The organism is Acinetobacter sp. 1125_18A (assembly GCF_052824985.1).
The window spans coordinates 173015-286637 of record NZ_VTDG01000006.1; the positions used below are offsets into that span (position 1 = coordinate 173015).

Consider the following 113623-nt stretch of genomic DNA (forward strand, 5'->3'; position numbering starts at 1 on the left):
TCATTTGGTGAAACGAATTGAATCGTTAACTGATCACTGGTCTGATTTACATTAGATAGGCCTTGCCATTCATTTTTAACGCCACTGACGTCCTCTTGATTACCTTTGCTGTGACTTAATAATCCATTAGACATAAATGGTGATGAGGCTGGGTATGTAATATTTGTATTTGTATTTGTTGCATCTCTTGCAGTTAAAATGATCCCACCTCGAGGTGTTTGATCATTTAAATCAGGACGAGTATTACCAAAATTAGCTAGACGAATATCTCTTACCATATAATCTAAACCAAATACACCACTATTTTGTAACTCTGAATTAGCCTCTTGCATTCTTGAAGTTAAAAACCCACCCATAAAAAGTTGCATCGCGGCTGCAGCGATGATCAATCCAATGGCTAGGGAAACAATCAACTCCAAAAGAGTAAACCCTTTATTTATAATAAAATAATTCATATTTTTCATTAATATGCCTCCATCATGAGGCATTTTGAACCAGCGACGTAAACGCCAGCATCAGACATACAATTACTTATATTTGCTGTAGTCGCTGTAGCCGTTAGAGTTGTATCATCCCAAGCAATAAACAAACATTGTCTTTTCACTGGTGCTACAGATACACCTGGACAATCATCCATCGTAATATGCATACCTATTTCAAATGCCGTTTTTTCAGCCAGATAAGCATCATAAGTTGCCATCTGGGCTGGCGTGCATCTTTGTGCTTCTGCTGCATTATAACAATTCACTGTTGGAGCAGAAGGTGATGTTTTTACTGAGGTATAACCTCGTACAGCTGTAGGATAACTACTTTGACCCGCTGGATTTGCACGAATATTGTCTGCAAGTCCACGCAGAATTAACATGCCTTGCGAACGATATAATGCTTCTGAAGACGCATCTATTGCCCTCAGTTGTAATGCTGAATATCCAAGTACCCCAATTGCCAAAAGCAAAAGAGCAACTAGAGCTTCCATTAAGCTGACACCTTTTTGATTCGTTATTATTATCATTTAACATGTTCCTTTCGTTTGCGTAACATTCCCTAACTGCAAAATCGTAATCGTTCGCAAATTATTGCCAGCACATAAACTTATACTCTTTGATGTCCCACTTGACCCCACCTCATTAAAGACAACATTTGTTGCACTACCCGATTTCAACTCTACTTTTGGATCAATTGAGACTAAAATCACTCGATTTACTAATATATCCTGTTTTTCTGTAGCATCCGTCACTGTTGCAAACCCTGTTATAGCGGTTGTTGCACAATCCAAGTTAGTGTAGCTATCTCCCGTAACTGTTTTATTTGGGCAAACTGCAACTGATCTTTTTAAAAGTGCGGCCTGAGATTTTGCTTGATTAAAAGCATTGATCAATCCTCGGGTATTGTTATTTAATTTTTGACTGATAATCAATTTATTGAATGAAGGCGCTGCAATCGACGCAACAATCGCCAAAACAGCAATCGTCACCATCAACTCAACTAAGGTGAATCCACGATTATTTTGCATTGTTACCCCCATTGCAACAAAACTTTACCCTATTAAAAATCATAGCTTAAATACTTACAAAACCAATACAAGTTGGATAAAAGGCATAAAAAAGCAGATAACTGAAATCTCAGCTATCTGCTTAAAAAATAAAGTTTAAATTTAAGCTTGCGTTACATGAATCCGTAGCTCTTTTGGTAAACTAAATGTGATGTTTTCCTCACGACCATTTAATTCTTGCGGTGCTGTTGCACCCCAGTCCTGTAACCGCTGAATCACTTGCTTAATTAAAATCTCAGGTGCAGATGCCCCAGCTGTAACACCGATCTTATGGTTCGCATTAAACCACTCCTGCTTTAACTCATCTGCGTTATCGATCAGATACGCATGTTTCCCCATCCGTTCAGCCAACTCACGTAAACGATTCGAATTCGACGAGTTTGGAGAGCCAACCACCAACACCACATCACATTGTGTGGCTAAATCTCGCACAGCATCTTGCCGGTTTTGCGTAGCATAGCAAATATCATCTTTACGAGGCCCTTGAATCTGAGGGAATTTATTTCGCAAAGCATCAATTACTTTGGCCGTATCATCTATAGATAAGGTTGTTTGGGTCACAAATGCTATTTTTTCAGGATGATGTACTGTTAATGAAGCGACATCTTCTTCATCTTCAACCAGATAAATTTCACCACCATTCTTTTTGTCATATTGCCCCATGGTCCCTTCAACTTCCGGGTGACCTTCATGACCAATCAAAATTGCTTCAGTTCCTTCACGCGCATATTTTGTGACCTCAATATGTACTTTGGTAACCAATGGGCAGGTTGCATCAAATACTTTTAAACCGCGACGTTCTGCTTCTTGTTGAACGGCCTTTGATACACCATGTGCACTAAAAATAACAATATTATCGTCAGGCACCTCATCCAATTCATCCACAAAAATTGCACCGCGCTGACGTAAATCGTCAACCACAAATTTGTTATGAACCACTTCATGACGGACATAAATAGGGGGATTAAAACATTCAAGCGCACGATTGACGATGGCAATTGCACGATCTACACCTGCACAAAATCCACGCGGATTAGCCAATACAATTTCCATAAAACCCTCAATGCTCACTTCAATGGTTGAATATATTTTATCGATTAAACACAAACAATGTGTAAAAACAGTTTTGTTTGTCTTCGCTCTACTCTAAAATAGAGAAGATATTTTATCATATCAGGAAAAATATCATGTCGGGTCTATTGTTTGTCGTTTCTGCGGCATCAGGAACAGGCAAAACATCTCTCGTTAAAGCGCTACTTGAGCGTGTGAGCAATTTACACGTTTCTGTTTCACATACGACTCGTGGTCAGCGACCTGGCGAACTCGACGGTGTTCATTATCACTTTACCTCTAAAGAAAGCTTTCTTGATCAAGTCAATCAAGGTGGTTTTATTGAGTATGCAGAAGTTTTTGGTAATTATTATGGTACTGCGCAAGCAACTGTAAAAGACCAATTGGCGAAAGGCCATGATGTGCTACTTGAGATCGATTGGCAAGGTGCTGAGCAAGTTCGTAAACTTTTTCCTGAATCTAAACAAATTTTCATTCTTCCTCCAACGCAGTTTGATCTACGTCAACGTCTTTCAAATCGTGGCACGGACTCTGTTGAAGTTATTGAACATCGTTTAAGTTGTGCAGTGGAAGACATGCAACAATATGTCAACTTTGAATACATTATTATCAATGATGATTTCAATAAAGCTTTACATGATTTGGAATCTGTTATTAATGCCAATCGCTTAAAAATAGATCAACAGGCAAATCGTCATCAGGCTTTAATTACCAAACTGATTACACCACAAGCATAGATCTGAATGCTTTCTAAATAAGCTTCGATTAAAACTTGAGTCTATGATGAAAGCATTTTATACTGCACAGTCTATTTAAAAAATTTGTATTCAAACGAGAATTCTTATGGCACGCGTAACCGTTGAAGATTGTTTAGACCATGTGGACAACCGCTTTGAGCTTGTACTAGTGGCAAGCAAACGCGCGCGTCAATTGGCACGTCAAGGCATTGAACCGACTGTTGAGTGGGACAATGACAAGCCGACTGTTGTTGCATTACGTGAAATTGCGATTGGTCATGTGACTAAAGATATCTTGAAGCAACGTGATCAAGATTACCAAACATCTAGTCTTGACCTTGCTTTATCAGCAAACAATCTTAATCTTGAAGGTTTTTCTTTCCAGTAAGCTAAGCCTTTGTAAAAAGCCTAGTTTTTCAACTAGGCTTTTTTATTTCAATTATTTTGCAAAAAGTTTTGCCAATCAATCGACAAAATTCAAAATATTTGTTAAAAAAAATAGATATATTTGATGTCTAGAAATTGACAAGCGGCTCAATATGCTTTTCATTAAAGCATTAGGAAAAATATTTCAAATTTGTAATTTAAGATAGGTGTTCTATGCCAGGCCAACAGGTCAGCCAATCCAAGCAACAGTTGAATGTAATTATCGACGCGTACTTAAAACCAAGTGATGTCGAGCGAGTACTTGTGGCTTGTGATTATGCTGATATTGCGCATGATGGTATTACACGTAAAAGTGGTGAACCCTATATTTTACACCCAATTGCGGTGAGTTGTATTTTGGCACATATGCGTATGGATGCCGAAACGCTCATGGCAGCCTTATTGCACGATGTGATTGAAGATACAGATTTTACCAAAGAGGATATCACTGAAAAATTTGGTAAAACCGTGGCTGAATTGGTTGATGGTGTCACCAAACTGAGTCATTCCAGCGATAAAGAATATAATAAAGCAGCATCTTTCCGTAAAATTCTTCAAGCCACCTTACAAGACCCGCGTGTCATTATTATCAAACTCGCTGATCGTTATCATAACATGACGACTCTAGGTGCTTTACGACCAGATAAACGTGCACGCATCGCGCAAGAAACTTTTGATATCTTTGTTCCTATGGCGCGTCTTGTCGGTATGAATGAGATGGCAGATAACTTAGAACATCTGTGCTATCAAAACCTAGATCTCGATATGTACAATGATGTACAAGAAAATTTACTCAAAACCAAACCAGAACGCTGTAAATATCAATCGGTTTGGGAACAAAACTTAGCTGAGTTACTGAATAACTATAATATTCAAGGGCGTATTAAAAAGAAAAACAACAATATCGAACTCTTACGCCACTTTGTAAAAAATGAAATCGACTTACAAGAACTCACCCATAGTCATGCTTTTGAAATTGTTTTACAAAGCATCGCGGATTGTGATCGCTTGGTCGATGCCTTACGTGAAAATTTCCAAGTCATTGATTATGAAGATCATATTCGTCGCCCATTACCAGGCGGAAATCAGTCTTTAATGATCAAACTTAAAGGTGAACGCACCACGTTGTCCTTAACCATTCAAACCGAGCTGATGCGTAAAGCTGCACGCTTTGGTGTGGTTCTCGGTGAAAATGCGCCACAAGCTTGCCGTTCTGCGATCCAAGCATCAATGAAGAATTTAGATCTTCTTGTTGGTGGTGAGTGCGCAAAAACCACATTTAGCGACCTACTTGATTATTTACATCAAGAAAAGATCTGGGTCTACACCCCACATGGACAGCTACATGAATTACCACAAGGTGCCACAGCCGTTGATTTTGCTTATTCAGCGAGTTTATTTTTAGGCAACCATGCTGTTGGTGCCAAAATTAATGGTGAAATTAAACCGCTTTCAACCCCTTTAGTCAGTGGTCAGGTGGTTGAAGTCATTACCGATGTATTGGCAACCCCAAACCCAGACTGGTTAAGCTTCATTAACACCCAAAAAGCGCGTCGTGCGATTCAAAACATCTTGCGAGATCAAGATCCAGATGAACAGCGCCTTGTGGGGCAGCAAGCACTCAACCGTGCTTTAAAACTGTTTAATCGCTCGACCAAAGACTTATCTGAAGCGGATTGGAAGGATTTATTAGAGTGGCGCCATGTGCCCGATAAAGACACTTTATTTGAGCAAATTGCAGTGGGAGACCTATTACCACAACTGGTTGCCAACCATTTATTTGCCCAATCGAAAGCCACTGAAGAACACGCTTCAAATCGCCTCATCCAAGGTACAGATGGTGTCGATGTAAAATATGCACACTGTTGCAACCCAGTATTGGGAGATCCTATTCAAGGGCATTTATCCCGTCGTGGCTTAATTGTGCATCGTGCACGCTGTCATAACTTATTGCACGAGCAGCATTTACACCCTGAAAATATCATGTCTTTACAGTGGACATCGGAAGAAGAAGACGATGTGAACTTCAATGCTTATTTGAGTATTGATCTTATTTTAACCGATGAACAAATTTCAGAATTGATTTACTTATGTCGTAAAGCAAAAACTGGGGTTGAATCAGTACGCTCTCATGAAGATAAAACTTATGTGAATATCGTAGTCAATAATCGCAAACAAATTGCGCAAATCATTCGTGAATTACGTATGCAATTTGGTTTTCCTCGAATTAGTCGAATGTCTATGCCAGTTTCAATTAATGAGACGCTAAAAGCAAAAGCGTGCTAAATTAAGACCTGTAATGTTTATCGATAATCTTCGATGCACTTTGCATGCCATTCATGCTTTATGATGAAATGATTTGAAATCAAGGAGAAATCAATGTCCCGCCAAGTGATCCATACTGAAAATGCCCCTGCTGCAATTGGTACTTATTCACAAGCCATTTTAGTAGACAACACATTATATCTTTCAGGGCAAATTGGCTTAGATCCATATAGCATGGAATTGGTTGAAGGCATTGAAGCGCAAATTCGACGTGTTTTTGATAATTTAAAAGCAGTCTGTGAAGCTGCAGGCGGTTCTTTAGCAGATATTGCAAAGCTCAATATTTTTCTTACCGATTTATCCAACTTTCAATTGGTCAACCAGATTATGGGCGAATACTTTGCTCAACCTTATCCTGCACGTGCAGCATTAGGTGTTGCTTCTTTACCTAAAAATGCATTGGTTGAAATGGATGGTATTGTCATTATTCCTCAATAATATCAGCCAAAACTAATTGTTTGATTTTAAATAATTTAAAAAATAAAACTAAATACTACCGATCAGGTGGTATTTTTTTATTCAAAAAGCCAATAAAGATAAATGAGATTTCAAATGAATTTCATTGACAAATGATAACAATTATCAATAATATTAGTTATCGCATTTAACCTTTGGGTTGAGTTTCATGTACGTTTGTTTATGTCGTGGTATTACAGATCAAGATATCAAAGATGCAATGGCAAATGGTGCAGAGAGCTACCGTGAAGTACGTGAATTATTAGACTTAGGTACGTGTTGTGGTCGCTGTGCCCCTGAAGCAAAAAGTATTATTAATGAAGAGCTATCGCTGATTGCAGCACGTATTTCTGTTGCCGCGTAGCTTTTGATTCAAACATAAAAATAAGTTTAGATTTATAACGACAATAAATAAGTTTTTTAATGATCCCCAGATCATTCTCCTCCCCCGCTTCGACTCAAAGCGGGTTCGTTTTTTTCAATCAATCTCTTTTAGCCAAAACGACATCCCTATTGTTTTTGATTGCGATTTTCATTTGCTGTTCCATAAACTACTCGTAAGCCTGCAAAAAGTTGATTAATATAGAGCCATATCAAATTACCTTAATCATTAAATTTCAATGACTCAGTTTAAATTCACGTTAAGGTAAAAAATTAGAATGGAGTTTTAACCATATGCAAGGCAATCGAGACGTAATTAATCAACTCAATCAAGTGCTTTATCATCACTTGACTGCGATTAACCAATACTTTTTACACTCGCGTATGTTTAATGATTGGGGAATTGAGAAACTTGGTTCGGCTGAATACAAAGAATCTATTCGCCAAATGAAGCATGCGGATAAGATCATTGAACGTATTCTTTTCTTGGAAGGTTTACCGAACCTTCAACATTTAGGCAAGCTATACATTGGCCAGCATACAGTTGAAGTTTTAAACTGCGATGTACGTAAAGTAAAAGAAAACATTGATGCATTGAAAACAGCTGTTGCACTCGCTGAAAGCAACTTAGATTATGTGACTCGTGATCTTGTTCAAGAAATTCTTGAGAAAGAAGAAGAGTTTTGGGATTGGACAACCACCCAACTTGATCTAAGTGAAAGTGTTGGTATCGAAAATTATATTCAAAGCCAACTATAATTAATTTTTAAATACCATTAAAAAAATCCTCCAATTGATTGGGGGATTTTTTATTTCATTTCAAAATATAGCGATGCAAAATTTACAGTCATCAAAATTCGCTTTTATGAAATGGTATAGTAAAACCACCTAATTACTCATAAAAGTGATTTCTATCAAGTCATTGATCGTCAATTAAGCTTATGTTTTTTATTAACTTTTATAAAATGTTCGTTATCAATTCATTTTTGTACTTTTGAATCATAGATGGTAATCCTACCGTGGGGCGACAGGGATGTCACCGTTGGGCGGGGGTACAGGACGTACCCCTCGCCCAACATGAGCAAAAACAAAGCACGGCTTTGTTTGCAGCGCAAGGTTTGGCATCGCCTACGAAAAGCAATTTAAACTTTGAATGTAAGGTGTGGCATTGCAAGTTTTTTAGAATCAAACAATTTATTTTACATACCATTGATTTAATTAAAAATATTGATTAAGAGAAATTGTATTCGTGTGCCTTAGTTTTTTGACAGGTGACTATATAATTTTTAAATATCGCAAAAAAATCCCCCAATTGATTGGGGGATTTTTTATTTTATTTCGAAATGTGGTGATACAAAATTTACAATCATCAAAATTCACTTATATGAAATGGTATTATTTCCCTACAGCAGATACAGGCAATAGCTCCTGATATGATTTCTCTTGCCCATGCAGTGTCTTCAGAATCCATAACTGATGTTCAGCTTTAACTTTTTTACCATTAAAAGCCAAAACCTGTGCATATTTTTGAATATCATATGCAGAAGCTAAGTTCGCTACCATACGCTCCATATATTGCAACTGCTGATCCGACATTTTGCTATATGGATTAAGGCCAATCCACCAGACACGTTCTTTAAATTGCGTCAGTAACAAAATATCTTGCTTCATCACTGCTTGCTGTGAAGCACTTAAAGGTGTTTTCTTATTTACGAATACGCTTTGTTGGTGATATAAAATATAGTCTCGATAAATCACCCCCACCAAGACCAAACCAATCACAATAATACTTACTGTAACCGAAGACTTTAAATTCACTGTAGGCAAACGAGGATATTGTGCTTGGATGATCCCCAATAAAAAACCTAAAGGGAGTAAAAAATATGCATAGTGAATTGGGTATTCCAATAAGGCATGAATCAAAATGGCACAGACCATCAATCCCGCTGCAATTGAAACTGTATCTTTAATGCCTTTATTTAGCCAATACAACCAACATGCCATATAAACAATAATCAATCCACCAATCGGGATACCATTCCAAATCAGTAAATCCAAAATCACATTATGCGCGGTTTTATACCATTCATGTGATGGATATAAATCAAAAGCGGCGATTTGCGCCATCCCTGTTTGGTTCCAGCCATAACCCACCCACGGCTTTTCTGAAATCGCGACTAGGGCTTGATTCCACATATCTAAACGCAGATAACCTGATGTTGCTCTCTCGACCACTGAATTTGCTTGTGCTACGTCTTGGGTTGATACAGATGCAATCCACTGATTCAGCATCGGCAAGCATGTAATCAATGCAATAAACACACCAGACCATGCGAGTAATTTTACAAACCCAAAGCGTTTAGTTTGACCAAATTGCTTGATTGTTAAATAAATCAATGTGAACAAACATACCACCCAAGCAGTACGAGATTGGGTTAGTGCAATGGTCAATAGAAAAATAAAAGTTGATGGCCCGAGTATGTAATTTGGCAGTATCTTCTTTTCATAAAAGTATAAACATGCAAACACCCCCATACACATAAACGTTGCCAGATTATTTGGCTGGGCAAAGTTTGCATAGGGACGATTGCCATTTAGCAAATTAACCAATGGTCTAAAATATTCGTTTACGCCTAACCACTGGGTCATTGCAATAAAACTTGAAAGTATCGCACCCGTAAAAACCACAAGGCTAAATACTTTAAAGACTTGTTCTCTTTGTCCCTTTTCACCTACTGCCAAGTTATAACCAACAATTAGCATCAACCAAAACATCGCAATATAGGCGGTACAAAGCAACGCATTGCTTAAATACAAAATCTCGCCAAAGCCCCATTGTATCAATGGAATTGCCAATACAGGCAGTATAAGCAGTTGCGGTTTTGGAATTTTTAAATCTTTATTTAGAAAAGCACTGAGTAGCACTAAAGCCGATAGAAAAGTAAGTGCTTCACTACCAAATGTTGTCCAAGGCATTTTATGAATAGGTAAAAGCCACGCAAGTAAAAGCAATACGACTGAAAGAAGATAAGGAATGGCTTTCATAAGATAAGTGCAAAGAAAAACTGAGCTTATTATAAGCTCAGTTTTTAAAAATCTAAGTATTTATTTCCAAGGTCTTAAATCCACGATCTTAATAACCTCGCCCTTTTCTTTATTGATCAGCACAACCATATCAACAGCTATTGTTTTTAGTGGAAGCCATGCATTTGCTGTCGGGTATTGATGTATAACTTTTTCTACATCATCTCTAGAATTATAATTCTGCAGAACATCCATTTTTTTGCTGCTTTGCTGTAAATCAAATTTGGCATTACTTAATTGTGTATAGCGTTCTGGATGCATTGTTGGTACTACACCATGACTAAAGTCATCAAATAATCTTTTATTTTGAGCGGCTACGGTCTTTTCTTTTTCCAGTGCAACAATTTGTGGTTTTAACCAGCTCGCTTTTTGATACGCTGGTTGAGCTTGCTCAATTTTTCCTGTTTCAATCTCATTATTTCTAACCAGATCAAAACGACCTGCATTGTCATATACAATCCACGCAGGTCGTCCTTGAGCAATATTAAAAAGCCCATAGCTTAATGCTGCAACTTGGATAACAATGATAATTGTTAAATCCATTTTTAAGGTTTTTTTACCCTCTTTATAGACCAACAATGTCAAAAATGGCCCAATAATTACATCAATTGCAATCAGCATTAGAAATATTTGAGTCACACCCACTGCTTTAGCAAGCGGTGCTGGATACCAAACAAAAAATACGAGCGCGATAAAAAATAGAGCAATCGCGATAGAGATGGTTAAATGACCTAAAAAGAACTTTATACGTTTTGACATTTTTATATGCGACCAAAATTATGCAACTGAATTTTAGTATCCTAAAAAGCTAAATACAATCTACAGGTTTAAATTTATTTGCAATTCCAACAGAGGTACTGCAACTCCATTTTCCACTCCTATCCCTATTTAGGAATATTGACTCACCTTTTATAACAGAAGCAACCTGAGTTAATTTACATTCTAGTGCAGGATTTGCTACACCAGCTACAGGCGCTGAAACAGCGTAAGTGCAAAATTTTGAAGATGTTGAAAAAAACATATTTGTTACAGTATAAGTAGAGCTATTTGAAGCAGATCCTTCATTGATAATTAACTCATATTGCGGTCTTGCACCATTTAATTCTGCAACTGCACTGGTAAGCTGAGATTTCACAACAAAGTTTTGATATTGCAATAAGCCAATTGCAGCTAAAATACTAATGATCGCAACAACGATCATCAGCTCTACTAATGTAAAACCTTTCATTACTCTCATAAAAACCCCCTTTACTTTTTATAATTCTAATTCTATTTCTATTTATCTTATGATATATATTTACTAATTGATCCAAAGTGTCAATAATTAACAAATTACATCATAATCCGACAACTATAGTTTATCGGCCATAAAATTTTCAAATTTAAACCCTAAATCTAGCCTTTCAGCATTACCCATCCAAACAACTATTTCCTTATTCTCGTTAATTAATGAAAAAGAACTAGCTGAAGGTAAAGTACCATATTTAAATTGAATAAAATTGTTATTACGTTCTATTACATTCATAGAGTAATTAAAGCACTCTCTTTCTTTTTCATAATTACAAGAAATATCTTCTTTATTAAATGATATAAATTTACTATATTTTTCATCCTCGATAATATTATTTAATAATAAAGCCAAACTTTTTGCATTACCTATCAATCCTGCTGAGGATGATAGAGCATAAAAATCAAATTTTTTAAAATAATCTTCAAACCTATATTCATTATATAAAAAATTATACTTAACTTCATTTTTAATATAAGGTCCATCTAAAAAGCTGATACTTCTATTTTTTAGATTAAACTCATGATTTATTACTTCTCTATACCTTTTCCCTTCAATTCTTTCAATTACCACTCCTAACAAACAACTATTTCTATTATCATATGCATTATAACTACCCGGATTAAAGTCGAGTTTTGTTTCTTTCAATTTATCAATATGATATGGACACCATGGCTTTCGGTCTTCTTCAAACATTGCATCTTTACTGAGCATTCGATCAAAACCCGAGCTATGCTGTAATAAATTTTTTATTGTAATTTTTAATATTCGAGGATCTTTTATTTTTTCATTATTTAATTCTGGGAATATTTCGCTCAAATTTGTATCTAAGTTTACTTTATGTTCTTTAACTAATTTTAAAATATAGGCTGCTGTAATTGGTTTTGTATTACTTCCATACCGAAATAGTGTTTTTATATTGACATGATTAATATCTTCAATTCCTGCTGGAGACTCACAATGATATATAACTTTTTGTTTAGTAATATAAATCAATTGATTAGCAAGTATTTTATTATCTTTAATATTTTTTTCTAGAAATTCATACATCCATAATGGCGCACCATCATTACAAATAACATTATTTTCTGCATAAATTTGCTCAAGCTTAAAATAGGTACGTTGCCATTTATATGGATAAAGAACACATATATATATATATATATAAGAAAGAATTATAAAGAAACACGCTACAGCTATTTCTTTATAACTCAATCTTTTTCTCAATAACTTTAAATTCACAAGTTTATTAATATACTTGTATATTAAAGGTTAAGATCATTTTGCTGCTTTTGCTGGGCAAGATGTTGAAGCAAATTTCTCTTCAACACTTGTTGAACAAGTCCAAGTACCAGCTACATCACGAGCCCAAGTTACAGTTTGTGTTTTAATTGCTGTAGCAGCAGTATTACCAAAAGTAGCTTTTATTTCACCTGTGCTTTTTGCATCAGCAGGCATTGTTACGTCAAGACCTTTATATAATTCAACACCAGCACCTAATAAATTAGAAACTGTAGCTCCTGCATAACATGTTGTTGCGTTTGCAGATGCCTCAGTATTTGTAATTGCTGTCTTACCTTCTAAGATACATGCTTCCACAGTAGTTTTAAGAGTACTTAACTCCCCCACAACTCGATTAACTTGCGATTTAGCAATATAGTTTTGATACTGTGGAATCGCAATCGCAGCAAGAATACCAATAATTGCAACAACGATCATTAATTCAATTAGGGTAAAACCTTTTTGAGCATTCATAACATTTCTCCAATGTTTTAAAAATTTTTATAGCTTTATAGAGCAATTTATGCGGCTGTTTTTTTTGTGGAAAAAATCAACAACCAATCGAGACTCTTTGATTTTAGAGAGAATGTAACGCTTTACAAGTTTTTTTTTGCCGCTTATATTTTTACGTAATTATACGTAAAAAAGTGACATTTATTGTCACCAGAAAGCCAAATTAATTCACAATGATTGGATTATTAGTTAACTCATTAACATTATCAGCCTGACGATATTGGTTGCCATAAAATAAATTCAAAATTTGACCAATTTCTAAGACACCATTGGTGACCGCAGTTCGATAATTTTTGTTTTTTAACTCTAAAATCATCACATCACAAATCTGCTGCCATATTTGTTGGGTTGTTGCTAGATAAATTCCACGATCTATCACAATTTCTACTGTCTTCTCACACAAGTTTAAATACAACAAAATGCCACTATTATACTCAGTATCCCACACACCCAATTCAGCAAATAATTGTTGTGCTCTGAGACGTGTATTTTGATGGTATGCCTGATGACTTGGAATATGTCCCTCAATCACCACTTGTATTTCACCGACATGGCCTTGTTCAGCTTGTGTCACAGTTTGTGCAATGGCGTGCTGATCTTGCTTTGAAAAATAGCGTTTCGACGCAGGCATATATAAAACATGTTTTAACCAACGTTTTAAGCTGGGTTGTACCTGCTCCTGTAACTTCGGTTCAGTCACAATTGCTGTTGTATCTGTTTTTGTTACCATGAGCCTGATGCTCCTCCACCGCCGAAACCACCACCGCCGCCACTATAGCCCCCACCACCGCCGAAACCGCCCCCTCCTCCACTGCTTCCACCACGCCCACCACCAGATAAAAACATTTGGAAAATAAGTTGTGCCAGTGAGGTAATCAACAAGAAGAATATACCAAAACCCAAAACCAGACTCATCACAATCCCTGAGCCATAAATAAGCCCTGCAGCGGCTGCGGTCACACCCGCAACTGCTGCACTTAAACGATTGCCTACAATAAATGATGCAAAGATACCAATCACCAAAATCACCATAGCTGTGGTTAAGGTTCGATCCTTGGCCTCTTGTTCTTGCAGTGCTTGGGTTTGACGCGCTTTTAGCTCATCTGCGGCTTGTTTGGCAATTTCAGGGTCAAGGTTTAAAATACGTTCAATCTCATTGACACCTGCCTGTAAGCCCTGAGCATATTGTCCTTGTTTAAAATCAGGTGTGATTTGATTGCGTATAATTCGACTGACCATAATGTCAGGAAGCACACCTTCTAAACCATAACCTGTTGCAATATGAATTTTTTGATCATTGACTGCGACTGCAATCAATAAACCATTGTCTTGTTTTGCTGAACCTAACTTCCATTGCTCAGCAACACGCATTGCGAAATCAAAAATACCTTCTTGCCCCGTGGTTGGGACAATGATAATGCCGATTTGCGCTTTGCCTTGACGATATATATCCCGAATTTGTTGTTCTAAATTTTGCTTTTCAGCTGCAGATAAAACTTTAGCTTGATCAACGACAGGCTGATTCAGTGTGGGAATATTTCGAGTAGTTTCACCCTCTGCCATATCATTGGCGACTGGGGGTACGTTTTGTACGGGACTTTGAGGGACTTGTTGTGTAGTTGGCGTTTGTTTTTGAGTATCTGGTGGTTTTGAACTAATCACATTGGGTAAATTAGTATTGGGCACCACTTTACCCATAACAATCGCATCTTGCGCCTCTTGCTCATCTGTGGCTGTCGCAGTTTCAGCCCAGACACTCGATTGAACAGAAAGCATCAGTCCAAGAAATACAAATAATATTGTACTCATGTTTTTCATTACTGATTTTTCTCGCCATTCAATCATAGTTCACCTTTTATTTAATAATGAATATTCTTAGCCTATCTTTTTCAGCATGCTTTAAAGACAGTGAAATGAAATCACATCATTAATTAAAATTAACTGTTGGCGCTTTAGATGCACCCGCTTCTGCACTAAAGTTTGGCTTGGCTTTCATACCAATCACTTTAGCAGTCATTGCTTGAGGGAATTGACGTACATAAGTATTGTAATCTTGAACAGATTCTACATAACGTGTACGCGCAGTACTGATACGGTTTTCCGTACCTTCCAATTGAACCTGTAAATCCCGAAATTGTTCATTGGCTTTTAAATCTGGATAATTTTCCGTCACCGCTAAAAGTCGCGATAACGCACTGGTCATTTGTGATTGTGCTTCTTGGTATTTTTTAAACAATTCAGGATCGTTCAATACTTCTTTGTCTACTTTTAAACCTGCAACATTGGCACGTGCCTCAGTCACTTCGGTTAAAACCTTTTCTTCATGGGTTGCATAACCTTTGACGACATTGACCAGGTTAGGTACCAAATCTGCGCGACGTTGATATTGATTTTCAACTTCTGACCATGCCGCATTCACAGATTCATCTTTGGCTTGTAAAGTGTTATAGCCACAACCTGAAAAAGCCAAAGTACTTGCCAATGTAAGTGCAACTAAACCTTTTTTCATTGAATTCATTGCCAATTCCTCAGAGATATTTATTTGTATTTGTTGATATCTCTGCATTCTATACAGTTTAAGGCAAAGTTTTGTTTAATTTCTGCTACCTAGCCAATGATCAAACAATTAAATTTTTGAATGTTTGATAGATATTGACAAAAAATGCCTTAAAGCGAAACCATTTTGAATGTTGAAAATAATCTAAACGTGACTCAATTAATTTCGGATTGTGAAAGCCGATATCTTGAGCGCGTAGATATAACAGATCTACTGTTTTATCAGCCAAGTTATAATTCAACATTTCAATATTGGCCATATTAAAAATAATTTGCGCACTGATTGGATCACGCTTTACAAACCTTAGGCGCTGATCCATTTGAGTTTGACTATGTAATAGGATTTTGTCTAAATCGTAATGTTGCTTTTGAAATTGTACAGTTTTAACCTTTGCCTTTGGTTCGACTGCTTGACCAAAATCCAATCCTAAAACATCGTGGTTTTGAATCCATGTAGAATCTTTTTGTTGTTGGATTTTCGCATCTAAAATTTTAACATGAATCCATTCACTGCCCTGATGAATGTTTGGATCAGGTTGAATCCCTTGCTCAATCCAGTACTTGGCTTTTTCAGACTGCCCAGCCAGTTCATATGCTGTCCCTAGATTCGCAGCAGTTTTTGCTAGATTTGGGTGTGATTTTTCAATCCGTTGAAATATTTGAATCGCCTGATCGTATTCATGCGCATAAATCAGCAAGACACCATAATCATTTAAATTCTCAACAGATTTGCTCTTAGGTAAATGCCCTTGTGCCAATTGCTTTTGAGCAGTTTTCTGGTCTAATCCGCCATAACCTAACTCAAAAGCATAAGTATTGATACAAGCATGGGCTGTAACAGATATTACGGACAACCCAATCACAGGGATATAAAATTTTAGCTTCATCTTATTATTCTCATCTTAATTATTTAGAATAAATTAATATAGAATTTAAACACAATTTAAAAATATAAAAAAGCCACCCTAAGGTGGCTTCTCAATTTAAATTACTTTTATTCTTCGTCTTTTTGCTCAGGTAAATCTTTCACTGCTTCTGCGATTAGACCAAACATATAGTTACCATAGGCATTGGTTTTATCATAATGAAAGCGCAAACGCGGAGTTACACGAGTTTTAATACGACGACCTAATTCGTGGCGTAAAAAACCAGATGCTTTATTTAAAACATCTAAAGTTTCTTTATTTGCCGCTTCACTTTGCTCATCGCCAAGTTCACGCCCCATCACGGTAACGTAAACTTCTGCATAACCTAGATCTGGACTGACTTTCACTGCAGAGATGGTCACTAGACCACCTAAGCGTGGATCTTTCAGCTCTTGGCGGATCAGTTCTGACAACTCACGTTGTACTGTATCTGCCATACGCTTAAGACGTTGACTACCCGCCATTAAAGACTCCGTTTAATCAACTGAACATCATACACTTCGATTTTATCAAGTGCTTTGATGTCTTTATAACCTTTCACTGCAAGACCACATTCCATACCGGCACGAACTTCTTCAACCACTTCTTTATAGCGACGAAGAGATTCAAGCTCACCTTGGAATACCACAACATCATCACGTAGTACACGGATTGGTTTATTACGATGTAATACACCTTCGAGTACCATACAACCCGCAGCAGCACCAAACTTACTTGAATGGAATACTTCACGAACTTCTGCAACACCCAGAATTGTTTCACGGTGTTCAGGTGCAAGTTTTCCGCTCATTGCTGCTTTCACATCATCAATAAGTTGATAGATGATTGAGTAGTAACGAATGTCGATACCATCTGCATCTGCTTTTTGACGTGCGGTATTATCTGCACGTACGTTAAAACCAAGAAGTACCGCTTCTGAAGATTCAGCAAGAGTCACATCAGACTCAGTGATTGCACCAACGCCTGAACCAATGACACGTACTTTAACTTCGTCAGTTGCAAGATCAGCAAGTGCAACATGTAACGCTTCCAAGGTACCACGTACATCAGTTTTAAGAACAACATTTACAATCGGCACATCTTTCTTGCCCATTGATGCCATGATGTTCTCAAGACGCATTGCGCTTTGACGTTCAAGACGTTTTTGACGCTCACGATCCATACGCGCATCGGCAACTTCACGTGCTTTTTTCTCGTCATTAACTACAAGAACTTCATCACCCGCCATTGGCGCTTCTGGAAGACCTAAAATTTCAACTGGAATTGAAGGACCTGCAGATTGAATACGTTGACCATTCTCATCGGTCATCGCACGAACACGGCCGTAAGATGCACCCGCAAGAACCAAGTCACCTACTTTCAATGTACCGTTTTGAACAAGAATAGACGTTACCGCACCACGGCTATTGTCTACACGTGCTTCAATTACAACACCTTGAGCAGCACCTTCTTCAGACGCTTTCAACTCTAACATTTCAGCTTGAATTGAAATCAAATCTAGAAGTTCGTCGATACCTTGACCAGAATGTGCTGAAACCATTGCAACCGGTACATCACCACCCCATTGTTCAGGCACGATTTCTTTGGTTGTCAATTCATTCAATACGCGATCTGGATCAGCTGATTCTTTATCCATTTTATTGATTGCAACAATAATTGGAGTACCCGCAGCACGCGCATGGTCAATTGCTTCCGCAGTTTGTGGCATTACACCATCATCCGCTGCAACAACAAGTACCACAATATCAGTCGCTTTGGCACCACGTGAACGCATTGCAGTAAATGCAGCATGTCCAGGCGTATCAAGGAATGTAATAATTCCTTTATCTGTTTTAACGTGATAAGCACCAATATGCTGTGTAATCCCGCCCGCTTCGCCTTGTGCAACTTTGGCACGACGAATACGATCAAGTAGCGATGTCTTACCATGGTCAACGTGACCCATGATCGTCACAACTGGCGCACGTGTTGTTTGCGCACCACGCGCTTCTTCAGCTGCTTCAAGTAGGTTATCTTCAGCTTGTGTATCAGATACACGTACTGGGTTGTGACCCATTTCTTCAACAATCAATGCTGCAATTTCTTGCTCAATGGCTTGGTTCTGAGTAACAAGCTCACCCATTTTCATGAGTGATTTAATAACTTCACGAACTTTAACCGCCATTTTTGCTGCAAGATCTGCAACAACAATGGTTTCACCAATTTCAACGTCATAAACTTGTTTTTTAACTGGTTTTTCAAACCCATGTTTATTGGCTTGGCTAGTTTTTAAACCACGTTTATGCGGGTTATGGCTGAAAGATTGCTCTTCTTGACCACGACGACCACCTTTTTTAGGAGAACGTGTATTTGCAGTATTGGTACCACGTTTGATTTCACGGTCTTCTTTTGCAAATGAATCTTCATATGCTTGACCAACCAAACCAGCAGCCAACGGCGAATCATCAACTACACGAATCGTTGTCGTTGTTTCATCAGAAGAATACTTAGACGCCATTTGACGCATTTGCTCAAGGGTACGTTGTTGAGCTTCTTCTGCTGACTTACGACGAGCTGCTTCTTCAGTCGCTTTCAGTTGTGCTGCTTGAGCTTCACGTGCACGTTTCTGCTCAGGAGTTTCAATGGTTTTTACAGTTGCTTTGGTAATCGGCTTATTGGTCGATTTACGTTTTACAACAACAGCTGCTTTTGGTGTTTCTTTCGCAGCTGTTTGCTGTTTTGCAGCAGCACGCATTTTTTCTAAATTCGCTTTCGCTGAACTTTCAGTTTTTTCAACTCCACTCACTACAGTATTTTGCTGTACTTTTTGAGTTGACGTCACTTGAGCATTTGCTTGAGCTTTCGCCAAAGCTTCCGCTTTGATTTGTTCAGGGTCTGGCTTAGTAAACGTATGTTTCTTACGAACTTCTACGTTAATTGTCTTCGCTTTACCTGAAGTACTCGCAACTTTAGCTGTACTTGTCGTTTTACGTTTCAACGTGATTTGTCCTGCTTGTCCCGTATCTTGACCATGCGCTTTTTTCAAATGGTTCACGAGAACATCTTGCTGTTCAGTAGAAATTTTATCTTCAGCCTGTTTTTGTGGCAATCCAGCTTCACGCACCTGATCAAGGAGCTTTGCAACAGGAAGTCCTACGCTGACCGCTAACTCTTGAATTGACTTATCCGTCATGTATTACCTCCTAGTTAAACCATGATTCACGTGCTTTCATAATCAATTGACCTGCTTTCTCAGCGCCTAAACCGTCGATATCAGAAATATCATCCGTTGCTTGGTCAGCTAAGTCATCGATTGTTACCACACCACGTGCCGCTAAAGCATGCGCAATTTCAGAAGTCATTCCTTCCATCGCAACAAGTTCTGGACTTGGGTCCTGAATATCTTCTTGTTGCTTTAACGCATCAGCTAAAGCTGCTTCTTTTGCACGACTTTGTAGCAATTCAACTGTATCTGCATCTAATTCGATTTCATCGAAAGTTTCCGCAGGTACATAAGCGATTTCCTCAAGTGAGGTAAAGCCCATTTCTACTAAAGCCATTGCAAGATCTTCTTCAATATCAAGACGTGTTACAAACATGTCTAAATACTGTTGAGCTTCATTTTGTTGACGAGCACGGTACTCATCTTCAAGCATCATATCTAATTTATAGCCCGTAAGCTCTGATGCTAAACGGACGTTTTGACCTTGTGAACCAATTGCTCGCGCAAGTTGATCGCTGGTTGCAAAAATAATGTCTGCTGTACGCGCATCTTCATCAATCACAATCCCAGATACATCCGCAGGCTCTAAAGCGCTGGCGATATATTGAGCAGGATCATCAGACCACACCACAACATCAATACGTTCACCATTTAACTCAGATTGTACCGCTTGGATACGTGTACCACGCATACCAATACATGCACCGACTGGATCAATACGATGATCGTTGGTTTTAACCGCAATTTTTGCACGTACACCTGGTTGACGCGCTGCTGCTTTAATTTCAATGATTTCTTCAGAAATTTCAGGAATTTCTTTTTTCATTAATGCAATCAGCATTTCAGGTTTAGCACGTGACAACAAGAGTTGTGCACCACGACCTTCACGGTTCACATTATAAAGAATTGCATTCATACGCTGTTTAGGACGCAGAATTTCTTTAGGAATCATTTCTTCACGCGCTAAATACGCTTCTGCATTATCACCCAAGTCAATGATGAAGCCATCTTTGGTTTGTTTTTTCACTTCACCATAGATCAATTCACCGACTTTAGCTTCATAAGCATCCGCCACTAAAGCACGTTCAGCTTCGCGAATTTTTTGCACAATGACTTGTTTGGCAATCTGCGCGGCAATACGACCAAAATCAATTGATGGTACTTCTAACTCACGGATATCACCAATTGACCATTGAGCAGGATCAACATCAGAAATCGCATCTTGACATGCTGGCATTTCATGATCTTCATCAGCAACAACTTCCCATTGACGGAAAGTGCTGTAATCACCTGTTTTACGGTCAATTTCTACGCGTAACTGAGCTTCTTCCGAATTCGTTCCTTCGTAGAATTTCTTTTTCGTCGCTGCAACTAAAGCCTGTTCAAGCGCTTCAAAAATTGCTTCACGACTTACACCTTTCTCATTACTAACCGTTTCAACGACGGTGAGAATTTCACGAGCCATAAGTCACCTATTTATTCAGATTTCTATTTCTGGATTAATCCTGAAAGATCAAATTCGCTTTGTCTATATTGTTGCTATCGATCTCAAGTACTTGCTGTTTTTCAACTTCGACTTGAATGAATTCATTTTCTAAATCTACAGCAATTAATTTTGCTTGGAATTTACGGCGATTTTCAACTGCAGCAATCAAACGCAATGCAACTTGTTGTCCGATGTATTTTTCTAACTGTGCCAACTGGAAGAATGGTCGATCCCAACCTGGTGATGACACTTCTAAAGCATATTCACCTGAAATTGGATCATGTACATCTAATATTGCACCGACTTGCTGAGTCACACGTACACAATCTTGTACGCCAATACCACGACCCAATTCTGCTTCACCATCTTCATTGATTGTTGGTTCAGCATTTTCCACAACGTCTTTGTCGATATAAATACGCAATAAAGAACGCTTACCTTGAGGAATAAATTCGATTCCCCAAAGTTCTACATCACAAGCTTGCACTGCAGGAGTGATTAAATCTTGAAGTGCTTGAGTTTTATTTGATAGCTTCATTTACTCTCGTCATATTTGTGCGATTCAATCGCTCATCGGACTAATTCAAACTTACTATAGTGAAGCATGTCTTTTTGACCAATTGATGTCCACACTACACGATAGCCAATAAAAAAGGGCGTAATCGCCCCTATTATCGCACAGTAAACCGAAGTTCACTATGCAAAAAAGACCCACCTATCTGTGAGCCCTTTTAGAAACTTGGTAGCGGGAGCTGGATTTGAACCAACGACCTTCGGGTTATGAGCCCGACGAGCTACCAGACTGCTCCATCCCGCATCAGCGTTGCAAAATTATACACAAGAAATTTATTTTTTTCAATCTATCATTAACCGATACATTGTATTTCTTGCTTGATTAAGTTGCACCTTAATCAAAATGGTAGCGGGAGCTGGATTTGAACCAACGACCTTCGGGTTATGAGCCCGACGAGCTACCAGACTGCTCCATCCCGCAACAACACTGCAAATTCACACATCATCTCAATTTTTCAACTTAGATGATCTTTAATTAAGTTGCATCTTAATTAAATTGGTAGCGGGAGCTGGATTTGAACCAACGACCTTCGGGTTATGAGCCCGACGAGCTACCAGACTGCTCCATCCCGCATCAATGTTTTTTTCAGCTGCTAACACCAACAATCTGGTTCATTGTTGGTGCGGAAGGGGGGACTTGAACCCCCACGCCCGAAAGCACTACCACCTCAAGGTAGCGTGTCTACCAATTCCACCACCACCGCAGCTGTGACGCATTCTAGTCGCATCATTCAGAAAAAGAAAGAACTAAATGGCATTATTCGCCAGTTTTTGGTGCAGTTGGTGAAGTTTCACCCGTATTGGCTGGTGCAGCTGGTGCCGTTTGAGAGCCGATCTGTACAGATTTTAATCCATACGCATCCGAAGTTTGTTTTTTAGCAAATACCGCCAAACTTAAACTGGTGATAAAAAACAAAGCCGTGAGAATCGCAGTTAAACGAGTTAAAAAGCTTGCAGAACCTGATGCACCAAATACTGTTGCAGCACCACCGCCACCAAATGATGCACCTGCATCTGCACCCTTACCATGTTGAACGAGGATAAGCCCGATCATCAAAACGGCCAAGATGATATGTACAACCAGCACAAATGTATGCATGCTGAACTCCTATTCTTCTGTTTTAGCAAATGCTTGAGCAATTTTATAAAATGACTCAGCATTAAGTGATGCACCACCAACCAGCGCACCGTTGATATCTGGACAAGCAGCTAACTCTACTGCATTTTCAGGTTTGACACTACCGCCATATAAAATCGCTGTATGTTGAGCTTGGGCTGTAATTTGAGTTAAACCTTCGCGAATTTTTGCATGCATTGTCTGAGCATCTTGTGGAGAGGCTGTTTTACCTGTTCCAATCGCCCAAATGGGTTCATAGGCAATCACAATATTGTGCCATTGTTCTACTTTTACAACCGCTGCGAGATCGCAAATTTGTTGTAAAACTACTTGCTCTGCCTGCCCTGCTTCACGTTGTTCTAGGCTTTCACCCACACAATAAATCACTTGAAGCCCAGCATTTAAAGCATTTGATAATTTTGCTTTAATTTTTGCAACATCATCGCCAAAAATTTCTCGACGCTCTGAGTGCCCAATCAACACATAATCAATCTGGCTGTCTTTGAGTAGTTCAGCACTGACTTCGCCTGTATAAGCACCAGTGCCAGGCATTTGAGAAAGATCTTGTGCGACAACTTTGACTGGTGAATCTGCATCTTTAAGTAATTTTTGCACAGACAGTAATGCAATAGAAATAGGCGCAACACCAATATGACATTGTTGTTCTGTAATCGGTGATTGTTGTAAATACTGATTTAAATCTTGAATGAGCTGTTGCGAATTCGCTTGCATTGGGTTCATTTTCCAATTGCCGACAACCCAAGGAGTAATAGTCGAACCCGACATACATCTAACCTTTTATCGAAAATGTGCACATTCTACACGGAATTTATATTTTTAAAGTATTTTTTCTTTATCAATTCAGTCATCTCATTTAAAGTTATACTTTAGGGGCTGTAGGCATTTCATAAATGGCTTGCGTTGTAGGTTAAAATTGAGCAGGCAAGGCATGAAACGAAGAGAATAGCGAGACTATTTTCGAGTTTCATAACGTAGGCTGAGATAATTTTAGCCACAACCCTTCGGGACTAGCGTGTTTTTTGACACTACGTGTTACCTTGCGAAACGATGTTTCTCATCATTTAGAATGACTAAATTTTGTATCTCGCGCCTAGTATCGCCTAAAAAACACACGTAGTCGCAAACGTAGACGAATTGTCAACAGCCCCTAATATAAAGCAAAGAAACATAAATCATTTCAAAGATAATGCTAAAAAGCCTGATTGGCTCAAGTTATTTTCAAATATGTTTCTATAAAAAATACGTTTAATTCTAGATATTTCTAAGGATCATCGTATAATTTTCGTATTCCAATTATAAAATGAAATTTAATGTGTTTTGGGGATGTCTATGCAAAATGGTTCACCTAAGTTTTCGGGGTATATCCGTCGCTTAGTCGACGAAGGTTTTTTATCTGCCCAGCAAATGAAAGATGCGCTCAGTAATGCTCAAAAAAATAAAGTGAGTATCGTGGCTTATCTTAGTGAAAAATTAAATATACCGCCACTGATCATTGCTGAAATGATCTCCCAAGAATTTGGAGAACCCATTTTTGATTTGGACAGCTTTAATCCTGAGATGCTGCCCAAGGAGCTTATTGACTCAAATTTAGTCACTAAACATAAAGTGATTCCTTTGGTACAACGTGGCAATATTTTATATGTCGCTACCAGTGATCCGACCAATATAGAAGCGCTGGATGCCATTCGTTTTAACTGCGGTTTGAATATTGAACCAATCATTGTTGAACATCATAAATTAGAAAAATATTTAGAAAAGCACTTTACGGTAGAGGAAAGCTTTAATTTTGATGGTGAAGACTTTGATGTTGATATCATCGCAACCGATGACCAACCGCCATCAGAAGAAGATGACGATGAGGCTTCAGAAGAAGAAGCGCCTATTGTTAAATATATCAATAAGCTTTTGATCGATGCGATTCGTATGGGTGCATCAGATTTACACTTTGAACCTTATGAAAAAAGTTATCGGGTACGTTATCGGGTAGATGGTGTACTGAGAACCATTACCAATCCCCCCTTGCAATTAGCTAGCCGTTTGGCATCACGCTTAAAAGTGATGTCTAGAATGGATATTTCTGAAAAGCGTGTTCCACAGGATGGTCGTATTAAGTTAAAAATATCAAAGACCAAAGCTATTGATTTTCGTGTGAATTCATTACCTACATTGTTTGGCGAAAAATTAGTACTGCGTATTCTTGATCCTTCCAGTGCCATGTTGGGAATTGATGCCTTGGGTTATGAAGAAAAGCAAAAAGCATTATTTATGGAGGCCTTAGAAAAACCTCAAGGCATGTTATTGATTACTGGACCCACAGGTTCAGGTAAAACTGTTTCCCTCTATACAGGTTTAAATATACTTAATACAGAAAGTTCAAATATTTCCACGGCTGAAGACCCAGTTGAAATTAACTTGGAAGGGATTAATCAGGTTAACGTTAATCTTAAAGCAGGTCTTAGTTTTTCGGTCGCGCTCAAATCATTCCTACGTCAAGATCCTGACATTATCATGGTCGGTGAGATTCGAGACCTCGAAACTGCTGAAATTGCGATCAAGGCTGCTCAAACTGGTCATATGGTGATGTCTACCCTACATACCAACAGCGCACCTGAAACATTGACCCGTCTACGTAATATGGGTGTACCTTCATTTAACATTGCCACCTCAGTCAATCTTGTGATTGCACAACGATTGGCAAGACGTTTATGTAATCATTGTAAAGCACCCGTTGAAATCCCTAGGCAGAGTCTGTTAGAAATGGGCTTTACCGAACAAGACTTAAGCAATCCTGACTTACAAATTTTTCAACCTGTGGGCTGTAGTGAATGCCGTGAAGGCTATAAAGGTCGTGTCGGGATCTACGAAGTGATGAAAGTAACACCTGAAATTTCAAAAATTATCATGGAAGATGGCAATGCACTTCAAATTGCAGCGGCATCTGAAAAATTGGGGTTTGATAATCTAAGGCGTTCAGGTTTAATTAAGGTCATCAATGGCTTAACTTCTTTACAAGAAATTAACCGTGTGACCAGCGAATAAATATAATCAATATTCAAGGAAATTATGATGGCAGCTAAAAAAGCTCAAATGATGCCTACATTTGCTTATGACGGGGTTGATCGTAAAGGGATCAAGGTTAAAGGGGAGTTACCTTCACGTAACATGGCACTTGCCAAAGTTACCTTGCGAAAACAAGGCATCACCATTAAAACTATTCGAGAAAAAAAGAAAAATATTCTTGAAGGTTTAATGAAAAAACGCATTTCCACTTTAGACATTACCATTTTCACTCGCCAACTCGCCACGATGATGAAAGCAGGTGTGCCTTTAGTACAAAGTTTTGAAATCGTTGCAGAAGGATTAGAAAATCCTTCTATGCGTGAAATTGTACTTGGGATTAAAAGTGAAGTCGAAGGGGGAAATACCTTTGCTGGTGCATTAAAAAAATACCCTCGCTATTTTGACAGCTTGTTTTGTTCATTGGTCGAATCTGGTGAACAATCTGGTGCTTTGGAAACCATGCTTGATCGTGTGGCGATCTATAAAGAAAAAAGTGAATTATTGAAACAAAAAATTAAAAAGGCCATGAAATATCCAATGACTGTAATTGCAGTCGCAATTATCGTTACTATTATTTTAATGGTGAAAGTGGTTCCTGTCTTTCAAGGCTTATTTGGCTCTTTTGGTGCAGACCTCCCCGCATTTACTCAAATGGTCGTCAATATGTCCAATTGGATGCAAAGTTATTGGTTTATTTTGATTATCTTTATTGCTGTTGTGATTACTGCTTTTTTAGAAGCAAAAAAACGCAGTAAAAAATTTCAGGATTTTCTAGACCGAACAGCACTGAGACTGCCTATTTTTGGCGATCTGGTTTATAAAGCCATTATTGCACGATATAGCCGTACACTGGCTACAACTTTTGCTGCAGGGGTACCTCTTATTGAGGCTTTAGAATCCACCGCAGGTGCAACCAATAATGTGGTTTATGAACAAGCTGTAATGAAAATTCGTGAGGATGTTTCAACTGGACAACAACTTAATTTTGCCATGCGTCTGACCAATAAGTTCCCCTCTATGGCCATTCAAATGGTGGCGATTGGAGAAGAATCGGGTGCGCTTGATGCGATGTTAGACAAAGTTGCAACTCATTTTGAAAATGAAGTCGACAATGCTGTTGATGGTTTAACCTCAATGATGGAACCATTAATCATGGCGATATTAGGTGTCCTTATTGGTGGTCTAGTGATTGCGATGTATCTGCCTATTTTCCAAATGGGTTCAGTGGTTGGTTGATAATGATGAATATGTTCCATGATTTGTTAAATTTTCTGATTCAATCACCAACAGCACTCTATCTGACTGTTGGTATTTTAGGCTTATGTGTGGGTAGTTTTTTAAATGTAGTCATTTACCGCACCCCCAAGATGATGGAAAAAGAATGGCGACAGGAATGGCATGCAGAATGCCAACTACTGGCAGGCTCACAACAGATTGTGATTGATGAAGAGAAACTCAGTCTAAGCCAACCAGCCTCTACATGTCCCAAATGCAAAACTCTAATTCGTTGGTATCAAAATATCCCCATCATCAGTTGGTTGGTTTTAAGAGGCAAATGCGCTTCGTGTCAAAACCCGATTAGTATTCGTTATCCATTGGTTGAGCTTTTAACTGCGGTGTGTTCATTAACAGTCGTTGCTGTTTATGGCCCCACTTTAGAAATGGTTTTTGGTGTGCTACTGACTTGGGTGCTGATCACGCTTACTTTTATTGATTTTGACACTCAATTACTCCCAGATCGTTTTACCTTAACCTTAGCTGCAATAGGTTTAGGTATTAACTCATTTCATCTCTATACAACACCAAGTGCTGCAATTTGGGGTTATATTATTGGCTTCCTGTGTCTTTGGATTGTCTACTATCTATTTAAAATAGTGACAGGCAAAGAAGGCATGGGCTATGGTGACTTTAAGCTGCTTGCTGCACTTGGCGCTTGGATGGGGCCATTGATGTTACCGTTAATTATTCTACTGTCATCTGTGGTAGGTGCGATCATTGGTATTATTTTACTTAAGATTCGTAAAGAAAATGTCCCTTTTGCCTTTGGTCCTTATATTGCAATTGCAGGATGGATTGCGTTTTTATGGGGTGAGCAAATTATGAAAGTATATTTGGGTCAATAATTTCAACACAGTATTAGGAAAGAACAATGACGTTTATCTTGGGTTTAACAGGTGGAATTGGTAGCGGTAAATCCGCAGCAAGTCAGTGGTTTGAAACCCAAGGGATTACAGTCGTTGATGCAGATATTGTAGCAAGAGAAGTTGTTGAAAAAGGACAACCCGCGCTTCAAAAAATTAAAGAGGTTTTTGGGGATTGGGTACTATTAAGCAATGGTGAACTTGATCGTCGTGCATTGAGAGAACATATTTTTAAAGACCCATTAGCACGGCAACAACTTGAATCGATTACCCATCCTGCGATTCGCGCTGAGATTATTCAACAATTACTAGCAGCAACCAGTCCTTATGTAATTTTGGTTTCTCCCCTGCTTTTTGAGACCAATCAACATGAACTCACCCAGCGCGCTCTACTGATTGATGCCAGTGAAGACATGCAAATCTTACGTGCTTCACAACGAGATGGTCAATCCATCGAACAAATTCAGAAAATTATTGCAGCCCAAATGCCACGTAACAAAAAGCAAAAATTAGCAGATGATATTGTGCTCAATGATGGGCATATTGATCATCTATATGCGAAATTAAAGTCTTTACATCAACAGTATCTAAAACAGGCACAGCAGTAAATTGTGTCTCTCATCATTTTAAAATAGATTTTTATCCATTTAACTTGATTGATCTATTTCTTCTTATCTAACTGCTTTTGCAAACTGTCTTTATGTGTAAACCAACGCCAAGGCTGTAAAGCACCAATGCCCATACCAATCAAACCGCACATCATTGCAAGGCTTATCGGTTCATTTAACAAGGGTACGGCGATTATTGCGGCAATAAAGGGCGCAAGTGTGACGATACTGCCTGTTTTAAAAGCACCTAACCGTTTAATTGCTTCGACATAGGCCAAAGTCGCAATGATCACCACAAAAATACCGTGAAACAACGTTTGCATAACCAAATGTGGTGTGGACACTTGATCTAAATGCTTAGGTAAAAACAACAAATAAATCGGGACATAAACGATCGCCGACCAAATCGCAACACCTGCCATGGCGTGCCATGCGGAAAGTTGCCATTGACGCAGTAATACAGTAAAAGTCCCCCACCAAATTGCACTGATAAAAAACAGTAAATCACCAATACCAAAAGCAACGCCTGTTTCGCTATACATCAAAAAACTCATCACAGAAATCGCAGAGAGCATGATGATTAAACTGATCCATATATGTTTATCAAATGGTTGGCGATAAAGTAACAGACCAGCTAAAGCTGTACACAATGGAATACAACCATTTAAAAAAATGGCAGCATGTGCCGCAGGGACAAAATGAAACGCGCTATATGACGTCAAACAATAGGCAACACCGCCAATCATCGCCAAAATAAAGGGTTGTTTGTTAAATAGAAAAGCCGTGTCTTTTTTATAGATTAAAATCGGCATCAGAATACAAAATGCCAAAGAAAAGCGTAATGCGGTGATATCCCATGGACTGATATGCCAAATTGCATTCAGTCTTGAGGTAATCGTAAAACCTCCCCAAATACACATTGTAATGGCGACATACATGTAGCCTTGAGTACGGGAGGTCATCATGTTGCTTCTCTAATCTTACCAATATAACTTAAATTAAATCATTCACTTTGTTGACGTTGACGGCATGCTTCATATAACGCCATACCAGTAGCCACACTTACATTTAAACTTTGTAAGTTTCCAGCCATTGGGATAAATACGGTTTGATCACATTGCGATTGGGTGATTGGACGCAATCCTGTATCCTCTGCGCCCATTACCACACATACTGGTGTTCCTGTAAAATCAAAGTTCTGAATAGGCAGCGCCTTTTCATCGAGCATAGTACCGACCACACGGACATTATAATTTTCTTTGATTTGTCCAAGCGTACGCGCCAAATTGGTGACTTGAATAAACTTCACCTTTTCAGCACCACCTGCCGCAACTTTACGTGCAGTCGGCGTTAATGTTGCCGCACGGTCACGCGGAACAATCACCGCTTCTACACCCATAGCTGCCGCTGTACGGATACATGCGCCCAGATTATGCGGATCCGTGATATGGTCTAAAGCCAACAATAAAGGTTGCTGGCTTGACTCTAGAAGCTGATCTAAATCTTTTTCATTTAATACAGGATGTGGGCGAACAGCTGCGACCACGCCTTGGTGAAAAGGTTGACCTGCCAACTTTTCCAAGCTGTCACGACTTGCTTTTTGGACACTGATTCCAAAAGGCTCTGCAAGCTGGAGAATGCGCTGTAAACGCTGATCATCACGACCTTTTAAGGTAAATAAGGTTAAAACACGTTCAGGTTCTAACTCCAATAATGACTCCACTGAATGAACGCCATAATAATATTCGGACTTCGCCATGAACAACCTCATTAACAACATGATGATAGAAATGAAAAATCCTGCAAAGCCAACTTTACAGGATTCTATTTGATGCTTTAGTTTAACCGATTTCGCTTAAAAATTCTTTGCCTAATTTAGTGTCTGTTTTAAGCAAAGCTTTTTTCATTAGCCTTCTAAATGGCAAACGTAGTCTAAAACGTCATCCGTTTCAATTTTAAAACGACTATTGCCAGGCACATAGAATGACTGACCTGCGCGGAACAACTCACTTTCTTCACTGTCTGCGATTTTAACGCGACATTCACCAGAAATAATTTCCATACGTTCAGGCACATGTGTTTCAAATGTTAAAGCTTCTTCTGTTGGAAGAATGACCCCTAAAGTCTTTTTGGTTCCGTCTTCAAACTGCACAGTGTGGCTAATACATAAACCGCCAAAATATACATTAGATTTTTTAACTACTGATACATGATCATACTGAGCTGACATGCGTATTCTCCAGATAATGCGCATTTATAAAAATTATGTTCGATGTAGTTTAATGTTGCTCCGCAAACTAATCAATCTATGTTTTTAAGCTTAAGCTATTTCTATTTTTGCTCTGCTTTATCAGTCCGCTTAGATCAAAGCTTAAGCTTCTCTAACAATAAAGACCCAAAACCACAATACACGTCACCAAGAATACCAATCCTGTGGATGCTCAATTTATTCCCTACTTAGACTGAAGAAATGTCTTGTTTCAATATTGGCTGATAAAAGATGCAGATCAATAGATTCAAATGTCTGTTGCATAAAATCAGTCATAAAAAATCTAGATACCTGCTTCATTTTTTATTTAATTCAATAAGATTTATCTATTTTGATGTTTTACTGGCAACTTAAGCAAAGGAAATTACATTTTCATATTAAAATTATTTAGAATGCTTAAAATTACTTCGTATTAGAATACGTTCTGACTTGTGACCACAACAAAACTTCACTATCTTAGAACTTCACCGTTCGCAGCTTGGATGCGTTTATGCTGACACACTTAAATCTGATCAATTTTGCTTTAGCCGATAACCTTGCTATTGATATCGAGCAAGGGTTCAACGTGCTTACAGGTGAAACAGGTGCGGGTAAATCATTATTATTAGATGCGTTGTCAGCCTGTTTAGGAGAGCGTACCGATACCAATTATGTGCGTTATGGCGCTGAAAAAGCAGATATTACCGCCGTTTTTAGCTATCAAGCACAGAGCCCGGAAGCCAATTGGCTCAACACTCATGAATTAGATGATGAATCTGGTGAAATCCATTTAAGACGGGTGATCTTTGCAACAGGACGCAGCAAAGCATGGATCAATGGTCGTCCCAGCAGCCTCGCTGAATTAAAAGAACTTGGCCGCCTTTTGGTGCAACTATACAGCCAACATAGCCAACAACAACTGCTTGAACCGCCCTACCCGAAGCATTGGTTAGATCGGTATAGTAATTTTTATCAGCCAGCCCAAGATGTGCGTGATGCGTACAGCACTTGGCAAAAAAATATTCGTACACATCAAGCAGCGATTGATGCACAAGCCAATCGCCTGCAACGTATTGACACTTTAAAATTACAACTTGAAGAACTCGAAGATGTCATTCGTATTGATTATAAAGAAATCGAACAAGAATTTGATCGTTTAAGTCACCATGAACACATCATGCAAGACTGTGGCTATAGCTTAAATGTTCTTGATGAATCTGAACAAAATATTACCCAAGAAATTTCTTCAATTATTCGACGTTTAGAATCGCATGCTGGACGAAGTGAACTGCTGTCTGAAATTTACAATTCATTGATCAACGCACAAAGTGAAATTGATGACGCAACGGCAAATTTACGTCAGTTTATAGACCGTCAAAGTTTTGATCCTGAACGTATGGATGAGCTAAATACACAACTCGAAGTCTTTCATCGCTTGGCACGTAAATACCGTATTCAGCCCGATGAACTCAAACAGCAATATGAAACATGGCAAAATGAATTAGAGCAACTACATCAACTTGAAGATCCTGAAACCCTCGCTGAGCAAGTTGAACAATCTCATCAAGTGTTTGTAGAGAAAGCACAACATTTAGATCAGATTCGTCGTGATGCTGCTGAACCTTTAGCCAAGCAACTGACTGAGCAAGTCAAACAACTGGCGCTACCAGAAGCACATTTTGAATTTAAATTTGAACCGCTGGAACAAGTTTCTGCTGAAGGTTTAAGCTTTATTCAATTGCTCTTTACTGCCAATAAAGGGATTCCACCTCAACCGCTGGCACGTGTCGCTTCTGGTGGTGAGCTGTCACGTATTGCATTGGTCATGCAAGTGATGAATGCCGAAAAAACTGAAGCAGAAGTTTTAGTGTTTGATGAGATTGATGTCGGAATCAGTGGTGGTACCGCTGAAATTGTCGGGCGCTTATTGGCAGGCTTGGGGCAACACGTTCAAATTTTATGTATTACTCACCAAGCTCAGGTTGCGGCCCAGTCCGATCAACACCTATTGGTGAAAAAGCTGCAAACAGATCCTGCAAGTAGTACCATCGTTGCACTAGAAGAAGAGCAACTTATTTTAGAATTGGCTCGTATGACAGGCGGTATTGAAATTGGTGAAACCACCTTGCAACATGCAAAACAATTAAGACAGCTGAAATTTCAGCCATCTTAATACCTCAATCCTAGTGTATAAAAAAGAATACCCATATAAAAAACCAGTCAGCACGCGACTGGTTTTTTATTCCTATTTTGCAATATAAGCGCTTTTATCTATTCACTCGCCCTATTGTCATCGCTTTTATTAGAGATGCACATTTTTATTTGGACACCATTTTGTTTATATTTTAAACATATTGATGAAAAACTTAGGCTGTTTTTGCAGGCTTTTAAAATATTCACAACCTATTGATATTAATTGTGCTATTTATATAGATATAGATTTTATTTAAACAATTAAAAATATTTAAGCGGATTGAAAAGGAGTTGCATATCGGTGCCAAAACAATATCTTTCTCATCGCTGCTTGATTGCACCACCTGATCTTGCTGATGATTTCTTTGCCAATACAGTAATCTATCTTGCCCGTCATGATGAAGATGGTGCGCAAGGTATTATTATCAATCGACCTTCAGGTATTCAAGTCAAAGAACTTTTGAATGACTTAGAAATTGAAGCAGATAATGTGCATCCACATGAAGTTTTGCAAGGTGGTCCATTGCGTCCTGAAGCGGGTTTTGTGATTCATACAGGACAACCGACCTGGCACTCTTCGATTGCCGTGGGTGAAAATCTGTGTATTACCACCAGCAAAGATATTTTAGATGCGATTGCACACAATGAAGGTGTAGGTCGTTATCAAATTGCATTGGGCTATGCCAGCTGGACTAAAAATCAACTTGAAGATGAAATTACCCGTGGCGATTGGTTGATTTGTGATTCAGATATGGATTTGGTGTTTAATTTGCCTTATACCGACCGTTGGGATGCGGCTTATCGTAAAATAGGGATTGATCGTACTTGGTTATCTTCTGAGATTGGACATGCCTGATTTAAATTCCCCACAACTGATTATTGCATTTGATTTTGGTACACAAAAAACGGGAATGGCTGTAGGCTCCTCCATCATTGAAAGTGCAACACCGCTTGCACTTTTTCCAATGAAAGATGGTATCCCCAATTGGGATGAATTGCTTAAGATCATCAAACAGCATCAACCGAATTTATTTCTGGTTGGCTTACCGTTAAATATGGATGATTCCGAGTCAGAATTATCCACACGCGCACGTAAATTTGCACGACGTTTACGTCATCAAACCAATATTGAAACCCTGATGGTCGATGAGCGCTTAACCACACGTGAAGCACGAGATGAACTCGATCATTACCACGCGCAAGGGCGAGCAAAGAAATTAGCAGCGGATAGTATTGCAGCGGCTTTATTTATTGAAAGTTGGTATCGAAACCCTGAAGGCATTACCCCTTAAACTGAGCATTAAAAATGTCTAAAACCTATGTCATCTATGGTGTAAGCAAAGGCTTGGGGCAAGCTATTTTACACGCAGTACCTCAAACACAAGATCTGGTTTTTGGTATTTCACGTTCTCAGCCACAGTGCGACCTTGCTCATTTCAAATGGATCTCTGCTGATTTATCAAAACCTGAACATGCTCGGGATTTAGTTAAAAATCAAATTCAAAATCATCCTATAGATTATCTGATTTACAATGTCGGAATCTGGGAAACAAAAGCCTTTCAAGCAGATTATGACTTTGAACAATGTACTGACATTGAAATATCAAATTTAATTTATACTAATATTCAATCCTGTATTTTGGCAATTCAATCCTTGATTGAGAATCTTAAATTGTCTCTAAATGCAAAAATTATCTTGATTGGTTCAACCTGGGGACTAGATAATCATAACGGCAAAGAAGTGGTCTTTTCAGCCAGCAAATTTGCCCTCAGAGGCATTGTCCACTCCCTCCGAGAAAGTTTACGCAAAGACCAGATTGGAGTAAGCATATTAAATCTAGGCTACTTGGCCACTGAGTTTGATCTAAATACATCTGTAGAAGATGTTTTACAACAGAGTGGCCATGAGTTAATTCCCTTACAGGATGTTATTCTTGCCATCAAGTTTATCTTATCCACCAGTCAAGCCAGCTGTGTTAAAGAAATTAATATGCCCGCTATGGCAGACTTAAATCTATAAAAAAAACCCATTTTTCAATGGGCTTTAAGATCAAAGTTTAATGATGGATGCTGGTTATTTTTTTACTTTTTCCAAAATATGTACCGTCACGGTACGCCCTGCGACAAAGGCCAATGAATCATGGGGCACTTCATCTAAAATAATTTTCACAGGTACCCGTTGAGCCAAACGTACCCAGCTGAATGTTGGATTTACATTGGCCAATAAGCCTGACGAAGTGGTCCGTTCACGATCTTCAATCCCAGACGCAATCCCTTGGACATGGCCTTTATATTTCAAAGAATCGCCCATGAGTTGTACTGTTGCAGGATCACCTAGATGTATTTTATTGAGTTTGGTTTCTTCAAAATATCCCACAACATAGAGCTGTTTACGATCAAGTAAAGCGGCAACAGCTTGCCCAACTTTGACATAATTCCCTGCACGCAAATCAAAATTTGATAATGTTCCATCTGCTGGTGCAATCACTTCTGAACGTTGCATATTCAATTGCGCCAAATGCACACTACTGGTTGCTGCTTCAATCAAAGCTTTTTGTTGTTTGATATTGGCTTCTGCTTGTTGTACCGCAGCTTGCAATTGTTGATGCTCTGCATGGGACTGATCTCGTGTAGCAAACATCTGATCTTGTTCTTGTTTAGAGATCGCACCATTCATCAGGTCTGCATATCGATGTGCATTTTTATCTGCAAGATTGATATTGGCTTTTGACTTGACAATATTGGCTTTTGCCTCAGCAAGCCCTGCTTCTGCTTCAGCCAGTCCTGACTGGGCTTTTGCAAGATCTGATTTTGCTTGTTCCACGTCTAAAGTTTGGCGTGCTAAATCAATTTTAAAAAGCACCTGCCCTTTTTTCACTGTTTGGTTATCTTGAACCATCACCTCTGTGACTAAGCCAGCAATATCAGAAGACACTTGAATAACATCGCCACGGACACGCCCATCACGTGTCCAAGGTTCTGCATTGTAGTAATTCCAGATATGCAGCGCACAAAATATCGCAATAATCACCGCGATACCCAATGATATCGGCCGGATTGCCTTACGTATGTCAAACGTATTCATTTCAATTTTCCAATCATTAAACTTAAAAGTAAATCAGCTCTATTGCAGCGGTTAAGTCGTCACCTGAATAAATACCCAATGAATCGACCACAATAAAATCAAATAGATACAGATGTTAAAAATCCCAGGCAATGCAATCCATTCTTTTTCAACCAAGCGATCTGTACCAATACACACCACTTTCCAGATGATGAATGCCAGAATTGCTTGAATTAAAAATATTGGGACATAAACACCATAAATGTTGAGCTCACCCATATTTATGCTCCCACTAGAACAGTTGAAGGTTGTGCATCAACCAGATGAATATGACAAATACTATTGCGAATATTATTCACAGAAATTTCTATACGCTGTCGGATATCCTGATCACCTACCGCTTGCGCATCTTGCAAGACTTGATCAAATTGCTGGATCAATGTTTGTCGTAAGTTATCATCAGGCTGAGTTACTGCTTTTTCGCTTAACCACTGGTTAAGTAGGCCTTGTAATTTAACAATTGCGCCAGTTGTTGTAGATTCAGGCGATAATTTTTGGACCAACTCCTGCAAGCGAGTTAGATCAATAGCAGCACTCGACTCAATTAAAGCATTGTTAATTTCGATTTTGAGCTGTTCTGACTGAATCAATTTGGTATTTAACACGCCAATACGATCAAACATACTGCGTAAATGAATTCTAAAGCCCGTTCCATAAGACATCGCAATACTTTCCCGCATAGCTTTATAGTGTAAAGCCAACATCCGTTTTACTGTCATTTCAGGGGACATTGAACGTACCATTTGCATAATACAAACCGTGATAATCGGCCCAATCACGGTTGCAATCGAAGCATCAAAAAAGGTGATCTGATCCATCAAATAACGGTTTTGCAGATTTAACCCCATAATCGTACTCATAATCAGTGGTAAACCCAGTGCATGCAAAGGCGGATGTAAATACAACATCACACAGAACATAATAAAGGGGGCTAATACAACGGCTAACTCCCAAAATGCGGTGATATGCGGAAAAATCCCATATGCATAAATAAAAACCAAAATAGCAGCATAAATACTGGAGCGGATAAATATTTTTAGCGCAGGTACAGGGTCATCTAAAAAGGTCAAAATACATGCTGTAATTGCGGCCATTTCTGCCACCATAAAGCCCATTTTCCAGCCACTTAAAATCCAAAATGCACAGGCAATGTTGGTGGTTAAAAATGCCGATATCCCGCCACGTACCGCAACGCCATAATCACGATGTAAACTGGGATAGGTTGTGGTTAAAGGTACAATGGATTCAGGTAAGCTATGATTACCTTGCTGCATGCATTGCCAAATAAACTTCACTGCACGAACATTTTGAATAAAATGGCGAATATCCATTTTTAGACTGCCCAAAATCACCTGTTGTTTAGCAGTTGCATGTTCAGTGATGGTTTGAAATTCTTGGTCAAAATGTTCAGGTAAGTGCTTAAGCTCATCTTCAAGAATGGCATTCTCACCTTCTAAAAAATCATCAATCTTTTGATGAAACTCAAGCAGATACGGACGATAAGTTAAATCAATTTGATCCAGTTGCTTGATCCGTTCTGACATTGCGACCAAGTTAGCCACTAACATCGTCACTTGATGTAACAACTCTTGGAGTGGTTTGGTCATGCCCTTAAATTTTGAAGTTTCATAACTTAAATGCACAGCCATACTATGAATATCTGTTGTATCACGCGTGATATTGGTCAATAGCTGAGTATAATTATCTGTATGTGCCGGATCAGACAAAATTGAGTCAAAAGCCTGTTTGGTGTCTTGCATGGTTTTAGTGACACGGAGTTCGACCACAGGCCCAATATGCATAGGAAATATAGTGGCAGAGACCACAGCACTACACACAACACCCAACGAGATTTCTAAGAATCGACCCACAGCCATGTCGAAAATCGAAACTGTCTCGATATAATAAATTGAGTTAAAACAAATAATCACCGCGGTATAACCCGCTAACATCACCACATAACTGCGTGGTGATCGGTCGATTAAAGACAGATATAGACAGATCCCCACCCAAGTTGCCAGTACAAAGGTAAATAACCAAGGGGTATTAACCAAATGAGGCATCACTGCAATAGCAAAAATTGCTCCGATCAAGGTTCCTAAAATTCGATAGATACTTTTTGATGCCATCATGCCCGAATAAGGATTGGCAATCACAAAGACTGTACCGATCGCCCAAATCGGGTAGCTCAGGTTGAGTTCAAATGCAATATAAAGTGCCAGCATTCCTGCAATGAAAGTTTTGCTCGCAAAAATCCAATCGAGTTTATTGGGTCTAAAAGCCAATAAGGGTTTGATCAGTAACATGCAAGCAACTCACTATAAATTCAATTTCATTGATTTTCTCTGTCATCTCTAGCTCTCTAAGATCTAGGAAGCTGATATTCACCACTTTTATGAGGCTTTGTTGTACACATCACATTTTCTTTTCTTAGCGACCAAAAAACCGCACTGCTTAGTCAAATAAACAGTGTGGTTTAAAAAAAAGATGTGAATAGAAGAACAAATTTAGGCATTTGCTCAAATACAACGATTGAGTAGAGAAGGACTCAATTTATGATAAAAATTTATACTTCTAGAAAAGTATAAATTCACCATTGGATATTCATATCAGCAATAATCTCAAAAAAAACACAAATAATCAATAAAAATATCTCATTTTGATAATACAACCAAATATATTTTACTTTGATGTGCAAATGTAGTGCTTTTTCTCAAAATAACTACTAAAGTTAAAAATGTAGAATCATTTGCATTTACAATGCAAATTCCACTGTTTTTTCTTGAACAATTTGTTATAAAGTAACATTCATTATTATTTTTTTTGATTCTCACTAATTGAGTAGGTCATCAATGGCACTTTCCAGTTTTGGCAAAATTCTCACCGTATTGGATTTATTTTCGGTGTCTCGCCCAGTAATTAATGTCGATGTGATTTGTGAAGAGCTTGGTTTATCTAAACCGACCAGCTATCGCTATTTAAAAGAATTAGTTTCGGCTGATATTTTGCAACGCTTAAATGGAACTTCAGGCGATTACACCCTTGGTCCTAAAATTGCTGTGATGGACTATATTTCTAGAACCACCGATCCATTGGTTCAAATCAGCAAACCATTTATGCAAGAAATTTCAGAACGTACAGAGCTTTGCTGTTTACTGACACATTTAAATGATGACTATTGTATTGATGTTCATCATGAGGTGTATCGTGATGAAACTTTACTTTCTTATGGTCGTGGTTGCCCTCGCCCCGTATTTATGGGCTCGTCACCTAAAGTGATCATGGCGCATTTATCTAAACAGAAAATTCATGAATATTACCTTCGCTTTGCAACACAATTAACTGAAGTTGGTTTTGCTGAAAATGAAGAAACCTTTGTTAATAAAATGAAAAAAATTAAAAAACAAGGTTATTATTTTTCACAAGGCGAACTTGATCCAAATGTTTCTGGCTTATCTATCCCAGTGAAGTTTTCAAGTAAAGAAGCGCCTTTAGCATTGACCGTACTTGCTTCAAAAAATCGTTTTGAATACGTCAACACCCCAAAACTAATTGAGACCTTGCAAGAGTCTGCTGCACAGATTGAAAAACGCTATCAAGCACTCTCTGCCAATGACCAATTATCTGAATTTCACCCATAAGCGCAATTATCTTGATAATTTAATATTTTGTAATGTTTTTATCTCTTGATAATGTTTTTATATTCTCATAATATGATTATGTTCTTCAGTAATCCATGATTTTTTGGACATTGTTTTTACGAAGACAATTCCTCCTCAGAGTAAGGAAGCCTATGTGTTTAAACATAGGCTTTTTTATGTACAAAATTTTTTATCCATTAAGTTCACTTTTAAGCCATTAAAAAAATAATTAGAGTAATTGGCGAATCATTTTCATTGAGGAATAATCTAAAGCAGCCAATAACAATGATGCATAATTTTAATTAAGGAATGTTATGAATATCCTCATCGTCCATGCACACCCCGAACCCCTTTCATTTACAACCGCAATGAAAGATCATGCTGTTGAGGTCTTGGAAAAATTAGGACATCAAGTTGAGGTTTCAGACTTGTATGCCATGAATTTTAATCCAATCGCATCACGAGAAGATTTCTTAGAACTAAGTCATCCTGAATATATGAATTATGCTTTGGAACAGCGCCATGCTTGTAAAAATAAGCAGATTGCCGCAGACATTCAGATTGAAATTGAAAAAGTACAAAAAGCAGATTTAGTGATTTTAAGTTTCCCCATGTATTGGACATCTGTACCTGCCATCTTAAAAGGCTGGATTGATCGCGTATTCGTTTCGGGTATTTTCTATGGTGGTAAACGTTTTTATAACTACGGCGGCATGGTGGGGAAAAAAGCCTTGTTAAGTTTTACCTTGGGTGGCCGTGAACATATGTTTGGTGATCATGCGATTCATGGTTCAATTGAAGATTTATTACTGCCGATTCAACGTGGAACTTTAGCTTATGCAGGCTTTGACGTGCTGCCACCATTTACCGCTTACCATGTCCCTTATATTTCTAATGAAGCACGCCAACAAATCCTGCTTGATTATCAACAATATTTACATAACTTAGAAAATTTACCTGCATTAGACTTTCCTAAACTTGAACAATTTGATGACAAGCTTTATCCACTTGGATAAAAGTAACGAAAGGTCAAATTTACACGAGGCGCTAAAATTCGTGTGGATTTGGCTAAGCTATGTTTCCAATAACGTTGGGTCTGCCCTTGCATCACAATCAATTGACCACTGTGTAAAAGTAAATCTACTTTCTTAGGTTTCCACTTGTGCTTAAAACTGAATTTTCGAGTAGCGCCTAGACTCAATGAAGCAATCACCACATTGTGGTTGGGCGCTTCCAATGATGGCTCATCATCACTATGCCAACCCACGCCTTGTGAGCCATTTTCATATAAATTTGCCAGACATGAATTATAAGTTTGCCCTGTGAGTTGCTCGATATGCTGTTTGAGTCGATATAAAGCAGGATTCCAGATATGGGCTTGTTTTGCCATACCTGAATAATGATATTGGTAATCATCATCGCCATACCACACCACTTTGCGCTCAGTTTTATAATATTGACCATGCAAATAAACTTCATCATGTTGCCAAGCCAAATGCTGTAGGAAATAATTTAAATATTTTTGACTTTGTTCATGATCCAAAATTAAGCCAAAGTCTTTTACTACCCCATCATAAGGCAGTAAATTATCTTGTGCTTCAGGTTCAAATAAATCTAAATTCATTGTCTAAAATGAGCTACGGGTTCATCCAACAATGAATCAATATTTAACATGAAACAAGTCATTTTTGATCAAAATTGAACAACTTTAATATGAAGAATAGCAGGTCATATCATGGGTAAATATTCAAATTAACTCAGCAAGTTGAAGAATTTAAATAGGATTTTGATCGTGAAGATTTGGACTAGTGTAAGACATTATTAAAATCTTTCACAATTCAAAACATAGCAATCACTTGTAGCAAAGTTTATTCAGCTTTAGACTAAAACCAAGCTGATAAAAAGCAAAAACCTATGAATTTATGGCAATTATTTCAAAAATTACGCCCCTTTGTACGTCCCTACCGCTGGCTTGTCATCGTTACCTTAGTGTTAACGTTGATTGGCTCACTCACCGCTCAGGTCAATGCTCTTACACTTAAATATGCTGTAGACAGCATTAACCAACTGATCCAAGCAGGACAAGGCCTAGCGGATGGATGGCACATTATCATTACCATTACAGTGGTTTTATTGGCCAAAGAAGTTATCAATGCAATTGTTCAATTTGGGCAAAAATCATTTGGTGAAAAACTCAGAATTTTAATTTCACAGGACCTATCTCAGGGCATTATCGAAAAATTTATTACCTATCGATTGGCCTTTTTCGATCAGAAAAATAATCAAGCAGGAAAATTACAAACCCGTATCGACCGGGGAGTTAGCTCACTCACCCGACTGGTACAAATCTTTTTTATTGATATTTTACCGTTATTTACCAGCGCAATTATTGCTTTAGCCCTAATGTATTATGCCAATTTTTGGGTGGGTGTGGTCGCAACAATCATTGTACCAATTTACTTTTGGCTGACCTTTAAACAATCACAAAAGCTTTCTGGCAAACGTCGAGCCTTGCGCGATAACATGGAAAAGAAGAATCAAGGTATTTTGAGTATTATTAACTCAATTACAGTGATTAAATCTTTTAATAAAGAGGCTGTTGAATCCACTAAGCAACTGAACTTACAAAAGTCACTGACTGAAAATCAGATGCAAACTCGACAAACCAGCTATATCTTTGATGGTTTAAAAACCTTTATCGAACAAGTTGGTGTAGTCCTGATCATTATTTTAACTGCTTACTTTGTTTTAGATGGACAAATGAGTATAGGGATGATCATGTACCATGTATTGTTGTTCAATAACGTGTCTGCACCAATCCGCTCTTTGCACCGTATTTATGATGAAATTAACTCGGCAATGATCTATTCAGAAAGCTTCTTTGGCATCTTAGAAGCAGATCATGAAATCGAAGCCAGTGGCTTAATGAAACCTCAAATTCATGGCAAATTTGAATTGGAAAATGTTGATTTTATCTATCCGAATGGTCATCAAGCCTTACATCGGATTAACATGACTATTCAACCCAATAAAATCACAGCTTTAGTCGGCTTATCAGGTGCGGGAAAATCAACCTTAATCAGCCTATTGGATAAATTTTACGCCCCGAATTCAGGCTGTATCAAACTCGATGGGATTGATTTAGAGCAACTCGATACACACTATTTAAGAGAACATATTGGCTTGGTATTGCAAAAAAACCATATTTTCCAAGGCTCAATTTTAGAAAATATTCGTTATGGTAAGCCCCATGCAAGCAATGAAGAAGTCATCGCAGCTGCAAAAAAAGCCTCGATTCATGAGCAGATTTTAAAATTACCGCATGCCTATGAAGCAGATGCCTTGCTATTGTCTGGCGGACAACAACAGCGTATCGCACTTGCTCGAATGTTCCTTAAAAACCCGCCTATTATCTTTTTAGATGAGCCCACAGCGAGTTTAGATGCCATCGCTTCAGAGCAAATCAAACAAAGCTTAGATGAGATTAAACAAGGTCGAACTGTGATTATGATCTCGCATAGCCTTTCACAAATTATTGATGCCGATTACACCTATGTGATGAAAGAAGGACAAATCGTTGAGCATGGTGAACATCATGATCTTTATCATCAAGATGGTGCTTATAAGGAAATTTTTGATGCGATGGCTAAAAGCTTAAATATCGAAAAAATTGCACGAACTTTTGAAGATGATGGCGAGGAGGAAACCCATAGCTAAAGTCTAGTTAGTGCTTTGTATAAACCTACAGAAGCTCATACTGATTAAATTGATTTCTGCACCATTGGATCATTCAAGATATGCCTATCTGCTAACGAGATAAATTATCTTTTATGAACTATTCCCACATACAAATAAAAAGCCACTCTATGTTCTAGAATGGCTTTTTTCTTTTTAGGCTAATGAATTTAGAGGCCTATCATTTCCATTTTACGGCTTGGACTTCAACCTTTTTAGGATTGTCCGTTTCAGCACTACTGCAACCACAACCGCCACCGCATCCACTCACCATCGCAGGCTGAATCCATTTGGCTAAACGATTCCAACCTTGCGACTGACAAAATTGAGCCAGTTTAGAAAACACCGAATACGCTGACTTTGGAAAGACTTTCTTAAATACAAAAATTGCACTCCAAATCACCAATACCGCAATAATCAATAATTCAATCATCTCTAGCTCCTTTGCTTCAAGATTCTGGCTTATAGACCAAAATAACCTGACGCAATTTGATAAGTGAGGAAAGCCATTAAATAAGCCAAACCAAATAGATAAACTGTCATACCAGCAACAGTTTTCCAAGAACCTGTTTCACGTTTTACCGTAGCCAATGTCGCTAAACAATGCGGTGCATAGATAAACCACACCAACAACGATAAACCTGTTGCAACTGACCAGCTTAAATCACCCTGACTGATCAGATGTGATAAACCTTGAGCAACTGCATCATCATCCGCTGCGGATAACGCATAAACCGTACCCAATGCTGCAACCACAACTTCACGTGCTGCCATCGCTGGAATTAAAGCAATACAGATTTGCCAATTAAATCCAAGCGGTTCAAAGATTGGGTGCATCACATGCCCCAGCATCCCGGCAAAAGAGTAGTCAATATCGGGTAAAGTTGCACCCTCTGGCGGTTGAGGGAATGTACATAAGAACCATAATAAAATCGATAAAGCGAAGATAATGCCACCGACACGCTTTAAGAAGATCTTGGCACGGTCTAACAAACCAATCCATACACTTTTTATATCTGGGATACGGTAGCTTGGTAATTCCATCAATAAAGCATGTTGTGATTTATCTTTCTGGAAAAATTTCAGCACGGTCGCAACAATGAGTGCGCTCACAATTCCCGCCATGTATAAACCGAAGAGCACTAAACCTTGTAGATTAAGGAAACCCCAAACCATTTTCGCTGGAATAAATGCAGCAATCAGTAAAGCATAAACTGGCAAACGCGCTGAACATGTCATCAATGGCGCAACCAATATTGTCACCAAACGATCTCGCGGATCACTGATACTTCGAGTCGCCATGATCCCAGGTACAGCACAGGCAAAACTGGATAACAGTGGGATAAACGCCCGACCACTTAAGCCTGCTTTAAACATCAATTTATCAAGTAGAAATGCCGCACGCGGTAGATAGCCTGACTCTTCTAAAACCAAAATAAAGAAGAACAGAATCAGAATCTGTGGCAAGAACACCACTACACTACCTGCACCTGCAATAATCCCATCGACCACCAAGCTGTGAAGTAGTGGCTGGGTAATAAACTGCCCAATCCAGCCACCAAACCAGCCAAAAAATTCTTCAATACCATCCATAAATGGCGCTGCCCAAGCGAATACAGCTTGGAAAACAATAAACATCATCAGCGCAAGGCTAAGAAGTCCTAAAACGGGGTGTAAAAAAATCTTATCGAGAAAATCAGTACGTTTATCTTCATGATCTAAAAAAACCACCACATCTTTTAAGATTTGGTCAATTTTTTCATGATTGGAACCTGAAAGCTTAACATCACTCAGTTCTGCACTTGGTGTGTGGAATTTTTCATTTTCCAAAGCACCCATCAAGTTTTCAATCCCTGCATTACGCACAGCAACCGTTTCCACCACAGGAATACCTAAACGCTGTGATAATTTTTGGGTATTGATCTGCATCCCACGACGACGCGCTTCATCCATCATGTTTAATACAAGCAGAATCGGTTTGCCTTGTTCAATGACTTCAAGGACAAGTCCCAAATGTAATTTTAAGTTGGTTGCATCCACCACACATAAAAATGCCTGTTGATCTTGTTCACCGGCAATTTTCCCTAAAACGACATCACGGGTAATGGCTTCATCAGGACTGGCTGCATCGAGGCTATATGTTCCAGGCAAATCTAGAACACGCACCGCACGACCAGAAGGTAAATTAAATGTACCCACTTTACGTTCAACAGTCACCCCAGCATAGTTGGCAACTTTTTGACGTGTACCGGTTAAATGGTTGAAAAGTGAAGTTTTACCGCAGTTAGGATTTCCCACTAAAGCAATACGTAAAGTTTCGCTCATGCGGAAGCTCCTTCTAATGCCTGATGTATTTCAATTTTCTCGGCTTCGATCTTGCGCAACGCAAATCGAGTAAAACCAATTTGAATGAGAATAGGATCACCACCAAAAACACCTTTTGTGATCACTTGTACACGTGTGCCAGGCACAAAACCTAGAGTTTCTAAACGACTCGCCACTAAATCTGGCTGATTGACATTATCTTGTGAGGTACGATTGACCTTTGCGATAATGGCAGTTTGCTTTACTTTCAAGTCTGACAAACGCACAGCAATTAACCCTAAAATTTACACGATAGACAGACTATTATACATACAAATGAGAATAATTACCAAGTAAGGTTTGATTACAATTCTCATTCAAATACGATATTCGACTTATGTTTTCTTTTAGTCTACATTCCATCAACAAATAAGTTTTAAACACCACCGAAGACCATGCTAAATAAGAAACCACGTATTCCTGCTGCTGTTGCCATTCCTGAAAATCTAGGCTTTTTACAGGGATTCCGTGACTATTTAATTGCGCAAACGGTCAGTCCGCATACAAGAAACGCCTATTTATCTGACTTAATTCAATGTAGTGAATGTGTAAATTCTTACCTTCCGAATTGGACACATGAAGACATTTCCGATGTACTTATTCAACTCACTAAACAAGGCAAAAGCCCTCGGTCAATTGCCCGTTCACTTTCTGCTTTACGTTCGTTTTTTAAGTTTTTACGTGAACAAAAGATTCGTTTAGATAATCCTGTCGCGACCCATAAAACCCCAAAACTCGGACGAGCATTGCCTAAAGATTTATCGGAGCAGGACGTTGAAGCACTGATCCAAGCACCAGAGGTCACAACAGCGTTAGGTTTGCGTGATCGCGCCATGTTTGAAGTGCTTTATGCTTGTGGTTTACGTGTTTCTGAGCTTCTCAATTTAAGATTAGATTTGATCAATTTAAAACAAGGCTATTTAAGAATCACAGGTAAAGGTAATAAAGAACGTTTGGTGCCTTTGGGGGGCATGGCATGTGAATGGGTGGAAAAATATTTAACTGAATCTCGCCCACAACTGTATAAATCCGCTACCGATTATCTATTTCTAACCCAACATGGCGGCATCATGAGTCGTCAAAACTTTTGGTATGCCATCAAACGTTATGCCTTACAAGCTGGGATTCAAGCAGAGCTATCACCACATACCTTACGCCATGCTTTTGCAACGCATCTTTTAAATCATGGTGCTGACTTACGCGTTGTGCAAATGCTTTTGGGGCATAGTGATTTATCGACCACACAAATTTACACCCATGTCGCACAAATCCGTATGCAACAGCTGCATGAAAAATATCATCCACGCGCTTGATGGCTGAGCATGACGTGTATATCGGCAATTTACATCCCTTAATCAAGTTTTAAAGTACACTATTAAAAATTTTGTTATGCTAATTCCCTCAAATCATGCTGAAGAAACATAAAGAGTTATTTATGCAATTGAATCGTTCAAAATTGATGTTGGCTTGTCTTATTGCAAGCACGATGGCAGTGAGTGCTTGTTCAAAAAATCCAGACTCAAAAAAAGATGACACTTTAACTGCGACAGCACCTGCAACAGGTGAGGCATCGAATTTAACTGAGCGTGATGCAAAACAACGTCTAATTCAAACATTACAAGCCAATTTCAAAAAGGCTGGCGTTCAAGCCAAAATTTTAGATGCTAAACCGACTGAAATGCCCAATCTTTATTGGATCAGCATGGAAGGCATGAGCTCAGTCTATGCAACATCTGATGGTAAATTCCTGATCCAAGGTGATGTAATCCGTTTAGGTGGCGATAAACTCAGTAGCATTGGTGACAAAATACAAGCTGCAGAAAACAAGAAATATCTTGCTGAGTTAAATATTAAGGATCTGTTGGTTTACCCTGCGCAAGGTAAGGTTAAACATGTAATCTATGTATTTACTGATGCAAGCTGCCCTTATTGCCATAAACTTCATGAACATATCAGTGAAATCACGGCTAAAGGTATTGAAATACGTTATATCGCATGGCCACGTGGTGAACAATTTATACCGACGATGGAAAGTATCTGGTGTAGTGCAGACCGTAGTGCTGCATTTAATCAAGCCATTGCTGGTACTGCGCTTCCACCTGCAAGTTGTAAAAATCCAGTTCGTGACCTGTATGCTTTAGGTCTAAAAATGGGTGTAAATGGTACCCCTGCGATCTACAATGCAGAGGGTGAATATCTGGGCGGTTATATGACTGCTGACGAAATTGAAAGCCGTTTAAATAAATAATTTTTATCAGTAAATTTACTATTATTTATAGCTCAATATAAAGATGCGTCAGGCTCTAGAGTCTGGCGCATTTTTTAGCTATGATCTAAGCTTAATATAATTTATATACATAATTGGAGTGTGACGTGAAACCAGTTCGTCTGGCAATACTCGGTCTTGGAACCGTAGGCGGTGGTGCCCTTAAACTACTACAAGAAAACGCTGCTGAAATTAGACGTCGCACCGGTCGAGAAATTGAAATTACCCACGTAGGCACGCGTCGTCCACGTCCAGATCTAAATTTACCAGCAAGCATTAAACAGAGCGCTGATCTGCTAGATATCGTCCGCCAGCCTGATGTTGATGTTGTCGTTGAAGTCATGGGCGGTATTCACCCTGCTTATGAAGTCATGATGGAAGCTATAAAACATGGCAAGCAAGTGGTAACGGCAAACAAAGCCTTACTGGCAGAACATGGCAATGAGCTATTTAAAGCAGCTGATGATCACCACGTACAAGTTGCCTTTGAAGCAGCGGTTGCCGGTGGTATTCCAATTATCAAGGTCATTCGTGAAGGCTTAGCAGCCAATAAAATTGAATGGCTGGCGGGTATCATCAATGGTACAGGTAATTTCATTCTGACTGAAATGAGTGAAAAAGGTCGTGCCTTTGCGGACGTACTTAAAGAAGCTCAAGAACTTGGTTATGCCGAAGCAGACCCAACATTTGATGTTGAAGGCATTGATGCTGCGCATAAGCTGACTATTCTTGCGTCATGTGCCTTTGGTATTCCTTTACAGTTCGATAAGGTTTATACCGAAGGTATCACCAAGATTACTGCACAAGATGTGAAATACGCTGAAGAGCTTGGCTATAAGATCAAACACTTAGGTATTGCACGTCGTTCTAGCAAAGGCATCGAACTTCGCGTACACCCAACCCTGATTCCTGAAGAAGAGCTTCTTGCCAATGTAAATGGCGTGAAGAATGCAGTTTTGGTTCAAGCCAATGCAGTTGGCCCTACATTGTATTATGGTGCAGGCGCAGGCGCAGGCCCTACTGCTTCTGCGGTTGTGGCAGATGTGGTTGATATTGTCCGTGATATCATTTACACAGAAGATGGTTCAGGTACTATTCCTCAGCTTGCCTTTGAAGCTCTTTCCGACTTGCATATCTTGTCGAGTGATGAGATGACCACAGGTTATTATTTGCGTTTAAATGCTGAAGACCAAACTGGCGTACTTGCAGATGTAACAACAATTTTAAGTCGCACTGGGATCAGTATTGATGCCATCATGCAGCAACCTCGCTTAAAAGATCTGATTCCTATCGTGATTTTGACTGATCCGATTGTCGAATCGAAAATGAATGAAGCGATTGCACAAATTCAAGCCTTACCTGCTATCCATGGCGAAATCGTACGAATTCGTTTAGAATTGCTCGATAACTAATCGGGTTTTAAACTCCTCTAAATTTGCAGCAACACCCTGCAAAGCGCCATTCAATGAATGGCTCAGCCTCTCCGAGTAGAGGCTTAGAGGTTAAAAGAATATCTTATTTGCTCTACACACAATTGGAACACCATCATGTCTAATGCCAATCGCTATACAGGACTTGTTGATCGCTATCGTGACCGCTTACCAGTATCGAAAACTACACGTGCTATTTCTTTAAATGAAGGTAATACGCCTCTCATTAAATTAGACAATATTCCCGGTATTATTGGTAAGAATGTTGAAATTTATGTGAAGTATGAAGGTTTAAACCCGACAGGTTCGTTTAAAGACCGTGGTATGACCATGGCAGTGACCAAAGCAGTAGAAGAAGGCTCTAAGGCAATTATCTGTGCATCTACAGGCAATACCTCTGCTGCTGCTGCTGCATATGCTGCTCGTGCGGGTATCAAAGCATTTGTGTTAATCCCAGAAGGCAAAATTGCCATGGGTAAAATGGCACAAGCGATGATGTACGGCGCGATCACCATGCAAATTCGCGGGAACTTCGATGACGGCATGCGTTTGGTTAAAGAAGTTGCAGACCAAGCGCCGGTAACGATTGTTAACTCAATCAACCCATACCGCTTACAAGGTCAAAAGACCATTGCTTATGAAATCGTAGAAGCATTAGGTCGTGCGCCTGACTACCACTGCTTACCTGTTGGTAATGCGGGCAATATCACTGCGCATTGGATGGGTTATACCGAAGCAGTTGCTAATCAACCTGTTGAAGCATTTGAACAAGTGGTTTATGACCCTGAAACAGATAAGTTTACCGGTCCAAACCCTGAAGGTCGTCCGATCATGGTCGGTTATCAAGCTTCTGGTGCTGCGCCATTCTTACGTGGTGGTCCTGTTGAAAACCCAGAAACAGTTGCAACAGCAATTCGTATTGGTAATCCTCAAAGCTTTAATCATGCTAAAGCGGTCGTTCGTGACTCAAATGGCTGGTTTGATGAATTAACTGATGCAGAAATTTTAGAAGCGCAACGTCTGCTTTCTATGTATGAAGGTGTATTTGTTGAACCTGCTTCTGCGGCATCTATCGGTGGTGCAATTCGTGATATCAAAGCAGGTAAAATTGCTGAAGGTTCTGTGATTGTATGTACTGTGACAGGTAATGGTCTAAAAGATCCTGATACCGCAATTAAACAATGTGAAGATGCAGTGATGTTATCTATTGATGCAACAATGAATCAAGTGAAAGACTCTATTCTTTCAAATATGTAATAACGCATTCACATCTAAAAAAACCAGTTGTGCGCAACTGGTTTTTTATTTGCTCAAGCTAAACATTATTCTTCTTCATATTGGTCATAGTACAGATCTGATTCAGTCACACTATCTGCCTTTAATATCAATTGCTTTGTCAGCACGATTTGAAAGTGCCACCCAAACACCAGTATTCCAAATTTACACATCTCATAATCTATTTTTTATACTTAATTTAAGCATAAAAAAAGCCCTTCATATTAAAGAGCTTTTTGTCATTTGGCTGGTTAAGTGCGGTGAGAAACCGATTAGATACGTTTCGGTAAATTACTGACCCAGTTTAATAAATTGGTTGCATCATTGGTACGTGCCTGAGAAGAACTTGCACCTAATAACACCACCACAGCTGGACGGCTATTTACAGTGGTATGCATAACTACGCAACGCCCTGCTTCATTGATATAACCCGTTTTAGAAATATTAATATTCCAGCCACCATTACGTACTAAGGCATTGGTATTGTTTGATTTCAACACGCGATAACCTAAATTAAAATCATAATGTGCTGTTGTTGAAAATTGACGGATCAAGCCATATTGCGATGCAGCACTGACTAAAATCCCCAAATCTCGAGCAGAAGAAACATTACGTGGATCTAAACCAGTAGATTCAACATAATGGGTTGAGTTCATGCCCAATTGACGTGCTTTTGAATTCATTGCAGCAAAAAACGCTTGGCGACCACCTGGGTAAGTACGCGCTAAAGCTGCTGCAGCTGGATTTTCAGATTTCATCAATGCCACAAGTAACATTTCAGCACGATTCATGGTATCGCCAACTTTTAAAGTTGAACTTGAATTCTTACCACCAGCACCCGCAAAATCGATTTGTTGCAAAGTAATGTCTTCAGACATATTTAAACGGGCATCTGCGGTAATCACTGCTGTCATCAACTTGGTAATTGATGCGATAGGCAATGCCATATTGGTATTTTTACTAAACAGGACTTCACCTGTTTTTGCATCCATCACCAACGCAGCACGCGCATTTACCGATGGCTGGCTATTATAGGTATTGGTGTCATAAATCTGTACAGACTTATTGGTCAATGTTGTTGGTGCAGCATTTGATGCACGAATTGTTGTGGTTAACGTTGTTGAGCCTTTTGGAGAAATATCTTCACCATCATCATCCAGAGAGTCACCATTGAGTAACTGGCTCGCATCTGAAGAAGACCAATTTACAGTTGCTTGTCCGCTCCCCCCCGATGAGTTCATAATGATTTCAGCAAAAGCTGTAGAACTCAAACTGAGTAGTACTGACAAACTCAGCACATGCATTAACGTTTTTTTTGGTTTTTTCACGATAACTTACTCACCTCAAGGAGGTATTCACAAACTTGCTAATTACCTCAAATATGACTTACATTTACACTCAAACGTGACTATATTAAAACAAATATTTCAATCACGCCGTATTATGCGTAAATATTGAATGGATATTAGGAATAGGATTGCCAATTTTGTTATGTCTTTGCAAGTCTTTTTTGCTTTATGTAACAAAAATGTCGATATTGAGAAATTTAAGGAGGTGTAAGTGATTACTGTTTTAGTGGTAGATGACCATGAATTAGTAAGAACCGGCATCTGCAGAATGTTAGAAGATCAGACCGATATTCAAGTCATTGGACAAGCAGAATCTGGTGAAGAAGCAATTACGATTGTAAGGCAACAACATCCCAATGTGGTTTTATTAGATGTCAACATGCCTGGAATTGGTGGTGTAGAAACTACCCGTCGTTTGTTACAAACCGCACCTGATACCAAAGTACTCGCTGTGAGTGGTTTGGCTGAAGAACCCTATCCATCGCTGTTATTGAAAGCTGGAGCTCGTGGTTACATTACCAAGGGCGCGCCGATCACTGAAATGGTTCGTGCAATTAAAAAAGTCATGCAAGGCGGTAAGTATTTTAGTGCTGATATTGCCGAACAACTTGCAAGCTCTTATTTATCCGATACACAAACCTCACCTTTTGATGCACTGTCAGAACGTGAAATGCAAGTTGCCATGATGGTGGTAAATTGTGTCAGTGCACAAGAAATATCTGACAAACTCTTTGTCAGTGTAAAAACAGTCAATACTTATCGTTATCGTATCTTTGAAAAATTAGGACTTGATAGTGATGTAAAACTCACCCACCTTGCGATACGTTATGGTCTAATTAAGCCATAAATTGATTAAAACAATAATTTATCTTGAGTACGATTTATGTCGCCTACGGTAACGGTTCCTATTTATCAAACAATTTACCGTCTAGGCACACTGTATTCAGGCTATAGATTGGTTATTGCCTTTTGCTTAGTCATTATTTTTCTGATTACCCTTGAACACCAACCCGTACATTACGAATATCCCAGCTTATATTTTTATTCTCTAACCGCATTTACGCTGGTCGCAGCATTACAAATGATGCTGCTCAAATTCTACCCGCATGGGGTTGGACGGCAATTTATCGGTTTTTTTATTGTTGATATTCCCTTTCTAAGTGCCTTGGTATTTGCCCTCAATGGGCCAAATTTAGCCATCAGTATTTTGTTCGTGATTGCCGTTTTTACCGCAAATTTTCTGCTGAGTAAAAATAAAGCGCTATTCGTAACACTGGTTTCTGTGATTGCAATTATTTACCAACAGTTTTTAGGCAGCTTCTTCGATTTTTCAAATTTAAATAATATTAGTAACAGTGCCTTATTGGCTTTTTTATTTTTTATGGTCTATGGCATTGGACAGATTGCAATTAATCGCTTCCAAGTTTTAGAGTCGTTAAATACCTATCAATCTCTTGAATTATTTAAGTTACAGAACATTAACCGCTATATTTTAGAACAGATTGAAGTCGGTTATTTGGTGCTCGATGAAAAATGCAAAATTATCGTCAGTAACCCAGCTGCCTGTTTACTTTTGGGCATTTCACCACTTTACGCACATGAGCAATATCATTTATCCAGCTTTCAACCGGACTTATATGAAATCTTAAAAGATGCCATGTTACGTGATGGCGAACGCTTCCAATTTGAATCCCAACAGTCCTCGTATACAGTCGATATTCGCGTACAAAAATTGATTGTTCCGCATCAAGCACTCACGCTTTTAGTCCTCGAAGATGCACAAAAAATTAATCAAAAGGTACAACAACTCAAACTTGCTGCACTTGGTCAATTGTCCGCCAGTATTGCCCATGAAATTCGCAATCCACTTGCTGCCATTGCGCAGGCCAATGATCTCTTTATCAGCAGTGATCCAGAACAACAAATTATTTTAAATCAAATGATTACCAAACAGACTATCCGTATCAATAATATTATTAAAGATACCTTAGATATGGCAAAAAATAAAAAGATCCATACCTCAAAAATTAATTTTCAAGAATTTGTTGATGACTTATTACGCCATGATTTAGGGGATGCTCAGGAAAAAATCAAATTAGAAATTCAAGCTGATGTTTGGATCTATTTTGATGACTCCCACCTCCGACAAGTTTTAATCAATTTAGTGCGTAATGCATTACGTCATAATGATCAAAATGCTGAGCACATTTTAGTACAAACGTTTAAAAATGAATCACATGTATATATCGATGTGATTGATTATGGGAAAGGCGTCACAAAACAAGATCTTTCGCAATTATTTCAGCCATTTTTTAGTACCGAAATCAATGGAACTGGTTTAGGATTGTACCTATCGCAGACGATATGCGAAGCGAATCAAGCGAAACTAATTTACGTAGAGCAAAAACAACAAGGGGCGTGCTTCCGTATCGAATGCCCACTCATGGATTAGATTAGGTTTTTGGGGATATGACTACACGACAACCATTGGTTTTACTTGTAGATGATGAACAAGATTTATGTATGTTAATGCAAATGAGCCTTTCTCGGATGGGCATCAAAACGCATATGGCACACCATTTACAACAAGCCAAATATTTTTTTAGTGAATATAAATATGATGCCTGTATTACCGATTTAAACCTCCCTGATGGCAGTGGTTTAGATTTGGTTAAGCATGTATCACAGCATTATCCTAAAACGCCTATTGCAGTCTTAACTGCATATGGAAATATGGAAATTGCGATTGCCTCGCTGAAAGCAGGTGCTTTTGATTTTGTCAGCAAACCGATTAACCAATTACATCTGCAACAGCTTTTACAAAAAGCTTTGCATGTACCACAGTTAAGAGAAACTATCAGCGATGCGCCGCTTGAGGAATCAATGCTCATCGGTGATTCACAGGTCATTCGTAAGTTAAGAGAATCGATTAAAAAAATTGCTCGTTCACAGGCACCTGTGTTTATCACTGGTGAATCTGGAACAGGTAAAGAAGTTGTTGCCAATCTCATCCATCTACTCAGCAACCGCAGTGATAGCCCTTTTGTTGCGATTAATTGTGGTGCAATTTCTGAAGAGTTGATGGAGAGTGAGCTATTTGGGCATAAAAAAGGCTGTTTTTCAGGTGCAACTCAAGACAAACAAGGCCTTATTCAAGCTGCCAATGGTGGCACCCTGTTTTTAGATGAAATTGCAGAACTGTCATTAGCCATGCAAGCCAAACTGTTGCGAGCTTTGCAAGAAAAGAAAATTCGTCCTCTAGGCAGTGATACCGAAATCGAAGTTGATTTTCGTATTATCAGCGCAACACATCAAGACATTGAAGCATTCGTTGAACAAGGCAAATTCCGTCATGATCTGTTCTTTAGAATTCATGTGATGGATATTGTGCTCCCGCCATTGCGCGAACGTGATTGTGATATTTTGATTTTAGCCAATCATTTTCTTCAGCAAATTTGTACAGAATGGCGTATTTCAACCAAGTCATTCACTGAACAAGCCAAAGCTTTTCTTTTGCAACAACATTACTCAGGCAATGTTCGTGAATTACGCAATATCATCGAAAAAGCCATTACCATGAGTGATGAAGACTATATTGATATTCAACAGCTACAACCTGCTCCGCATCGTGGTATCCACAAAGTCGAACAGCATGATCTGATGCAAAGTAAAGCCTTGCCTATCGTTATGCCGAATAAAGCACAAAACATTCCAGAAGAAGGTTTGGAGCAATATTTGGAAAAAGTCGAAAAAGAGGTGCTGTTATCTGCATTAAATCAAACCCATTGGAATCGTACTTTAGCTGCTAAGAAATTGGGCATGACGTTTCGTTCTTTACGCTACCGTTTGAAAAAGTTTGGTTTAGATACCGATGATGATGAATAAAAGTAGCCTATATTCTTCATCATAATATCAATTCAAACGCTTTTGCTTTTTACATGGTTACAGCGTGACTACATGGATGTCGTCGTTGAGTAGGGGTACTGGATGCAGCCCTTACTCAACATACGATTTGGTCATTTTCATTTTGAGCAACTAGCAAGCATTGGCTTAGTTTGCAGTGCAAGCTGAAGGATCGCCGACACAACGTTATTTAAATACGTCATGTCAGATATAGCAGCATAAACTGCTACAGTGTTATAAATTCACTTTTCTGCACTCAACTTTATCTATCACGATGTTTTAATAGTTGATCTGCAACATTATTTAAATAAGTTTCTTCTTTTTGATCCAAAGCCCATGGATATTCTAAATTAGGGCGAATGCCTTGTCCGTCAATCATATTGCCATTAGGCGTATAATAATGCGAAACCGTCATTTGTAATGCAGCGCCATTTGGCAATGGAAATAACTTCTGCACAACGCCTTTGCCATAGCTTTTTTCACCAATGACCCAAGCACGCTGATGCTCCTTCATTGCAGCCGTAAAAACTTCTGCTGCAGATGCCGAACGACCATTAATCAAAATACCTAATTTGGTATTAGACGACTCATCGCCCGGTAAGGCTTGGAATTGTTGATTGCCTTCTGAACGACTTTTGGTCGAAACAATCGTTCCCTGAGTTAAAAACAAATCAGCCGTTTCAACAGCCGCTGAGAGTAAACCACCGGGGTTATTGCGCAGATCGAATAGCACGGCTTTTACTTTTTGAGTGCTATATTCTTCAATTAAACGTTTAATTTCATTGGCCGTATCTTGTTGAAAGACTTTGACTTTAAGAACCAAAACCTGATTATGCAACATAACCGGCTCTATATCCGCCACTTCCAATTTTCGATTTCTGACCACAGTGATTGCTGGGCTTTTTTCATTCAGTTGCAACTGAAAAGTTGAACCAATTGAGCCATGTAATAAGTCTTCAACTTGCTGAGCATTTAAGTTTTTAAGTTCTTGATTTTCAATTTTAAAAATAGTGAAGCCATTTTTTAAACCAAGTTTAAATGAGTCTGAATTATCGCGTAAATTCTTCACTTTCCATTGATGAATATGATTATCAAAAGCCAATTCAAAGTCAGCAGTCGCAAGGTCACTTTCCGTATATTGCATCAACTGTTTATATTCTTCAGGACTTAGATAACGTGAATAGCGATCTAAACCACCTACCAGCCCTTTGATTGCCTGTAGAAACAAAACATCATCAGGTTTTTCCTGAACATAATTGTCTTTAACGATACCGTAAATTTGCACAAACTGCTCAATCGATTCAATTGGCACTTCCGCAATACTTTCTTCGACATCGCCATCAAAATCAAGTGCGGCAGCATTTTCTGCCGCCCAAACTGAATGGCTCCCACAGGTCAACAATCCTGTTAATACAGCAATATATTTCCAAGCTTGAGCCATTCACGCACCTAGTTTTTAATAGAGATAATTTTATGCTTTCAATGTAATTAGATTACGGCCTTGCATTTCTGTCGGTACAGGGAGATGCATTAAACTTAAAATAGTCGGTGCAACATCTGCTAAAACTCCACCTTCAGCAATCGTCGCTGAAGTTGGTCCAACATAAATGAAAGGGACAAGTTCAGTGGTATGCTGTGTATGGACTTGACCACTCACATAGTCCTGCATTTGCTCGACATTACCATGATCAGCAGTAATCAGCATGTGACCATGCTTTGCCATCACTGCTTCATATAAACGACCAAGGCTTATATCAACCGCTTCAACTGCTTTCACAGCTGCCTCAAACACGCCAGTATGACCCACCATATCACCATTGGCATAGTTCACCACCAAAAGGTCAAACTCGCCTGAATTGATCGCATCAACCAGCTTGTCGGTAACTTCTGGTGCGCTCATTTCTGGTTGTAAATCATAGGTCGCCACTTTAGGTGATGGGATTAGGATCCGTTTTTCACCTGGATATTCATCTTCACGACCACCACTAAAGAAGAAAGTCACATGGGCATATTTTTCTGTTTCTGCAATACGTAACTGCGTTTTGCCTAAAGAAGATAAGTATTCACCAATTGAATTTTTTAAACCTTCTGGCATATATGCCACTGGCGCATCTATCGTCGCTTGATAACGCGTTAACATCACAAATTTGGATAGATGTAGTACCACTTTACGTTCAAAACCTGCAAAGTCTTGCTCTACAAATGCTTTGGTAATTTCACGTGCACGATCCGCACGGAAATTCATAAATACCACACTGTCGCCATCTTGGATTTTTGCAATTTCACCAATACGGGTTGCTTTAACAAATTCATCATTTTCATTGGCTGAATAAGCTTGCTCTAAACCTTCAACTGCTGAATCAACAACACGTAAAGCTTCTCCTTCAGTCATCAGGCGGTAAGCTTGCTCCACACGATCCCAACGATTATCACGATCCATGGCAAAGTAACGTCCAATCATGGTGGCAATACGACCTTGATTTGGATATTGTGCAAATACCGCATCGAGTTTTTCTAAAGAAGGTTTCGCACTCCGTGGTGGTGTATCACGACCATCTAAGAACGCATGTAAATAGACTTTTGCACCACGCTTCAAGGCAAGCTCACACATCGCAATAATATGGTCTTGATGAGAGTGAACACCACCCTCTGACAACAATCCCATGATGTGTAATGCACCATTGGCCGCTTTGGCTTTTTCTACCGCATCAATCAAAACTTCATGCTCGAAAAAATCACCTGTACGGATGTCTTTGGTAATACGAGTAAAATCTTGATACAGCACACGACCTGCACCCAAGTTCATATGACCAACTTCTGAGTTACCCATTTGCCCATCTGGCAAACCGACATCTTCACCTGAACCTGAAATTAAACTATGCGGATGCTTTTCTTGCATCATGGTTAGATTTGGCGTTTTTGCTGCTAAAAACGCATTATCTTCGACCGCTTCACGATGACCCACACCATCCATAATCACCAGAACGTGAGGGATTTTGCCAGCAGTTGCATCCGTCATGATTTACACTCTTTACTGTTTACAAATTAATCGTTACATCTTACCGTTTTTTTACGGCAGACTCTATGCTATGACCATGGCAAAAACGGGTTGCCATCATCTAAATTTCTAATCTAGTTAAAATTCCACTGAACTAAGCGATTGATTCATCAAGTTATCTTGCTCTATACAACAAATAACTGCCGATACCAAACATCAATACAATTGGCAAAAATACAAACCAAGCTGGAGATGGCGCGTAGACCAAACTTGCATAACCCAAGAAGTCTTGTATGTAATAGAAGCCCAAACCAACAAATAATGCGATCACTAAACGAAAGCCCATAGATTGTTGACGCAAAGGCCCAAAAATAAATGAACAGGCAATCAAGACCAAAGCAAGCAATGCAAATGGTGAACCGATATTTTTCCAGAAAGCCAACAGATACGTCTTCGGTACTTGGCTATATTCATGCATATATTGCATAAAACTCAATAACTGTGTAGGTGCTAAGTCTTCAGGATTGATGGTCACCATATGCACGTATTTCGGTTGCAACGCGAGTGCTAAATCCTGTTGGTTTTTATTGACAACCTGAGCTTGACCATTGTCCAATAAATTGACTTGGGCACTTTGTTTTAAATTCCATTGACCTTCTTTTAAGAACTGACCTTCTTCCGAATTCAGTAACGATTTCATTCGATAATTTTCGTCAAAATCGACAACTTGAACTTGTTTTAGCGTTCCTTGTGAATTGGCATAATCAATATAAATAAAGCGTTGCCCTTCACGCGTCCAATAACCTTTAACTTCCCCAAGCGCCGCAACACTGCGATGGCTTTTAACACTTTTCGCCTGCTCGTTGGTATAAGGAATCACAAATTGCGTCAATAAAAATGAAAGCACCACCAAAAGCATTGCTGAACGCATGACCCAACCAACAATACGCCATAGGCTAATACCCGCTGCTCGCATCACAATCAATTCACTGTTCGAAGCCATTGAGCCTAAGCCCAATACAGCGCCGATCAAGGCAGCAATTGGAAGAATTTCATACAAATAACGCGGTGCACCCCATAAAACATATTGCAGTGCATTCCAAGCCGTATAACCTTGTTTTAGATCACTTAACTCACCTAAATAGGTGAATAAGATCTGCAAGCTGGCAAGGACTGCGGTCGCACCTAACATGGCGAGCAAAGTGGTTTTCGTCACATGTTTTGCGACAATTCTACGTGCTAACATTATGATTTTACTCGCTGTATTTGCTTTTTAATCTTAGGTGCTAATTTCTGTTTTCTTGAAAATAGAGCGGCAGCAACAGCATAGAATAATAACACTGCAGGATATGCCCAAACACCCACCTCATCCTTACTGATACGAGTTCGTATTGCCATAAGTGCCACAATTAAACTGGCAAAAATCAATAATGCAGGGAAAAGTTTGAGATAGCGACCTTGTCTAGGGCTAACTTCACATAGTGCTGTTGCCAGCATTAAGGCGACAATAATGGAAAACGGAACAAATAAGCGCCATCCCAACTCACTTGCCACAACAGGGTCATTTCTATTTTCAAGCAATTTACCAAAAGATAGCCCCTCGACTTCATCACTTTCAAACTTGGCTTCTTTATTATTTTCTAAACGCAAACGATATGATTGGAATTCAGTTTGACTATATTTGGGTGTTCCAGGATAAATTTCATAACGACGACCTTGAACTAAATCGACAACACTAGCAGTTTCATTGGCAATTTCAATCCGTGTTGCTTCCTTTGCCAAAATCATGACATCAGGTTTGCCTTCTTTTTCAGCACGTTGATAAAAGAAAATATCTTTTAGATTTTTACGATCTTCAGATAAAGAGCCAGCATAAATCGTATAAGCTCCCGAAGAAATAAACTCACGTGGCCGAACTAAATCAAAGCCCGTTCGTACCGCTTGTGTAGAGATCAGTTGCTCATATTGACGAATTCCCCATGGAGACATCCAGATCATTAAGACACTTTGTACACACAAGTAAATAACGGTCAGTGGGATCAATAATCTGGCGACTTGAATACGACTAATACCGCTCCCGTTCAGTACCGCCATTTCATGATCGACATATAAACGACCAAAAACCAGCATCAACCCAATAAAGAAACCCAAAGGAAGAATTAAAGTCAAAAACTCAGGTAAACGAAAACCGATAATACTCAATAGAATACTCGGATCTACACGCCCCATAGCAGCTTGACCAAATCGTTTAATCAATTGCCCACCCATCATAATGACTGTCAATAATGTGACAACCACAAGAGAGGTCGAAACGACTTGTTTGACAAGGTAACGTCGAATAATCAAATTAATCTTCCAAATAAGGGTAATATCGTGATGTAGCGCTAGTTTACCCGAAGTTAAAATTATAAAACTAGATTGAAATTCTACCATTTGAAGTGGTTCAATGGTTTAATGATTTGAAATGTACAAAAGGCACAAAGACAACACATGAAACTTACGATCAATACGTCATTTTCAGCGTCTACATCTAGCCAGTCGTTATTTATTCTGGTGGATTCTGAAAACGCTAAGCAAGCTCAAGAAACATATAAAATCAATGACTTGAGCAGCATAATTGAAGACACTCAATTCAAAGCAAGTTTAAACGAAACTCTACCACTTATCGGAAAGCTAACTCAAGTTACGCAATGTACTTTAGTCGGCATAGATAAAGCCTCCGAAATTAAAGCCGCGAAATTAGCAAAAATCGCACAAACCATTATCAAAGCTTCACAAAAAAAATTCCAAAAAATTAGCATTGATATTTCGGCTTTGCCGTCTGAGTTACATTATCTATTTGCATTAAATTTGACGCAAGCTGCGTATGCTTATGATGAATTCAAATCGAAGAAGAATGAATTCACTTTAGAAAATATTGAATTTATTGCAACGCAATCGAGTCTGAGTGCAGAGCAGATCACGCTTATTGAAGCTGTTCAAAAAGGACAAAACTTTGCTCGTGACTTAGGTAACTGCCCTCCTAATATTTGCTTCCCTGAATATTTAGCAGAACAAGCACATGCTTTAGCAGCTGAATTCCCTGAGCTTTTACAAGTGACTGTGCTTGAAGAACAACAACTTGCTGATCTAGGCATGCATGCTTTTCTTGCGGTAAGCAAAGGTTCTGATCGTCCAGGGCGTGTGATTACGCTTGAATATAAAGCCAATCCTGATCAAGCACCGATCGTGCTCGTGGGTAAAGGTGTGACTTTTGATACAGGTGGTATTTCATTAAAACCAGGCTTAGGCATGGATGAAATGAAATTTGATATGTGTGGTTCAGCATCTGTACTGGGTACGATTCGTGCACTCTGTGAAGCGAAACTCCCGATTCATGTTGTCGGTGCAATTGCCGCCGCTGAAAATATGCCTTCTGGTCATGCAACTCGCCCTGGTGATATTGTAACCACCATGAGTGGGCAAACGGTTGAAATCCTGAATACTGATGCCGAAGGTCGTTTAGTCCTTTGTGATACCTTAACCTATATTAAGCGCTTTAATCCTGCATTAGTGATTGATATTGCAACACTGACTGGTGCTTGTGTGGTCGCTTTAGGTTCAGTAGTTTCTGGTTTATTTACACCAGATGATGAACTTGCAGAAGAAATTACAGCAGCAGGACACACTGCATTTGACCGTGTATGGCGTATGCCCGTATATGACGATTATCAAGAACAACTTGATTCGCCATTTGCCGATATTGCCAATATTGGTGGCCCAAAAGCTGGTGCAGTTACAGCAGCCTGTTTCTTACAACGCTTTACCCGTGACTATCGTTGGGCGCACTTAGACATCGCGGGTACAGCGTGGAATTCTGGTGCAAATAAAGGTGCAACCGGCCGTCCAGTACCATTATTGATGCAGTTAATCGCCAACCGTGTACAAAAGAATGGCTAAAATTAGCTTTTATTTGTTTGAAAAAAGCCCTGAACGGCAGGTCGAAAGTGCCTGTCGTTTATGTCGTAAAATTTTACGAAATGCAGCCAAAGTTTGGTTGCATTGCCCTGATGTAGACATGCAGCAACAACTGGATGAACGTTTATGGAGTTTTGATCCGACCAGTTTTATTGCGCATGGAATTGATCAAATTGATGCACCGATCTGTATTTCTTCAAGATTACCTGAGTCTTTAGACTGGATTGTGTTTAATTTTAACAATCAAGCACTTGAACAAGTGACACAATTTAGTCACATTATAGAAATTATTGAAAATGCTGAGTCAGCAAAACAAATTGGTCGAGAGAAGTATAAAGCCTATCGACGAATGGGTGTTTCGCCTCAAACATTTAAACTTTAATTCTTCATTCTCATTTTATATCAAGGAGATGCGTGGTGACATTAAATGTCGGTCAAGATTTTAAAAAGCGCTGGTTAGATACGCCTGAAGCGGTACGCCAAACTTTTGTAGATGACCTCAACCGCATCTGTGACCTTCTCAGCCCGACAACAAATGTACAGGACTGGCTAAGTAACGACCAACGCCAAATGCAAGTGGCGCAACTCCAAGTTGAACACGCCTATGCTGAGCTAAAAGCCCAGCTGATTGAAGAAGCGCGAATCCGTAGACAATTGGCTCTTGAAAAATCTTTAGCTGAAAAACGAGCATTACAGCACGCATATAATTTAGAACTACAACAAGATGAAATTCAGCAGTTTGAACATCAACAATTGACCTTACAAAATTTACGTCAACAAATTGATATTGAAATTTCAGAATATAGTGAAAAATACTCTAAAAATCCTGATTATCCAGCAATAGATTATGCCAATGGGCAATTCCGCATCACAGATGCGCAAATGACTTCAGAGTTGGAAAGTGTTCGCCTACGTCTTGAGTTAGAAGCAGAAACGCTCATCGAACAGAGCCTAAATGCTTTACGTAGCAAACTACAAACTGCGGCAAAAGAAGAGATTGAATATATTTTGGCAAATTCGAATTTTTCGGCAGAGAAAAAATAAAGTTTATTTATTTTAATCGGATATCCATGTTTACTTGTCACGAAAATGCAATATTAATGTCACATGATAGTCATCTCGGATGGCTTTAAAGCTTATGTGTACAGGTTAAAAATATTTTAAGTGATCAACTCAGTGAGTTTTTATTTTCAAGATAAAAATTTCCAATCACTTGCATCAGGATGAATAAAATGGATCTGCTTAACCACATTTCGAACCAAATTGCGCGACTACATTCAGGTGAAAAATGGACTGTTTCTATACAAGATTTACTGATTAGCCGTGTAGATTTTCAATCGCTTTCAGTATTTCTTTCTCGGGAATCTGAAAAAGGGACGTTCTCACTGACAGATACAGACAAACTAAAATCGCGCTTTGAACATACCTCTTTGACTATTATCAAAAACTAATTAAGCCTGATATTTTGTCTCCTTCTCAAAGCAATTTCTTAGATAAACCAAAGTCTCATTTCGGCTTTGGTTTATCTAAATGTAGTGTGGAAACACAAAACCTCAACAGATAATTTTTGAAATTAGCTTTGCTTCAACCAGCAAGGTCTCATTGTTGTTTTGATCAATTTCAACCAAATATTTTCCATTAGAATAAAAAATAGTATTGTCTTTTAAAGCAAAACTCATCACGCCCTTTTTTAATACGATCATCTCACCAGAAGCTGTCATCTTGATCAACTCCCAAGAGTTTGGAATCATCCCTGGATATTTTTCGCCCGCCTTCTGATTACGTTCTAAATTTTGCTGAGCCTTAATCAAATTACCTTCAACAAATAACTCTTCTTCTGACTTTTGTTGCGATTTGGCTGGATTATTTCCAGACGTTGTTTTTAACGATTCACCCGTATAGCGTTGAGTAAAGAAATCCAACCACCCCACAATCGCACGAATAATTTTAAAAGGCGCAAAAATAATATCTTTAAACGTTGTTAAAGGAGATTGGTGAGAACCATCACGGGAATATGGGCGCTTAATAAAGTACAAATTGCCCAGCCCATCCATTTTCGGTTTAAAGAAATCAAACTTTGGATTTGAAGCGATTGTTTGCAACTCGCCTGTTCCCATATCCAAATGAAAAATTTCTTTGGGACTATAGGCAATACGATGTTCACCATAGGCTAAACCACACGAATCATAATATAACTGCGCGGTATCTCGCGGATCAAAACATGGATTTGAATCCTGACAATCCCCTTCGGTCAAATACTGTGTTCGATTGGCGTCTAAAGGTAAAATACAAATATGTCGTTCATAGCCCTGTGTGTTGACGGATAGTGCTAAACGCTTTTTAGACTCATCATAAGCCATGTCCTGCACCACAAAATCATTCTTTCGTAATACTAAGCCTTCGGTTTCGTGTAAATCTGTCAATGATTTGATATTGATCGAAGTGCCTTCTTGCAAACAAGCGGTATAAATCATTTTACGATCAGTAGTCAGAGCAACATCTGTTGGGAAAATATGGGTTAAATCGACTTCATCATCTTGTGAAGATGTTCGCATGAACTGTGCACCCGTACCTTTGGTTTTCCAATCTTTACGTTGTTGAATCTCAACTAAATTCTTTTTATATAAGTCAATTGCTTGGCAAGGAACCGTAATACTTTTATTCCCATCCAATAAATACAGATTTTGATTCGATAAATAAAGCAATGCTGCCATGTGTATTCCTTAATTTTACCTGCAATGGCGTGTTTCTCAATATTCCAGTTACAGTGTTTCTTGTAATTTGATTGATTTTCAATATAGCACAAGATGGTGTTCAACGATTTGTATCGGTGTTCATCAATTCTCCCATTGTACTGACTTTCAAGCACAAAAAAAGCCTTTCACGAGAGAAAGGCTTTGATCTGTATACTGCTTTCTATTGCGCAGATTAAGGCTGTTTTAAATAAGGCCACGCTGCTTTTAAATAAATAAACATCGACCAGAGTGTCAAGATGACCGCGGTATATAGCAAAGCATAAGCCAGTATTTCAAGCGGCTGCCAATTCAATAAAAACACCGTGATTGCAATCATCTGAAAGGCTGTTTTATATTTACCCACCGTGGAGACGGCCACATTGGTACGCGCACCTAATTCAGCCATCCATTCACGTAGTGCTGAAACTGTAATTTCACGTGAAATAATCACAATTGCAGCAAATGCCATAGTGATTGATGGTTGCCACTGCACTAAAACAATCAGTGCTGCTGCCACCATTAATTTATCTGCAACTGGATCTAAAAACCGCCCAAAAGCTGAGGTTTGATTTAAAGTTCGTGCCAGATAACCATCAAACCAATCTGTGACTGCTGCAACAACAAAAATTGCAGTCAAGATAATATGACGCGTCATACCACCTGTATGTCCAGCCACACCAATTGCAGGTGGCCAATAGGCAATAATTAAAAAAACAGGAATTAACGCGATTCGAGCAAGCGTCAAGATATTTGGAATATTCAGGATACGACCTGTAGTCATAGACACCGCCAGTGAGTCCCCTACTTACCCGAATGAAGGTAAATAATAATTTAGAGTGAAGCTCTATTTCCTTAGTACTTTAAACGATTCACATGAAACTGTCGACTAGGTAAATACCGTAACCGTCTGTCTTGCAATCGCAATGAGTCGATTTTGTTCATCCCAAAGATAGGCATGTTCTGTTGCATATCCATGCTCAGCAAAGTCTGTAATCACTTTATACTTAAACCAATCATTCAACTGATTTTGTAAAGGATGGATAAATGTCACTTGCCACGTCAGTGTACTTGCAGGTGCTGGCAGTTTAAACATCGGCAATACACCGGGTGGCCAAACATCCATTAATGTCATGATATCTGAGACATTCATTGCTCGATTGGCATGTAGCTCAGGGTCAAAACGACACCAACCTGAAAAATCAGGTTGTTTACTGCCTGACATTGGATAATTCCCTTCAGTCCATGCCAGTTGGAAATTTTTTACACACTCTGGAAAAGGTAAATATTTAGGGACAATATTAATCTGATCAAGTGGCGGAAAATCAGGGGCTTGAGGTTCTAAAGACACTTGAATTTTAGAATCCCGTTGGCTACCAAAACTTGCAATTAAAATACTTTGCACAGCCTCATTTTGCCACAATCTGACTTCAATCGTCGTGACTGATTTACCCTGTCTCAGGATTTCAGCAGTCAATTTCACTGGCGTTTCTTCAACAGGCCCAACAAAAGTGACACTACAACTTAACAACTTTTTAACTGGATCATGAATGGTTGCAATTGCTTTATGAACCAACATACCTGCAACGAGACCACCAAAGATGGTACGCCCCTGCAACCATCCTTGAGGAATATCAATCCATTCTTCCTGTTCAATCTGCTGAAATAGCGATTCTAATGACATGATCTGTCCAATTTTTCGATCTTTGCTGTACTGTTTCATATTTGACACGAGATGAAAATGATCAGTGACTCATGCGTCAATGGTTGTTTTGGCAAATGCTACTCATCATCGAGAACAATAACGGCTTTACTCATGCAACACTTTATAAATCATTCGTGCCATAACATCGCCTAGACCGGGAACATTTTTTAAGTCATGTTCAGAGGCTTTAAGTACCCCTTGAATACCACCGAAATGGGTCAGTAAATCACGGCGACGTTTTGGACCCAAGCCCGGAATAGCCTCAAGTACCGACCCTCCACGACGTTTATCCCGCTTGGCTCTATGCTTGGTAATTGCAAAGCGATGTGCCTCATCACGGACTTGCTGAATCAAATGCAGAGCTTTATGGTCTTCAGGAAGCTGAATCTTCGTGCCATCGGTAAAATGCAGTGTTTCTAAACCGGGTTTACGCCCTTCACCTTTGGAAACACCCACCATAAATGCATCTAAACCAAGCTCTTGCATAACTTCCATCGCCATATGAAGTTGCCCTTTACCCCCATCAATCAGTAATAAATCGGGTAACATGGCTTTTTTATAACGGCGTGTTAAGGCTTGGCGCATTGCGGCATAATCATCACCGCCGATAATATCTTCAATCGCAAATTGGCGATAATCACGTTTACGTGCGCCACCTGCATCAAAAACCACACATGATGCAATGGTTGCTTCGCCCATAGTATGCGAAATATCAAAGCACTCAATACGATCAACAGGTCGTCCGCAAACTTGTTCCAATTGATGAAAACGCTCATTTAATTCTAAATGATTGGCTAATTTTCCTTTAATCGCATGCTGAACATTCATTTCAGCCAACTCAAGCCATTCAGCACGAGTTTCACGAACATTGTGTTTAATCTGAATTTTCTTTTCAAACTGTTGATGTAAAGCTTCTTCTAGTTCTTTTCGGTCTGTCACATTCACATTGACAATCAGTTCAGCAGGAACTTCATCTGCGACCTGAAAATAAAAATTGGCGATAAAATCAGATAACATTTGCCCCAAATCATCATCCAACATATCGGGAAAATAACTTTTCCCACCCAGCATTTTCCCATTACGCACATGCATGATCTGTACACAGGTCACACCCGCTTGATAGGCAATGGCAAGAATATCAGCTTCGCCTTTGACTTTATAAATGGCTTGCTGTGCTTGGACATCACGCAGTAAGGCCATGCGATCACGGTAAAATACTGCTTTCTCAAATTCTAGATTTTCTGCCGCCTGCTCCATTTTTTGAATCAATTCCTGATTCAGTTCTTTGGTATCACCATTTAAAAAACGGATCGAGTTTTGGACATCTTCGTTATAGGCTTCAGCTGAAATCAACCCCACACAAGGCGCAGTACAACGCTTGATCTGATATTGCAGGCAAGGACGTTTACGCTGTGAAAAATAGCTGTTTTCACATTGGCGGACATTAAATAATTTTTGTAGAACTAAAAGTGTATCTCTTGCATTATAAGCACTTGGATAGGGGCCAAAAAATTTACCCACTTGATGTTTGCCTTTGCCTCGTCCTGAAGCAATACGTGGATAAGGTTTATCTGCGGAGACAAAAATATAGACATAGGATTTATCATCGCGCAACATAATGTTATACGGTGGGCGATGCAGTTTTATTAGATTCTGTTCGAGTAATAAAGCTTCCGTTTCAGAACGGACGACAAGGGTTTCAATATTATAAATACGTGCAACCAAAGCCTGTGTTTTCGGATGTTCAATCGTTTTGACAAAATAACTCAGTACGCGATTTTTTAGATTTTTGGCTTTTCCGACATATAATAATTCGCCCTCTTTTCCCAGCATTTTATACACACCAGGTAAAGTCGTCATATTGGCTAGAATCTTTTCGATATTTTCACGTGCGTTTTCGTTCACAGTAGACTTTTAACTTTGGACTATAAATGGATGATGTAGTTAGATCATCCATTTTTCAAGTCTATGAGTGATTCAATTTTTAAATATTATTAGTATCTAATGTCTTTATGAACCACTCATTTCCATAAAATTACTCTTCAATAAGAATATTTTAGTTATAAACTAGTCGTCTAAATATATCGTAGCCCAAGTCTCCCATAATTCTATCTTTCTTAACTCTGATAGCACATCAGGTTTGAACATCGCTGCTTTAAAAGCGATTTCGTTCATATAATCACAACTCAATTGATTAGGTTCAATTATAAATGTTTCATTTAGCGGATGATAAAATCCCCAATAAATCTTATCGTCAATAATGAGTTTTACATTTGCTCTTTCAGGCTCATTAATATCTATTTTAAACTCGAACCAACTTACTTTGTTCCACAGACCAGACCTTTGGATTTCAGAATCCTCTCTCACATGGCGAATAATCTTTTCTGGGTAAAACTCAATATACTCTTGACTACTTTGAGCTGTTTGCTTTTGCCAACAGATTGATCCTTCAGGAAATAGATTAGATGTGCCATAACCTACTCCCAGCATTGCTGCAAACACTTCAGCATTTGGGCTCTTTCTGATCATATGCATTGGATTATTTTTATCACTTTCAATGGGTTGACCTGAAACATCAATTTTCTTATATTTCCAAGACAAGACTAACGGTTTAAATGCAATATAATTACTAACCGTATATCGTAGAGTTTCCTCATCAAAATTGACTTTCTCCCCTATTAAAAACTGATAGCTTTCCATTTGAGGGGGCACAATTGTAGAAATATTCTCTTGTGTAACAAAATTTCGTAATGCTTCAGTTTTAAAAACAGGTCTATCACTATATTTTACAAAAAAATCCTTATTTGAATCAAAGTTATATATTTTATAATTTGTATAAACTGCTGAGAAAACTAATAATGATGTAAGATCGTATTCACCACTAAAAGTATCTATAGCATATATTTTATCGGGTGGTTGATAAACAGATGAATCATCCGATCCGCCACCACAAGCTGTTAAAATTAAAGCATTGATTATAAAAAATATTGTTTTTTTCATTATAGCGGTTCACTCGACTATTTATTTTGAATCATTATTAACCAATATTTCGTAAAATCACAAGTGTAAATCGCTTAAATTTCGACTGTTTTTTATTCCCACTTAGTTGATTATTAAAGTAAATTTCAAGAGACTCTCGTCTCAGTTAGGCCTTGTACTTTAAGCTTCTTTTATAAATCCCTTTTAAAACCATAAATCAACATAAAAGCCCCTCATCCTAGCCTTCTCCCAATGGGAGAAAGAACTTTCAATAGCAGTATGATTCACTTCTTATCATGATTCTGAAATATTTATCACACACGATCGCTATTATCTGTTTATTTAAATCTGAGAACTATTTACTTCTACTGCCTGACGAAAGGCCTGCTGATCTCTTGGAGAAACCAAGACCTGTTTGATTTTTCCGTCTTTCATATATTCGATTTTCAAACGATCTAAAGATAATGCAGGTGATGAAATTGAATTATTGGTTTTGCTGATCTTTTGAATATTTGCCAATGGGATATGCCATTTTAAAAATAGACTATGAATGATCAAAGCTTCATTTTCAACGATATAACGTGTATTGAAAACTGGCCACCAAATCACAGCAATGGTTAAAATATACACCGCTGTATGTTCAGGATATTCAACCATAGTGCCCTTTGCATACATGGTAAAGAGCAATTGAATCAGCAGACCTGTCATTGCGATTAAAAAGCCTAAAATCCACCAATCAATTTTAGTATGAAATTTTTGCATCACGCTCTTCAAAGTTTCCCCATATAAAATATTATTCTATCTGAATTTCGAGTTAAATATGACTATAAAATCATCGATTTACATAATAAAAAACGCCCTTTCGAGCGTTTTAATTTTTGACTGAATTTCTCAACATCAATTTTTTAAATAGCGATCAAAAATTTCAGAAAAATCATAATTCTCAATTTGTCGAATACGCTGGTTGGCATAATCTTCAACTTGTTGCGCAGTCTGATTGATGATTTCAGGTAAATTTAAAATTGCCTGCTCACTGAGCTCTCGTAAGTTAAAGATTTTCTGCACATTGTCAGTGCTTTGTAATAGCACATTACGTTTACGATTGATCTCTTTGCAGGTTTCACCAATGGTAAATAATGCTTTATAGAGATCGCGAATTTTCTCGATTTGTTTTTTATCAATATCGATAGAGAAATGCTGTTCACCTAATTGGAACTTGATTTCAGCATCTAAATCCACGGTACCAGCGGTTTCTAAAAGTACATTTTTAATTGGGTTGTGCTTATACAAGTAGCGGTACAACATGCGTTTTTTACTGATCGCACTTTTACCATCTAGGTGCATAAAGGCCACATTGGTGAAGCAATATTCATCTGTTTTGCTTTTGATGACAAAGAAAATTTTCTCGTTATCTTCATGAAAAATATAATCATCAATATCTGTTTTATTGAAATCATGCGGCTCAATAATTGTTCCAATATCACTCATACCCATCATTTCTGAAGCTAAATTTTTAAACATTTTGTGTTTTCCAGCGCTTTTATAAATTATGAAAGTAAATTAAAAAAATCGAGCGTTAAACTCAAGTCAAAATTTGTTATTAAAAAAAACGCCCTGACGGGCGCTTTAAATCAAATCATTTTTTCAAAAAATGCAATGATCTGTGACATATATGGTCGAATAAAAATCAGGAAGAAAATCCCTAACATCAAGAACCACTTTAAAAAGTAATACAACTGCCGATTGGTTTTTTTCAAGGCTTTGGCTTTAATACGGATTTGGTACACATAACCAAAAACTTTGTTTAACCCCCCTGTTTGATCGCCCGCCTCATTTGGAGAGCTGGCAGCTGTCATCACTTTTTTACCAAACCAGTGGTTAAAGCGCTGCATAAACCTTGTTTTTAATGGGCGCTCTACATCAGCAAAGAAGATAATACGATTTTGGTCTGTGGTATTTTCAGCATAATGAATATAGGTTTCATCAAAAACCACGCTTTCACCATCTCGCCATGAATAACGCTGACCATCTACGTCAATAAAGCAACGATCATCATTTGGTGTAATGAGCCCCAAGTGATAACGCAATGAACCTGCATAAGGATCACGATGGCGCACTAATCGACTATCAGGTGCAAGCTCTGTAAACATTGCCGCCTTAATACTTGGCAAATTTTTCAGCAATTCAGTTGTTTTTGGGCAAAGTTCTGCTGCTGATGGATGCGCTGAGTCATACCATTTTAGGTAAAACCGTTTCCAACCTGTTTTAAAGAATGAATTAAAGCCTAAGTCATCATATGTACTTGAAGCCTTAATTCCACCTTTGGCATATAACGCTTGCGCCTCTTCACGAATCATTTCCCAGTTTTCATCTAACACTTTTAAATCTTTAAAATGTTGTGTGTCGATATACGGCTGATTCGGCACTTTTGAAAACATATACATGAGAAAGTTAATTGGTGCGAGTATCGTTGAATGGTCAAAAAATTGACGATAAAACGAATGTCTCACTTTACCGCGATTTTGGATATACAAAGCAGAAATCACAAAAATCGCCAATATGATCCATTTAATCATACAGCACTCTTTTCATTAATCAGGTTAATCAAGCAACATGTGCTGATAGAATTTTAAATCTCAAAAGGGAGAATGTTTCTACAAATTATAACAAATCTATAAATCAAAAAGCCACAATGATCTAATTATATGTTTTTATTAATTATTATTAAAAAACCAAATTTGTAGAGGTGACTACAAATTTGGTTGAAGTTTTATTTACAAGCTTTTAAGTTATTTTCTTAATTATTCCAATCAATCAGTCTTAAAGAAGCCTCCTATGAAGTTCCTTTGTTAATAGTCATATTCGCATAGGAGATTTTATGTTAAGACTCACGACATAATTTGTCACAAAATATAATGAAGTATATTGATTTTAAATGAACACTTATTAACTTTTGTAAAGTGCATGCATCCTCATGTACATTAAAATGAGAATTAAATTATGACATTAGGTGATAATGATACATGAGAGTTTTATAAAGATTCACGAGATGAGTGGCGTTAGAGAAGAACTGCTCAAAAAGAAAGCGACTTGTTTCCAAGTCGCTTTCTTGAGGATAAATGGCAGATTTTTTAATTAATTAAAATATTGATTTAAAATACGGTTACGCATACGCCCATTATGTTAAATAACGAAAATCTTATGAATTTTACCTATGTTTTAATTCTTAATTTTCTTGTTTTGTTATGGGGTGATTAGACATGATAAACGTGTCTGAACTATTAATAGATGTAGTCTCTTGTTTTTTACTCTCAATTTGTGTGTTTTGATTATTTATTAAATTTTCTAAAGATTTTGAAATCATTGATTCATTATTTTTAACTTGAGCATCTTGTTCAGGCTCAACTCTATATTTTATATTTTTTGTTTTATTATCAATAGTATATGACTTATATGCGAGAACACTAATAATTAGCACTAGCGCAATACTACCAACATGAAAGAATTTATTTTTCATTAGACTCTTTAGTTTTTCTGTTAAATAATTTATTCTATCACAGTTAACATAAAAATGAATAGAATAAATGATGAATAATTTGTTGAAAAAAATAACAATGCTCTGTGTGTGGTTTTATGCAATTACTACATATGCAGTCACGAGTACTGATTATAGTGCGTTATCTAATAATTTAGCGATTACACCTGGAATTCAAGCTCAGACTCAAGGGTATGACTTACTTAGCGGAAAAATTATACAAAATATTCCCTTAGTTCAAGGAAGTATTCCATTTACAATGCAATATCATGCCTCATTACGCTTAAATAGCGAAGCCGGATCTGATCTTTATCAAGAACTTGAAGAAGGTGGAATTGCAGATTGGACAAATGAGTATTCAGGTTATGTTGTTACAAGTACGGCTCCTAGTACCAGTACAACACCAAATGTTAGTACATTCATTATTCAACTCCCAGGAAGTAGTGAAAAATATTTAGTTACTAAAGACGCTAATGGTGTAGTTAAGCGTCTGTATTACAGCGGCGGAGGGCAGTTTCCTACGCAAAGTTTCTACTCAACTTCATTAAGAGACATTTCATTTAACCAAGTTAATGGGGCATTAGTCATTTCTAAAGATGGTATTAAATATACTGCAGCAGTTTATAAGATATTAGATTCTGTTTTTGGAAGCACAACAACACCAAGTTATATTTATAAATTTACAAAGATTGAATTCCAAAATGGGAAAAAAATTAACTTAAACTATGATAGTTCTACTAATTTAATACAAGTTAAAGATAATAGAAATAATACATTAAATATATTAAGAGAATACAAAAAAACTGGAGCAACTAGTCAATCATATTTAGAACGCAAACTAATTACAGGTGTAGAACTTGTAAGTGGAACAAATACACAAAAATCTACGATCACTTATCAAGAAGCACAAGTCAAAAGCATTATAGACCCTACAAAAACAGAGACTCAATATACTATTACAAGTATAAATTCGATTGTTGGTGGACAAATATTTTTCCAGTATGAGAAGAATTTTAGAGGATATTGGATTCAATATGTAATGAAAAGCCTCGATCGTAACATAGTTCCTGGTATGGGGGGGGGAATATCCTATTTTAAGTCGAGTGACAGACCAAAATAATAATGTATTAAGAACATATGATTATGTATATTCAGTAAAAGTATATAATAACACTTCTACATTTTCTGATTATACGACACAAATATCAGCATGGTCAGTGATTAATGGGCAAATAGTACAAAAAAGTATTTCTGCTTATGATGATGCTAATGGAACTTTCGCAAATCAATTTATAGTAAATGGTCAGGCGCAAAATTTTAATTACTCTATAAATACAGCAAGCCTTGGAGATTATGTCCAAGAATCTAATTTAAATAAAATGCTGCAAGCATCAGTAACGATGACAATTAATAATGACTATCCTGGTATTTTAAGTGGATCGACTCCTGTAAGGTCTGTTACATATAATCCATATACGCATCGAATAAACTCATTAAAAGATTACAATAGCAATGTTTCCAATTATATTTACGATAATCTAAATAGGCTGACTCAAAAAACAGTAGCTGTTGGAAGTAAGGATAGTCAAATAACAACTTATAGCTATACCAATGTATCAGATGGCTCAATTAATAAATATCCGACACCAAATACAATTGTTACTGATAGTCAAACAGTAACCAATACCATTGATCCAAATGGATGGATTACCCAGCAGGTTATTTCATATCCTCAAGGTGGTAATAGTAAAACCATAGGATATTCATATTATACAGATGCAGCTCAAGCTAATTATGGTTTGGTGAGTAATGTGGATGGTCCACGATCGGATGTAAATGATAATGTTTCCTTCACTTACGATGGGTTTGGAAATAAAGCAACAGCGACACAAGTTGTTAATAATAGAACTATCGTTACTAAATATTTAAATTATAATTCTTTTTCTCAACCAGAACGTATTGTCTATCCATCAGGGTTGGTTGGTCAATTTATCTATGATATTGATGGTACGTTAAAAGCTAAAATTACTGGAAATGGTGGTGATACGGGCAATATTTCAGGAACTACAACGAGTTATACTTATGATTATATGAAACGTAAAAAATCGGAAACGAATCCAGATAATGAAACCACTTTATATGATTATGATGGGCTTGGTAGATTAATTAAAACAACTACTCCAGATGGAAGTATTAGCGCTCAAACATATTTTGATACAGGAGAAGTCCAGTCTATTGGTGGTGCATCTTCAACATACAATGAAATTAATAGTGTTGGGCAAATTTCTAAATCTAGAAGCGGAACAGATACTTCTGCACTATGGAAAACATTCATCTATGATGGAAATGGAAATATTACTCAAACGCAAACAGCGTTAGGGATTATTGAAAAATGGACGTATGATGCTTTAAATCGGAATACATCTTATACAGATGGTGAAGGCAATATTAGTACCAAATCTTATGATAAAACTAATAATCTTACTTCTTCCAAAGATGCAGTAAATTCTGGATCAAACCCATTTAATTATGTCAGCAGTACACTTGTTAAAGATGAAATAAACAATGATTATGCAAAAAAAAATTATGTATATAACCAACATGATCAAGTTATCAATAAATATCATGGCAGTCGTAGCTGTGAATTTGCAGGTGTCGATACATTAGGGCGAGAAGCGAGTGTAAATTGTACTAGTGAAAATTCAGGTGACCCAGCCTATGCTTATAATTATCAATATACTTATGATAATTCAAGATTTGGGCGTCTAGATCAGGTATCTTCCAACGCTTCTTTTGGTGTAGATACAAAATATAATTATGATAATTTAGATCGTATTGTTGGAAAAACTCAAACGAATAAAGCAATCTCAACTTGGGGTGGGGCAAATGGGTCACTCAGTGTGGGCTATACTTATAGTGCAGCGAATAAGATCATTTCGTTAACCCTGCCTTCAGGGAGAGTTATTAATTATAACTATGATGGAAATAAAGGCCGTTTATCATCGATAGATATTAACAATATTAGATATATTAATAATATTAATTATAATGAAAATGGATATTTATCAGGCTGGAATATTGAAAATACAAACTCTAAATTCAATATAAATTACTCCTCAGACATCAACTATGTTTCAAGTGTCATATTTAATGATAAATCTAATGCTCAGAAATTTTTAAATCAATATAATTATGATAATGATGGGAATACTATTCAAATTATTAAACCTGATGTTAAAGAAACAAATTTAATAGGAGGAAGTACTCGCATTATCAATGGTATTAGTATTACTTATGATAACAATAAAAATTTAAAAAAAGAAATTAATTTCACAAAAAAAAATAATCTTTATAGTACTGGTGTTACTTATTCTTTTAATTACGATAAAAATAATAATATAATATCTGACAATAAACTTATGCCAATATCCAGCCAGGATATTAAAAAAATATATAATTATTATATAAATACAAATAAAATTCAATTAGACAATTCAAATTATTTAAATACAGGTGAATTACGTTTATCTCCATTTATATCTGGTTATGATGGAAATGGCCAAATGCGCTATTCAGGTGGTGCTTCTGGTCAATATTACATGGCTTATAATCATAAAAATGAACGAACAGTTCGCTCATTAAATGCAGGAGGAAGTTGGTACAATGGAGCAATTCAATATATTTATGATGAAAGTAGTAATTTAATTGGTGAATATACAGCAGGTGGAACACCTATTGTAGAATATATTTGGAAAGGAAACCGTCTTGTAGCCGCTGTTTATGGTAGCGGAAATTCATCTAAAATTTATGCAGTAATTACTGATAAAAATAATACACCTCGTATGCTTTTTGATAATACTGCAAATTCTGTTGTTTGGTTATGGAAAAGTAGTGCTTTTGGAGTGGGTAAACCTACTGGAAGTATAACTTTTAATCTCCGGTTTCCTGGGCAGTATTATGATGAATTTACAGGATTACATTATAACTTAAACCGTTATTATAATCCTGATCTTGGTCGCTATATGGAGCCTGATCCAAAAGGTCTTGAAGGTGGAGTAAACCCATATATTTATGCTGGAAATAATCCAATTAATAATATAGATCCAGATGGAACTAACATTATAGATAACAGAAATGGAACTATAACTATTAGACCAAATATAATGCAAGCTCCTTCTTTAACTATTCCATATCCAAAGGGTTGGGATGCAGCTTCACGAAACTTAACACCTTCTAGCCCATACTATCATGAATATAATTATCAATTCACAGTGAGTGGAATATATGGTAAAGGTAATATTAGGAAAATCCAGAACTCTATTGAAAAAAAACCTACACCCGGAAATGGTTCTGCAAGTAAAAATGGTGCTGACATTAATGCGGAGCCGTGGAGTATTTCAAGTTTGAGTCAGTCTGTTAGATCTTTTGGAGCCATTTTTACTGATAGTCCAGTTAAATCATATACAGTACAAAATGAATATGGAACTTGGGTTTATAATGTAACACAGTCTGGTCATCCTTTAAGTAATGGCTATGTATTAAGGGGATCAATTCCTGGAGCAGAAGGTGCTCAAATTATTAATTATGGTGAGGGTAATGGATCCCTTCAGGCTAATGAGCTCACTGTTGATTTTGTAAATAGAGTGTGGATCTATGGAACACAGAATAATTTAGAATTAGCATTTCCTGGACGTTATGCTAATTATAGCGGTAATGGATATTTTAATTTATATTAATAGAGAGTGATTTTTGGTCAGATAGAGTAAATTTTGAAATGTCTGACTATATCTTAAAACAACCAAATGGTTTTTATATGTGTAAAATTAATTTTTTTATACCTTGGCTAATTTTGATTTTTCCTGGGTTGGTATCTTTTTTTTATGATCCTATTTTTTTATATCTAATATTATTTATTACATTATTTATATATATTTTTTTTGTTAAACAAAAATCAATTTTTTATTTTTATTGCTTTGCATATATATTTTTTATGATTTTCCCACCATATCATAATTTCATACATCCCATAATGACTGGTGAATCTCCATTAATTGCATTAACTAATACAGTTAAAATTAAATCATTAGAACCCATGAAAAATTTTATTCAAATAATTTTATTTTCTATTTTATTTATTTGGTCATTGAAAAAAATATTTAAAGTTGATTTATAAAATAAATTAGAAGTGGATCATAAACTTTAAAAACATGTTATTGTTTTTATACATTTAAATTTTAGGTGAAAAATACAAAAAAATATTCATGTAGATAGTTCCATATAAGGGCGAGCTAAATTTTAATATTGGTGAACCATAGTTAATATTATTGTCTGGTATAGCTATATGTTCAAGTAGAATCCAATCATCCAATGTTGTTCGGGCGATATTGAAAGTGGTGCAGGTATTTTGATTTATGGTTGCTCTTTTTGTAGAACTCCATGACTTTCTTGCGTAAGTCTTCTGAATATATTTTTGGCATATGAGTAAGCAATCTAAAAGGTTTTATCTATTGTAGCTCAAAAAAGCCTCCTAGCTATCTGTAGAAAACATTCAATAGATTATAAAGGCTTCCTAAACATATAATTAAATTTTACACTAATTGACCTTAATGACAAAAAAAATGAATCACTATGAATGGCTATTCTTATTCCTTTTTCTAAAGAAAGGCACAAAAGAATTTACATTAAATAAATAAATTTCAAATATTTATGAAAAAAAAGTATAAAAATCTTAAAATTTAAAAGCTTAATTTAATCTTCTATTCAAAAAAAATTGATGACCCTTGCGTCACGGCTTGATACAACTTGTTAGGTTATTTTTAGATATAGTTATCGTAAGATTAGTGAAGTCGAAATGTGTGCGGGAATTGCATACACACTTCAAAACATCAACTTAAGAAGTCCTCCAAAAAAGGAGATCAGGGCATGATCCACGCTGGCAATGCCATTACCGTCCAATTGCTTTCGGACGGAATTGCAGAATTCCGCTTTGACTTACAAGGTGAGTCGGTTAACAAATTCAACCGTGCAACGATTGAAGACTTTAAAGCTGCTATTGAAGCTGTAAAAAATAACAGTGAAGTGAAAGGTCTCATCGTTACCTCTGGTAAATCAACATTTATCGTTGGTGCAGACATTACTGAGTTTGGTGAAAACTTTAAGCAAGGTGAAAGTGCAATTGTAGAATGGGCAATGCCTGTTCACGAGATTTTTAACGCTTTTGAAGATCTAGAGATTCCTAAAGTTGCTGCGATCAATGGTATTGCATTGGGCGGCGGTTTTGAAATGTGTTTGGTCTGTGACTACCGCGTAATGTCAAATGCTGCAACAGTAGGCTTACCAGAAGTTAAACTGGGTATCATTCCTGGTTTCGGTGGTACTGTTCGTCTAAGCCGTTTGATTGGTATTGACAATGCGGTTGAGTGGATCGCGACTTCAGCAAACAAACGTCCAGATGCTGCGCTGAAAGACGGTGCTGTAGATGCAGTTGTTGCAGCTGACAAACTCCAAGAAGCTGCGATTGATCTTGTTAAACAAGCAATCTCTGGTCGTTTAGACTGGAAAGCAAAACGTCAAGAAAAATTAGAGCCTGTTAAATTAGACATGCTTGAACAAATGATGGCGTTTAACTCATCTAAAGGTGTGGTCCTTGCGAAAGCAAACCCTGCTCAATACCCTGCGCCAAAACTTCTTCTTGATTCACTTCAAGCGGGTGTAAGTCAAAAACGTGATGAAGCGTTAAAAATTGAAGCTGAAGCATTTGCTAAAGCTGCGATTACACCACAAGCAGGTGCATTGATCGGTTTATTCATCAATGACCAAGTTGTGAAAAAAGCCTCTAAAAAACATGAGAAAGGTGCTCACCCTGTTAACCAAGCAGCTGTTTTAGGTGCGGGTATTATGGGTGGCGGTATTGCTTATCAAGCGGCAAGCAAAGGCACACCAATCATCATGAAAGACATCGGTAACCCACAGCTTGCTTTGGGTATGTCTGAAGCGAATGGCTTGTTGACTAAACAAGTTGAACGTAAAAAGATGACACCTGCAAAAATGGGTGAAACACTTGCACGTATCCGTCCTACTTTAAGCTATGACGAGTTTAAAGAAGTCGACATCGTGATTGAAGCAGTCACAGAGAATCCTAAAATCAAGGAAGCTGTGTTACGTGATACAGAAGCAAAAGTTCGTGACAACACAATCATTGCTTCAAATACCTCTACGATTTCAATCACGCGTCTTGCAAATGCATTGACTCGTCCTGAAAACTTCGTGGGTATGCACTTCTTTAACCCAGTTCACATGATGCCTTTGGTTGAAGTGATCCGTGGTGAGAAAACATCTGAAGAAGCAATTGCTACAACTGTTGTTCTTGCTCAGAAAATGGGTAAAACACCAATCGTTGTAAACGATTGTCCTGGCTTCCTTGTAAACCGTGTATTGTTCCCTTACTTTGGTGCGTTTGACCTTCTGCTTAAAGATGGCGCAGACTTCCAACAAGTTGACAAAGTCATGGAAAAATTCGGCTGGCCTATGGGACCTGCTTATTTGATCGACGTTGTGGGTATAGACACTGGTGTGCATGGTGCTGAAGTTATGGCTGAAGGTTTCCCAGACCGCATGAAGCCTGACTATAAAGGCGCGATCGAAATCATGTACGAAAACAAACGTCTTGGTCAAAAAAATGACATCGGTTTCTACAAATACGAGCTTGATCGTAAAGGTAAGAAAGCGAAATCTATTGATCCAACTGCGTATGAGCTTGTTGCAACGATGGCAACAACTGAAAAGCACGAGTTTGATGCTCAAGAAATTATTGACCGTATGATGCTCGCGTTCTGTAACGAGACTGTTCGTTGCTTAGAGGACAACATTGTTTCTACTGCTTCTGAAGCAGATATGGCAATGATCATGGGTGTAGGTTTCCCTCCATTCCGTGGTGGTCCAGCGCGTTACATCGACCAAACAGGTGTTGCTGAATATGTTGCGCTTTGCGACAAATATGCACACTTAGGTAAGGCTTATGAAGCGCCACAAATGTTGCGTGACATGGCTGCAAACAACAAAAAATTCTACGGTTAAGGAGCAACGTGAATGGCTACTTTAAATCCACGTGACGTTGTCATCGTTGATGGCGTACGTTCTGCAATGGGTAAAACCAAAAACGGTATGTTCCGCAATGTACGTGCTGACAGCTTATCTGCTGAATTGGTACGTGCTTTAGTTGCTCGTAACCAGTTTGATGTAAATGAAGTTGAAGATTTGATCTGGGGTTGTGTTAACCAAACCCTAGAACAAGGTATGAACATTGGCCGTAACATCGTGTTATTGGCTGACTTGCCGAAGACTGTTGGTGGTCAAACTGTAAACCGCCTCTGTGGTTCTTCTATGCAGTCAATCCATACTGCTGCGGCGCAAATTGCAACCAACCAAGGTGATGTATTCATCATCGGTGGTGTAGAGCACATGGGTCACGTTGGTATGATGCACGGCATCGACCTTAACCCAGAAGCATCTAAGCATTATGCGAAAGCATCTAACATGATGGGCTTAACTGCTGAAATGTTAGGTCGTATGAACGGCATTAGCCGTGACGAACAAGATGCGTTTGGTGTTGAATCTCATCGTCGCGCTTGGGCTGCAACTCAAGAAGGTCGTTTCAAAAACGAAATCGTGGGTGTTGAAGGTCATGATGCCAATGGCTTCAAAATCCTTTGCGACATCGATGAAGTAATCCGTCCAGATGCAAACCTTGAAGCATTCAAAGCATTACGTCCAGTATTTGATCCTAAAGGTGGTACTGTAACTGCTGCGACTTCTTCGGCATTGTCTGATGGTGCATCGGCAATGTTGTTAATGTCTGCTGAACGTGCTCAAGCTTTAGGTCTTAAGCCACGTGCTGTGATTCGCTCTATGGCGATTGCAGGCTGTGATGCTGCGATTATGGGTTATGGTCCTGTTCCTGCAACACAGAAAGCGCTTAAACGTGCTGGCTTAACGATGGAAGACATTCAAACCATCGAGTTAAACGAAGCATTTGCTGCTCAAGGTCTTTCTGTAATGAAAGGCTTGAACATCTATGACAAGCAAGACAAGATCAACTTAAACGGCGGTGCGATTGCATTGGGTCACCCATTGGGTTGTTCTGGCGCACGTATCACCACTACATTGTTGAACGTGATGGAACAACAAGATACTCAAATCGGTCTTGCAACGATGTGTATCGGTCTTGGCCAAGGTATCGCGACAATTATCGAACGTGTTTAATTCTTAATTAAATACTAAGATATAAAATCCCCGCTTAATGCGGGGATTTTTATTAATTAAGATATTCCTTACATTCTTCTTCTATTTTCTCTTTTAAACTTTCATAAGAAGATAATATTTTCTCATAATTAATTTTCTCTCTTCCTTTATATTGAGCAACCAATATAGATAAATCACTCAAATTGGTTAATTGAATTTGATTATTAATAACTTGATAGGGATTTATTATAACCCTTTCATCATCAAGCTCTTTAATAACTAAATCTTCATATTCATTTAATATTTCTGGAACTTTAATTTTTTCAAAATCGAATAAATCATAATAACTTCTAAGACTACTTTCACCCAATGAATCAATAGCTTGCCTAATAAACCTAAAAACATCTCTAATAGATTTTATTTCATCTTTTACTACTTCATCTTTTATTTCCAACCACTTTATATCTTCATCAATAATTTTATCAAAACCATTGTTATTGAATTTTGAAACAAAAATACAACTTACTCCTATATACCCATCTTTATTCATAGAATACATTTTATGTGAATTAAAAACTTCACCAGGATACTTGTGCTTCAATATTTTAAAAATTTCTAAAACTTTTTCGTGACTAGTAATAAAGTATTTTATATTACCACACAAGTCTTCAAAATTAACTCTAAATTTAAAAGGAAGATATCTTGGTGTAAAAAACACATAAAACTCCTCAATTTCTTCTAGTTCATTTAGACATTTATCATTTTCCGTCCCCTCATCACTAGTAAATTCGAATTTAAAATCACGAAATTTATTATTTTCGAGTTTTAAATTCTTAAACTCATGAGCGTAAATTTTTAATAACATTGATGTTTCATTAGTGTCATTTTCAGATATATACTTTCCCATATACTCAAAAATTTCATCTTCAATTTTTTTTAAAAAGTTTTCTTTCCAACGATCTCTACTAATATTTAGAACTTCCGAAGGATCTAAGCTATAAAAATCGATATGCACACCACATAATAATTTTCTTATTTTACTATCATATCTGTCAATTCGGGTATTTTGCCCTCTAAAACCCAAAAATTGCCTAAAATTATTTAGCTCAAATTTATAAGCTATACAATTTTTGCCATCCCAACGAATATTTTCTATATTTTTTTCCGAACAAATAGGGCTATTCACAATAATATTCTTTGTAATATTATTTAATTCTTTTTCTCTCCATTTTATATCAAAAACATCTCTATCCCAATATTTCCCGGCACTTTCTGAGTTTAAGAAACCCCATCTACTAAAATCAAAATTACTCTTTATTACTACTGAAAGCTCTGCTCCATATTCTCTATATAGTTCACCATCTATTTTCGTAATAAAACAATATCCCTGTTTTCCCCCAAGCGGTGAGAACATCTCTATTTCAAGCACTTCATTATTTATATAACTACAAGTTTTAAATTGAATTTTCTTATCTTGCTCATCTAAATCTCTATCTAATAGTAAAAATGCACTTTGAAGTCCAATACCAAATTTTCCTGAAGGCCTCATCCAAATAGGCATTTCTTCTACCATTTTTATCTTTTCTAAATTCTTATAGGATCCTGCCATATTCTGCATGTGTACTAAATCATTTTTACTAATTCCTATACCTTTATCTTTAATTGTAAATTTCCAAATAGCATCTAAGGTTCCATCAATATCTTTTAGTTTTTTCAAATCAACCGATATTTGATAATCCTCTATAATTTCTAAATATCTTTTATGATATGGATTTAATCTTCTTAATTCATCTTTATGTTCGAACCAAACCCTTATCATTGTCGAATCAATCGCATTTTGAATCAATTCCCTATAAATACTATTTTTATTTGCATATAGATTTGAACCTTGTAATATTTCTATTCCATTTTTTTCATCAATAGTAAACTTCATAGGCTTATTCTTAAGTAAAATTTTTTCCTTTCTAATATCCTTTGAATATTCTATCTTCATCCTTACTTCTAGTTGCTCAATAGTTGGAAGTGAGCCAAACTTTAAGTCAGGTACAATTAAATTCCATTGCGACATTTGATTTTGAAATTCTTCACGTATCCACCCAAACCAATTTTGAGTTTCTACATAAGACATTTCATCTGGGCATTCAGCGACAAGCTTTACGGTTCGTTTATCCAACTGAAACTCACGTAAAGAGAGGTGCTTATCATGATGATGTTGACTCACGGAAGGCATATTACTGACATGTTTTGCCATAACAGGGCAAAAACGATTGTCATCAAGATCAAACAAATCACCTAATCGTAGAAGACAAGCAACAAAAAGTGGATGACAATCTTCTGTTCCTAAACCTGTTTGACAACGGGGTAGAACTTCCATCATTTTTTCAAAGTTCATTCCATGTCCAACACAAATACTTCCTAAATATCGGAACAACCTTGTGGGCAGTAACTCTGTACGTGGTGTATTAATTCCTAAATTTTTGTAGTCTTCTAGAACTATATTTCCAATTCTATTTGCATGCTCCTTACGGAAATATTCAGCAATTAACTGTCGATATTTTTCAACACCATCAAACGGATGCTTTTCTAATGCTATCGCACCTTGCCAATTATCATTTAAAAAAACTTTAGCAAACTCATACAGCTCTGAACTCTTATTTTGCACTATCTCATGAAGCATCTTTTTAAAGTTTTCTTCATCATGAACTTTTTTTGCTTTTTCTGCATCCACGAGCATTCCAGCATCATGCCAATATGCTGCTTCAAGAATTAACCAAGTATCTGTTGCACTAAGCAAATCAATATCGTCTCCTAAAAGACGCTCAATGTTGACTAAAATCTGCTGTGAATGTGAAGCATTATGATTGCTAAAATGTGGATAAAAACCACCAATATTTTCTAAAGCTTTACCTACAAGCTTTTGATCGAATTCCCACTGCGACAGTAAAATTTTTACATTGTCATCTTCTTCACATTTCTTTTTTAAATGGGCTATTAAATTAGTGCTCATAGCTATTCATCAATTATTATAAACTTATTGATATACTAACAAATATTCTAATTAAATCACTATTTAGACGATTATTCTTTTCACTCAAATTTTAGATTCATAATCAATAAAAAGCCAATCAACAGATTGGCTTAATGAAATAATCAAAATTTTAAATAACGAATCACTTCGGTAAGCCACTTCGCCATTTATCACCTAACATCAAATCTAAACGGTCAGCATCGATATTCAACTTAAAAGTTCCATTACGTACCGCTTCTAAGGCTTTCTCGCGATTCATCCCCATCGAAAGTGGCTCCATCATGGTAAACAAACCTGCTGTAGGATCAGAGGACTGTAAACCAGCAGCCACAGCCAAAACATACTCTCTAAGTAATGGTGAAGAAATTTGATTTATATTCGGTTCAGAGGCTTTAGGCTGCATATCAAGCACAGCAAAATTATCGCCTATCACATAATTTTGGATCTCATTCTCTTTTTTAATGATCTGATGTTGTAACGCTTTACGCACATCCTTATCTTCTTGATAAGGAATAACACCTACAGCTTCTTGACGTAGTTCAGAATCCGCCATCACTTTAATGGTAGGCAATGAGGCAACTTCTTCTGCCTGTACAGTGGGTAACCAAACAGAAAGAGCCGTTGCAAGTATCGAAACTTTGATAAAGTTCATACATTTCACCTAAAAAATAAATCATCCTATACATTCAATAAAATGATTCAATACATTTAATATTGTCTATTAAATAGGCTATAACAAATTATAGCGAGATTCACTAAAGCTCAGATAAACGGTAAATACTGTTAAAATTCTGAAATAAAGATTAAATAGGTTTTACTCACTCAACAGCTTGAATAAAGCCACCGATAAATTTTTCCAACTGATCCGCTTCAGTTTATAAGAGGTCTATTATGAATCTTGCTAAAGTTGCTGAAATAACTCAAGTCAGCCCGCGAATGCTCCGTTATTACGAAGAGCTAGGATTAATTCGTCCGCAACGAACAGCGAATCACTATCGAGATTATAATCAAGCAAACATCGAGGATATTCAAAAAATTAAAGTTCTCAATGATGCCGGCATGCATTTAAAAGACATTAAATTATTATTGCCATGTTTCGATTTGGCTGAGGAAAAACTTACCTTATGCCCAGTTGCCAAAGAGACATTAGAAATGGAGTTAGAACATATTTCAGAAAAATTAGCCAAACTCAAAAAATCTCAAAGCTTATTAGCATCTTTTTTAATGCAAGGAAAAGTTGAAGAAACCAAGCGCTAATCGAGATCAACCTCATTGAAGCGCTTTGACTCGCTCTTTTTCTTCACTATTCATATCCTTCCAAGCTTTTCGATCATTCCAAAACCAATAGCCATTTTTATCCTGTGCCATACATCCCGCATCAGATTTAGTTTTAAAACTTGCATAATCAGCATCGTCAAGTTTGCCAAAACGTTCTTCATAAATATTGTGCTTGTCTTTTGCATAACAATCTCCGAGCAACTCAAAACTACTGGCATCTGCACCCTCTAAAATAGAAAAACTGCCCCCATCCAGCATGCTAAAGTAGCGATAAACATGCCGTTTATCTTTATACAAATTAGAAGGGTTTAACTGCTTGAAGCTCGCTAAATCTATAGTGTCATTCAAAGAAGGCCCATCTTCACCACCAAAACCCAAATGTCGATAAAAACGCTCACCCATGATCGACAGGCTTTTGCTGGGCAGAACATGTTCAGATAGAAACATGCTACAACGATTTGCATAAGGAAACTTTAAAGCCAATTCTCGTTGAGGATTGATATATAAATTGTCCCGCACAAGCGTCCATTGCTGATTTTCCTGCTCAGCATTTAAAGCCGCTTGCTTTTCCTCCACGATACATTGGTCATACTCAATTTGTTCAGCACATAAAATAGGGGCTAAGCCTAAAAAATGCTTCCATCCATAAACCTTTTTATAAGTATCGGCATCCAGAATTGTGTCTTGATCAATTTGATAAACACCAAAATGATAACGATATAAAGCAACACTTTTACAATCCTGCTGAACGAGAATTGGCGTCTGGTAGACATAGCCAATTCCACCCAGCAATAGCAGTGTACATATTGCAAAAAACAGGCATACTTTTATATTTTTCATTCATTTACTTCTAAAATTTACAAGGCTTCTTCTAATACTTCCGCATTTTGCTCTTTTTTCTGATTGATTTGGCTATTCAATTTCAGTACATCCTGAAATAACTGATTAAATTGTTTCACTTGAGCATCTTCCTTAAACAAAATTTGATTGCCCTGCTTCTGCCACTCATATTTTTTTAACAAATCAAACATGGTTTCAGCTTTACCTAAAATTTGTAGCTCATTTAAGATTAAGGTATTTTCAAGGTCAAGTTCAGCATTCTGTTCAAGCTTATCCTGTAGTGGTTTCTTGAGGTCTTTACGCAAATCTATTTTTTTTAATTCGTTTAAAGCCTCGGTTTTATTTTGTCGATTTTTTTGCTGATATTGCTGCATTGCCTGTCGTACAGTCACCAGCATCTGTGTTGTTTCTACATAGTTCTGTTTACGGTCTGCATCCAAACGATTTACATCTAAAAAATGATCCCATTTGGCTGCTGCAAGCTGATTTAAATAAGTATTTCGTGTATCAACATTCTTGGCCCAATATTTCAATAAAAACTCAGACAAGGTTTTGTAATCACCTTTGAGCCGATTATCATGAATATCAATATTTACTGGTTTAGAACGGTCTTGGGCTTGTTCAGAAAGTTGCCGCATTTTTTCAGTCATCACCAAATCAAATGCTTGACGATTGGCTTCTTCATTCTTTATTGAACTATGGTCATAGTAGAAAAATCCAATAACAGCCAGAAAAATGATACCGAAAACAATCAAAAGTCGACGCATACCAAGCTCCGAACATCCTTATAGATTACTTAGAATATCCTAAGCGACTCTTTTTTGTATATTAATTATGCAAAATAACAATAAATAACCTTTGCTGAATAAGCTTAAAATGAGCATCGCTTAAAAGTTTCACTTTAAATTTATGCAAACAAACCCCATCATAATCCAGAATTAGATTGTAGAGATTTCCCATGCGCGTAGATATTTGGTCAGATGTGGTTTGTCCTTTTTGCTATATCGGTAAAAAACGTTTAGAAGCTGCTGCTGAACAAGCAGGTATTGAACTTGAAGTCCATTGGCACAGTTTTGAACTTGATCCTGAAGCACCTACGCGTCAAGAAGTTTCAAACTCTGAACGTCTTGCGCAAAAATATGGACGTAGCATCCCTGAAGTCGAAGATATGCAACGCAATATTGCAGCAATGGCAAAAGAAGAAGGCATCCAATTTAACTGGGAAAATGCCAACTCAGGAAATACCTTTAATGCCCATCGTATCATTCACCTTGCACAAAGTAAGGGTTTAGGTTCAGAAGCGGAAGAAGCTTTTTTCTATAGCTATATGACACAAGGCCTACCGATTGGTGAGCGTGAAACAATTGAAGATGTCGCATCTCGTATTGGCTTAAATCCGATCGAAGTTGATGATGTTCTAGACTCTGAAGAATATGCTGACTTTGTAAAATTCGATGAACAAGTTGCTCATGAACAATTAAAAGTAACAGGTGTACCATTCTTTGTCTTTGATCAACGTGTGGCTTTAGCGGGTGCTCAACCACGTGAAGTCTTTGTACAAGTGTTAGAAAAAGCCCTGGAAACTGCAAATGATGCTGAGATCGAGCAACAGGATGGCCCTGTTTGTGCTGATGACTCTTGTGAAGTTCCAAACAAATAAAATCAGCTACTGGAGAAATTCCTTGAAGGAGTTTCTTCAGTATTCAATAAGCATAGTAATATTTAAGAAAATGGTTAAAAAACCAACATAAACTGATCATAAAAATATACTAATGATTTCTACGCTTTATTTTTAATGGGTCATTTTTTAAAATTTTACGTGCCATTTTTGCAATACAGCGTTGCAGAAAAGGAACTATTCATCACCTTTTTCTTAGACTAAGATCTGTAAATATTTTTCGTTCCCACGAAATTCATGCGCTGTAGTTTCTTTTTTAATTTTCTTATTTTTTTAAGACACAACACCTCCTTTTTGAGGTGTTTTTGTTTATGCCACAATAAAATCGGCCTTGAGGATAAAATTAAAGTTATCCACAACAGCGTATAATTTTTCTTCATTCTCGATTTTCAAACGTGCATGGCAGCTATAGTCAAACCACCTAATTATTAATACAAGTGATTTGCATCAAGTGATTGATCAGAAATGAAGCTTATATTTTTGTATGAGCTTTTTAAAACTATTAGTTATCAATTCGTTTTTGTGCTTTTGAATCATAGATGGTTATCCTATCGTGGGGCGACAGGGATGTCGCTGTTGGGCGGGGGTATAGGACGTACCCCTCGCCCAGCAAAAGATTTTTGTCCCTTTTTATCTCTAAAAAGGGAGGCATCACCTACGCAAAAAGATTTAAACTTTGAATGTAAGGTGTGGCATTGCAAGCTTTTTATAATCAAAAAATTTTCCATTCAATTGATTTTACTAAAAATATTAATTAAGAGAAATTATATTCTTTTGTGTAAATTTTTTGATAGATTGACGATATTAGGCTTCTTTCATAAGTCCTTTTTAAAACTATAAATCAACATAAAATCCCCCTCATCCTAGCTTTCTCCCAGAGGGAGAAGGAACTTTCAATACGCAAAAGAATTTTTAGCTTAAAAGTTTTACTACAATTGGGCTGTGGATAATAAAAGCACTGATCTATTAAAAAACAGCTTAAACTGCGCTTTGGTTCGCGATATCGCTGATAGAATGCGTTTCATTTTAAATAAATTTATGTTTTTTGTACTTAAAATAGCGATTCCATTGAAATTCAGTGTTTTTTTAAGGCATAGTTATACTGAAAATTAAAAACTGAATGATTCAAAGTTTAAGAAGTGTGCATATGAATAAAATATCAATCTTCTCAAAACTACCTTATGTCTTAATATTAGGCGGTTTTTTTGGGAACGCTGCATTTGCAGAAGTAAATAGCAGTCTTGAAGCGAATGCTAAAACGGGGAAAGTCGATCAGCAACCTTCTTTAGCCACCACCAAAGAAAATGAGATCGGCTTGCTCAACTATATTCCAAAAATTGTTGACTCAACACCGACCATTTTTCCTGAACAATCTGATCAGGTTATTGTTCCTCCAACAGATGCGACAGAAGATCAAACTTGGGCCGACAAAAAGCAGAAAAAGATTAGCAATTGGGCAGACCGTACAGCCAATAAAATGGACAACTGGTTTGGAAAAACTGATCCGGCACATCCAGCATCAGCAACGTTGCGGATCATTGTTGATAATCAATGGAACAAACATGATGGTTATGATGTCAATCCACGTATTCGAGGGAAAGTAAAATTACCCACACTTGAAAACCGTTTAAGTGTGGTCTTTGGTGATGATTCATTAGATGATGAAATTTCCAATAATATTGCGATCAATAACAATCATGCTGATGGCAATCCAGATAAACGAGTGGATGGAAAACAAATTCGTGATGATAACAGCTCGATTGCTTTACGTTGGTCACAGCTTTCTAAACGCTTACCTTTTGACATAGATGCAGACCTTGGTATTCGTTCAGGCGATGATATTTATGCACGTTTAAAGGCCCAAAAGGATTGGAAACTGGGGAATGATTTTACTTTTCATGCAGAACAAATTTATCGCTATGGAATCGACAGTGAAAACTATTTAAGAACCAACTTAGAGCTAACCCATGCTCGCCCCAATCAGCCCTTTATTTCTAACCAATTCTATGTGACGTATGCAGATGAACAAGACGATGATTTAACTTGGGATAACCGTACTTATCGTCAACATCAGTTCTTTAAAAACAATCGCTTTAACTACGGTATCTACACTGGCGGTTATTATAATGATAATGATCTTAAATTAAACAGTTGGGGGCCTTTTGTGTCTTGGCGACAACCTGTTTGGCGTGAATGGTTTTACGTACAAGGTGATTTAAATTATTTTAATGATCGTCGTGAAGATCGTAGCCATTTCCCAAGTGCTTTGGTCCGTTTAGAAGCGTTATTTTAAGCATAAGCTGAATCTTTAAGCTGAACTGTGGATAAGTTTCGACTTATCCACTGCTGTTTATAAAACGCCTGCTATATCCTTTTAATTCAATGAGGCAATTGAAAACAATTCAAAAGTAAAACTATAAGCGGGACCAAAGTCGCTTGAATTTGGCATATACATTGTTTCGTAAGTCATTCGCCCAATCGCCCTAACTTCTTTATCGACTAAAGCATCGTCTATTTTAAGGCTTGGATGTACTGCTATCGGTAACGCCATTCCCCCTTTCCCATCGCTAGCTGCAAGTTCATAGTTCTGACCATTTTTTTTCAATATACCAATCACAGCTGCCTGTGTGTTTTGTCGTAAGAACATGGCGTTATGTACTGAAAGATCTGTGGTATTTGCATTGCGCTTTTCAACAGCTGGAAGTTCATATGCCATCACTACTGTTGTAGCTAAACTGAGTAATACAGAACAGCCTATACATTGAATTCTTTTAAATTTATTCATTTAATCTTATTAATAAAAAAGCCTATCTCTAAGATAGGCTCTGTTAAAACAAATGACGACTTATTTAAGCAATAAATTGTTAATACGTTTTACATATTCCGCAGGATCATCAGGTAAACCACCCTCAGCAATTACTGCCTGATCAAAGATCACATTGGCTAAATCATCAAACTGTGCCGAACCTTCCAATTTTTTCACTAAAGGATGTTCTGGGTTAATTTCCAGAATTGGCTTAGATTCAGGTACAGCCTGACCCGCTTGTTTTAACATACGAATCAATTGTGGAGAAAGCTCACCATCGCTGGTCACTAGACATGCTGGTGAGTCCACCAAACGCGTTGTCACACGCACTTCTTTGGTCTTGGCTTTTAATGAATCAGAGAGCTTTTCAACCACAGGTTTAAACTGTTCTGCAGCAGCTTCAAGTGCTTTTTTCTCTTCAGCATCTTGTAAATCACCAAGATCGACTGCACCCTTTGCGACATTTTGCATAGGTGTGCCATCAAAGTCATGCACAAACTCCATCGCCCATTCATCAACACGGTCTGCCATAAGCAAAACTTCAATGTCTTTTTTACGGAACAATTCAAGTTGTGGTGAGTTTTTTGCAGCCGCTAAGCTATCGGCAGTCACATAATAGATGGCTTTTTGCCCTTCTTTCATGCGTGCTTTATACGCTTCCAATGATGTTGAAACTTCATCATTGCTCGAAGTAGAGAAGCGTAAAAGTTTTAGAATACGTTCACGATTACCAAAGTCTTCACCTAAACCTTCCTTGATTACTGAACCAAATTCAGCATAGAAGGTTTTAAATTTGTCTTGGTCAGCTTGATCTTCTGATTTTGCTAAAGCATCCAGTGTTGTCAATACACGACGTGCATTTCCTTCACGGATGGTTTTCACATCACGGCTTTCTTGTAGAATCTCACGACTTACGTTAAGCGGCAGATCAGCACTATCCACCACACCTTGTACAAAACGTAAATAATTTGGAATCAGATTGTCTGCATCATCCATAATAAATACACGTTTTACATAAAGTTTGATGCCTGCTTTAGCTTCACGTGTGAAAATATTACTTGGTGCTTTACTTGGAATATAAAGCAATTGGGTATATTCAGTGCTGCCTTCAACTCGGTTATGTGCCCAAGCCAATGGTGCATCAAAGTCATGGGTTAAATTCTTATAGAATTCTACATACTGCTCTTCAGTAATTTCGCCTTTGCTACGTGTCCACAAAGCACTTGCTGAGTTAATCGCTTCCCATTCATCTGTTTTAACATAATGACCTGGTTTTTTCTCTTCGCCTTCAGCAGCTTCTTCTTCCTGCCAAACTTCCTTCTGCATTTCGATAGGTAAGCTGATATGGTCAGAGTATTTATTGATAATTTGTTTAACTTTATAAGATTCTAAATAATCCAGCGCATCATCACGTAAATGCAAAATAATCGATGTTCCACGTGAAGTCTTCTCAATTTGTTCAACTTCAAAATCACCCGTACCGCCACTGATCCAACGTACACCTTCTGAGGCATCTAAACCTGCACGACGAGATTCAACGGTAATTTTATCAGCAACAATAAAACCAGAATAAAAACCTACACCAAACTGACCAATCAGTTGCGCATCTGCTTTTTGGTCACCAGATAGCTTTGACATAAAATCTTTGGTACCTGATTTAGCAATCGTCCCTAAGTTATCAATTGCTTCCTGTTGGCTTAAGCCGATACCGTTATCTGATATGGTGATTGTTTTGGCATCTTTATCTAAGCTTACACGAACATGTAAGTCTGGATCATTCTCATAATATTCAGGATGGTTAATTCCTTCAAAACGTAACTTATCACATGCATCTGAAGCATTTGAAATCAGCTCGCGTAGGAAAATTTCAGGGTTAGAATAAAGTGAATGCGTCACTAAATGTAAAAGCTGAGCCACTTCTGCTTGAAAGCTATGCTTTTTTGAACTGTGTTGTACATTCTGTTCACTCATAAAATCACTCCGTAAATTCATAACGCTTTTTTATTGAATGCATTAGAAATGGAGTGGTTTAAGCATATTTCAATAGGAAAATTTAATTTTTTTTAAAATGGCCCTTGTTGGTAAACTCGATTCATATAAATTTCTAGTTTTTGCTGCCGCATCTGATACGCATCGGTTAAACAGCGTAGATTGTCCTGACATTGATTGCGCAGTTGTAACCATTTCACTTGCTGATCTTGTATCACGCCCCGTGTTCCCATCGGAACGAGTTTACGGATAATGGTATAGGTGGTCGCCATTTTGACATCTGCATCGTTTAAACTGCGATGCTCACAAATGGCATGTTCGCTTTTGGTCTGAGCATGCTCACAATTAAAACTTGCAGCATTGGCTATAGTGCTGCTACTTAACCCTACAAATATTATAAAAATTAAATTTTTCATATCATGTCAAAGTCTTATTGATGTTCTGATAGATTAAATGGATTTAATCGGCGCTTATATAGCTAAAAATAACTATTTTTTATTGCTTCTTGTTTCAATATATAAGGCTCTGTAAAAATAAAAAAACTCGGTAAATTTACCGAGTTTTTTTATGATTCTAAAGCGAACTTAGAATCTATAGCTATAACCCAAAGTATAGATAACTGGATCAATATCTAAATCAAATTTTGCAGCAGTAGTATTACCCGCTTTAACAGTCACTTCTGGGCTTAATTGAGCATAACGGGCATCAAAGAAAACACCCCAATTTTTTGCATCAGCAGGTTGGAAGTTAAAACCGATTTGACCAGCAAAACCAAAATCTTCTTTAACTTTAACCTTAGTGCCCGCCAATGCCCCAGATGATTCCTCATCCCATGCAAGGAATGCTGTACCACCAACACCAATATACGGTGTAAAACGTGTAGAGTTTTTAAAGTTATATTTAAACGTTACTGTTGGTGGTAAGTGTTTAAGGTTAACTGCTTTTTCACCATCTAATTTCACATCGTGGCTAATTGGTGTAGCTAATAAAACTTCCGCAGAGAAAGGTGTTTCACCAAAGATATATTCTACAGAAGGCGTAAAAGCATATTCATGGTCTGCTTTCACAGTCCCAACACCAGCAACTTTGGTGTCTTGTGTTGGTGCAATCACCGAACCACCAACTTTGACTTGCCAATCTGCAAATGAAGCAGAAGAAATTGCCATTAATGCAATAAGAGCAGTTTGCTTTAACATTATAAATACCCCAGCGTTGTTATTAATAAACATTAAACATAGGTATTAATAATATTGCAACATTTATTTAAATCAAAAATTATAATATATTTTCAAATAATTGTTATATAAGTAAATTTATTTTAATCATATCAATACGGTTGGTTTTTAAATCCAACTTAATTAATCAAGATTATTTAATTAAAACCAAGTATTCTAATCAAGATAATATTATCGATTGGTTAGTTATTTTAAATAAATAAAATCATAACTATTATTTTGTTTTTTTAATATTTATAGGAAATTTCTCACAAACACAAGTTATTTCAGACTAAATAACCATAAAAAAAGGAGATTCATCAATCATTTAATGAATCCCCTTATGTTTGATCAATGCCGGCTTATAAAACCATCGCAGCAATCCAACCAAACACCAATAATGGAATATTAAAATGGATAAATGTTGGAACAACCGTATCCCAAATATGATCATGTTGCCCATCTACACCCAAACCAGCAGTAGGCCCTAAGGTCGAATCTGAAGCTGGTGAACCCGCATCTCCCAATGCTGCCGCAGTACCAATCAGAGCAACGGTTGCAAGTGGAGAGAAGCCGAATTGTACACATAAAGGCACATAAATGACTGCAAGTACAGGCACACTTGAAAATGATGAACCAATTCCAATCGTTACAAATAAACCAATAAATAACATCAAGAAAGCAGCTAGCGCTTTATTGTCACCAATCAAATGAACAACACCGTTGACCAACTGATTAATATCCCCAGTATGGGTCATCACGGATGCAAAACCCGCGGCAGAGATCATGATAAAACCGACCAATGCCATCATACGCATCCCTTGTACAAAAACATCATCGGCTTCTTGCCATTTAAAAATCCCTGCGGCAGAGAGAACAGAGAACCCGACCAATCCACCAAGAATCATCGAACCTGAATACAACTGAGAGATCAGTGTTAGAACGATTGCCAGCAATGCCATAACAATAGTTTTCTTGGCAATCACAGGGGCTTCTTGCTTTGCAGCTTGTTCTAAGGCAATGCCATCGGCTTTTAATACTTCAACATTTACCGCACGAAGTGGTTTATCTAAATCAATCGTGGTAATTGGCGCAACATTACGATCAGCATAAATGCGTGGTTTACGATAACTGACAAAAACAGCAAATAAGGTACCAATCACCATACCTAATACTGGAATGGCCATCCCCATAGGCATCATGCTTCTTTCAACATGTAGATGATAAGCAGCGCCAATTTTGTTGATATTCCCCATCAGAATTTGTTCAAGAAAAATTGCACCAAAGCCTACAGGCAAGAAGATATATGTGCCGACCAAACCTAAGGTCAGTACACATGCTGCGGCACGACGGTCGAGTTTCAAGTGATTCATCACTTTTAATAGCGGTGGAACAAGTACAGGAATAAACGCAATATGCACAGGGATTAAGTTTTGTGAACAAATCGCTGCAATCAGTAAAATACCCAATAATAAGAATTTTACTTTGGTTGCTTGTTTCTGCGTGGCTTCCATACCGAGTAAGCCAATCAGTTTATATGCCAATAAATCGGGCAAGCCTGACTTTGAAAGTGCCAAAGCGAAAGCGCCTAATACTGCATATGCCAAGGCAACTTCTGCACCATCACCTAAGCCCGCATTAAATGCTGTAACTGTATCTGACAGACTTAAACCTGCAACCAACCCACCTATAATTGCTGAAATAACCAATGTTAAAACAACAGAAACTCGTGCCAGTGACAAGATAAACATCACGGCAATCGCAATAACGACAGCATTCATGGAGAAATTTACGAAAATTTGAAAGCCGATATTTTATCAGATTCACTACAATGAAGCTGTAATTTAGTCGAATTGGTCATAAAATGAATAGGCCATGTGAAAACATGGCCTATTCTTACAAGAACTAATCATCACTTTGAGTAAATCAACTCTCACTATTTTTGAGTGCAAATTCTTGAATATATTGTGCAATTTCTTGTGGTTGGCTAAGTATCGCCCAATGGTTTGCATCAACTTCTACACGTTCAAAATCTGTTGCCCATTTAGGCACTTCATCAATCAATTCTGGGCTTACAAATTTATCTCTTAACAATACAACCGCCTGCACAGGACATACTGCATAACGCTGACGTGGTCGAGTTAAACGTGGTAGAAAGTTAGCACGGTATAGACCGATACCATGTTCACCATCTTTAGCAATATTTTGGTTTAACGGTAAGCCTTTCTTTTTCTCAAGTTGCGTTAAAATTGCGCCCCAGCGTTGTGGACTAAAGAAATGCCAAACGGTCGGTGCAAGAAATGGTAACTGGAATGCGACGATATACCAAGATTTAAATAACTGCTTAAAAAATTTAGGCTTTTCATGTAGAAACTGTTCACGCATCCAAAAAGCAGCGTGATCTAAACAAGGTCCAGACATGGTGGTATAAGACAAAATACGATTTTTAAATTTAGGTTCAGTCACAGATTCCCACGACTGAATCGAGCCCCAATCATGCGCTGCAAGATGAAAACTACGATTGGGCAATAGCTCATTTACCACGCACTCTAAATCCAAAGATAAGCGTGCTAAAGCATAATCACGAATTCGTTTCGGTACAGAAGACTGCCCTGCCCCACGCACATCATAAGTAATGATGTAAAATTTTGAGATCAATTGTTCAATAATCGGTTCCCAAACTTCCTGATTATCAGGATAGCCATGCACCAAAACCAATGCAGGGTTTTCAGCATTACCCCATGTTTTTGCATAAAGTTTTTGCTTATCTTGTGTGGATATCCAATAAGTTTGCACTTGCATTGAGTCACCTTTTATTGTTTTACCATTGGCTGTGATTTCGTTGTAGAGGGCATTTGGATCAATGCCACATTCCATTCAGTTCTTTATTATGGTTTAAAAATCGATAACTAGAATTGACCATGAATGCGCTAATCAAAAAACTACAGACAATCCCATTTGTTTCCAAATTTATGTTGAATCATTTTTCTCCATATAAAGGTGCAGGGATTGAAATCGAAAAAATTGATCTAAAAAACTATCATGTTCGGGTCAAAATGCCACTGACACATAGCAATCAAAACATTGTTGGTGTGCACTTTGGCGGTAGTTTATATTCAATGGTTGATCCATTTTATATGCTTCTTTTAATGCATCATCTTGGCCCGAAATATATGGTTTGGGATAAAACCGCAAGCATCAATTTCCTTTCTCCTGGACGTAGTACGGTTTATGCAGATATCCGTTTAGATGCCATTGAAATCGAACATGTCAAAGATTTAGCGGAAAACTATAGCCCAGTCTATCGTAACTATACCGTGAATATTTTTGATGACTCTGGTTTAAGAATTGCTGAGGTACAAAAAACCGTATATATCCGTCGTAAAAACCCACACCCCTTAAAACGCTAAACAAGATTTAAATCAGTCTTGCTAAAGCCAAATATAAATAGATGCCACAATAGTGCTGAGGTAGGCTGGTCTTTTAAAGTTAGATATGAATAGAGATAAAAATAAGCGCATCACGTAATCAGCAATGCTAAAACGTTGCGCTTACTTTTATTAAGTACTTGCTATTGGGTTTAGACGCTTACTTATTTTGCTCAATAGCAGCACCAGCACCACCGCCAATTGCACCACCAATTGCAGCACCTGCATCACCACCAAGAACTCCCTTACCAATCACTGAGCCGATACCCGCACCGACACCACTATAGGTTGCATTGCGATTTGAACCATTGTTAGCTTTGCTTCCTACAGCTGCACCACCGCCTGCACCAACAGCAGCACCAACACCATTACCTGCATGATTACCTACACCACCACCAACAGCACCACCAAGGGCCGCTGAAGCAATACGCTTATCATTTGCTGACATGTTTTCACAACCTGTAAGCATCACAATAGGTAAACTCACACACATCATAGTCATTACTATTTTTTTCATGTTATTCATCCTTTCTATCTGAACTTACAAATGCAATTGATTACGACTGATTGTATGAAAACACTAATTTATGGATTAAATTAAATTTTCATGTTGCCATTTGTAGTCTTTAATTATCAAAGATGCACAATCGAATTTAAATAACATTCATGTTAATAAGAAAATTATTATCAAAATACCATATTTAATAAGGCTAATAATAACAATGAGTTAATCATTAAATACCTTATATTAAATCTTAATTTTGTTTATTTAAATTTTTCTTTGAGAAAATGATAACTTGCATAAACAAGCATCAAGATTGCAAGCTGGCTGAATACCAAGAAAAGCATAAAAAAGAGTTCAGCAAAAACAACACCTAGTTGATATTGATACAAGGATTGGAATAAATAACCATTTCGACCTAAACCTACACTCATATCATGTTTTGCGAAATGCCATTGCATCATCAAAAAACTAAACCAGATAAACCCAAGAATACATACAACCACAAGCACTCCATCCCACAACTTAAACTGCGCTGTCTGGGGCGTTGTTTGAAGTGTAGTTTCACGCTCTTCTTGCCAAATCATGCAAAATAAAAAAACGGCCCAAATGCTGCTCAATAGTGAAAAATATGCAGTCACCGATACAGTATAAAAAGCCAAGGGACCAAACCTTCCCGTTTGAATCTTTAATTTTTCTGTGATGAATTGAAATACATCGTGCTGCCAATTCATTTCTGGCTGAGCTGGTAAAAACATCAACAAGCAAACTGGAACGAACATGACTGCCAGTAAAACTATCCATATATTTCTAATTTTAACTGCCATTTTTAATGTTTGTAACTGAGGTCTACTCAGTATATAAAAAAAGACGCCCTAAGGCGTCTTCTTCATTTCAAAAGCTGTTTAACTTAGAAAGAATCTTCGTTTAAAGCTTGAGAGAATGCTTGATCAACTTCAGAGAAGTCATTTACAAGCTCATGCTCTGCAGCCTCTGCTTCTTGACGACGACGCTCTAAGTGGTATGCAAGACCAGTACCTGCTGGAATCAAGCGACCTACAACAACGTTTTCTTTCAAGCCACGTAAATCATCTTCTTTACCTGTTACAGCCGCTTCAGTTAACACACGTGTTGTTTCCTGGAACGATGCAGCAGAGATGAACGAGTCAGTAGAAAGCGATGCTTTGGTAATACCCATCAATTGACGTTCATACTTCGCAGGGAACTTGTTCTGAGCCAATACCGCTTGGTTTTCGCCCACAACGCGGATGTAATCCACTTGTTCGCCTTTGATAAAGCTTGTATCGCCACCGTCGGTAATGTCAACTTTACGCAACATTTGACGAACGATTACTTCGATATGCTTATCGTTGATTTTTACACCTTGTAAGCGGTAAACGTCTTGAACTTCGTTCACGATGTAGTTGGTTAATGCAACTTCACCTTTCAAACGCAAGATGTCATGTGGGTTTTGTGGACCATCAGAAATGGTTTCACCACGGTTCACATGCTCACCTTCAAACACGTTAATGGTACGCCATTTTGGAATCAACTCTTCATAAATTTCAGAGCCATCATCTGGGGTAATCACTAAACGGTTCTTACCTTTAGTTTCTTTACCAAAGCTTACAACACCTGAGATTTCAGCAAGAATTGCATGTTCTTTCGGCTTACGTGCTTCGAACAAGTCAGCTACACGTGGCAGACCACCGGTAATATCACGAGTACGTGAAGTTTCTTGTGGCACACGACCAATAACGTCACCAACACCGATCGTCTCACCATCACGAACAGTTACGATCGTGTTTTGTGGCAAGAAGTAGAACTGTTCGCCGCCATCGGTTGTATCCAACACGATTGCAGGACGCAAATCTTTACCAGAAGCAGGACGTGCTGTTACAGGTAAAATTTCAACAGTGGTCATACCCGTTGCATCATCAGTTTTCGATGTTGCAGTTACGCCATCCGAAATTTGGCTGAAGCGTGCTTTACCAGCAACTTCTGTAACCAATGGATGTGTATGCGGATCCCAAGTTGCAACAATACCGCCGCCTTCTACAGGTTGACCATCTTTAATCAAGATAGACGCACCGTATGGAAGTTTATAACGCTCACGTTCGCGACCTAAATCATCAGCGATACCGATTTCACCTGAACGTGAAACAGACACCAAGTGACCTTTGGCATGTTGAACAGTTTTAACGTTATGGAAACGAACTGTACCTTTGTTACGTACTTGTACGCTATTTGCAGCAGACGTTCGGCTTGCAGCACCACCTACGTGGAATGTACGCATGGTTAACTGTGTACCAGGTTCACCAATTGATTGCGCAGCCATAACACCGACAGATTCACCTGGATTTACCAAGTGACCACGCGCCAAGTCACGACCATAACATTTAGCACATACACCGAAAGTCGAAGCACAGTTTACAACTGAACGTACTTTAACTTCATCGACACCCGCATCTTCAAGATACGCCGCGATTTTTTCGTCAATCAATGTGTTACGTGGAAGAACAACTTCATCTGAACCCGCTTTTTTCACGTCTTCAGCAGTTACACGTCCTAATACGCGTACACTTAATGGCTCAATGACATCGCCACCTTGAATGAACGGAGTCATTACAAGACCTTCGAGCGTACCACAATCTGGCTCAGTAATAACCAAGTCTTGCGCAACGTCGACCAGACGACGTGTCAAGTAACCAGAGTTTGCTGTTTTAAGTGCTGTATCGGCCAAACCTTTACGCGCACCATGTGTTGAAATGAAGTACTGAAGTACTGTCAAACCTTCACGGAAGTTGGCTTTAATCGGTGTCTCAATGATCGAACCATCTGGTTTCGCCATCAAACCACGCATACCTGCAAGCTGACGGATCTGAGCTGCCGAACCACGGGCACCTGAGTCAGACATCATATAGATACTGTTGAATGATTTTTGCTTCTCGTCTTCACCCTGTTTGTTTTTAACAGTCGTGAATGACAAGTTGTCCATCATCGCTTTGGCAACTTGGTCGTTTGTACGCGCCCAAATATCGACAACTTTGTTGTAACGCTCACCCGCAGTTACGAAACCTTGCTCGAATTGTTGTTCAATTTCACGAACTTCAACTTCTGCTTTTTCGATAATTGCTTGTTTTTGTGGCGGAATCAACATGTCTTCCATACCCACAGAAACACCAGAACGTGTTGCTTGACGGAAGCCCAAGTACATCAATTGGTCAGCAAAGATAACTGTATCTTTCAAACCTAATTTACGGTAGCAAGAGTTAATCAACTTAGAGATGTTCTTTTTAGTCATCTCAACGTTGATTTGTTGGAAATCCATACCTTCAGGAACAACTTCCCAAAGTAAGCAACGACCAGGTGTCGTATCTACAACAATAGTTTGATGCTCACGGTTACCGTTTTCATCAATCACTGTTTGGTGTACACGTGCTTTTACACGTGCATGTAAGTCAACTTGACCTGTTGCAAGTGCACGGTTTACTTCGTGAGTATCCGCAAACACCATGCCTTCACCTTTGGCATTGATTGCATCACGTGTGATGTAATACAAGCCCAAGACAACGTCCTGAGAAGGTACGATGATCGGCTCACCGTTGGCAGGTGACAAGATGTTGTTGGTCGACATCATTAACGCACGAGCTTCTAATTGAGCTTCAAGTGTTAATGGAACGTGAACCGCCATTTGGTCACCATCGAAGTCGGCGTTAAACGCAGCACAAACGAGTGGGTGTAAACGGATCGCTTTACCTTCAATTAGAATAGGTTCAAATGCTTGAAGACCTAAACGGTGAAGTGTTGGCGCACGGTTCAACATCACTGGATGTTGACGAATTACAGATGCAAGAACGTCCCAAACTTCAGGAGTTTCACGCTCAACCATTTTCTTCGCAGCTTTAATGGTTGTTGCTTGGCCAGAAGCTTGTAGCTTAGCAAAGATAAACGGCTTGAATAATTCAAGTGCCATTTTCTTCGGAAGACCACATTGGTGTAAACGTAAAGTTGGACCTACAGTAATTACCGAACGACCAGAGTAGTCAACACGCTTACCAAGTAAGTTTTGACGGAAACGACCTTGCTTACCTTTGATCATATCTGCCAAAGATTTAAGCGGACGTTTGTTCGAACCGGTAATAGCACGACCACGACGACCATTGTCCAATAACGCATCTACAGACTCTTGTAACATACGTTTTTCGTTACGTACGATAATGTCTGGTGCAGCAAGGTCAAGAAGACGTTTTAAACGGTTGTTACGGTTGATCACACGACGATAAAGATCGTTCAAGTCAGAAGTCGCGAAACGACCACCTTCAAGCGGTACCAACGGGCGAAGATCAGGTGGAAGTACTGGAAGTACATTCATCACCATCCATTCTGGCTTGTTGTTCGACTCTTTGAACGCTTCCATCAACTTCAAACGTTTAGAGGCTTTTTTAAGCTTCGTTTCTGAAGTTGTGTTTGGAATTTCTTCACGTAAACGAGAAATTTCAGCTTCAAGATCGATGTCTTTCAACAAATCTTGAACTGCTTCTGCACCCATTTTCGCGCTGAATTCGTCACCATGTTCTTCTAACGCAGTGAAGTATTCTTCATCGTTAAGAAGTTGGTACTTTTCCATTGGCGTCATGCCAGGATCAGTAACCACATAAGATTCGAAGTACAATACACGTTCGATATCACGTAAAGTCATATCAAGTAATAAACCGATACGGCTTGGTAATGATTTCAAGAACCAAATATGCGCAACTGGAGAAGCAAGCTCGATGTGACCCATACGCTCACGACGAACTTTTGCAGTTGTTACTTCAACGCCACATTTTTCACAAATGACGCCTTTATATTTCATACGCTTGTATTTACCACACAAGCATTCGTAATCTTTTACTGGACCAAAGATTTTGGCACAGAATAAACCATCACGTTCTGGTTTAAACGTACGATAGTTAATGGTTTCTGGCTTTTTAACTTCACCGTGAGACCATGACTTAATCATTTCTGGTGACGCAAGACCAATACGGATACGGTCAAACTCTACTGGAGCGTGACCATCTGAATCCGTCTTTTTGCGCATGATATCGAGCAAGTCTTTCAATTTTTTTCTCCGTGTGTCGAAGCGCTTTTCAGGCTACGACTGGGTCACAAATATTGTTTTTTCACTGAATTTTAATCCCCCTTGATCCCCCTTTTTCTAAGGGGGAAAGTCCCTCTTTCATAAAGAGGGATTTAGGGAGATTCAATGGTGAAGTTTAGTCACCATTTTTCAGTTCAATGTTGATACCTAAAGAACGGATCTCTTTGGTCAATACGTTAAACGATTCAGGCATACCCGGATCCATATAATGGTTACCATCTACAATGTTCTTATAGATGCGAGTACGACCTTCAACGTCATCCGACTTCACAGTAAGCATTTCTTGAAGTGTATAAGCAGCACCATAAGCTTCTAGTGCCCAGACTTCCATCTCACCGAAACGCTGACCACCGAATTGTGCTTTACCACCAAGCGGTTGTTGAGTTACAAGTGAATAAGAACCAGTAGAACGTGCATGCATCTTGTCATCAACCAAATGGTTCAACTTGAGCATGTACATATAACCAACAGTTACTGGGCGGTCAAAACGCTCACCTGTACGTCCGTCATACAATACTGTTTGACCTGTACGTGAGATACCACCAAGCTCAAGTAACTCTTTGATCTGACTTTCTTCTGCACCATCAAATACTGGCGTAGCTAAAGGAACACCTTTACGCAAGTTACCTGATAACACCAAGATTTCTTCATCAGTTAAGCTATCAAGATCTTCTTGCTCGCCACCAACTTTGTTATAAATCTTGTCTAAGAAATCACGAAGCTCAAGAACGGTACGTTGCTCTTTCATCATCTTGTCGATCTTATCGCCAAGACCTTTTGCAGCCATACCTAAGTGAGTTTCAAGAATCTGACCCACGTTCATACGTGATGGTACACCCAACGGGTTAAGTACGACATCAACTGGAACACCATGGATGTCATGCGGCATGTCTTCAACAGGCAAGATGTTTGATACAACACCTTTGTTACCGTGACGACCCGCCATCTTATCACCAGGCTGGATACGACGTTTTACAGCTAAGTAAACTTTAACAACTTTCAAGACACCTGTTGTAAGCTCATCACCTGTAGAAAGTTTGCGTTTTTTCTCAGCAAATTTCTCATCAATCTCGTAGCTCTTCTCTTTCAAGAACACTTGAATTTGAGTTAAGCGTTCAGCGATGCCTTCGTCTGTTGGTTGAACTTCTAAAAGATCAACAAGCTCTAAACCAGACAATACATCTTCAGATAGCTTATCACCGCGCTTGGTCGTACCGCCGCCATTCGACTCTTGGCCTTTTAACAAACGGATAATACGTTCACGAGCTGCTTCTTCGAAGATTTTGAATTCTTCTTTCAAGTCTTTACGGTAAGCATCAAGCTGCGCTTTCTCAATCGCTTGAGCACGTTCATCTTTCTCAATACCGTCACGTGTAAACACTTGAACGTCGATGACTGTACCTTTAACGCTTGAAGAAACACGTAAAGATGAATCTTTAACGTCTGCCGCTTTCTCACCAAAGATTGCACGAAGTAATTTTTCTTCAGGGGTTAATTGTGTTTCACCTTTAGGTGTCACTTTACCAACAAGAATATCACCCGCTGCAACTTCAGCACCGATATAAACAATACCTGATTCATCAAGTTTAGATAACGCTGCTTCACCTACGTTAGGAATATCGGCAGTGATTTCTTCCGCACCTAACTTCGTATCACGCGCAACACATGATAATTCTTGAATATGAATTGACGTTAAACGATCTTCTTGAAGAACACGTTCAGATAATAAAATCGAGTCTTCGTAGTTATAACCGTTCCAAGTCATGAACGCGACACGCATGTTCTGACCCAATGCTAATTCACCACCATCAGTTGATGGACCATCAGCAAGAACGTCACCACGGCCGACTTTATCGCCCATGCTCACAAGCACTTTTTGGTTAATACATGTGTTTTGGTTTGAACGCGTGTATTTGATCAAGTTGTAGATATCTACACCTGCTTCACCCGCGATCATTTCATCTTCGTTGACACGAATAACCACACGTGATGCATCTACAAACTCAATGCGTCCGCCACGTTTCGCGATCACACATACACCAGAGTCGTGCGCTACGTTTGCTTCCATGCCGGTACCCACAAGTGGTTTATCAGCAAGCAATGTAGGAACAGCCTGACGTTGCATGTTTGAACCCATCAATGCACGGTTGGCATCATCGTGTTCAAGGAATGGAATAAGTGATGCAGCGACAGATACAACCTGTTGAGCAGATACATCCATATGCGTCACTTTTTCAGGTGGCATACGAACGAAGTCACCTTGGTGACGTACTGAAACGAAGTCTTCTGTTAAATGTCCATCTTTATCCAATGCAGAATCGGCCTGTGCAATAACAGTACCTACTTCTTCAATTGCAGATAAATATTCAACATCATCTGTTACACGACCATCAACAACGCGACGGTATGGTGTTTCCAAGAAACCGAAGTTGTTCGCTTTTGCATAAACAGAAAGCGAGTTGATCAAACCAATGTTTGGTCCTTCAGGTGTTTCAATTGGACATACACGACCATAGTGAGTTTGATGTACGTCACGTACTTCAAAGCCCGCACGTTCACGTGTCAAACCACCAGGCCCAAGCGCAGATACACGACGTTTGTGTGTAATTTCTGACAATGGGTTGTTTTGATCCATAAACTGTGACAATTGGCTTGAACCAAAGAATTCTTTGATTGCAGCAGCAACTGGTTTCGCATTGATCAAATCTTGTGGAGACAAGTTATCTGTTTCAGCTTGGTTTAAACGCTCTTTAACAGCACGTTCAACACGAACTAAACCAACACGGAATTGGTTTTCTGTCATTTCACCAACAGAACGTACGCGACGGTTACCCAAGTGATCGATATCGTCGACTTCACCTTTACCGTTACGAATTTCTACCAATGTTTTCAGTACATCAATGATGTCATCGTTAGAAAGAATACCTTCTACTTCACGAGACTTCTGATCTGTACCTACTTCGTAAGGACGACCCAAACGACGGTTAAACTTCATACGACCCACAGGCGATAAATCATAACGCTCTGTAGAGAAGAATAAGTTATTGAATAAGTTTTCAGCCGCTTCTTTCGTTGGTGGCTCACCTGGACGCATCACTTTGTAGATTTCTACAAGTGCTTCTTCACGACCAGATGTTGTATCTGCACGTAAGGTGTCAGCAACAAATGAACCACGATCGATGTCATTGGTGAACAGGATATTAAATTGTTTAATACCACCTTCAGCAATTCTGACCAAAATTTCATGACTTAATACAGTGTTAGCAGTAATCACTTCACCGTCTTTAAGTACGATATCTTCAGCAGTAATACGCTCATACAAATATTCATCTGGAACTGGAAGTTTAGTTAAACCAGCAGCTTCCATTTGACGTACATGGCGAGCATTAATACGTTTACCTTGTTCAACAATGGCTTTACCATCATTGTCCACGATATCAAATTGGGCCATTTCACCACGAAGACGTTCAGGCACAAGGTCAATCTGATAGCTACCCATATCAAGATATACAGGTACTTTTTCGTAGAACATATTCAGAATTTGTTCATTGCTATAGCTCAATGCACGTAACACAACAGTCGCAAGTAATTTACGACGACGGTCAATACGTACAAAGACTAAATCTTTAGCATCAAACTCAAAATCTAACCATGAACCACGATAAGGAATAATACGTGCTGAATAAAGCACTTTACCGCTTGAATGCGTTTTACCTTTATCATGGTCAAAGAATACGCCTGGTGAACGGTGTAATTGAGATACGATTACACGCTCAGTACCATTGATGACAAAGGTACCATTCTCAGTCATGAGTGGCATTTCACCCATGTACACTTCTTGTTCACGTACGTCTTTAATAGATTTCGTTTCACGATCTTTGATGATCAAACGAATTTTAACGCGCATTGGTGCCGCAAAGGTTGAGCCACGAAGAATACATTCGCGAACATCAAACTCTGGTTTACCAAGACTATACTCAACGAATTCTAAAGCAGCATTGCCCGAATAACTTTCAATAGGAAAAACTGAACGAAATGCAGCTTGGAGACCGATATCTTCGCGATTTTTTGGTGTTTTGCCGTCTTGCAAGAATGTTCTGTACGAGTCGACTTGAATCGAGAGCAGGTACGGAGCATGCATGACTTGGGGCAATTTACCAAAATTCTTACGGATCCGTTTCTTTTCGGTATATGAGTATGCCATCTGGAGTCCTCGGAAAGTAAACTAAGTCCGCCTGCAGAACGAACTTAGAAGGAATTACGCAGGTCGATATGACCACCACTTTTATACAAATGCTGCAAATTTCAGTGGTACAAAACGCTTAGCAATATTTTTAAAATGGAAAAATATTGCTAAGCGTTTGATTGTGTTTATTTATTTTTAAAATTGATGGTTTTTCTACCAATCAATCTAAAATCGAGCCGATTATTGTAACGCAAAAAGGCTGATGACCCAAGAGCCATCAGCCAATTTTTGGGGTCAAATTAAAATTCGACCCCTAGCGAAATTACTTAACAGTAACTGTAGCACCAGTTTCTTCAAGTTTCTTCTTAAGTTCTTCAGCTTCTTCTTTAGAAACGCCTTCTTTAAGATTTGAAGGAGCGCCTTCTACTAAGTCTTTAGCTTCTTTCAAGCCAAGACCAGTAACTTCACGTACTGCTTTAATTACAGCAACTTTGTTAGCACCGAAAGAAGTCAATTCAACATTGAATTCTGATTGCTCTTCAGCAGCAGCAACAGCAGGACCTGCAGCTACAGCTACAGCAGCAGCTGATACGTTGAATTTCTCTTCGAAAGCAGAGATAAGTTCAACAAGTTCAAGAACAGTTTTTTCAGCAACTGCGTTTAAGATTTCTTCGTTAGTTAAAGCCATGAGAATAACTCCAAATGGATATTGAATGGTGTGTGAAATTTATTAAGCTTATGCAGCTTCTGACTCGTTTTTCTCTTTGAGCGCTGTAATAAGGCGACCCAATTTCGAAATAGGAGCTTGAAGAACATTGGCAAGCATAGTAAGTGCTTTTTCTTGGTTCGGAAGATTCGCGATAACGCTAACGTCAGCACCTTGATAAAGTTTGCCGTCAAATGCAGCAGCTTTAAGTTCAAATGCTTTGTTAGTTTTAGCAAATTCTTCAAACAAGCGAGCAGCTGCGCCCATGTCATCTTCAGAAGTTGAAAAAGCTAGAATAGTTGGACCAACAAGGTTTTCGTCTAAGATATCAAATTGAGTACCTTCGAAAGCACGTTTAGCCAAAGTGTTACGCACGATACGTGTCTTAACACCTAACTTACGAGCTTCAACACGAAGTGTAGTCAATTGTTCAACTGTTAAACCTTGGTAGTCAGCAACAACAGCAGCAAACGCGGTAGAAGCAACTTCATTTACTTCCGCAACGATCTGTTTTTTGTCTTCGATAAGAAGAGCCATTGTAAAACCTCCTAACGGTGATTTATGCAATCCACGGACTGCACTCCCAATTCGTAAATCAATCTCTTGACTTACACGCGGAGGAGGAATCAATCACACCACCGCGTCTACTCAGACTGGTATTTTAAGAAGCGAATCCGAAGACTCCCCTCGCCTGAGGTCTTTGACGCTGATAAATTTACATCTATCAATTCAAAGTCCGCCTGATGATCAACAAAGCCATGCTTTATCAATCCACAAGAAGAAAAGCTCAACCTCAATAGAAGCCATCACTCTTTCTTGCGTAAAATTTGAAGTAACACTTCAAATTTCACTCAGGACTTTAAAATTCTTTTATCGCAATATAATTATTGAAAAATAATTATTTAGAAACGTTTTGTACATCAACAACAAGACCAGGACCCATAGTTGAGCTCAAAGTGATCTTTTGGATGTAGATACCTTTAGAAGTCGCAGGTTTTGCTTTCTTAAGGTCAGCGATAAGCGCTTCAACGTTTGAACGAACAGCTTCAGCAGTGAAACCTACTTGACCGATCGCAGCGTGGATGATACCCGCTTTGTCTACACGGTAACGTGCTTGACCAGCTTTTGCATTTTTAACTGCAGTTGCTACGTCAGGAGTTACAGTACCCACTTTAGGGTTTGGCATTAAGCCACGTGGACCAAGGATCGTACCTAACTTACCAACAACACGCATTGCATCTGGAGCAGCAATAACAACGTCGAAGTCTAAGTTACCCGCTTGAATGCTTTCAGCAAGATCATCAAAACCAACGATGTCCGCGCCTTCAGCTTTAGCAGCTTCAGCAGCAGCGCCTTGAGCAAACACAGCAACACGTACAGTTTTACCAGTACCTGCAGGAAGTGTAGTCGCGCCACGAACAACTTGGTCAGATTTACGAGGATCAACACCTAGGTTTACCGCAACATCCAAAGATTCTTTGAATTTTGCAGCAGGTAGGCTGCTAAGAACTTGTACTGCTTCTTCCAAAGTGTAAACTTTGTTTGCTTCAATAGCTGCAGCAATGGCTTTTTGACGTTTAGTTAACTTTGCCATGTCTTATAGCTCCACTTCCAAGCCCATAGAACGCGCAGAACCAGCAATGGTACGTACACGTGCGTCTAAATCAGCACCAGTTAAATCTGGTTCTTTAGTAGTCGCAATTTCTTCTAACTGAGCGCGAGTCAACTTACCAACTTTAGTTTTGTTTGGTACAGCAGAACCCTTTTGGATACCAGCAGCTTTCTTAAGAAGAATCGCAGCAGGTGGAGTTTTCATGATGAATGTGAACGACTTATCGTTGTACACAGTGATCACTACAGGAATTGGAAGACCTTGTTCAACTTTTTGTGTAGCAGCATTGAATTCTTTACAGAATGCCATGATGTTAACACCACGTTGACCTAGTGCAGGACCAATCGGTGGAGATGGATTCGCTTTACCAGCTGGAACTTGCAGCTTGATATAGCCGTCAATCTTCTTAGCCATTTCAAATTACCTCTGGGTACAAACGCCTTTTAGAGCTCCCCAACATTTCAAGTAACGATACCGTTACAACAACAATGCCCGATCCATAACAAATCGGGCGCTTTCAAACAGTGCAAATTAAATTGTTTTTTCGACTTGGCGAAATTCCAATTCAACTTGAGTTGGTCGATTAAATACATTAATCGTCAACGTTAAACGTGATTTTTCGTACTGAACTTCTTCCACCACACCTTTAAAGTCTGTGAATGGACCGTCAGTAACAAGTAATTCTTCACCCGGCTCAAACATCGTCTTAGGACGAGGTGCTTCACCTTTATTGTGTACACGTGCAAGAATCGCATCAGCTTCTTTTTGCGTAATTGGTGCTGGCTTTTCAGCTGTACCACCGATGAAACCTAATACTTTTGGACATTCTTTAACAATGTGCCAAGTTTCATCATTCATTTCCATTTCGACTAACACATAGCCAGGAAAGAATTTACGCTCTGATTTACGCTTCTTACCATCCTTCATCTCTACCACTTCTTCGGTAGGAACAAGGACTTCACCAAAACTATCAGCAACAGCGCTACGCTGGATTCGATCATTAAGTGAACGCATCACTTGTTTTTCATAACCTGAATAGGCATGAATAATGTACCAACGTTTCATAGCTCTCTTACCCGATAATAAACTTCATAAACCAACCGATGATATAGTCAAAACACCACAAAATAATTGCGGCAACTACAACAACGAGGAGAACTTGCCATGAAGTGGTTACTGTTTCATGTTTCGTAGGCCATGTAACTCGACGTAATTCGATACGAGAGTCTTTAAGCAAACGAACAAAGCCTTTGCCTTGATGGGTGGCGTATAATAAACCTAAAGCTACGATGATACAAGCTAAAATTACCCCAATACGCACCCAGACACTATTTGCAGGTGCCCAATACGCTGGAAGATATTGATTTGTCATCAACGCACCGCCAAATAAAGCCAATGCAATGATCCACAAAATAAAATCAAATGGAGAACTTGTCTTCACCATTTCAGCAGAATTATTGCTTTGAGGAATTGCCGCGCCGCCCATTGCGTCACGTGATTTATCATTCGACATTTTTGTACTCGTCGTAGGTTTCGCGACTTATTATATGACCAGTTTAGCCGACATCAAGTTTTTTATTTAAAAAATGGCAGGTCAGGAGGGACTCGAACCCCCAACATTCGGTTTTGGAGACCGACGCTCTACCAATTGAACTACTGACCTATAAACAAACCGAGAGCCTAAACTCTCGGTTAGAACAAACATATTAGCGGTTATGCAGTTACTTTAGCAACC

The 113623-nt window shown here is 38.2% G+C and carries 100 protein-coding genes and 5 tRNA genes (1 of these 105 only partly in view); 37 read left to right on the plus strand and 68 right to left on the minus strand.

The window, feature by feature from the left end:
• The 4 genes from FY049_RS12720 to ispH form a co-directional block, all read right to left on the minus strand.
• A protein-coding gene (locus FY049_RS12720; RefSeq protein ID WP_446083794.1) for a PilW family protein crosses the window boundary here: on the minus strand, positions 1-464 show its start. The gene continues 529 nt to the left of window position 1, outside the view; 464 of the gene's 993 nt are visible here — the first part of the coding sequence; it begins with the start codon at positions 462-464; its stop codon lies off the left edge, out of view.
• A complete protein-coding gene (pilV, locus tag FY049_RS12725; RefSeq protein WP_446083795.1) occupies positions 464-1012 on the minus strand; it encodes a type IV pilus modification protein PilV in 549 nt (182 codons plus the stop codon). Before pilV ends, FY049_RS12720 begins: the two co-directional genes overlap by 1 nt.
• The gene (locus tag FY049_RS12730; protein WP_446083796.1) at positions 1013-1513 is read right to left on the minus strand and encodes a GspH/FimT family pseudopilin; all 501 of its coding nucleotides are present in this window, start codon (positions 1511-1513) and stop codon (positions 1013-1015) included.
• A gap of 141 nt (positions 1514-1654) precedes the next feature.
• Positions 1655-2605, minus strand: coding sequence for a 4-hydroxy-3-methylbut-2-enyl diphosphate reductase (ispH, locus tag FY049_RS12735; protein WP_004818634.1), 951 nt, complete (start codon positions 2603-2605; stop codon positions 1655-1657).
• A 134-nt stretch (positions 2606-2739) separates the two neighbouring features.
• Here ispH and gmk point away from each other — a divergent pair, with 134 nt between their 5' ends.
• The 7 genes from gmk to FY049_RS12770 all read left to right on the plus strand — a co-directional run bounded on the left by gmk (position 2740) and on the right by FY049_RS12770 (position 8183).
• Positions 2740-3360 carry a guanylate kinase gene (gene gmk, locus FY049_RS12740; RefSeq protein ID WP_224964619.1) on the plus strand — a complete coding sequence of 207 codons (621 nt, stop codon included), beginning with the start codon at positions 2740-2742 and terminating at the stop codon, positions 3358-3360.
• A gap of 106 nt (positions 3361-3466) precedes the next feature.
• Positions 3467-3748: a DNA-directed RNA polymerase subunit omega gene (rpoZ, locus tag FY049_RS12745; RefSeq protein ID WP_004718302.1), complete on the plus strand. Its 282-nt coding sequence runs from the start codon at positions 3467-3469 to the stop codon at positions 3746-3748.
• A gap of 212 nt (positions 3749-3960) precedes the next feature.
• Positions 3961-6072, plus strand: coding sequence for a RelA/SpoT family protein (locus FY049_RS12750; RefSeq protein WP_004718304.1), 2112 nt, complete (start codon positions 3961-3963; stop codon positions 6070-6072).
• A gap of 93 nt (positions 6073-6165) precedes the next feature.
• Positions 6166-6549: a RidA family protein gene (locus FY049_RS12755; protein WP_004718306.1), complete on the plus strand. Its 384-nt coding sequence runs from the start codon at positions 6166-6168 to the stop codon at positions 6547-6549.
• 187 nt (positions 6550-6736) lie between these two features.
• A complete protein-coding gene (locus FY049_RS12760; protein ID WP_004718308.1) occupies positions 6737-6931 on the plus strand; it encodes a bacterioferritin-associated ferredoxin in 195 nt (64 codons plus the stop codon).
• Positions 6932-7242: 311 nt separating this feature from the next.
• On the plus strand, positions 7243-7707 hold the full coding sequence (gene bfr / locus FY049_RS12765) for a heteropolymeric bacterioferritin subunit Bfr (protein ID WP_004818630.1): 465 nt from the start codon (positions 7243-7245) through the stop codon (positions 7705-7707).
• 260 nt (positions 7708-7967) lie between these two features.
• On the plus strand, positions 7968-8183 hold the full coding sequence (locus FY049_RS12770) for a hypothetical protein (RefSeq protein WP_446083797.1): 216 nt from the start codon (positions 7968-7970) through the stop codon (positions 8181-8183).
• A 160-nt stretch (positions 8184-8343) separates the two neighbouring features.
• Here the strand turns inward: FY049_RS12770 and FY049_RS12775 are convergent, their stop codons facing one another.
• The 19 genes from FY049_RS12775 to tpiA form a co-directional block, all read right to left on the minus strand.
• Positions 8344-9993, minus strand: coding sequence for a Wzy polymerase domain-containing protein (locus tag FY049_RS12775; RefSeq protein WP_446083798.1), 1650 nt, complete (start codon positions 9991-9993; stop codon positions 8344-8346).
• Between the two features lie 60 nt (positions 9994-10053).
• Positions 10054-10791, minus strand: a complete 738-nt coding sequence (gene tfpZ, locus FY049_RS12780; RefSeq protein ID WP_446083799.1) for a TfpX/TfpZ family type IV pilin accessory protein — start codon at positions 10789-10791, stop codon at positions 10054-10056.
• Between the two features lie 49 nt (positions 10792-10840).
• Complete coding sequence (locus tag FY049_RS12785) at positions 10841-11269, minus strand: pilin (protein WP_224964616.1); 429 nt, start codon at positions 11267-11269, stop codon at positions 10841-10843.
• 114 nt (positions 11270-11383) lie between these two features.
• On the minus strand, positions 11384-12535 hold the full coding sequence (locus FY049_RS12790; protein ID WP_446083800.1) for a serine hydrolase domain-containing protein: 1152 nt from the start codon (positions 12533-12535) through the stop codon (positions 11384-11386).
• A gap of 63 nt (positions 12536-12598) precedes the next feature.
• A complete protein-coding gene (locus tag FY049_RS12795) occupies positions 12599-13075 on the minus strand; it encodes a pilin (protein ID WP_224964614.1) in 477 nt (158 codons plus the stop codon).
• 202 nt (positions 13076-13277) lie between these two features.
• Positions 13278-13844 carry a TPM domain-containing protein gene (locus FY049_RS12800; RefSeq protein WP_224964613.1) on the minus strand — a complete coding sequence of 189 codons (567 nt, stop codon included), beginning with the start codon at positions 13842-13844 and terminating at the stop codon, positions 13278-13280.
• Positions 13838-14959: a TPM domain-containing protein gene (locus tag FY049_RS12805; protein ID WP_224964612.1), complete on the minus strand. Its 1122-nt coding sequence runs from the start codon at positions 14957-14959 to the stop codon at positions 13838-13840. Before FY049_RS12805 ends, FY049_RS12800 begins: the two co-directional genes overlap by 7 nt.
• Positions 14960-15041: 82 nt before the next feature.
• The gene (locus FY049_RS12810) at positions 15042-15632 is read right to left on the minus strand and encodes a LemA family protein (RefSeq protein WP_056516623.1); all 591 of its coding nucleotides are present in this window, start codon (positions 15630-15632) and stop codon (positions 15042-15044) included.
• 100 nt (positions 15633-15732) lie between these two features.
• Entirely contained in the window at positions 15733-16557 is an 825-nt protein-coding gene (locus FY049_RS12815) for a tetratricopeptide repeat protein (protein WP_446083801.1), read from the minus strand.
• 107 nt (positions 16558-16664) lie between these two features.
• Positions 16665-17060, minus strand: a complete 396-nt coding sequence (locus FY049_RS12820) for a ribosome-binding factor A (protein ID WP_004718330.1) — start codon at positions 17058-17060, stop codon at positions 16665-16667.
• A complete protein-coding gene (gene infB, locus FY049_RS12825; RefSeq protein WP_004718332.1) occupies positions 17060-19768 on the minus strand; it encodes a translation initiation factor IF-2 in 2709 nt (902 codons plus the stop codon). Before infB ends, FY049_RS12820 begins: the two co-directional genes overlap by 1 nt.
• A 10-nt stretch (positions 19769-19778) precedes the next feature.
• On the minus strand, positions 19779-21263 hold the full coding sequence (nusA, locus tag FY049_RS12830) for a transcription termination factor NusA (RefSeq protein ID WP_004718337.1): 1485 nt from the start codon (positions 21261-21263) through the stop codon (positions 19779-19781).
• 34 nt (positions 21264-21297) lie between these two features.
• Positions 21298-21822 carry a ribosome maturation factor RimP gene (gene rimP, locus FY049_RS12835; RefSeq protein WP_004718339.1) on the minus strand — a complete coding sequence of 175 codons (525 nt, stop codon included), beginning with the start codon at positions 21820-21822 and terminating at the stop codon, positions 21298-21300.
• 202 nt (positions 21823-22024) lie between these two features.
• A tRNA-Met gene (locus tag FY049_RS12840) sits at positions 22025-22101 on the minus strand.
• 100 nt (positions 22102-22201) lie between these two features.
• Positions 22202-22278: transfer RNA gene (locus FY049_RS12845), tRNA-Met, on the minus strand.
• A gap of 76 nt (positions 22279-22354) precedes the next feature.
• Positions 22355-22431, minus strand: a tRNA-Met gene (locus FY049_RS12850).
• 45 nt (positions 22432-22476) lie between these two features.
• Positions 22477-22561: transfer RNA gene (locus FY049_RS12855), tRNA-Leu, on the minus strand.
• Positions 22562-22614: 53 nt separating this feature from the next.
• Positions 22615-22956, minus strand: coding sequence for a preprotein translocase subunit SecG (gene secG / locus FY049_RS12860; protein ID WP_446083802.1), 342 nt, complete (start codon positions 22954-22956; stop codon positions 22615-22617).
• Positions 22957-22965: 9 nt separating this feature from the next.
• Positions 22966-23760: a triose-phosphate isomerase gene (gene tpiA, locus FY049_RS12865; RefSeq protein ID WP_446083803.1), complete on the minus strand. Its 795-nt coding sequence runs from the start codon at positions 23758-23760 to the stop codon at positions 22966-22968.
• A 558-nt stretch (positions 23761-24318) separates the two neighbouring features.
• Between tpiA and pilB the strand changes: the two genes are divergently transcribed.
• The 4 genes from pilB to coaE are packed head-to-tail and all read left to right on the plus strand — an operon-like array spanning position 24319 to position 28804.
• Complete coding sequence (gene pilB, locus FY049_RS12870) at positions 24319-26034, plus strand: type IV-A pilus assembly ATPase PilB (protein ID WP_446083804.1); 1716 nt, start codon at positions 24319-24321, stop codon at positions 26032-26034.
• 27 nt (positions 26035-26061) lie between these two features.
• Positions 26062-27291 carry a type II secretion system F family protein gene (locus FY049_RS12875; RefSeq protein WP_224964607.1) on the plus strand — a complete coding sequence of 410 codons (1230 nt, stop codon included), beginning with the start codon at positions 26062-26064 and terminating at the stop codon, positions 27289-27291.
• A 5-nt stretch (positions 27292-27296) separates the two neighbouring features.
• Positions 27297-28178, plus strand: coding sequence for a prepilin peptidase (locus FY049_RS12880; protein ID WP_224965485.1), 882 nt, complete (start codon positions 27297-27299; stop codon positions 28176-28178).
• Positions 28179-28204: 26 nt separating this feature from the next.
• Entirely contained in the window at positions 28205-28804 is a 600-nt protein-coding gene (gene coaE, locus FY049_RS12885) for a dephospho-CoA kinase (RefSeq protein ID WP_224964606.1), read from the plus strand.
• A gap of 53 nt (positions 28805-28857) precedes the next feature.
• Here the strand turns inward: coaE and FY049_RS12890 are convergent, their stop codons facing one another.
• The 3 genes from FY049_RS12890 to ppnP all read right to left on the minus strand — a co-directional run bounded on the left by FY049_RS12890 (position 28858) and on the right by ppnP (position 31034).
• Complete coding sequence (locus FY049_RS12890; RefSeq protein ID WP_056516606.1) at positions 28858-29769, minus strand: DMT family transporter; 912 nt, start codon at positions 29767-29769, stop codon at positions 28858-28860.
• 38 nt (positions 29770-29807) lie between these two features.
• The gene (gene rlmB, locus FY049_RS12895; protein WP_224964605.1) at positions 29808-30563 is read right to left on the minus strand and encodes a 23S rRNA (guanosine(2251)-2'-O)-methyltransferase RlmB; all 756 of its coding nucleotides are present in this window, start codon (positions 30561-30563) and stop codon (positions 29808-29810) included.
• Positions 30564-30710: 147 nt separating this feature from the next.
• Complete coding sequence (ppnP, locus tag FY049_RS12900) at positions 30711-31034, minus strand: pyrimidine/purine nucleoside phosphorylase (protein ID WP_004718357.1); 324 nt, start codon at positions 31032-31034, stop codon at positions 30711-30713.
• Between the two features lie 529 nt (positions 31035-31563).
• Here ppnP and recN point away from each other — a divergent pair.
• The 4 genes from recN to FY049_RS12920 all read left to right on the plus strand — a co-directional run bounded on the left by recN (position 31564) and on the right by FY049_RS12920 (position 35265).
• Positions 31564-33225, plus strand: coding sequence for a DNA repair protein RecN (recN, locus tag FY049_RS12905; protein ID WP_224964604.1), 1662 nt, complete (start codon positions 31564-31566; stop codon positions 33223-33225).
• Positions 33226-33546: 321 nt separating this feature from the next.
• Positions 33547-34101 carry a YqgE/AlgH family protein gene (locus tag FY049_RS12910; RefSeq protein WP_004718361.1) on the plus strand — a complete coding sequence of 185 codons (555 nt, stop codon included), beginning with the start codon at positions 33547-33549 and terminating at the stop codon, positions 34099-34101.
• Positions 34094-34537: a Holliday junction resolvase RuvX gene (gene ruvX, locus FY049_RS12915; protein ID WP_004818593.1), complete on the plus strand. Its 444-nt coding sequence runs from the start codon at positions 34094-34096 to the stop codon at positions 34535-34537. The genes FY049_RS12910 and ruvX overlap by 8 nt, the downstream gene beginning before the upstream one ends.
• A gap of 14 nt (positions 34538-34551) precedes the next feature.
• Positions 34552-35265 (plus strand): SDR family NAD(P)-dependent oxidoreductase, encoded by a 714-nt coding sequence (locus FY049_RS12920; RefSeq protein ID WP_446083805.1) that lies wholly within the window; start codon positions 34552-34554, stop codon positions 35263-35265.
• 54 nt (positions 35266-35319) lie between these two features.
• On the opposite strand, the gene FY049_RS12925 is transcribed toward FY049_RS12920, so the two are convergent.
• From FY049_RS12925 to FY049_RS12935, 3 genes are read right to left on the minus strand one after another with little or no spacing between them, the layout of a single operon-like run.
• Positions 35320-36330: an HlyD family secretion protein gene (locus FY049_RS12925; protein ID WP_446083806.1), complete on the minus strand. Its 1011-nt coding sequence runs from the start codon at positions 36328-36330 to the stop codon at positions 35320-35322.
• A gap of 51 nt (positions 36331-36381) precedes the next feature.
• Positions 36382-36588, minus strand: coding sequence for a DUF1656 domain-containing protein (locus FY049_RS12930; RefSeq protein ID WP_004718368.1), 207 nt, complete (start codon positions 36586-36588; stop codon positions 36382-36384).
• Positions 36589-36590: 2 nt separating this feature from the next.
• A complete protein-coding gene (locus FY049_RS12935; RefSeq protein ID WP_446083807.1) occupies positions 36591-38675 on the minus strand; it encodes an FUSC family protein in 2085 nt (694 codons plus the stop codon).
• 546 nt (positions 38676-39221) lie between these two features.
• Here FY049_RS12935 and FY049_RS12940 point away from each other — a divergent pair.
• Both FY049_RS12940 and FY049_RS12945 read left to right on the plus strand, forming a co-directional pair.
• Entirely contained in the window at positions 39222-40010 is a 789-nt protein-coding gene (locus tag FY049_RS12940; protein WP_004818582.1) for an IclR family transcriptional regulator, read from the plus strand.
• Between the two features lie 314 nt (positions 40011-40324).
• Positions 40325-41026: an NAD(P)H-dependent oxidoreductase gene (locus FY049_RS12945; RefSeq protein ID WP_446083808.1), complete on the plus strand. Its 702-nt coding sequence runs from the start codon at positions 40325-40327 to the stop codon at positions 41024-41026.
• Here the strand turns inward: FY049_RS12945 and FY049_RS12950 are convergent.
• The gene (locus FY049_RS12950; protein WP_446083809.1) at positions 41011-41634 is read right to left on the minus strand and encodes an alpha-ketoglutarate-dependent dioxygenase AlkB family protein; all 624 of its coding nucleotides are present in this window, start codon (positions 41632-41634) and stop codon (positions 41011-41013) included. The two genes, FY049_RS12945 and FY049_RS12950, sit on opposite strands and share 16 nt — an antisense overlap.
• Positions 41635-41924: 290 nt before the next feature.
• Between FY049_RS12950 and FY049_RS12955 the strand changes: the two genes are divergently transcribed.
• Positions 41925-43727, plus strand: coding sequence for an ABC transporter ATP-binding protein (locus tag FY049_RS12955; RefSeq protein WP_419338245.1), 1803 nt, complete (start codon positions 41925-41927; stop codon positions 43725-43727).
• Between the two features lie 199 nt (positions 43728-43926).
• On the opposite strand, the gene FY049_RS12960 is transcribed toward FY049_RS12955, so the two are convergent.
• From FY049_RS12960 to FY049_RS12970, 3 genes are read right to left on the minus strand one after another with little or no spacing between them, the layout of a single operon-like run.
• The gene (locus tag FY049_RS12960; protein ID WP_004718378.1) at positions 43927-44178 is read right to left on the minus strand and encodes a DUF6587 family protein; all 252 of its coding nucleotides are present in this window, start codon (positions 44176-44178) and stop codon (positions 43927-43929) included.
• Between the two features lie 29 nt (positions 44179-44207).
• The gene (gene feoB, locus FY049_RS12965) at positions 44208-46070 is read right to left on the minus strand and encodes a ferrous iron transport protein B (RefSeq protein ID WP_004718379.1); all 1863 of its coding nucleotides are present in this window, start codon (positions 46068-46070) and stop codon (positions 44208-44210) included.
• Positions 46067-46336: a FeoA family protein gene (locus FY049_RS12970; protein WP_004718380.1), complete on the minus strand. Its 270-nt coding sequence runs from the start codon at positions 46334-46336 to the stop codon at positions 46067-46069. Before FY049_RS12970 ends, feoB begins: the two co-directional genes overlap by 4 nt.
• Positions 46337-46504: 168 nt before the next feature.
• Between FY049_RS12970 and xerD the strand changes: the two genes are divergently transcribed.
• The 4 genes from xerD to thrC all read left to right on the plus strand — a co-directional run bounded on the left by xerD (position 46505) and on the right by thrC (position 51062).
• A complete protein-coding gene (gene xerD / locus FY049_RS12975) occupies positions 46505-47422 on the plus strand; it encodes a site-specific tyrosine recombinase XerD (RefSeq protein ID WP_056516585.1) in 918 nt (305 codons plus the stop codon).
• A gap of 122 nt (positions 47423-47544) precedes the next feature.
• Positions 47545-48357 (plus strand): thioredoxin fold domain-containing protein, encoded by an 813-nt coding sequence (locus tag FY049_RS12980; RefSeq protein WP_056516582.1) that lies wholly within the window; start codon positions 47545-47547, stop codon positions 48355-48357.
• 125 nt (positions 48358-48482) lie between these two features.
• The gene (locus tag FY049_RS12985; protein ID WP_004718385.1) at positions 48483-49787 is read left to right on the plus strand and encodes a homoserine dehydrogenase; all 1305 of its coding nucleotides are present in this window, start codon (positions 48483-48485) and stop codon (positions 49785-49787) included.
• A 135-nt stretch (positions 49788-49922) separates the two neighbouring features.
• Positions 49923-51062, plus strand: coding sequence for a threonine synthase (gene thrC, locus FY049_RS12990; protein ID WP_166783022.1), 1140 nt, complete (start codon positions 49923-49925; stop codon positions 51060-51062).
• Between the two features lie 290 nt (positions 51063-51352).
• On the opposite strand, the gene pbpG is transcribed toward thrC, so the two are convergent.
• Positions 51353-52408 (minus strand): D-alanyl-D-alanine endopeptidase PBP7/8, encoded by a 1056-nt coding sequence (pbpG, locus tag FY049_RS12995; protein WP_056516579.1) that lies wholly within the window; start codon positions 52406-52408, stop codon positions 51353-51355.
• Between the two features lie 232 nt (positions 52409-52640).
• Here pbpG and gacA point away from each other — a divergent pair, with 232 nt between their 5' ends.
• Genes gacA through FY049_RS13010 form a run of 3 tightly spaced genes read left to right on the plus strand, consistent with a single transcriptional unit; the run spans position 52641 to position 56314 of the window.
• Positions 52641-53276 (plus strand): response regulator transcription factor GacA, encoded by a 636-nt coding sequence (gene gacA, locus FY049_RS13000; protein ID WP_004718392.1) that lies wholly within the window; start codon positions 52641-52643, stop codon positions 53274-53276.
• A 36-nt stretch (positions 53277-53312) separates the two neighbouring features.
• Positions 53313-54881 (plus strand): sensor histidine kinase, encoded by a 1569-nt coding sequence (locus FY049_RS13005; protein WP_446083810.1) that lies wholly within the window; start codon positions 53313-53315, stop codon positions 54879-54881.
• Between the two features lie 17 nt (positions 54882-54898).
• Entirely contained in the window at positions 54899-56314 is a 1416-nt protein-coding gene (locus FY049_RS13010) for a sigma-54-dependent transcriptional regulator (RefSeq protein ID WP_105714623.1), read from the plus strand.
• Positions 56315-56594: 280 nt separating this feature from the next.
• On the opposite strand, the gene FY049_RS13015 is transcribed toward FY049_RS13010, so the two are convergent.
• The 4 genes from FY049_RS13015 to lptF all read right to left on the minus strand — a co-directional run bounded on the left by FY049_RS13015 (position 56595) and on the right by lptF (position 61676).
• The gene (locus FY049_RS13015) at positions 56595-57773 is read right to left on the minus strand and encodes a S41 family peptidase (RefSeq protein WP_224964598.1); all 1179 of its coding nucleotides are present in this window, start codon (positions 57771-57773) and stop codon (positions 56595-56597) included.
• Between the two features lie 30 nt (positions 57774-57803).
• Complete coding sequence (gene gpmI, locus FY049_RS13020; RefSeq protein WP_224964597.1) at positions 57804-59351, minus strand: 2,3-bisphosphoglycerate-independent phosphoglycerate mutase; 1548 nt, start codon at positions 59349-59351, stop codon at positions 57804-57806.
• Between the two features lie 154 nt (positions 59352-59505).
• Positions 59506-60576 carry an LPS export ABC transporter permease LptG gene (gene lptG / locus FY049_RS13025; protein WP_151956266.1) on the minus strand — a complete coding sequence of 357 codons (1071 nt, stop codon included), beginning with the start codon at positions 60574-60576 and terminating at the stop codon, positions 59506-59508.
• Complete coding sequence (gene lptF, locus FY049_RS13030) at positions 60576-61676, minus strand: LPS export ABC transporter permease LptF (RefSeq protein WP_035371793.1); 1101 nt, start codon at positions 61674-61676, stop codon at positions 60576-60578. Before lptF ends, lptG begins: the two co-directional genes overlap by 1 nt.
• A gap of 144 nt (positions 61677-61820) precedes the next feature.
• Here lptF and FY049_RS13035 point away from each other — a divergent pair, with 144 nt between their 5' ends.
• The 4 genes from FY049_RS13035 to FY049_RS13050 all read left to right on the plus strand — a co-directional run bounded on the left by FY049_RS13035 (position 61821) and on the right by FY049_RS13050 (position 64738).
• Positions 61821-63269 carry a leucyl aminopeptidase gene (locus FY049_RS13035; protein WP_056516564.1) on the plus strand — a complete coding sequence of 483 codons (1449 nt, stop codon included), beginning with the start codon at positions 61821-61823 and terminating at the stop codon, positions 63267-63269.
• Entirely contained in the window at positions 63262-63669 is a 408-nt protein-coding gene (locus FY049_RS13040) for a DNA polymerase III subunit chi (RefSeq protein ID WP_004818553.1), read from the plus strand. The genes FY049_RS13035 and FY049_RS13040 overlap by 8 nt, the downstream gene beginning before the upstream one ends.
• 35 nt (positions 63670-63704) lie before the next feature.
• A complete protein-coding gene (blhA, locus tag FY049_RS13045; RefSeq protein WP_056516561.1) occupies positions 63705-64331 on the plus strand; it encodes a cell division protein BlhA in 627 nt (208 codons plus the stop codon).
• A gap of 188 nt (positions 64332-64519) precedes the next feature.
• Positions 64520-64738 (plus strand): hypothetical protein, encoded by a 219-nt coding sequence (locus FY049_RS13050; protein ID WP_056516559.1) that lies wholly within the window; start codon positions 64520-64522, stop codon positions 64736-64738.
• A 102-nt stretch (positions 64739-64840) separates the two neighbouring features.
• Here the strand turns inward: FY049_RS13050 and FY049_RS13055 are convergent, their stop codons facing one another.
• The 9 genes from FY049_RS13055 to FY049_RS13095 all read right to left on the minus strand — a co-directional run bounded on the left by FY049_RS13055 (position 64841) and on the right by FY049_RS13095 (position 74220).
• Positions 64841-66001, minus strand: coding sequence for a hypothetical protein (locus FY049_RS13055; protein ID WP_446083811.1), 1161 nt, complete (start codon positions 65999-66001; stop codon positions 64841-64843).
• Positions 66002-66215: 214 nt separating this feature from the next.
• Positions 66216-66803: a CDP-diacylglycerol--glycerol-3-phosphate 3-phosphatidyltransferase gene (gene pgsA / locus FY049_RS13060; protein WP_004718416.1), complete on the minus strand. Its 588-nt coding sequence runs from the start codon at positions 66801-66803 to the stop codon at positions 66216-66218.
• A 105-nt stretch (positions 66804-66908) separates the two neighbouring features.
• Positions 66909-67703 (minus strand): thioesterase family protein, encoded by a 795-nt coding sequence (locus FY049_RS13065; protein ID WP_056516553.1) that lies wholly within the window; start codon positions 67701-67703, stop codon positions 66909-66911.
• Between the two features lie 126 nt (positions 67704-67829).
• Positions 67830-69629, minus strand: coding sequence for an excinuclease ABC subunit UvrC (gene uvrC / locus FY049_RS13070; RefSeq protein ID WP_081409380.1), 1800 nt, complete (start codon positions 69627-69629; stop codon positions 67830-67832).
• Positions 69630-69791: 162 nt separating this feature from the next.
• Positions 69792-70724: a hypothetical protein gene (locus FY049_RS13075; RefSeq protein WP_446083812.1), complete on the minus strand. Its 933-nt coding sequence runs from the start codon at positions 70722-70724 to the stop codon at positions 69792-69794.
• A gap of 321 nt (positions 70725-71045) precedes the next feature.
• Positions 71046-71465, minus strand: a complete 420-nt coding sequence (locus FY049_RS13080) for a PH domain-containing protein (RefSeq protein ID WP_419279657.1) — start codon at positions 71463-71465, stop codon at positions 71046-71048.
• Positions 71466-71600: 135 nt separating this feature from the next.
• Entirely contained in the window at positions 71601-72224 is a 624-nt protein-coding gene (locus FY049_RS13085) for a PH domain-containing protein (protein ID WP_446083813.1), read from the minus strand.
• Between the two features lie 110 nt (positions 72225-72334).
• Positions 72335-73279 (minus strand): lipid A hydroxylase LpxO, encoded by a 945-nt coding sequence (lpxO, locus tag FY049_RS13090; protein WP_056516540.1) that lies wholly within the window; start codon positions 73277-73279, stop codon positions 72335-72337.
• Positions 73280-73929: 650 nt separating this feature from the next.
• Positions 73930-74220 (minus strand): hypothetical protein, encoded by a 291-nt coding sequence (locus tag FY049_RS13095; protein ID WP_446083814.1) that lies wholly within the window; start codon positions 74218-74220, stop codon positions 73930-73932.
• Between the two features lie 67 nt (positions 74221-74287).
• Between FY049_RS13095 and FY049_RS13100 the strand changes: the two genes are divergently transcribed.
• The 4 genes from FY049_RS13100 (at position 74288) to fadA (ending at position 83499) form a co-directional block, all read left to right on the plus strand.
• Positions 74288-75358 (plus strand): hypothetical protein, encoded by a 1071-nt coding sequence (locus FY049_RS13100; RefSeq protein WP_446083815.1) that lies wholly within the window; start codon positions 74288-74290, stop codon positions 75356-75358.
• Positions 75342-78974, plus strand: a complete 3633-nt coding sequence (locus FY049_RS13105; RefSeq protein WP_446083816.1) for an RHS repeat-associated core domain-containing protein — start codon at positions 75342-75344, stop codon at positions 78972-78974. The genes FY049_RS13100 and FY049_RS13105 overlap by 17 nt, the downstream gene beginning before the upstream one ends.
• Positions 78975-80160: 1186 nt before the next feature.
• Positions 80161-82314: a fatty acid oxidation complex subunit alpha FadB gene (gene fadB, locus FY049_RS13110; protein WP_004718440.1), complete on the plus strand. Its 2154-nt coding sequence runs from the start codon at positions 80161-80163 to the stop codon at positions 82312-82314.
• Between the two features lie 12 nt (positions 82315-82326).
• Positions 82327-83499, plus strand: coding sequence for an acetyl-CoA C-acyltransferase FadA (fadA, locus tag FY049_RS13115; RefSeq protein WP_004718442.1), 1173 nt, complete (start codon positions 82327-82329; stop codon positions 83497-83499).
• 52 nt (positions 83500-83551) lie between these two features.
• On the opposite strand, the gene FY049_RS13120 is transcribed toward fadA, so the two are convergent.
• Complete coding sequence (locus FY049_RS13120; protein ID WP_446083817.1) at positions 83552-86485, minus strand: HD domain-containing protein; 2934 nt, start codon at positions 86483-86485, stop codon at positions 83552-83554.
• A 163-nt stretch (positions 86486-86648) separates the two neighbouring features.
• Positions 86649-87158 carry a hypothetical protein gene (locus FY049_RS13125; RefSeq protein WP_154129327.1) on the minus strand — a complete coding sequence of 170 codons (510 nt, stop codon included), beginning with the start codon at positions 87156-87158 and terminating at the stop codon, positions 86649-86651.
• Between the two features lie 239 nt (positions 87159-87397).
• Here FY049_RS13125 and FY049_RS13130 point away from each other — a divergent pair, with 239 nt between their 5' ends.
• Positions 87398-87763, plus strand: coding sequence for a MerR family transcriptional regulator (locus tag FY049_RS13130; protein ID WP_105714613.1), 366 nt, complete (start codon positions 87398-87400; stop codon positions 87761-87763).
• 12 nt (positions 87764-87775) lie between these two features.
• Here the strand turns inward: FY049_RS13130 and FY049_RS13135 are convergent, their stop codons facing one another.
• Positions 87776-88624, minus strand: coding sequence for a DKNYY domain-containing protein (locus FY049_RS13135; protein WP_446083818.1), 849 nt, complete (start codon positions 88622-88624; stop codon positions 87776-87778).
• Positions 88625-88641: 17 nt separating this feature from the next.
• Positions 88642-89391: a hypothetical protein gene (locus FY049_RS13140; RefSeq protein WP_446083819.1), complete on the minus strand. Its 750-nt coding sequence runs from the start codon at positions 89389-89391 to the stop codon at positions 88642-88644.
• A gap of 191 nt (positions 89392-89582) precedes the next feature.
• On the opposite strand from FY049_RS13140, the gene FY049_RS13145 reads away from it, so the two are divergent.
• Together FY049_RS13145 and FY049_RS13150 are read left to right on the plus strand one after the other, a co-directional pair.
• Positions 89583-90284, plus strand: coding sequence for a DsbA family oxidoreductase (locus FY049_RS13145; protein ID WP_004718454.1), 702 nt, complete (start codon positions 89583-89585; stop codon positions 90282-90284).
• Positions 90285-91449: 1165 nt separating this feature from the next.
• A complete protein-coding gene (locus tag FY049_RS13150) occupies positions 91450-92595 on the plus strand; it encodes a hypothetical protein (RefSeq protein WP_035372393.1) in 1146 nt (381 codons plus the stop codon).
• An 81-nt stretch (positions 92596-92676) separates the two neighbouring features.
• Here FY049_RS13150 and FY049_RS13155 read toward each other — a convergent pair whose 3' ends face one another.
• The 6 genes from FY049_RS13155 to FY049_RS13180 form a co-directional block, all read right to left on the minus strand.
• Positions 92677-93087: a hypothetical protein gene (locus tag FY049_RS13155; protein ID WP_446083820.1), complete on the minus strand. Its 411-nt coding sequence runs from the start codon at positions 93085-93087 to the stop codon at positions 92677-92679.
• A gap of 60 nt (positions 93088-93147) precedes the next feature.
• The gene (htpG, locus tag FY049_RS13160; RefSeq protein WP_056516508.1) at positions 93148-95079 is read right to left on the minus strand and encodes a molecular chaperone HtpG; all 1932 of its coding nucleotides are present in this window, start codon (positions 95077-95079) and stop codon (positions 93148-93150) included.
• A 92-nt stretch (positions 95080-95171) separates the two neighbouring features.
• Entirely contained in the window at positions 95172-95513 is a 342-nt protein-coding gene (locus FY049_RS13165) for a lysozyme inhibitor LprI family protein (protein ID WP_004818519.1), read from the minus strand.
• Positions 95514-95681: 168 nt separating this feature from the next.
• Entirely contained in the window at positions 95682-96293 is a 612-nt protein-coding gene (locus FY049_RS13170; RefSeq protein ID WP_016539694.1) for an OmpW/AlkL family protein, read from the minus strand.
• Between the two features lie 380 nt (positions 96294-96673).
• Entirely contained in the window at positions 96674-98092 is a 1419-nt protein-coding gene (locus FY049_RS13175; protein WP_151956252.1) for a Na+/H+ antiporter family protein, read from the minus strand.
• A 145-nt stretch (positions 98093-98237) separates the two neighbouring features.
• Positions 98238-99113: an alpha/beta fold hydrolase gene (locus FY049_RS13180; protein WP_446083822.1), complete on the minus strand. Its 876-nt coding sequence runs from the start codon at positions 99111-99113 to the stop codon at positions 98238-98240.
• 119 nt (positions 99114-99232) lie between these two features.
• Between FY049_RS13180 and FY049_RS13185 the strand changes: the two genes are divergently transcribed.
• On the plus strand, positions 99233-99721 hold the full coding sequence (locus FY049_RS13185; protein ID WP_004818511.1) for a PaaI family thioesterase: 489 nt from the start codon (positions 99233-99235) through the stop codon (positions 99719-99721).
• Between the two features lie 178 nt (positions 99722-99899).
• On the opposite strand, the gene FY049_RS13190 is transcribed toward FY049_RS13185, so the two are convergent.
• The 11 genes from FY049_RS13190 to FY049_RS13240 form a co-directional block, all read right to left on the minus strand.
• Positions 99900-100256, minus strand: a complete 357-nt coding sequence (locus FY049_RS13190; protein WP_166783009.1) for a DNA transfer protein p32 — start codon at positions 100254-100256, stop codon at positions 99900-99902.
• 248 nt (positions 100257-100504) lie between these two features.
• Positions 100505-101068 carry a hypothetical protein gene (locus tag FY049_RS13195; protein ID WP_224964584.1) on the minus strand — a complete coding sequence of 188 codons (564 nt, stop codon included), beginning with the start codon at positions 101066-101068 and terminating at the stop codon, positions 100505-100507.
• Positions 101069-101151: 83 nt separating this feature from the next.
• Positions 101152-105345: a DNA-directed RNA polymerase subunit beta' gene (gene rpoC, locus FY049_RS13200; protein ID WP_004718473.1), complete on the minus strand. Its 4194-nt coding sequence runs from the start codon at positions 105343-105345 to the stop codon at positions 101152-101154.
• Between the two features lie 154 nt (positions 105346-105499).
• On the minus strand, positions 105500-109588 hold the full coding sequence (gene rpoB / locus FY049_RS13205; RefSeq protein ID WP_004718475.1) for a DNA-directed RNA polymerase subunit beta: 4089 nt from the start codon (positions 109586-109588) through the stop codon (positions 105500-105502).
• Between the two features lie 304 nt (positions 109589-109892).
• A complete protein-coding gene (rplL, locus tag FY049_RS13210; protein ID WP_004818508.1) occupies positions 109893-110258 on the minus strand; it encodes a 50S ribosomal protein L7/L12 in 366 nt (121 codons plus the stop codon).
• Between the two features lie 48 nt (positions 110259-110306).
• The gene (rplJ, locus tag FY049_RS13215) at positions 110307-110813 is read right to left on the minus strand and encodes a 50S ribosomal protein L10 (RefSeq protein ID WP_004718479.1); all 507 of its coding nucleotides are present in this window, start codon (positions 110811-110813) and stop codon (positions 110307-110309) included.
• 361 nt (positions 110814-111174) lie between these two features.
• Positions 111175-111870, minus strand: coding sequence for a 50S ribosomal protein L1 (gene rplA, locus FY049_RS13220; RefSeq protein ID WP_004718482.1), 696 nt, complete (start codon positions 111868-111870; stop codon positions 111175-111177).
• A gap of 3 nt (positions 111871-111873) precedes the next feature.
• Positions 111874-112302, minus strand: a complete 429-nt coding sequence (gene rplK, locus FY049_RS13225) for a 50S ribosomal protein L11 (protein WP_004718484.1) — start codon at positions 112300-112302, stop codon at positions 111874-111876.
• A 117-nt stretch (positions 112303-112419) separates the two neighbouring features.
• Complete coding sequence (gene nusG / locus FY049_RS13230) at positions 112420-112953, minus strand: transcription termination/antitermination protein NusG (RefSeq protein WP_004718486.1); 534 nt, start codon at positions 112951-112953, stop codon at positions 112420-112422.
• Positions 112954-112960: 7 nt separating this feature from the next.
• Complete coding sequence (gene secE, locus FY049_RS13235; RefSeq protein ID WP_004718489.1) at positions 112961-113401, minus strand: preprotein translocase subunit SecE; 441 nt, start codon at positions 113399-113401, stop codon at positions 112961-112963.
• A gap of 74 nt (positions 113402-113475) precedes the next feature.
• A tRNA-Trp gene (locus FY049_RS13240) sits at positions 113476-113551 on the minus strand.
• Positions 113552-113623: the final 72 nt, after the last annotated feature.

Excerpts from the sequence above, each read along its gene's own strand:
- FY049_RS13005 (WP_446083810.1), top strand. The coding sequence starts at position 53,313 with ATGTCGCCTACGGTAACGGTTCCTATTTATCAAACAATTTACCGTCTA.
- pilV (WP_446083795.1), bottom strand. The coding sequence starts at position 1,012 with ATGATAATAATAACGAATCAAAAAGGTGTCAGCTTAATGGAAGCTCTA.
- FY049_RS13195 (WP_224964584.1), bottom strand. The coding sequence starts at position 101,068 with ATGGCAGTTAAAATTAGAAATATATGGATAGTTTTACTGGCAGTCATG.
- FY049_RS12785 (WP_224964616.1), bottom strand. The coding sequence starts at position 11,269 with ATGAGAGTAATGAAAGGTTTTACATTAGTAGAGCTGATGATCGTTGTT.
- pilB (WP_446083804.1), top strand. The coding sequence starts at position 24,319 with ATGTCTATGCAAAATGGTTCACCTAAGTTTTCGGGGTATATCCGTCGC.
- rpoZ (WP_004718302.1), top strand. The coding sequence starts at position 3,467 with ATGGCACGCGTAACCGTTGAAGATTGTTTAGACCATGTGGACAACCGC.
- htpG (WP_056516508.1), bottom strand. The coding sequence starts at position 95,079 with ATGAGTGAACAGAATGTACAACACAGTTCAAAAAAGCATAGCTTTCAA.
- FY049_RS13055 (WP_446083811.1), bottom strand. The coding sequence starts at position 66,001 with ATGGCAGCATTGCTTTATTTATCGAATCAAAATCTGTATTTATTGGAT.
- FY049_RS12940 (WP_004818582.1), top strand. The coding sequence starts at position 39,222 with ATGGCACTTTCCAGTTTTGGCAAAATTCTCACCGTATTGGATTTATTT.
- coaE (WP_224964606.1), top strand. The coding sequence starts at position 28,205 with ATGACGTTTATCTTGGGTTTAACAGGTGGAATTGGTAGCGGTAAATCC.
- FY049_RS12805 (WP_224964612.1), bottom strand. The coding sequence starts at position 14,959 with ATGATTGAATGGCGAGAAAAATCAGTAATGAAAAACATGAGTACAATA.
- FY049_RS13120 (WP_446083817.1), bottom strand. The coding sequence starts at position 86,485 with ATGAGCACTAATTTAATAGCCCATTTAAAAAAGAAATGTGAAGAAGAT.
- thrC (WP_166783022.1), top strand. The coding sequence starts at position 49,923 with ATGTCTAATGCCAATCGCTATACAGGACTTGTTGATCGCTATCGTGAC.
- FY049_RS13170 (WP_016539694.1), bottom strand. The coding sequence starts at position 96,293 with ATGTTAAAGCAAACTGCTCTTATTGCATTAATGGCAATTTCTTCTGCT.
- pgsA (WP_004718416.1), bottom strand. The coding sequence starts at position 66,803 with ATGACTACAGGTCGTATCCTGAATATTCCAAATATCTTGACGCTTGCT.
- FY049_RS13150 (WP_035372393.1), top strand. The coding sequence starts at position 91,450 with ATGAATAAAATATCAATCTTCTCAAAACTACCTTATGTCTTAATATTA.
- FY049_RS13130 (WP_105714613.1), top strand. The coding sequence starts at position 87,398 with ATGAATCTTGCTAAAGTTGCTGAAATAACTCAAGTCAGCCCGCGAATG.
- tfpZ (WP_446083799.1), bottom strand. The coding sequence starts at position 10,791 with ATGTCAAAACGTATAAAGTTCTTTTTAGGTCATTTAACCATCTCTATC.
- FY049_RS13145 (WP_004718454.1), top strand. The coding sequence starts at position 89,583 with ATGCGCGTAGATATTTGGTCAGATGTGGTTTGTCCTTTTTGCTATATC.
- ispH (WP_004818634.1), bottom strand. The coding sequence starts at position 2,605 with ATGGAAATTGTATTGGCTAATCCGCGTGGATTTTGTGCAGGTGTAGAT.
- rplA (WP_004718482.1), bottom strand. The coding sequence starts at position 111,870 with ATGGCAAAGTTAACTAAACGTCAAAAAGCCATTGCTGCAGCTATTGAA.
- FY049_RS12795 (WP_224964614.1), bottom strand. The coding sequence starts at position 13,075 with ATGAATGCTCAAAAAGGTTTTACCCTAATTGAATTAATGATCGTTGTT.
- FY049_RS13080 (WP_419279657.1), bottom strand. The coding sequence starts at position 71,465 with ATGCAAAAATTTCATACTAAAATTGATTGGTGGATTTTAGGCTTTTTA.
- FY049_RS13035 (WP_056516564.1), top strand. The coding sequence starts at position 61,821 with ATGAAACTTACGATCAATACGTCATTTTCAGCGTCTACATCTAGCCAG.
- FY049_RS12980 (WP_056516582.1), top strand. The coding sequence starts at position 47,545 with ATGCAATTGAATCGTTCAAAATTGATGTTGGCTTGTCTTATTGCAAGC.
- ppnP (WP_004718357.1), bottom strand. The coding sequence starts at position 31,034 with ATGTCAGCTCAGTATGATCATGTATCAGTAGTTAAAAAATCTAATGTA.
- FY049_RS13125 (WP_154129327.1), bottom strand. The coding sequence starts at position 87,158 with ATGAACTTTATCAAAGTTTCGATACTTGCAACGGCTCTTTCTGTTTGG.
- tpiA (WP_446083803.1), bottom strand. The coding sequence starts at position 23,760 with ATGTCGGGTTCGACTATTACTCCTTGGGTTGTCGGCAATTGGAAAATG.
- fadA (WP_004718442.1), top strand. The coding sequence starts at position 82,327 with ATGGCTACTTTAAATCCACGTGACGTTGTCATCGTTGATGGCGTACGT.
- FY049_RS12890 (WP_056516606.1), bottom strand. The coding sequence starts at position 29,769 with ATGATGACCTCCCGTACTCAAGGCTACATGTATGTCGCCATTACAATG.
- FY049_RS12875 (WP_224964607.1), top strand. The coding sequence starts at position 26,062 with ATGGCAGCTAAAAAAGCTCAAATGATGCCTACATTTGCTTATGACGGG.
- FY049_RS13155 (WP_446083820.1), bottom strand. The coding sequence starts at position 93,087 with ATGAATAAATTTAAAAGAATTCAATGTATAGGCTGTTCTGTATTACTC.
- FY049_RS12920 (WP_446083805.1), top strand. The coding sequence starts at position 34,552 with ATGTCTAAAACCTATGTCATCTATGGTGTAAGCAAAGGCTTGGGGCAA.
- lptG (WP_151956266.1), bottom strand. The coding sequence starts at position 60,576 with ATGTTAGCACGTAGAATTGTCGCAAAACATGTGACGAAAACCACTTTG.
- FY049_RS12775 (WP_446083798.1), bottom strand. The coding sequence starts at position 9,993 with ATGAAAGCCATTCCTTATCTTCTTTCAGTCGTATTGCTTTTACTTGCG.
- rpoB (WP_004718475.1), bottom strand. The coding sequence starts at position 109,588 with ATGGCATACTCATATACCGAAAAGAAACGGATCCGTAAGAATTTTGGT.
- FY049_RS13050 (WP_056516559.1), top strand. The coding sequence starts at position 64,520 with ATGGATCTGCTTAACCACATTTCGAACCAAATTGCGCGACTACATTCA.
- FY049_RS13075 (WP_446083812.1), bottom strand. The coding sequence starts at position 70,724 with ATGAAAAAAACAATATTTTTTATAATCAATGCTTTAATTTTAACAGCT.
- gmk (WP_224964619.1), top strand. The coding sequence starts at position 2,740 with ATGTCGGGTCTATTGTTTGTCGTTTCTGCGGCATCAGGAACAGGCAAA.
- FY049_RS13140 (WP_446083819.1), bottom strand. The coding sequence starts at position 89,391 with ATGCGTCGACTTTTGATTGTTTTCGGTATCATTTTTCTGGCTGTTATT.
- rlmB (WP_224964605.1), bottom strand. The coding sequence starts at position 30,563 with ATGGCGAAGTCCGAATATTATTATGGCGTTCATTCAGTGGAGTCATTA.
- FY049_RS12935 (WP_446083807.1), bottom strand. The coding sequence starts at position 38,675 with ATGTTACTGATCAAACCCTTATTGGCTTTTAGACCCAATAAACTCGAT.
- FY049_RS12930 (WP_004718368.1), bottom strand. The coding sequence starts at position 36,588 with ATGGGTGAGCTCAACATTTATGGTGTTTATGTCCCAATATTTTTAATT.
- FY049_RS13165 (WP_004818519.1), bottom strand. The coding sequence starts at position 95,513 with ATGAAAAATTTAATTTTTATAATATTTGTAGGGTTAAGTAGCAGCACT.
- FY049_RS13135 (WP_446083818.1), bottom strand. The coding sequence starts at position 88,624 with ATGAAAAATATAAAAGTATGCCTGTTTTTTGCAATATGTACACTGCTA.
- rplJ (WP_004718479.1), bottom strand. The coding sequence starts at position 110,813 with ATGGCTCTTCTTATCGAAGACAAAAAACAGATCGTTGCGGAAGTAAAT.
- FY049_RS12755 (WP_004718306.1), top strand. The coding sequence starts at position 6,166 with ATGTCCCGCCAAGTGATCCATACTGAAAATGCCCCTGCTGCAATTGGT.
- FY049_RS13175 (WP_151956252.1), bottom strand. The coding sequence starts at position 98,092 with ATGAATGCTGTCGTTATTGCGATTGCCGTGATGTTTATCTTGTCACTG.
- feoB (WP_004718379.1), bottom strand. The coding sequence starts at position 46,070 with ATGAGCGAAACTTTACGTATTGCTTTAGTGGGAAATCCTAACTGCGGT.
- FY049_RS12955 (WP_419338245.1), top strand. The coding sequence starts at position 41,925 with ATGAATTTATGGCAATTATTTCAAAAATTACGCCCCTTTGTACGTCCC.
- FY049_RS13085 (WP_446083813.1), bottom strand. The coding sequence starts at position 72,224 with ATGTTTAAAAATTTAGCTTCAGAAATGATGGGTATGAGTGATATTGGA.
- fadB (WP_004718440.1), top strand. The coding sequence starts at position 80,161 with ATGATCCACGCTGGCAATGCCATTACCGTCCAATTGCTTTCGGACGGA.
- nusA (WP_004718337.1), bottom strand. The coding sequence starts at position 21,263 with ATGGCTCGTGAAATTCTCACCGTCGTTGAAACGGTTAGTAATGAGAAA.
- recN (WP_224964604.1), top strand. The coding sequence starts at position 31,564 with ATGCTGACACACTTAAATCTGATCAATTTTGCTTTAGCCGATAACCTT.
- FY049_RS12760 (WP_004718308.1), top strand. The coding sequence starts at position 6,737 with ATGTACGTTTGTTTATGTCGTGGTATTACAGATCAAGATATCAAAGAT.
- FY049_RS12925 (WP_446083806.1), bottom strand. The coding sequence starts at position 36,330 with ATGAATACGTTTGACATACGTAAGGCAATCCGGCCGATATCATTGGGT.
- ruvX (WP_004818593.1), top strand. The coding sequence starts at position 34,094 with ATGCCTGATTTAAATTCCCCACAACTGATTATTGCATTTGATTTTGGT.
- secG (WP_446083802.1), bottom strand. The coding sequence starts at position 22,956 with ATGCATACATTTGTGCTGGTTGTACATATCATCTTGGCCGTTTTGATG.
- infB (WP_004718332.1), bottom strand. The coding sequence starts at position 19,768 with ATGACGGATAAGTCAATTCAAGAGTTAGCGGTCAGCGTAGGACTTCCT.
- FY049_RS12750 (WP_004718304.1), top strand. The coding sequence starts at position 3,961 with ATGCCAGGCCAACAGGTCAGCCAATCCAAGCAACAGTTGAATGTAATT.
- FY049_RS12800 (WP_224964613.1), bottom strand. The coding sequence starts at position 13,844 with ATGGTAACAAAAACAGATACAACAGCAATTGTGACTGAACCGAAGTTA.
- bfr (WP_004818630.1), top strand. The coding sequence starts at position 7,243 with ATGCAAGGCAATCGAGACGTAATTAATCAACTCAATCAAGTGCTTTAT.
- FY049_RS12960 (WP_004718378.1), bottom strand. The coding sequence starts at position 44,178 with ATGATTGAATTATTGATTATTGCGGTATTGGTGATTTGGAGTGCAATT.
- FY049_RS13065 (WP_056516553.1), bottom strand. The coding sequence starts at position 67,703 with ATGTCATTAGAATCGCTATTTCAGCAGATTGAACAGGAAGAATGGATT.
- FY049_RS13180 (WP_446083822.1), bottom strand. The coding sequence starts at position 99,113 with ATGCAAGTGCAAACTTATTGGATATCCACACAAGATAAGCAAAAACTT.
- FY049_RS13015 (WP_224964598.1), bottom strand. The coding sequence starts at position 57,773 with ATGGCTCAAGCTTGGAAATATATTGCTGTATTAACAGGATTGTTGACC.
- gpmI (WP_224964597.1), bottom strand. The coding sequence starts at position 59,351 with ATGACGGATGCAACTGCTGGCAAAATCCCTCACGTTCTGGTGATTATG.
- FY049_RS13100 (WP_446083815.1), top strand. The coding sequence starts at position 74,288 with ATGATGAATAATTTGTTGAAAAAAATAACAATGCTCTGTGTGTGGTTT.
- rplL (WP_004818508.1), bottom strand. The coding sequence starts at position 110,258 with ATGGCTTTAACTAACGAAGAAATCTTAAACGCAGTTGCTGAAAAAACT.
- FY049_RS12820 (WP_004718330.1), bottom strand. The coding sequence starts at position 17,060 with ATGGCGGGTAGTCAACGTCTTAAGCGTATGGCAGATACAGTACAACGT.
- nusG (WP_004718486.1), bottom strand. The coding sequence starts at position 112,953 with ATGAAACGTTGGTACATTATTCATGCCTATTCAGGTTATGAAAAACAA.
- rimP (WP_004718339.1), bottom strand. The coding sequence starts at position 21,822 with ATGAAGCTATCAAATAAAACTCAAGCACTTCAAGATTTAATCACTCCT.
- FY049_RS12815 (WP_446083801.1), bottom strand. The coding sequence starts at position 16,557 with ATGAAGCTAAAATTTTATATCCCTGTGATTGGGTTGTCCGTAATATCT.
- FY049_RS12810 (WP_056516623.1), bottom strand. The coding sequence starts at position 15,632 with ATGAATTCAATGAAAAAAGGTTTAGTTGCACTTACATTGGCAAGTACT.
- rplK (WP_004718484.1), bottom strand. The coding sequence starts at position 112,302 with ATGGCTAAGAAGATTGACGGCTATATCAAGCTGCAAGTTCCAGCTGGT.
- xerD (WP_056516585.1), top strand. The coding sequence starts at position 46,505 with ATGCTAAATAAGAAACCACGTATTCCTGCTGCTGTTGCCATTCCTGAA.
- FY049_RS13040 (WP_004818553.1), top strand. The coding sequence starts at position 63,262 with ATGGCTAAAATTAGCTTTTATTTGTTTGAAAAAAGCCCTGAACGGCAG.
- FY049_RS12730 (WP_446083796.1), bottom strand. The coding sequence starts at position 1,513 with ATGCAAAATAATCGTGGATTCACCTTAGTTGAGTTGATGGTGACGATT.
- FY049_RS13010 (WP_105714623.1), top strand. The coding sequence starts at position 54,899 with ATGACTACACGACAACCATTGGTTTTACTTGTAGATGATGAACAAGAT.
- FY049_RS13095 (WP_446083814.1), bottom strand. The coding sequence starts at position 74,220 with ATGAAAAATAAATTCTTTCATGTTGGTAGTATTGCGCTAGTGCTAATT.
- FY049_RS12880 (WP_224965485.1), top strand. The coding sequence starts at position 27,297 with ATGAATATGTTCCATGATTTGTTAAATTTTCTGATTCAATCACCAACA.
- FY049_RS13185 (WP_004818511.1), top strand. The coding sequence starts at position 99,233 with ATGAATGCGCTAATCAAAAAACTACAGACAATCCCATTTGTTTCCAAA.
- FY049_RS12950 (WP_446083809.1), bottom strand. The coding sequence starts at position 41,634 with ATGAATTTAGATTTATTTGAACCTGAAGCACAAGATAATTTACTGCCT.
- FY049_RS12945 (WP_446083808.1), top strand. The coding sequence starts at position 40,325 with ATGAATATCCTCATCGTCCATGCACACCCCGAACCCCTTTCATTTACA.
- lpxO (WP_056516540.1), bottom strand. The coding sequence starts at position 73,279 with ATGATTAAATGGATCATATTGGCGATTTTTGTGATTTCTGCTTTGTAT.
- secE (WP_004718489.1), bottom strand. The coding sequence starts at position 113,401 with ATGTCGAATGATAAATCACGTGACGCAATGGGCGGCGCGGCAATTCCT.
- FY049_RS13190 (WP_166783009.1), bottom strand. The coding sequence starts at position 100,256 with ATGAAAAAAATAGTAATGACTATGATGTGTGTGAGTTTACCTATTGTG.